General features: G+C 71.8%; 108 protein-coding genes, 2 tRNA genes and 1 riboswitch (2 of these 111 cut by a window edge). Of the genes, 49 read left to right on the top strand and 61 right to left on the bottom strand.

Going from position 1 to position 111917, the window contains the following annotated elements:
- Positions 1 to 1037, bottom strand: the beginning of a protein-coding gene (cobN, locus tag CF165_RS33910; RefSeq protein WP_093951661.1) for a cobaltochelatase subunit CobN. Its footprint begins 2527 nt before the window's first position; only the first 1037 of its 3564 coding nucleotides appear in the window; it begins with the start codon at positions 1035 to 1037; its stop codon lies off the left edge, out of view.
- A 50-nt stretch (positions 1038 to 1087) separates the two neighbouring features.
- Positions 1088 to 1161: riboswitch (cobalamin riboswitch) on the bottom strand.
- 90 nt (positions 1162 to 1251) lie between these two features.
- Here cobN and CF165_RS33905 point away from each other — a divergent pair.
- The gene (locus tag CF165_RS33905; RefSeq protein ID WP_093951660.1) at positions 1252 to 1980 is read left to right on the top strand and encodes a hypothetical protein; all 729 of its coding nucleotides are present in this window, start codon (positions 1252 to 1254) and stop codon (positions 1978 to 1980) included.
- Here CF165_RS33905 and CF165_RS33900 read toward each other — a convergent pair.
- Genes CF165_RS33900 through CF165_RS33890 form a run of 3 tightly spaced genes read right to left on the bottom strand, consistent with a single transcriptional unit; the run spans position 1977 to position 3987 of the window.
- Positions 1977 to 2210 (bottom strand): helix-turn-helix transcriptional regulator, encoded by a 234-nt coding sequence (locus CF165_RS33900; RefSeq protein ID WP_043784651.1) that lies wholly within the window; start codon positions 2208 to 2210, stop codon positions 1977 to 1979. The genes CF165_RS33905 and CF165_RS33900 overlap by 4 nt on opposite strands.
- Before the next feature lie 2 nt (positions 2211 to 2212).
- Entirely contained in the window at positions 2213 to 3064 is an 852-nt protein-coding gene (locus tag CF165_RS33895; RefSeq protein ID WP_093951659.1) for an ABC transporter permease, read from the bottom strand.
- Complete coding sequence (locus CF165_RS33890) at positions 3061 to 3987, bottom strand: ABC transporter ATP-binding protein (RefSeq protein WP_093951658.1); 927 nt, start codon at positions 3985 to 3987, stop codon at positions 3061 to 3063. Before CF165_RS33890 ends, CF165_RS33895 begins: the two co-directional genes overlap by 4 nt.
- A gap of 54 nt (positions 3988 to 4041) precedes the next feature.
- Here CF165_RS33890 and CF165_RS33885 point away from each other — a divergent pair, with 54 nt between their 5' ends.
- The 4 genes from CF165_RS33885 to CF165_RS33870 are packed head-to-tail and all read left to right on the top strand — an operon-like array spanning position 4042 to position 7592.
- On the top strand, positions 4042 to 4410 hold the full coding sequence (locus CF165_RS33885; RefSeq protein ID WP_439098533.1) for a DUF6191 domain-containing protein: 369 nt from the start codon (positions 4042 to 4044) through the stop codon (positions 4408 to 4410).
- A gap of 4 nt (positions 4411 to 4414) precedes the next feature.
- The gene (locus CF165_RS33880) at positions 4415 to 5488 is read left to right on the top strand and encodes a ferredoxin-like domain-containing protein (RefSeq protein ID WP_093951656.1); all 1074 of its coding nucleotides are present in this window, start codon (positions 4415 to 4417) and stop codon (positions 5486 to 5488) included.
- Complete coding sequence (locus CF165_RS33875) at positions 5485 to 6108, top strand: precorrin-8X methylmutase (RefSeq protein ID WP_093951655.1); 624 nt, start codon at positions 5485 to 5487, stop codon at positions 6106 to 6108. The genes CF165_RS33880 and CF165_RS33875 overlap by 4 nt, the downstream gene beginning before the upstream one ends.
- Positions 6105 to 7592, top strand: coding sequence for a precorrin-2 C(20)-methyltransferase (locus tag CF165_RS33870; protein WP_093951654.1), 1488 nt, complete (start codon positions 6105 to 6107; stop codon positions 7590 to 7592). Before CF165_RS33875 ends, CF165_RS33870 begins: the two co-directional genes overlap by 4 nt.
- Here CF165_RS33870 and CF165_RS33865 read toward each other — a convergent pair.
- From CF165_RS33865 to cbiE, 7 genes are all read right to left on the bottom strand, one after another.
- Positions 7586 to 9568 (bottom strand): S53 family peptidase, encoded by a 1983-nt coding sequence (locus CF165_RS33865; RefSeq protein WP_093951653.1) that lies wholly within the window; start codon positions 9566 to 9568, stop codon positions 7586 to 7588. The two genes, CF165_RS33870 and CF165_RS33865, sit on opposite strands and share 7 nt — an antisense overlap.
- Before the next feature lie 228 nt (positions 9569 to 9796).
- Positions 9797 to 12886 (bottom strand): arabinosyltransferase domain-containing protein, encoded by a 3090-nt coding sequence (locus CF165_RS33860; protein WP_093951652.1) that lies wholly within the window; start codon positions 12884 to 12886, stop codon positions 9797 to 9799.
- 18 nt (positions 12887 to 12904) lie between these two features.
- Complete coding sequence (gene bluB, locus CF165_RS33855; protein ID WP_093951651.1) at positions 12905 to 13564, bottom strand: 5,6-dimethylbenzimidazole synthase; 660 nt, start codon at positions 13562 to 13564, stop codon at positions 12905 to 12907.
- Positions 13561 to 14280: a cobalt-precorrin-6A reductase gene (locus CF165_RS33850; protein WP_093951650.1), complete on the bottom strand. Its 720-nt coding sequence runs from the start codon at positions 14278 to 14280 to the stop codon at positions 13561 to 13563. Before CF165_RS33850 ends, bluB begins: the two co-directional genes overlap by 4 nt.
- Positions 14277 to 15293 (bottom strand): Gfo/Idh/MocA family protein, encoded by a 1017-nt coding sequence (locus CF165_RS33845; protein WP_093951649.1) that lies wholly within the window; start codon positions 15291 to 15293, stop codon positions 14277 to 14279. The genes CF165_RS33850 and CF165_RS33845 overlap by 4 nt, the downstream gene beginning before the upstream one ends.
- Positions 15290 to 16051, bottom strand: coding sequence for a precorrin-4 C(11)-methyltransferase (cobM, locus tag CF165_RS33840; protein ID WP_093951648.1), 762 nt, complete (start codon positions 16049 to 16051; stop codon positions 15290 to 15292). The genes CF165_RS33845 and cobM overlap by 4 nt, the downstream gene beginning before the upstream one ends.
- 61 nt (positions 16052 to 16112) lie before the next feature.
- Positions 16113 to 17297 (bottom strand): precorrin-6y C5,15-methyltransferase (decarboxylating) subunit CbiE, encoded by a 1185-nt coding sequence (cbiE, locus tag CF165_RS33835; RefSeq protein ID WP_093951647.1) that lies wholly within the window; start codon positions 17295 to 17297, stop codon positions 16113 to 16115.
- A 67-nt stretch (positions 17298 to 17364) separates the two neighbouring features.
- Between cbiE and CF165_RS33830 the strand changes: the two genes are divergently transcribed.
- From CF165_RS33830 to CF165_RS33810, 5 genes are all read left to right on the top strand, one after another.
- Positions 17365 to 19308: a putative cobaltochelatase gene (locus tag CF165_RS33830; RefSeq protein WP_093951712.1), complete on the top strand. Its 1944-nt coding sequence runs from the start codon at positions 17365 to 17367 to the stop codon at positions 19306 to 19308.
- Entirely contained in the window at positions 19308 to 19922 is a 615-nt protein-coding gene (gene cobO, locus CF165_RS33825) for a cob(I)yrinic acid a,c-diamide adenosyltransferase (protein WP_093951646.1), read from the top strand. The genes CF165_RS33830 and cobO overlap by 1 nt, the downstream gene beginning before the upstream one ends.
- Complete coding sequence (locus CF165_RS33820) at positions 19916 to 21247, top strand: cobyrinic acid a,c-diamide synthase CobB (RefSeq protein WP_093951645.1); 1332 nt, start codon at positions 19916 to 19918, stop codon at positions 21245 to 21247. The genes cobO and CF165_RS33820 overlap by 7 nt, the downstream gene beginning before the upstream one ends.
- The gene (cobC, locus tag CF165_RS33815; protein WP_093951644.1) at positions 21240 to 22256 is read left to right on the top strand and encodes an Rv2231c family histidinol phosphate aminotransferase CobC; all 1017 of its coding nucleotides are present in this window, start codon (positions 21240 to 21242) and stop codon (positions 22254 to 22256) included. Before CF165_RS33820 ends, cobC begins: the two co-directional genes overlap by 8 nt.
- 80 nt (positions 22257 to 22336) lie before the next feature.
- Positions 22337 to 22693, top strand: a complete 357-nt coding sequence (locus tag CF165_RS33810) for a VOC family protein (RefSeq protein ID WP_093951643.1) — start codon at positions 22337 to 22339, stop codon at positions 22691 to 22693.
- Here the strand turns inward: CF165_RS33810 and CF165_RS33805 are convergent.
- The 4 genes from CF165_RS33805 to CF165_RS33790 form a co-directional block, all read right to left on the bottom strand.
- Positions 22677 to 23363: a helix-turn-helix transcriptional regulator gene (locus CF165_RS33805; RefSeq protein WP_240521917.1), complete on the bottom strand. Its 687-nt coding sequence runs from the start codon at positions 23361 to 23363 to the stop codon at positions 22677 to 22679. The genes CF165_RS33810 and CF165_RS33805 overlap by 17 nt on opposite strands.
- A 125-nt stretch (positions 23364 to 23488) precedes the next feature.
- Positions 23489 to 24205 (bottom strand): adenosylcobinamide-GDP ribazoletransferase, encoded by a 717-nt coding sequence (locus CF165_RS33800; RefSeq protein ID WP_093951711.1) that lies wholly within the window; start codon positions 24203 to 24205, stop codon positions 23489 to 23491.
- 442 nt (positions 24206 to 24647) lie between these two features.
- Positions 24648 to 25661, bottom strand: a complete 1014-nt coding sequence (cobT, locus tag CF165_RS33795) for a nicotinate-nucleotide--dimethylbenzimidazole phosphoribosyltransferase (RefSeq protein ID WP_093951641.1) — start codon at positions 25659 to 25661, stop codon at positions 24648 to 24650.
- Positions 25662 to 25674: 13 nt separating this feature from the next.
- Positions 25675 to 26355 (bottom strand): bifunctional adenosylcobinamide kinase/adenosylcobinamide-phosphate guanylyltransferase, encoded by a 681-nt coding sequence (locus tag CF165_RS33790; RefSeq protein WP_093951640.1) that lies wholly within the window; start codon positions 26353 to 26355, stop codon positions 25675 to 25677.
- A 36-nt stretch (positions 26356 to 26391) separates the two neighbouring features.
- Here CF165_RS33790 and CF165_RS33785 point away from each other — a divergent pair, with 36 nt between their 5' ends.
- On the top strand, positions 26392 to 27468 hold the full coding sequence (locus CF165_RS33785; protein WP_093951710.1) for a cobalamin biosynthesis protein: 1077 nt from the start codon (positions 26392 to 26394) through the stop codon (positions 27466 to 27468).
- Complete coding sequence (locus CF165_RS33780; protein ID WP_093951639.1) at positions 27465 to 28946, top strand: cobyric acid synthase; 1482 nt, start codon at positions 27465 to 27467, stop codon at positions 28944 to 28946. The genes CF165_RS33785 and CF165_RS33780 overlap by 4 nt, the downstream gene beginning before the upstream one ends.
- A gap of 3 nt (positions 28947 to 28949) precedes the next feature.
- Here CF165_RS33780 and CF165_RS33775 read toward each other — a convergent pair whose 3' ends face one another.
- The 3 genes from CF165_RS33775 to CF165_RS33765 form a co-directional block, all read right to left on the bottom strand.
- Positions 28950 to 29582, bottom strand: coding sequence for a DUF4190 domain-containing protein (locus CF165_RS33775; protein WP_093951638.1), 633 nt, complete (start codon positions 29580 to 29582; stop codon positions 28950 to 28952).
- A gap of 72 nt (positions 29583 to 29654) precedes the next feature.
- A complete protein-coding gene (locus CF165_RS33770; protein WP_093951637.1) occupies positions 29655 to 30398 on the bottom strand; it encodes a CbtA family protein in 744 nt (247 codons plus the stop codon).
- 19 nt (positions 30399 to 30417) lie between these two features.
- On the bottom strand, positions 30418 to 30627 hold the full coding sequence (locus tag CF165_RS33765; RefSeq protein ID WP_093951636.1) for a CbtB domain-containing protein: 210 nt from the start codon (positions 30625 to 30627) through the stop codon (positions 30418 to 30420).
- A 191-nt stretch (positions 30628 to 30818) separates the two neighbouring features.
- Between CF165_RS33765 and CF165_RS33760 the strand changes: the two genes are divergently transcribed.
- Entirely contained in the window at positions 30819 to 31715 is an 897-nt protein-coding gene (locus tag CF165_RS33760; protein ID WP_093951635.1) for an ROK family protein, read from the top strand.
- A gap of 57 nt (positions 31716 to 31772) precedes the next feature.
- Here CF165_RS33760 and CF165_RS33755 read toward each other — a convergent pair whose 3' ends face one another.
- The 3 genes from CF165_RS33755 to CF165_RS33745 form a co-directional block, all read right to left on the bottom strand.
- Positions 31773 to 32216: a peptidase inhibitor family I36 protein gene (locus CF165_RS33755; protein WP_093951634.1), complete on the bottom strand. Its 444-nt coding sequence runs from the start codon at positions 32214 to 32216 to the stop codon at positions 31773 to 31775.
- Between the two features lie 132 nt (positions 32217 to 32348).
- Positions 32349 to 33512, bottom strand: coding sequence for a PucR family transcriptional regulator (locus tag CF165_RS33750; RefSeq protein ID WP_093951633.1), 1164 nt, complete (start codon positions 33510 to 33512; stop codon positions 32349 to 32351).
- A gap of 108 nt (positions 33513 to 33620) precedes the next feature.
- Positions 33621 to 34250 (bottom strand): RICIN domain-containing protein, encoded by a 630-nt coding sequence (locus CF165_RS33745; RefSeq protein ID WP_093951632.1) that lies wholly within the window; start codon positions 34248 to 34250, stop codon positions 33621 to 33623.
- Positions 34251 to 34516: 266 nt separating this feature from the next.
- Here CF165_RS33745 and CF165_RS33740 point away from each other — a divergent pair, with 266 nt between their 5' ends.
- Positions 34517 to 35503: an ArsR/SmtB family transcription factor gene (locus CF165_RS33740; RefSeq protein WP_093951631.1), complete on the top strand. Its 987-nt coding sequence runs from the start codon at positions 34517 to 34519 to the stop codon at positions 35501 to 35503.
- 38 nt (positions 35504 to 35541) lie between these two features.
- On the opposite strand, the gene CF165_RS33735 is transcribed toward CF165_RS33740, so the two are convergent.
- Entirely contained in the window at positions 35542 to 36114 is a 573-nt protein-coding gene (locus CF165_RS33735; RefSeq protein ID WP_093951630.1) for a TetR/AcrR family transcriptional regulator, read from the bottom strand.
- 84 nt (positions 36115 to 36198) lie between these two features.
- Here CF165_RS33735 and CF165_RS33730 point away from each other — a divergent pair, with 84 nt between their 5' ends.
- A complete protein-coding gene (locus CF165_RS33730) occupies positions 36199 to 37071 on the top strand; it encodes an SDR family oxidoreductase (RefSeq protein WP_093951629.1) in 873 nt (290 codons plus the stop codon).
- Between the two features lie 58 nt (positions 37072 to 37129).
- Here the strand turns inward: CF165_RS33730 and CF165_RS33725 are convergent, their stop codons facing one another.
- On the bottom strand, positions 37130 to 38581 hold the full coding sequence (locus CF165_RS33725) for a glutamate synthase subunit beta (protein ID WP_093951628.1): 1452 nt from the start codon (positions 38579 to 38581) through the stop codon (positions 37130 to 37132).
- Entirely contained in the window at positions 38574 to 43157 is a 4584-nt protein-coding gene (gene gltB / locus CF165_RS33720) for a glutamate synthase large subunit (RefSeq protein ID WP_093951627.1), read from the bottom strand. Before gltB ends, CF165_RS33725 begins: the two co-directional genes overlap by 8 nt.
- 536 nt (positions 43158 to 43693) lie before the next feature.
- Here gltB and CF165_RS33715 point away from each other — a divergent pair.
- Positions 43694 to 44320: a YigZ family protein gene (locus CF165_RS33715; protein ID WP_093951626.1), complete on the top strand. Its 627-nt coding sequence runs from the start codon at positions 43694 to 43696 to the stop codon at positions 44318 to 44320.
- A gap of 9 nt (positions 44321 to 44329) precedes the next feature.
- On the opposite strand, the gene CF165_RS33710 is transcribed toward CF165_RS33715, so the two are convergent.
- The 3 genes from CF165_RS33710 to CF165_RS33700 all read right to left on the bottom strand — a co-directional run bounded on the left by CF165_RS33710 (position 44330) and on the right by CF165_RS33700 (position 45796).
- A complete protein-coding gene (locus CF165_RS33710) occupies positions 44330 to 44902 on the bottom strand; it encodes a GNAT family N-acetyltransferase (RefSeq protein ID WP_093951625.1) in 573 nt (190 codons plus the stop codon).
- Between the two features lie 40 nt (positions 44903 to 44942).
- A complete protein-coding gene (locus CF165_RS33705) occupies positions 44943 to 45200 on the bottom strand; it encodes a hypothetical protein (RefSeq protein WP_167441634.1) in 258 nt (85 codons plus the stop codon).
- Positions 45201 to 45316: 116 nt separating this feature from the next.
- Positions 45317 to 45796 (bottom strand): Lrp/AsnC family transcriptional regulator, encoded by a 480-nt coding sequence (locus CF165_RS33700; RefSeq protein WP_093951708.1) that lies wholly within the window; start codon positions 45794 to 45796, stop codon positions 45317 to 45319.
- Positions 45797 to 45876: 80 nt separating this feature from the next.
- Between CF165_RS33700 and CF165_RS33695 the strand changes: the two genes are divergently transcribed.
- Positions 45877 to 46899: a Glu/Leu/Phe/Val dehydrogenase dimerization domain-containing protein gene (locus tag CF165_RS33695; protein ID WP_093951624.1), complete on the top strand. Its 1023-nt coding sequence runs from the start codon at positions 45877 to 45879 to the stop codon at positions 46897 to 46899.
- Positions 46900 to 47045: 146 nt separating this feature from the next.
- Here CF165_RS33695 and CF165_RS33690 read toward each other — a convergent pair whose 3' ends face one another.
- A complete protein-coding gene (locus tag CF165_RS33690; RefSeq protein WP_093951623.1) occupies positions 47046 to 47861 on the bottom strand; it encodes a PHP domain-containing protein in 816 nt (271 codons plus the stop codon).
- A gap of 37 nt (positions 47862 to 47898) precedes the next feature.
- Here CF165_RS33690 and CF165_RS33685 point away from each other — a divergent pair, with 37 nt between their 5' ends.
- Positions 47899 to 50637: an FAD-binding and (Fe-S)-binding domain-containing protein gene (locus CF165_RS33685; RefSeq protein ID WP_093951622.1), complete on the top strand. Its 2739-nt coding sequence runs from the start codon at positions 47899 to 47901 to the stop codon at positions 50635 to 50637.
- Here the strand turns inward: CF165_RS33685 and CF165_RS33680 are convergent, their stop codons facing one another.
- Genes CF165_RS33680 through CF165_RS33665 form a run of 4 tightly spaced genes read right to left on the bottom strand, consistent with a single transcriptional unit; the run spans position 50638 to position 53161 of the window.
- The gene (locus tag CF165_RS33680; RefSeq protein WP_093951621.1) at positions 50638 to 51201 is read right to left on the bottom strand and encodes a TetR/AcrR family transcriptional regulator; all 564 of its coding nucleotides are present in this window, start codon (positions 51199 to 51201) and stop codon (positions 50638 to 50640) included.
- A 41-nt stretch (positions 51202 to 51242) separates the two neighbouring features.
- The gene (locus tag CF165_RS33675) at positions 51243 to 51437 is read right to left on the bottom strand and encodes a ferredoxin (protein WP_093951620.1); all 195 of its coding nucleotides are present in this window, start codon (positions 51435 to 51437) and stop codon (positions 51243 to 51245) included.
- Positions 51438 to 51440: 3 nt separating this feature from the next.
- Entirely contained in the window at positions 51441 to 52655 is a 1215-nt protein-coding gene (locus tag CF165_RS33670) for a cytochrome P450 (protein WP_093951619.1), read from the bottom strand.
- Positions 52652 to 53161 (bottom strand): PadR family transcriptional regulator, encoded by a 510-nt coding sequence (locus tag CF165_RS33665; RefSeq protein WP_093951618.1) that lies wholly within the window; start codon positions 53159 to 53161, stop codon positions 52652 to 52654. The genes CF165_RS33670 and CF165_RS33665 overlap by 4 nt, the downstream gene beginning before the upstream one ends.
- Positions 53162 to 53337: 176 nt before the next feature.
- On the opposite strand from CF165_RS33665, the gene CF165_RS33660 reads away from it, so the two are divergent.
- Complete coding sequence (locus CF165_RS33660) at positions 53338 to 54519, top strand: cytochrome P450 (RefSeq protein WP_093951617.1); 1182 nt, start codon at positions 53338 to 53340, stop codon at positions 54517 to 54519.
- Positions 54513 to 54737 (top strand): ferredoxin, encoded by a 225-nt coding sequence (locus CF165_RS33655; protein ID WP_093951616.1) that lies wholly within the window; start codon positions 54513 to 54515, stop codon positions 54735 to 54737. The genes CF165_RS33660 and CF165_RS33655 overlap by 7 nt, the downstream gene beginning before the upstream one ends.
- Here the strand turns inward: CF165_RS33655 and mtnA are convergent.
- Positions 54734 to 55699 carry an S-methyl-5-thioribose-1-phosphate isomerase gene (gene mtnA / locus CF165_RS33650; protein ID WP_093951615.1) on the bottom strand — a complete coding sequence of 322 codons (966 nt, stop codon included), beginning with the start codon at positions 55697 to 55699 and terminating at the stop codon, positions 54734 to 54736. The genes CF165_RS33655 and mtnA overlap by 4 nt on opposite strands.
- A gap of 48 nt (positions 55700 to 55747) precedes the next feature.
- Between mtnA and CF165_RS33645 the strand changes: the two genes are divergently transcribed.
- The gene (locus CF165_RS33645) at positions 55748 to 56146 is read left to right on the top strand and encodes a RidA family protein (RefSeq protein WP_093951614.1); all 399 of its coding nucleotides are present in this window, start codon (positions 55748 to 55750) and stop codon (positions 56144 to 56146) included.
- Between the two features lie 76 nt (positions 56147 to 56222).
- Here CF165_RS33645 and CF165_RS33640 read toward each other — a convergent pair whose 3' ends face one another.
- Positions 56223 to 57017, bottom strand: a complete 795-nt coding sequence (locus CF165_RS33640) for a PIG-L family deacetylase (RefSeq protein ID WP_093951613.1) — start codon at positions 57015 to 57017, stop codon at positions 56223 to 56225.
- A 75-nt stretch (positions 57018 to 57092) separates the two neighbouring features.
- Between CF165_RS33640 and CF165_RS33635 the strand changes: the two genes are divergently transcribed.
- Positions 57093 to 57575: a DinB family protein gene (locus tag CF165_RS33635; protein WP_205661038.1), complete on the top strand. Its 483-nt coding sequence runs from the start codon at positions 57093 to 57095 to the stop codon at positions 57573 to 57575.
- Here CF165_RS33635 and CF165_RS33630 read toward each other — a convergent pair.
- Both CF165_RS33630 and CF165_RS33625 read right to left on the bottom strand, forming a co-directional pair.
- Positions 57572 to 58366, bottom strand: a complete 795-nt coding sequence (locus CF165_RS33630; RefSeq protein ID WP_093951612.1) for an Fpg/Nei family DNA glycosylase — start codon at positions 58364 to 58366, stop codon at positions 57572 to 57574. The genes CF165_RS33635 and CF165_RS33630 overlap by 4 nt on opposite strands.
- Before the next feature lie 24 nt (positions 58367 to 58390).
- The gene (locus CF165_RS33625; RefSeq protein WP_093951611.1) at positions 58391 to 59545 is read right to left on the bottom strand and encodes an MFS transporter; all 1155 of its coding nucleotides are present in this window, start codon (positions 59543 to 59545) and stop codon (positions 58391 to 58393) included.
- A gap of 47 nt (positions 59546 to 59592) precedes the next feature.
- Here CF165_RS33625 and pdxR point away from each other — a divergent pair, with 47 nt between their 5' ends.
- Positions 59593 to 60999: a MocR-like pyridoxine biosynthesis transcription factor PdxR gene (gene pdxR / locus CF165_RS33620; RefSeq protein ID WP_167441633.1), complete on the top strand. Its 1407-nt coding sequence runs from the start codon at positions 59593 to 59595 to the stop codon at positions 60997 to 60999.
- On the opposite strand, the gene CF165_RS33615 is transcribed toward pdxR, so the two are convergent.
- The gene (locus CF165_RS33615; RefSeq protein WP_093951610.1) at positions 61000 to 61626 is read right to left on the bottom strand and encodes a VOC family protein; all 627 of its coding nucleotides are present in this window, start codon (positions 61624 to 61626) and stop codon (positions 61000 to 61002) included.
- A 98-nt stretch (positions 61627 to 61724) separates the two neighbouring features.
- Between CF165_RS33615 and CF165_RS33610 the strand changes: the two genes are divergently transcribed.
- The 3 genes from CF165_RS33610 (at position 61725) to infA (ending at position 63885) form a co-directional block, all read left to right on the top strand.
- Positions 61725 to 62741: a GNAT family N-acetyltransferase gene (locus tag CF165_RS33610; protein ID WP_093951609.1), complete on the top strand. Its 1017-nt coding sequence runs from the start codon at positions 61725 to 61727 to the stop codon at positions 62739 to 62741.
- 176 nt (positions 62742 to 62917) lie between these two features.
- Positions 62918 to 63661, top strand: a complete 744-nt coding sequence (locus CF165_RS33605; protein WP_093951608.1) for a GNAT family N-acetyltransferase — start codon at positions 62918 to 62920, stop codon at positions 63659 to 63661.
- Positions 63661 to 63885, top strand: coding sequence for a translation initiation factor IF-1 (infA, locus tag CF165_RS33600; RefSeq protein ID WP_020640384.1), 225 nt, complete (start codon positions 63661 to 63663; stop codon positions 63883 to 63885). The genes CF165_RS33605 and infA overlap by 1 nt, the downstream gene beginning before the upstream one ends.
- Before the next feature lie 52 nt (positions 63886 to 63937).
- Here infA and CF165_RS33595 read toward each other — a convergent pair whose 3' ends face one another.
- The 4 genes from CF165_RS33595 to CF165_RS33575 form a co-directional block, all read right to left on the bottom strand.
- Complete coding sequence (locus CF165_RS33595; RefSeq protein WP_093951607.1) at positions 63938 to 64399, bottom strand: DUF8821 family protein; 462 nt, start codon at positions 64397 to 64399, stop codon at positions 63938 to 63940.
- Positions 64400 to 64529: 130 nt separating this feature from the next.
- A complete protein-coding gene (locus CF165_RS33585; protein WP_338023509.1) occupies positions 64530 to 65822 on the bottom strand; it encodes a sigma-70 family RNA polymerase sigma factor in 1293 nt (430 codons plus the stop codon).
- Positions 65823 to 66134: 312 nt separating this feature from the next.
- A complete protein-coding gene (locus CF165_RS33580; RefSeq protein WP_093951605.1) occupies positions 66135 to 67682 on the bottom strand; it encodes an MFS transporter in 1548 nt (515 codons plus the stop codon).
- Complete coding sequence (locus tag CF165_RS33575; RefSeq protein ID WP_093951604.1) at positions 67679 to 68359, bottom strand: LppX_LprAFG lipoprotein; 681 nt, start codon at positions 68357 to 68359, stop codon at positions 67679 to 67681. Before CF165_RS33575 ends, CF165_RS33580 begins: the two co-directional genes overlap by 4 nt.
- A 133-nt stretch (positions 68360 to 68492) precedes the next feature.
- On the opposite strand from CF165_RS33575, the gene CF165_RS33570 reads away from it, so the two are divergent.
- The 4 genes from CF165_RS33570 (at position 68493) to CF165_RS33555 (ending at position 72031) form a co-directional block, all read left to right on the top strand.
- Positions 68493 to 69344, top strand: a complete 852-nt coding sequence (locus CF165_RS33570; protein ID WP_500676271.1) for a DUF72 domain-containing protein — start codon at positions 68493 to 68495, stop codon at positions 69342 to 69344.
- 152 nt (positions 69345 to 69496) lie between these two features.
- Positions 69497 to 69572 (top strand) — tRNA-Gly (locus CF165_RS33565).
- A gap of 42 nt (positions 69573 to 69614) precedes the next feature.
- Positions 69615 to 70934, top strand: a complete 1320-nt coding sequence (locus tag CF165_RS33560; protein WP_093951602.1) for an SDR family NAD(P)-dependent oxidoreductase — start codon at positions 69615 to 69617, stop codon at positions 70932 to 70934.
- On the top strand, positions 70928 to 72031 hold the full coding sequence (locus CF165_RS33555; protein WP_093951601.1) for a leucine-rich repeat domain-containing protein: 1104 nt from the start codon (positions 70928 to 70930) through the stop codon (positions 72029 to 72031). Before CF165_RS33560 ends, CF165_RS33555 begins: the two co-directional genes overlap by 7 nt.
- 43 nt (positions 72032 to 72074) lie before the next feature.
- On the opposite strand, the gene CF165_RS33550 is transcribed toward CF165_RS33555, so the two are convergent.
- Entirely contained in the window at positions 72075 to 73865 is a 1791-nt protein-coding gene (locus CF165_RS33550; RefSeq protein WP_093951600.1) for an AAA family ATPase, read from the bottom strand.
- Complete coding sequence (locus tag CF165_RS33545; protein WP_093951599.1) at positions 73862 to 75247, bottom strand: vWA domain-containing protein; 1386 nt, start codon at positions 75245 to 75247, stop codon at positions 73862 to 73864. Before CF165_RS33545 ends, CF165_RS33550 begins: the two co-directional genes overlap by 4 nt.
- 24 nt (positions 75248 to 75271) lie before the next feature.
- Here CF165_RS33545 and CF165_RS33540 point away from each other — a divergent pair.
- A tRNA-Ala gene (locus CF165_RS33540) sits at positions 75272 to 75347 on the top strand.
- A gap of 1 nt (position 75348) precedes the next feature.
- Here the strand turns inward: CF165_RS33540 and CF165_RS33535 are convergent.
- Entirely contained in the window at positions 75349 to 76182 is an 834-nt protein-coding gene (locus CF165_RS33535; protein ID WP_093951598.1) for a hypothetical protein, read from the bottom strand.
- A 69-nt stretch (positions 76183 to 76251) separates the two neighbouring features.
- Positions 76252 to 77076 carry an MBL fold metallo-hydrolase gene (locus CF165_RS33530; RefSeq protein ID WP_093951597.1) on the bottom strand — a complete coding sequence of 275 codons (825 nt, stop codon included), beginning with the start codon at positions 77074 to 77076 and terminating at the stop codon, positions 76252 to 76254.
- A gap of 106 nt (positions 77077 to 77182) precedes the next feature.
- On the opposite strand from CF165_RS33530, the gene CF165_RS33525 reads away from it, so the two are divergent.
- The 8 genes from CF165_RS33525 to CF165_RS33490 all read left to right on the top strand — a co-directional run bounded on the left by CF165_RS33525 (position 77183) and on the right by CF165_RS33490 (position 86120).
- On the top strand, positions 77183 to 77506 hold the full coding sequence (locus tag CF165_RS33525; protein ID WP_093951596.1) for a YciI family protein: 324 nt from the start codon (positions 77183 to 77185) through the stop codon (positions 77504 to 77506).
- The gene (locus tag CF165_RS33520) at positions 77503 to 78738 is read left to right on the top strand and encodes an RNA polymerase sigma factor (protein ID WP_093951595.1); all 1236 of its coding nucleotides are present in this window, start codon (positions 77503 to 77505) and stop codon (positions 78736 to 78738) included. Before CF165_RS33525 ends, CF165_RS33520 begins: the two co-directional genes overlap by 4 nt.
- 36 nt (positions 78739 to 78774) lie before the next feature.
- Positions 78775 to 79623 carry an SCO6745 family protein gene (locus tag CF165_RS33515; protein ID WP_093951594.1) on the top strand — a complete coding sequence of 283 codons (849 nt, stop codon included), beginning with the start codon at positions 78775 to 78777 and terminating at the stop codon, positions 79621 to 79623.
- A 130-nt stretch (positions 79624 to 79753) separates the two neighbouring features.
- Complete coding sequence (locus CF165_RS33510; RefSeq protein WP_167441632.1) at positions 79754 to 80950, top strand: S1 family peptidase; 1197 nt, start codon at positions 79754 to 79756, stop codon at positions 80948 to 80950.
- 265 nt (positions 80951 to 81215) lie between these two features.
- Positions 81216 to 82262, top strand: coding sequence for an HAF repeat-containing protein (locus CF165_RS33505; protein WP_093951704.1), 1047 nt, complete (start codon positions 81216 to 81218; stop codon positions 82260 to 82262).
- 105 nt (positions 82263 to 82367) lie between these two features.
- Positions 82368 to 83630 carry a hypothetical protein gene (locus tag CF165_RS33500; RefSeq protein ID WP_093951703.1) on the top strand — a complete coding sequence of 421 codons (1263 nt, stop codon included), beginning with the start codon at positions 82368 to 82370 and terminating at the stop codon, positions 83628 to 83630.
- 58 nt (positions 83631 to 83688) lie between these two features.
- Positions 83689 to 84912 (top strand): AAA family ATPase, encoded by a 1224-nt coding sequence (locus tag CF165_RS33495; RefSeq protein ID WP_093951593.1) that lies wholly within the window; start codon positions 83689 to 83691, stop codon positions 84910 to 84912.
- Complete coding sequence (locus tag CF165_RS33490) at positions 84909 to 86120, top strand: vWA domain-containing protein (protein ID WP_093951592.1); 1212 nt, start codon at positions 84909 to 84911, stop codon at positions 86118 to 86120. Before CF165_RS33495 ends, CF165_RS33490 begins: the two co-directional genes overlap by 4 nt.
- Positions 86121 to 86317: 197 nt before the next feature.
- Here the strand turns inward: CF165_RS33490 and CF165_RS33485 are convergent, their stop codons facing one another.
- On the bottom strand, positions 86318 to 87211 hold the full coding sequence (locus CF165_RS33485; RefSeq protein WP_093951591.1) for an SDR family oxidoreductase: 894 nt from the start codon (positions 87209 to 87211) through the stop codon (positions 86318 to 86320).
- A gap of 119 nt (positions 87212 to 87330) precedes the next feature.
- Between CF165_RS33485 and CF165_RS33480 the strand changes: the two genes are divergently transcribed.
- Positions 87331 to 87918 carry a TetR family transcriptional regulator gene (locus CF165_RS33480; RefSeq protein ID WP_093951590.1) on the top strand — a complete coding sequence of 196 codons (588 nt, stop codon included), beginning with the start codon at positions 87331 to 87333 and terminating at the stop codon, positions 87916 to 87918.
- Positions 87919 to 87950: 32 nt separating this feature from the next.
- Here the strand turns inward: CF165_RS33480 and CF165_RS33475 are convergent, their stop codons facing one another.
- Together CF165_RS33475 and CF165_RS33470 are read right to left on the bottom strand one after the other, a co-directional pair.
- Positions 87951 to 88118 (bottom strand): hypothetical protein, encoded by a 168-nt coding sequence (locus CF165_RS33475; protein ID WP_093951589.1) that lies wholly within the window; start codon positions 88116 to 88118, stop codon positions 87951 to 87953.
- A complete protein-coding gene (locus tag CF165_RS33470; protein WP_093951588.1) occupies positions 88115 to 89296 on the bottom strand; it encodes a M20 metallopeptidase family protein in 1182 nt (393 codons plus the stop codon). The genes CF165_RS33475 and CF165_RS33470 overlap by 4 nt, the downstream gene beginning before the upstream one ends.
- Before the next feature lie 101 nt (positions 89297 to 89397).
- Between CF165_RS33470 and CF165_RS33465 the strand changes: the two genes are divergently transcribed.
- A complete protein-coding gene (locus tag CF165_RS33465; protein WP_093951587.1) occupies positions 89398 to 90405 on the top strand; it encodes an Lrp/AsnC family transcriptional regulator in 1008 nt (335 codons plus the stop codon).
- A gap of 73 nt (positions 90406 to 90478) precedes the next feature.
- Complete coding sequence (locus CF165_RS33460) at positions 90479 to 91957, top strand: amidase (protein ID WP_093951586.1); 1479 nt, start codon at positions 90479 to 90481, stop codon at positions 91955 to 91957.
- 67 nt (positions 91958 to 92024) lie between these two features.
- Here CF165_RS33460 and CF165_RS33455 read toward each other — a convergent pair whose 3' ends face one another.
- The 5 genes from CF165_RS33455 to CF165_RS33435 form a co-directional block, all read right to left on the bottom strand.
- Complete coding sequence (locus tag CF165_RS33455; protein WP_093951585.1) at positions 92025 to 92780, bottom strand: hypothetical protein; 756 nt, start codon at positions 92778 to 92780, stop codon at positions 92025 to 92027.
- Between the two features lie 25 nt (positions 92781 to 92805).
- Positions 92806 to 97374: an RHS repeat-associated core domain-containing protein gene (locus tag CF165_RS33450; protein WP_093951584.1), complete on the bottom strand. Its 4569-nt coding sequence runs from the start codon at positions 97372 to 97374 to the stop codon at positions 92806 to 92808.
- Complete coding sequence (locus tag CF165_RS33445; protein WP_093951583.1) at positions 97371 to 97709, bottom strand: type VII secretion target; 339 nt, start codon at positions 97707 to 97709, stop codon at positions 97371 to 97373. Before CF165_RS33445 ends, CF165_RS33450 begins: the two co-directional genes overlap by 4 nt.
- Before the next feature lie 18 nt (positions 97710 to 97727).
- Positions 97728 to 98264, bottom strand: a complete 537-nt coding sequence (locus CF165_RS33440) for a YbaB/EbfC family nucleoid-associated protein (RefSeq protein ID WP_167441631.1) — start codon at positions 98262 to 98264, stop codon at positions 97728 to 97730.
- A 79-nt stretch (positions 98265 to 98343) separates the two neighbouring features.
- The gene (locus tag CF165_RS33435) at positions 98344 to 98874 is read right to left on the bottom strand and encodes a hypothetical protein (protein ID WP_093951582.1); all 531 of its coding nucleotides are present in this window, start codon (positions 98872 to 98874) and stop codon (positions 98344 to 98346) included.
- Positions 98875 to 98949: 75 nt separating this feature from the next.
- Here CF165_RS33435 and CF165_RS33430 point away from each other — a divergent pair, with 75 nt between their 5' ends.
- Together CF165_RS33430 and CF165_RS33420 are read left to right on the top strand one after the other, a co-directional pair.
- Complete coding sequence (locus CF165_RS33430) at positions 98950 to 99375, top strand: MarR family winged helix-turn-helix transcriptional regulator (protein ID WP_093951581.1); 426 nt, start codon at positions 98950 to 98952, stop codon at positions 99373 to 99375.
- Between the two features lie 371 nt (positions 99376 to 99746).
- Positions 99747 to 100370, top strand: a complete 624-nt coding sequence (locus CF165_RS33420; RefSeq protein ID WP_158226866.1) for a nucleoside deaminase — start codon at positions 99747 to 99749, stop codon at positions 100368 to 100370.
- A gap of 20 nt (positions 100371 to 100390) precedes the next feature.
- Here the strand turns inward: CF165_RS33420 and CF165_RS33415 are convergent, their stop codons facing one another.
- The 3 genes from CF165_RS33415 to CF165_RS33405 form a co-directional block, all read right to left on the bottom strand.
- The gene (locus CF165_RS33415; RefSeq protein ID WP_093951579.1) at positions 100391 to 100822 is read right to left on the bottom strand and encodes a DUF6640 family protein; all 432 of its coding nucleotides are present in this window, start codon (positions 100820 to 100822) and stop codon (positions 100391 to 100393) included.
- A 35-nt stretch (positions 100823 to 100857) separates the two neighbouring features.
- On the bottom strand, positions 100858 to 101178 hold the full coding sequence (locus CF165_RS33410) for a muconolactone Delta-isomerase family protein (protein WP_093951578.1): 321 nt from the start codon (positions 101176 to 101178) through the stop codon (positions 100858 to 100860).
- 126 nt (positions 101179 to 101304) lie between these two features.
- Positions 101305 to 101853, bottom strand: a complete 549-nt coding sequence (locus CF165_RS33405; protein WP_240521916.1) for an MDR/zinc-dependent alcohol dehydrogenase-like family protein — start codon at positions 101851 to 101853, stop codon at positions 101305 to 101307.
- Positions 101854 to 101963: 110 nt separating this feature from the next.
- Here CF165_RS33405 and CF165_RS33400 point away from each other — a divergent pair, with 110 nt between their 5' ends.
- Complete coding sequence (locus CF165_RS33400; RefSeq protein ID WP_093951577.1) at positions 101964 to 102530, top strand: TetR family transcriptional regulator; 567 nt, start codon at positions 101964 to 101966, stop codon at positions 102528 to 102530.
- 140 nt (positions 102531 to 102670) lie between these two features.
- Here the strand turns inward: CF165_RS33400 and CF165_RS33395 are convergent, their stop codons facing one another.
- Positions 102671 to 102946 carry a response regulator gene (locus tag CF165_RS33395; RefSeq protein WP_240521915.1) on the bottom strand — a complete coding sequence of 92 codons (276 nt, stop codon included), beginning with the start codon at positions 102944 to 102946 and terminating at the stop codon, positions 102671 to 102673.
- 200 nt (positions 102947 to 103146) lie between these two features.
- Between CF165_RS33395 and CF165_RS33390 the strand changes: the two genes are divergently transcribed.
- The gene (locus CF165_RS33390) at positions 103147 to 104355 is read left to right on the top strand and encodes a L,D-transpeptidase (protein ID WP_093951701.1); all 1209 of its coding nucleotides are present in this window, start codon (positions 103147 to 103149) and stop codon (positions 104353 to 104355) included.
- 53 nt (positions 104356 to 104408) lie between these two features.
- On the opposite strand, the gene CF165_RS33385 is transcribed toward CF165_RS33390, so the two are convergent.
- Both CF165_RS33385 and CF165_RS33380 read right to left on the bottom strand, forming a co-directional pair.
- Complete coding sequence (locus CF165_RS33385) at positions 104409 to 105098, bottom strand: dienelactone hydrolase family protein (RefSeq protein ID WP_093951576.1); 690 nt, start codon at positions 105096 to 105098, stop codon at positions 104409 to 104411.
- Between the two features lie 41 nt (positions 105099 to 105139).
- Positions 105140 to 105760, bottom strand: coding sequence for a TetR/AcrR family transcriptional regulator (locus CF165_RS33380; RefSeq protein ID WP_093951575.1), 621 nt, complete (start codon positions 105758 to 105760; stop codon positions 105140 to 105142).
- 83 nt (positions 105761 to 105843) lie between these two features.
- Here CF165_RS33380 and CF165_RS33375 point away from each other — a divergent pair, with 83 nt between their 5' ends.
- Both CF165_RS33375 and CF165_RS33370 read left to right on the top strand, forming a co-directional pair.
- On the top strand, positions 105844 to 107358 hold the full coding sequence (locus tag CF165_RS33375) for an FAD-dependent oxidoreductase (protein WP_093951574.1): 1515 nt from the start codon (positions 105844 to 105846) through the stop codon (positions 107356 to 107358).
- Between the two features lie 59 nt (positions 107359 to 107417).
- The gene (locus tag CF165_RS33370) at positions 107418 to 108770 is read left to right on the top strand and encodes a TrpB-like pyridoxal phosphate-dependent enzyme (RefSeq protein WP_093951573.1); all 1353 of its coding nucleotides are present in this window, start codon (positions 107418 to 107420) and stop codon (positions 108768 to 108770) included.
- A gap of 96 nt (positions 108771 to 108866) precedes the next feature.
- Here CF165_RS33370 and CF165_RS33365 read toward each other — a convergent pair whose 3' ends face one another.
- Positions 108867 to 110141: a diguanylate cyclase gene (locus tag CF165_RS33365; protein WP_093951572.1), complete on the bottom strand. Its 1275-nt coding sequence runs from the start codon at positions 110139 to 110141 to the stop codon at positions 108867 to 108869.
- Positions 110142 to 110344: 203 nt separating this feature from the next.
- On the opposite strand from CF165_RS33365, the gene CF165_RS33360 reads away from it, so the two are divergent.
- Positions 110345 to 110686, top strand: coding sequence for a hypothetical protein (locus tag CF165_RS33360; protein WP_093951571.1), 342 nt, complete (start codon positions 110345 to 110347; stop codon positions 110684 to 110686).
- A gap of 36 nt (positions 110687 to 110722) precedes the next feature.
- Here CF165_RS33360 and CF165_RS33355 read toward each other — a convergent pair whose 3' ends face one another.
- Positions 110723 to 111917, bottom strand: the 3' portion of a protein-coding gene (locus CF165_RS33355) for an MFS transporter (protein WP_093951570.1). 5 nt of this gene lie beyond the right edge of the window; 1195 of the gene's 1200 nt are visible here — the last part of the coding sequence; its start codon lies beyond the right edge, outside the window; it ends in the stop codon at positions 110723 to 110725.

Raw genomic sequence — 111917 nt, 5'->3', positions numbered from 1 at the left:
ACCGCGTTGCCGACGCGAGAGTGCTTCGTCGGGTACGCGGACAGCATCAGCGCGATGCGACGTTGCGAAGGCGGCGTGTGCCGAAGGCGAGCGTGGGCCAGCGCAATGCGGGCGACGCGGGACGCGCGCTCGGCGTCCGGCACGTACCGCGGCAGCCCATCTTCGTCGAGCTCCTTGAACGAGAACGGCACCGTGATCAGCCGCCCGTCGAACTCCGGTACGGCCATCTGGTTCCCGGCGTCGAGCGGGGAGAGGCCGTCGTCGCTCGCCGCCCACGTCTCGCGGTCGCTCGTCAGGCAGAGCGCCTGCAGGATCGGGACGTCGAGCGCGGCCATCTCGGCGACGTCCCAGGCTTCGTCGTCACCGCCGGCACCCACCTCGGACGGCCGCGTGCCGCCGGCCGCGAGCACGGTGACCAGCAGGGCGTCCACGGAAGCCAGCTCGGCCATCATCTCCGGCTCGCGCGTACGCAGCGAAGCACAGTAGATCGGCAACGCGCGGCCGCCCGCGGCTTCGATCTCGTCGGCGAGGGCGTGCACGAACGCCGTGTTCCCGGACAGGTGGTGCGCCCGGTAGTACAGGATCCCGATCACCGGGCCCTCAGCCCGGGAAGGACGTTCGAGGACGCCCCAGGCGGCCTGTTCGGTGGGCGGCTCGAAGCCGTCGCCGGTGAGCAGCAGCGTGTCGGAGAGGAACCGGTGCAGCTGGGTGAGGTTCGCCGGGCCGCCCTGCGCGAGGTACGCGTGGGCCTCGGCGGCGATGCCCGCCGGGACGGTCGAGAGCTTCATCAGCTCGGCGTCCGGCGTCTGCTCCCCGCCCAGGACGACGACGTGCGCGCCCGACGCCCGCAGCGCGTCCAGGCCGTCGGCCCAGGTCCGTGGGGTGCCGAGGATCCGCGCGACGACGATGCGCACGCCGTCGAGCAGCGGCGGCAGCTCGGCGGCGTCGAGCCGGGCGGGGTTGCCGAGCCGGTATTCGCCGCCGGACGAGCGGGCGCTGAGCAGGTCGGTGTCCGAAGTGGACAGAAGCAGGATCACGAAGTTCCTCCTCCGGGGTCCGCGCCCCGGTTAGCCGGGCGCGCCGTCCGGAGTTCCTGGCTCCCGGAGATGCCTCTCTCCGGTCACAGTGGCGGGACCGCCCCGGACTTCCACCGGGTTCCTCCACCTGACGGCGCGTGGGTTCGGACTCACTCTCCGGTGCACCTGACCCGGCGTCAAGGTGACGTTGGCCGGTCCTCGGTAACCTGGCGGCTTGGAATCCCTTCTCCGGAGCTTCACCGCCGCGCAGTCGACCCGGCAGCCGTACCGCCACCCCACGGCGGCCGAACTCGAGATCGCCGGCACGAGCTTCGCCGCCCTCCTCGACGGCGACCCCCATCACCTGTCCGACCTGGGATTTTCCGTGCTCGACGACTCCGTCGTCGTCCAGGAACCGGGCACCGAGCGGGCCTGGGGGCTCTACGCGATCGACCGGTCCGCGCCGCCGTCACTGGTCGTCGAGGTGCCGCATCCCTCGTCCGACCTGCGGACCGACCTGATCGGCCTGGCCCTCTTCCGGCGGGTGCCCGGCGCGGTCCTGGCCGTCGCGGGCGCGCACCGCCGCCGGGAGGACCCCGCGCACGACACGCGGACGGTCTTCCACGCCGTCACCACGCTGCTGGCCCGGCGCGGCCTGCCCCAGGTCCAGCTGCACGGCTTCAAGGACCGGACCCTGCCCGCCGCCGACATCGTGCTCTCGGCCGGGGCCGCGGAGGCCGGTGACGCGGCGCGCCGGGCGGCGGACCGGCTGATCGCCGCCGGGTTCCGCGTCCGCCGGGCCTGGGCCGAGCCCTGCCGGGGCCTGGCCGGGACGACGAACGTCCAGAGCCAGGCCGCCGGCGGGACGCCGTTCCTGCACGTCGAACTGAACCGGGCCGTCCGGGAGACCCGGCGCGACGACGTCGTCCGCGCGCTGGCCGAGGCCGACCTGCGCAAGCCCTAAGCGGAGCGTTCCCCGAGGCGGGGGAAGGGCTTCGTCGAGAACAGCACTTCCACGGACACCTCGAAGAACTCCGCGATCCGCAGGGCCAGGTACAGCGAAGGGCTGTACTCGCCGCGCTCCAGGTAGCCGATCGTCTGGTAATGCACCCCGAGGGCCTCCGCCAGCTGCCGCCGCGAGATCGACCGCTCCGCGCGCAGCATCGCGATCCGGTTGTAGACGACCTCACTCATGACTACCCCACACGCTGCATGGCCTTCTGCCGCCGTTCGGCCACTGACGAGCCCGCCTCGCGCCGCGCCATGCGGCGGAGCAGGACCGGAGCCACCGCGAAGCCGAGCACTGCCCACGCGAGGAGCACCGCCAGGGTCGGCAGCGGCCGCCACGACTGGCCGATCTCGACGACGACCGCGCTGTCCGGCAGCAGTGCCGACCGCATGCCGAGGCCGAGCCAGTACATCGGGAACACCTGCCCGACGTCCTGCAACCAGCCCGGCAGCGCCGTGATCGGGTAGAAGATCCCCGAGACCGCGCCCATGCCCATGACCGGCAGGCTGAACAGCCCGATGGACCGCGCGCTCCTGGCCAGCGACCCCAGCGCCGCGCCGATCGGCATCGTCGCGGCCATGCCGAGCACCAGCACCCCGAGCAGGTGCAGGTACGACCAGACGCCGTCGGGCGCCAGGGCGGAGAACGCGAACAGGCACGGGACCAGGACCGCGGCCATGGACGTGAGCTGCGCGAGTGACAGCGCGGTCGTCTTCCCGACCAGGTACCCGAGCATCCCGTTCGGGGTCGCCTTCGCCCGCAGCAGCGTGCCGTCCTCGCGGTCGACGGCCAGGTAGCCCGCCGCGCCGGTCAGGCCTTGGAACACGATGCCCGCGCCGAGCACGCCGGGCACGGTCGCCGCGCCGAGCGAGAACGACGTTCCGGGCAGCGTGGCGTTGCGCATGAAGAACAACGTACCGAGGAAGAGCAGCACGAAGACGACCTGCCCCACCACGTCGTCGAGGTTGGTCCACGTCTGCTTGAACTCGATCCAGCCGCGGGCCAGGCCGGAACGCAGTGCGGTGGTCCTGGCGTTCATCGCGCGCCCGCTTCCTGGAGGCCCAGCTCCGTCTCGCCGCCGGATTCCGCCCGGTGGACCAGCGTCATGTAGGTGTCCTCCAGCGACGCGCGCCGGACCTCGAGGTCCGCGACGGCTTCGCCGTGCTGCTTGAACAGGTCGTACACGAACTTCGTCGCTTCGGTCGTCAGGTGCACGAAGCGCTGGCCGTCGACGGACCAGCGGACCTCGGCCTCGCCGGAGACCTGCCGGCTCAGCTCGTCGGCCGAGCCGTCGGCGACGATCCGGCCGCCGTTGAGGATGAGGATCCGGTCGGCCAGCTTCTCGGCCTCGTCGAGGTCGTGCGTGGTGAGCAGGATCGTCGTGTCGAGCTCGTCGGACAGGCGGTGCACCAGGTCGTGGAACTCGCGCCGCGCCTCGGGGTCGAAGCCCGCGGTCGGCTCGTCGAGGAACAGCAGCTCGGGACGGCCGACGATGCCGATCGCGACGTCGAGCCGCCGCCGCTGGCCGCCGGAGAGCTGCTTGAGCTTCTTGTGCGCGTGCTCGGTGAGCCCGACCGCCGCGATCAGCTCGTCGGCGTCCCACGGCCGCGGGTGCGAGGCCGTCGAGTACGGCGCGTAGTACCGGCCGAGGTGCGCGAGCAGCTCGCGGACGCGCCACTTCCCGTGGTCGCGCCAGGACTGGAGCACGACCCCCAGCCGTGCCCGCCAGTCCTCGCCGCCGTGTGCCGGGTCGACCCCCAGCACGCTCACCTCGCCGGCCGACCGCATCCGGAAGCCCTCGAGGATCTCGATCGTCGTCGTCTTGCCCGCGCCGTTCGGCCCGAGCAGGCAGACGACCTCGCCGCGGTACGCCTCGAACTCGACGCCGTGGAGCACGTCGTTCGTGCCGTAGCGCATCCGCAGCCCGCGCACGCGGACCGCGGGGACCGCTGGGTCTCTCATCACGTCACCCCCATCTGACTGATGCGATCGAATGTAGCACACATACTACATTCGATGAGACTTCTGCTGTCCCGGGAACTTGACCCGCGGTCATCCGGTTCGCCGGGCATGGGAACTTGGCTGGGGCTGGCCCTTCCGGGCGGCGTGGTGATCCTGCTGGTCATGGCCGCGATCGAACTGCGGCCGCGCAAGAACGGCTCGCGCTTCAAGGCGCGGCTGTCCGCGACCTACATCGAAGAGAGCACCGCCTTCCTCTACGGCACCAAGCGGCGTGAGCTGGAACACCGGGAAACGATGTCGATGCTCGTCGAGCAGGACGCCGAAGGCGCGCCACCCTGGCGTGACGTGGACCTGGACGCCGGAACCGCCCGGATCCGGCCGCGTCCGGAGCCGGGGGAGCCGGAAAATCGCCAGCTACAGTGACCCCATGCCGACCCCAGCACGTGTGCGAGCCGACGCGTGCCCTGGTGTTTTCGCACCCCACGACGCCGCCGACGGCCCACTCGCGCGGGTGCGGCTGCCCGGCGGCGCGATTTCCGCGGCGCAGCTGCGAGCGCTGGCCGACGCGGCCGACGCCTGCGGCGACGGCGATCTCCACCTCACCTCGCGCGGCAACGTCCAGCTGCGCGGCGTCACCCGGCCCGGCCTCGCCGCCCGGCTCACCGACGCCGGCCTGCTGCCCTCGCCGTCACACGAGCGGGTCCGGAACGTCCTGGCCTCGCCGCTGAGCGGGCTGCGCGGGGGCCTCGCCGACGTCCGGGGCCTCGCCGCCGCGCTCGACGGCGTCCTGTGTTCGACGCCGGAACTGGCGCCGCTGCCCGGCCGGTTCCTCTTCGCCTTCGACGACGGCCGCGGCGACGTCGCCGGCGAAGGCGCCGACGTCTGCTGGCGTGCGGTGGATGCCGGAACCGGGACGTTGCTGCTCGCGGGCGGCGACACGGGACGGCGGGTGCTTCGCGCCGACGCCGTCTCGACGCTGATCGAGGTCGCGCTCGAGTTCTGCCGGGTGCGCGGGGCCGCCTGGCGCGTCGCCGAACTCGACGACCCGGCTTGGCGCGGGACGCCGGTGCCGCGCACGCCGGTCGAGGTCCCGGCCGGGCTGATCGAACGGGACGACGGCCTCGCGGCCGGTGTCGTGCCGCGCTTCGGGCAGCTGTCCGCGACGCAGGCGCGAGCACTGGCGGAGTTCGGCCCGGCGCTGGTCACGCCGTGGAAGTCCGTGGTCCTGCCGGACGTGCCCGCCGACGTCTTCGACCGGCTCGGTTTCGGCGGCGAGCCCCTGGGGACCACCGCGTGCATCGGCCGTCCGGGCTGCGCGAAGTCGCGCGCCGACGTCCGGGCCGACGCGGTGTTCCGGCCCGGCCTGCGCGCGCACTTCTCGGGCTGCGAACGGCGGTGCGGGAAGCCGTCGCAGTCCCATGTGGACGTTGTCGCCGAAGCGGGGGGCTACCGCATCGACGGCCGGTGGGTGCCGCTCGACGAACTGAAGGGGAATCTGTGATCGACTACCTGCGGGACGGTGCCGAGATCTACCGGCACTCGTTCGCCACGATCCGCGAGGAGGCGGACCTGGCGATCCTGCCCGACGACGTGGCGGGCCTCGCGGTCCGGATGATCCACGCCTGCGGCATGGTCGATCTGGTCGACGACGTGCGGTACACGCTCGACGTCGTCGAGTCCGGCCGGGCCGCCCTGGAAGCCGGTGCGCCGATCCTGTGCGACGCGCAGATGATCGCCAGCGGCGTCACCCGGCGCCGCCTGCCCGCGGACAACGAGGTCCTCTGCACGCTGTCGGACCCCAGTGTGCCCGGGCTCGCCGAACGCAGGGGCACCACGCGCTCGGCCGCGGCCCTGGAACTGTGGCGCGACAAGCTGCCCGGCTCGGTCGTGGCGATCGGCAACGCGCCGACCGCGCTGTTCCGCCTGCTGGAAATCCTCGACGAAGGCGTCGGCGCGCCCGCGGCGATCATCGGCGTCCCGGTCGGGTTCGTCGGCGCGGCGGAGTCCAAAGTGGAGCTCGCGAAGCGGGCACCGGCGCCCTACCTGGTGGTCCACGGGCGGCGCGGCGGCAGCGCGATGGCCGTCGCGGCGATCAACGCACTCGCGAGCGCCGAAGAATGACCGGCACGCTGTACGGCGTCGGGCTCGGCCCCGGCGACCCGGAACTGATGACGGTCAAGGCGGCCCGGCTGATTTCGGAAGCATCGGTGATCGCGTACCACTGCGCGCGCCACGGCCGGAGCATCGCGCGGTCGGTCGCCGAGCCGTACCTGCGCGAGGGGCAGATCGAGGAGAAGCTCGTCTACCCGGTCACCACCGAGACGACCGACCACCCCGGCGGGTACGAGGGCGCGATCGCCGACTTCTACGAGCTGAGCGCGAAGCGGCTGGCCGAGCACCTCGACGCCGGCCGCGACGTCGTCCTGCTCTGCGAAGGCGACCCGTTCTTCTACGGCTCGTACATGTACATGCACGAACGGCTTTCCGGGCGGTTCGACGCGGTCGTCGTGCCCGGCGTGACGTCGGTGAGCGCGGCGTCGGCGGTGCTCGGCCGTCCGCTGGTGCAGCGCGACGAGGTGCTGACCGTGCTCCCGGGCACGCTGCCGGCCCCGGAACTGGCGCGGCGCCTCGCGGACACCGACGCGGCGGCCGTGCTGAAGCTCGGGCGGACGTTCGGTTCGGTGCGGGAGGCCCTGGAAGAGGCCGGGAAGCTCGACGACGCCGTCTACGTCGAGCGCGCCACCTGGGAACAGCAGCGGATCTCACCGTTGGCGTCGGTCGATCCCTCGACGGTCCCGTACTTTTCGCTGGCGTTGCTGCCTTCGCCGGCCTATGCGTCGCGTGTTTCGCCCACGCCGCCCGCTTCCCCCGCTGCCGGTTCGGGCGAGGTCGTGGTCGTCGGCCTCGGCCCCGCGGGGCCGGAGTGGCTGACGCCGGAGGCCGCGGCGGAGCTGGACGCGGCCGAGCACATCGTCGGCTACGGGCCGTACGTCGCGCGCGTGCCGCAGAAGGCGGGGCAACAGCGGCACGCGTCGGGCAACCGCGTCGAAGCCGATCGCGCGGCCGAAGCGTTGTCGCTCGCTGCTTCGGGCGCCCGGGTCGCCGTGGTCTCTTCCGGGGACCCGGGGGTCTTCGCGATGGCGTCGGCCGTGCTGGAGCAGGTCGCCGCGGGGCACGGCACGGGCGTGCGGGTCCGGATCGTGCCGGGCGTGACGGCGGCGCAGGCAGCGGCGTCCCGGGTCGGCGCGCCGCTCGGGCACGACTACTGCGTGCTCTCGCTGTCCGATCGCCTGAAGCCGTGGGAGATCATCGAGAAGCGCCTCGACGCGGCGGGCGCGGCGGACCTGGTGCTGGCGCTGTACAACCCGGCTTCGCGGTCCCGGACGACGCAGCTCGCCGACGCCCGGGACGTCCTCCTCCGCCACCGCGCCCCGGCGACCCCGGTGGTGGTCGCGCGGGACGTCGGCGGGCCGGAGGAGGACATCCGGATCACCACGCTCGGGGACCTCGATCCGTCCACAGTAGACATGCGCTGCCTGCTGATCGTGGGCTCGTCGAGGACCCGCGCGGAGAACGGCGTCGTCTGGACCCCGCGGAGTTACTGACCGAGGGCGGTCAGGAACGCGGGGCCGTTCGGCGATCCGATGCCCGTGACGTCGTCGTAGCCGTTCCGGACGTGGATCGTCAGGACGGCGTCGGCGTCCAGGGAACGCAGGCTGGCCGCCGAGTACCCGGCCGAGGCGTCCACCGAGTTGTTGTAGTTGACCCGCGCGACCGCCATCGGCGACGGCGGCTGCGTGACGTCGTGGAACGCCGAGGTGCCCGCCTTCGCGTAGAGCAACGGGTTCGCGAAGCCGAACTCGCGGCCCGCCTGCTGCTGCGCCAGTGCGACGAACGCGGCGAACAGCGGTGACGCCAGGCTCGTGCCGCCGAGGCGGAACTCGCTGTACCTCGCCGTACCGTCCGGGAACGCCTGCGTCTGCCCGACCAGGAAGCCCGTGTTCGGGTCGGCCAGGGCGGCCACGTCCGGCACCGCGCGCATCGGCTGCGGCCGGGCGCCGTTCGCCGTCGCGATCGTGTTCGGGACCACGCCCGCCTGGTACGCGGGCTGGGTGAACAGCCGGCTGGTGCCGCCACCGGCGCCGTTGAGGAACTCACCCGGCGGGGTGGGCACCCAGGCACCGTCGGTCAGCGTCGACCGCCCGGTCTCCCACCCGGTCTCGAAGAGGTACTCGCCGCCCGCGCCGACGCCCAGCGAGGTGCCGCCGACCGCGGTCACCCACGGGCTCACGGCGGGCCAGTCCGGCGTGGCCTTCGGGAAGTTCGCCGCGACACCGCCGGTCTCGTCGGCGTTGTCCCCGCTGGAGAAGTACACGCCGATGCCGGTCGCCGCGGCCTCGACGAGCGTGTCGTTGAACGGCTTGACGTAGCCGGTCGGCAGCAGCTCGGTCGAGAAGCCGTAGGAGTTGGTCACGATCGAGGCCAGGTGCTGGTCGACGACGTGGTTCATCGCCGCGTCGAGGTCCTGGAAGTTGTTCGGCGAACCGACGTAGACGATCTTCGCGCCCGGCGCCATGCTGTGCACCGCCTCGACGTCGAGGGTCTCCTCGCCGTACCAGCCCTGCGGGTCCTGCTTGCGGTTCTGCGGCCGGTTGTACACGCCCGGCGGCACGACCTGGCTGAACTGGTTCCCGGACAGCTGCGGCAGCCCGTGCAGCCGCGAGTAGGTGTTGACGTCGGACACGATCGTCGGCGACGCGTAGGCGTCGATGATCGCCACGGTCTGGCCCGTGCCGTTGGTGCCGGACGCGATGGCCTGCTGGACGCCGTACGCGCTCCGCAGCTGCGAAGGCGTGTAACCGCACGGTGCCCACGGGTTCGGGTGGCCGTAGGCGTCCGGCACCTTGATGCCGTCCGGGGTCAGCGTCGTCGCGGTCGTCTTCTCGCCGTAGTAGGCCGAGCACGGCGGGGCGTTGACGAAGGCGGGCGACGGCGTCGCGGCCGGGCCCGCCGCGGGCTGGAGCAGCGCGAACGACTCGTCGAGCCCGACCACCGCGCTGACCGCCGAGGGCAGTCCCGCGGGCAGCGAAAGGTCCTTCTCGGGCGCGCGGAGCGTCTTGCCGCCGACCGCGAACTCGCCGAAGGTGGTGCCGAACGCGGCGGCGGCCTGTGCGACCGTGCCCTCGGCCTGGACGAACCGGCGGTTGCCGGGGGTGTAGCCGACGTCGAAGCCGGCCTTGCGCAGCCACTGCTGCACCGCGCTCACGTCGTTCGGCGCAGGCGCGAACTGCTGCCGGAACTGCGCCGCCGTCAAGAACCTGCCGTATTCGGCCGAGCCCGGCGTCGAAACGCGGCTCGCCAGTGCGGCGGCGTCGCCAGTCCAGCCGAGGTAAACGCGGAACGCCACATTGTCCGCCGCATTCGCTCCTCCGACGCGGGTGGACGATTTCGCCCAGGCCGGGACACTGCCCGGCAGCGGGGTCCGGTCGCTGGCCGAGGCGGCGGGAGCCCCGATCAGGAGCCCGGCGGTCGTCACGGCCGTCGCGGCCAGTGCGAGCAGCCGGAATGCGGGTTTGCGCATGGCTGGTCCTCCTCCGGAGAGTGCCCCGGCAACGTCGGCGGGGCGAAAGGAAAAATAGTTCCGGGAAGGGGAACTGACCAGTTTCGTGATCGAGTCGATGCCGGTAACGGATATTTCGGGCGGTGCATTCTTCACGCATTAATCGCGTTAACAAGACAGGAATCGCTGGCCCACGATTTGCTCCACTCAGGGTAGAGCGGCTTCACCCGAACGGGCGACGGCGAGCCGTCACCGCGTCGGGTCCTTGCCGTTCGGCTGGCGGGGCCCCGGCCCGGGAGACCACCAGCCCGGCACCGTCTTCTCCCCGTGCACGATCGTGGGCGCGATGCCCTCGGTGAACGGCTCGATCTGCAGCAGCTGTCCCCAGGACTGGCTCGGCTGGCCGATCAGGTAGCTCGGCACTTCGGGCTCCTCGGCCAGCTCCTCCAGCCACCCGATCGGGCCGCCGTTGGTCGAGGACGCCCACTGGGCCTCGTCCGCCAGGCCGCCCGCGGTGATGCGGTAGTCCGGGACCTGCGAGATCCCGTCGTGGGACGTCACCGGCTGGACGCACGGGTACACGAACGACGCCGGCCAGTCGACGTACACCGGCTTCGACCCGATCCGGTCCGTCAGCGTCGTGAACGTCGGGACGCGCGGGGCCGACGCCGCGATCCAGCCGTCCTCCGTCAGGTCGTTGTCGACGATGTTGATGCGGACCGCGTTCGTCTCCGGCGGCAGGTCGCGCAGGTTGATGCGGGTGTCGTTCCAGCCGCCGGTACCCGAGCCCGGCGGCAGCATGAACTGGCTGCGCAGGATCTTCACGCCGTCGGGGGTGTCGACGCCGTAGTCGAGGCTGACCGACGTCGGACGGCGGGGCGCACCCGCCGTCGCCACCACGATCTGGCCGTCCGCGGGCTTCTCCGCCAGCGCGTACCAGTCGCTGCGCAGCCGGCCCGCCCGCGTCTCCGGGTCGAGGTAGCTCGACCACATCGGCACGGTCTCCGGGGTGAACCCGTGCGGTGGCTCGGCCAGGGGGTCCTTGTCGTCGACCGGGCGGGTGTGGAAGCCGGTCTGGACACGGCCGTTGTCCTGGTCCGGGTTGGGCAGCGGTGAGGTCTCCTGCGGCTTCACCGGAACGGTCCGCTGCTCGGGCTGCGGGTGCAGGATGCTCGTCGCCGCGTCGCGCTCCACCATCACGTGGTCGGACAGGTTGCAGCTCTTGCCGAACAGGTGCCCGACGTTCGCCGCGCCCAGGCTGTAGCTGCCGGCCTGGTTGTGGATCGCCCACGCCATCGTGACGAACTCGCCCGCCGCCACCAGGCCACAGACCACCACCAGCGACAGGGACCCGAGCCGCAGCGCGCGGCGCTTGCCCTCCTGGACCTGCGCGGGCAGCCCCGGCCGGTGCGCGCGGACGTTCTCGACGAACGCGTACACCCCCGCGATCCCGGCGCCCACCAGCAGGATCGTCGACAGCGGGATGCCGCCGACCGACGGCGCCACGTTCGTCCACTGGACCCCGAGACGCGAGACGAACCAGTAGGTGTTCGGCCCGGTCGCGGCCAGCGCGGCGACGACCAGCAGCCCGGCGAGGAACGCGGCGCGGTTGCGGCTGGACCGCAGCACCGTCGAGCCGGTCGCGAGCGCGGTCAGCGCCGCCATCGACGCGCCGACCGCGGCGAACGCGCCGAAGTGGTGCGTCCACTTCGTCGGTGTCAGGGCCAGCAGCAGGAAGAACAGCGCCGTCGTGCCGATCAGGCGGCGCGCGGGGCCGAGCGCCGCGCCGGGGATGCGGCCGCGGCGCAGCAGCATCACCAGGCAGGTGCCGGTGCACAGCAGCACCAGCAGCACCGGGAAGCGGCGCGGCGCCGAGCCGTCCGGCAGGCTTTCGAACAGCAGCTGGTAGCGCGAGAGCTCCTGGAACCACGACAGGTTCGGGCCCACCTGGGTGCGGATCCGCGTCGCTTCCTGGACCGTCGCGAACGTCTGGTCGGCGAACACCACGACCAGCACCAGCAGCCCGGCCGCGGCGACCGGCGCGACCACCGGCATCCAGCCGTTCTCGGTCGCGCGCTGGCGGATCAGCTTGAACAGCGGGCGCGCGGCGACCAGGAACGGGGCCACCGCGATCAGCCCGGTCGGCGTCGCGGCCAGGGTGAACCCGGCGGCGGTCAGGCCGAGGCACAGCGGCAGCAGCCGCCGCGTCACCAGCGCACGCTCCACCGCGCAGATCGCCAGCAGCGAGCCCAGCGCGGCCACCGGTTCCGGGCGGACGCCGTTGTTGTAGGGCATCCACCAGATCAGGAACACCGTCGCGGCGGCCCAGCTGGCCGGGCGGCTGGTGCGGATCTGCGTGCCGAGCCGCGGCATCACCTCGCGGCTGATCAGCAGCCAGCTGAGCACGCCGAGCAGGAACGACGGCAGCCGGATCCACGGCGGCACCGTGCTGACGTGCGTCATCAGCTCGAAGACGTGGTAGAACCAGCCGAACGGCGCTTCGGCGACGCCGAACCAGCGGTGGTAGTTCGTCAGGTAGCCGGTCGCCTCGGTGACCCGCGCCATCGTGAGGATGTAGCCGTCGTCCGACGTCACCGGCCCGATGAAGACCCACGCGCCGAGCGCGGCGATCACCGTCACGTCCCGCATCGTCAGCCGCCACCAGCCGACCGGCGCCCAGCGCGGCGCGCGTCTCGCGAAGCCGGAGTCGCGGTGCCAGACCGCGATCAGGGAGCCGATCAGCGAAAGCACGGCAAGCACGCCGACGATGATCTTCAACGCGGTCGGCGACGTCTGGTAGCGCGTGTCCGGCACGACCGAGACGTGCAGGCCGGCGATCGGGTCCTTGCTCGAGTTGATCGAGGAGTAGATGCCGATCACGCGGGGGCGGACGTCGCCGCCCGCGTGGAAGATCGGCGTCCCGGCCACGGCGAGGGTCATCTGCGTCGCGTCGACGTCCAGCTCGACGTCGCACTTCTCGGCGGGCAGCGGCTGCTGGGCGATCTGCTGGCCCTGGCTGGAGGCGAGCAGCACGCCGTTGTCGACGCGCAGCTGCAGGCCGACGCCGTTGCCGGCCTTCGGGTCGGTGCGGCCGTCCGGCGCGGTGGCGAGCAGCAGGCCCGGGCCGTTCGTGCGGGCGTCGACCGAGCGGATGGCCGCGCACGGCAGTTCGGCGCGCAGGTCCTGGGCCCAGTAACCGGTCAAGGGCGCGTTGACGGAGCGGGTGTCGCTGCCGGTCGGCCAGACGACCTCCGCCGTGTCCTGCACCACCGGCAGGAAGGGGAAAGCCAGCGCGCACAAGGCCGAGAGCAGCCCCAGCGCTACGGCAATCAGACGCATCGGCGCAACGCTAACGGGTCAGACGGCGGCGGCTGACGCAGCCCCCGGGTCACGCGGGGTGAACCGTCCGTGGTGGACCGCCGCGGTCAGGGGACGGCGGCTACGCCAGCCGTGGCGCTCCAGGTCCGGCACGGTCTCGAGCCGGCTCACCGGGCCGGCGCACAGCCACGCGACCGGCCGGATGCCGTCGGGGATGCCGAGCAGCTCGTTCAGGAAGGGTTCGCGGTAGAAGCTCACCCAGCCCACGCCGAAGCCTTCGGCGGTGGCCGCCAGCCAGAGGTTCTGGATCGCCAGGCAGACCGAGTACAGGCCGGCGTCGGCGATGGCGTGCCGGCCGAGCACGTCGGGCGCGCCGCGCGCCGGGTCGTAGGTGACGACGATGCCCAGGCTCGCCTCGAGGATGCCCTCGATCTTGATGTTCGCGAAGGTGCTCGCGCGGTCTTCGCCGAGCTGACCCGCGAAGACCTCTCGCTCCTCGTGGACGTGCTTCGCGAACTTCTGGCGCGTCTCGACGTCGTCGACCAGCACGAAGTCCCACGGCTGCGTGAGCCCGACGCTCGGCGCGGCGTGCGCGGCCTCGAGGATCCGCGTCAGGGTGGCTTCGGGGATGGGCTCGCCGGTGAACTCGCCGCGGACGTCCCGCCGCTTGCGCAGGACTTCGTAGAACTCTTCGATCATCTGCGCAGGACCCATTCGACGGCTTCGGGGACGGTTTCGGCGGTCTCGGTGCCGGGGCGTTCCGGCCGCCTGATCACCAGGACGGGGACGTTCAGCTCCCGCGCCGCCGTCAGCTTCGCACTGGTCTGCGCGCCGCCGGAGTCCTTGGTGACCAGGACGTCGACCCGGCTGAGCAGCTCGCGCTCGGCGGCCACTTCGTACGGGCCGCGGGCCAGGATCAGCTCGTGCCGGCGGGGCAGCGGGGGCGCGGGCGGGTCGACGCAGCGGATCAGGAACCACAGGCCGTCGAGGTGCGCGAAGGCGGGCAGGCCCTGGCGGCCACTGGTGAGGAAGACGCGTTTGCCGAGGGCGGGGAGCATCCGCGCGGCCTCGGCGAGATCGTCCGCCCAGTGCCAGACGTCTCCCGGCCCCGGCTGCCAGCCCGGCCGGGCGAGCCGCAGGAGAGGCGTTTTCGTCAGTTCGGCCGCCATGGCCGCATTGGTCCCGATCCGCTCGGCGAAGGGATGCGTGGCGTCCACGACGGCTTCGATCCGGTTTTCGCGCAGGTAGAGCGCGAGGCCTTCGGGACCGCCGAAGCCGCCTACGCGTACTTCGCCGACCGGGAGCCTCGGCCGGGCGACGCGTCCTGCGAGCGAAGAGACAACGCGGACTTCGCGCTTTGTCAGCGCTTCGGCGAGCTGCCGCGCTTCGCCGGTTCCGCCGAGGATCAGGATCACGGGCGACGCCCGTAGCCGACGGCTTCGCGCCAGCGGTCCAGCGTGCGCATGTTGGCGAGGGTCTCCGCCCAGGTCAGCTCCGGCGCCTGGCGGTCGTCGACGTGCGCGGCGACGTGGTCCGCTTCGCGCGCGAAGACGCCCTGGGTGGCTTCGACCTCGATGACCTCCGGCTCGCCGTCGGCGGGGGTCAGGACGATCTGCGAGACGCCGGGCCCGCGCAGCGGGTGGATCCACGCGGGCCGCGGGACGTGGAGCTGCCCGCGCGAGCCGAAGACGCGGATGCCGTCCTCGCGGGTCAGCCGGATCCCGCACGAGATCGTCGCGAGGATGTCCCCGGGCAGCCGCAGCAGGCCGGTTGCCCACTCGTCGACGCCGGTGGCGGACAGGTGCGCCATCCCGCTGACCTCGGACGGCTCCACGACGTCCTGCCCGGTCGCGGCCTGGGCGACCAGCCGGGCGAGCGACGTGCAGTAGCACCCGACGTCCAGGATTCCGCCGCCGCCGAGCGCGGGATCGGCGAGCCGGGCGGTCTCCTCCGGGTTGCTGTCGAAGGAGAACGTGGTGTCGACCGCCCGGACCTCGCCGATCGCGCCGGAGGAGATCAGCTCCACCAGCCGCCGGGTCTGCGGGTGCAGCCGGTACATGAACGCCTCCATCAGGAAGACGTCGTGCTTGCGCGCGGCGGTGATCACCTCCTCGGCGTCGGCCGCGGTGACCGTCAGCGGCTTTTCGCAGAGCACGTGCTTGCCGGCTTCGGCGGCGGCGATGGCCCATTCCTTGTGCATCGCATGCGGCGTCGAGACGTACACGGCGTCGACGTCCGGGTCGGCGAGGAGGTCTTCGTAGCTTCCGTACGCCTTCGGGATGTCGAAGCGGTTGGCGAACTCCCGCGCCCGGTCGGCATCCCGCGCGCCGACGGCGGCCAGCCTGCCGTGCTTGCTCTCCTCGACGCCCGCGGCGAAGTGGGCGGCGATGGTCCCGGCGGCCAGCAGGCCCCAGCGAAGTTCGGTCACAACGACTCCGGTTGGTTCGCCCGGTCGCGGGCACTGGAATAGAGGAAGCTGTCGGGGAAGTCCGTGGCGGCGAGCACCCGGCCGACGAAGATGGTGGCGGCGCGCGTCATCCCGGCTTCGCGGACCAGCATCGGCAGTTCGCCGAGCACGCCGCGCACCACGGTTTCGCCGGGCTGGGTCGCGAGCGCGACGACGGCGACCGGGCAGTCTTCGCCGTAGTGGGGTGTCAGGTCCTCGGTCACCCGCTCGACGTGGTTGATCGCCAGGTGCAGCGCGAGCGTGGCCCCGGTCGCGGCGAAGGCGGCGAGGGTTTCGTTGGGGGGCATCTTCGTGGATCGCGCCTGGACACGGGTGATCACCAGGCTCTGCCCGACTTCGGGCACGGTGAGTTCCCGCTTCAGCACGGCGGCCGAAGCGGCGAAGGCGGGCACGCCGGGGACGACCTCGTACGGCACACCGGCGGCGTCGAGCCGCCGCATCTGCTCGGCAACGGCGCTGTAGAGCGACGGATCACCGGAGCACAGCCGCGCGACATCGTGGCCGGCCCGGTGCGCTTCGACCAGCTTGGCGACGATCTGTTCGAGGCTCAGGCCGGCGGTGTCGACCACCTCGGCGCCGGGCGGGCAGTGGGCGAGGAGGTCGGGCGGGGTCATGCTGCCGGGGTAGAGGCAGACCCCGCAGCGGGCCAGCAGGTCCCGGCCGCGCACGGTGATGAGGTCCGCGGCCCCGGGCCCGGCGCCGACGAAGTGCACGGTCATCGGCCGCGCTCCGGGGTGCGCGACGGGCCGCCGGTGGCCGCCGTCCCACCTCGCACGCCGGTCATCGGTTGCTCCACTGGGTCACCGTCCGCGCCGGGGTCCAGCCGGTGAACCCGCCGAGCGGGGCCGCCCGCTCCACGCCGATCCTCAACAGTTCCCCTCCGTGCTGCTCGTACGCGCGCGCCAGGACCTGCTCGGCCTCCAGCGTCACGCCGTGTGCCACCACCCGCGCGCCCGTCGCCAGGCACACGTCCAGTACTCCCGGCGCCGTCACCCCGCCGCCGATGAAGACGGCGTCCGGCGCGGGCAGCGCGCTCAGCGCCTCCGGTGCTTCCCCGGTCACCACCTCCAGTTCCGGTACTCCCAGGTCCAACGCGTTCCGTCCGATCCGTTCGGCCCGTTCCGCCGAGCGCTCGATGGCGATCGCGCGGTTCAGCCCGTGCAGCCGCGACCACTCGATGCCGACGCTGCCCGCGCCCGCGCCGACGTCCCACAACAGCTCGCCGGGACTCGGCGCGAGGCGGGCCAGCGCCGACACCCGCAGGTCGCGTTTGGTCAGCTGCCCGTCGTGGGCGTACACGTCGTCCGGGACGCCGATCAGCGGCAACGCCGGGCCCACGCACTCCAGCGCGAACACCGTCAGCGGTCCAGGATCGCCGGCCCAGCCGTCGGAGATGCGCTCGTCGGGCCCGCCCAGGTTCTCCAACGCGATCAATTCGCTCTCGCCGTAACCCCGCACGGTGAGCAGGGAGCGCAAAGCGGGCGCGTCGGCACCCAGGACGAGCACTCGCCGTCGCGGCGCCAGCACCCGGGCGACGCGGGCCGACGACCGGCCGACGATGGTGACCACCTCGGCCTCCTCGGCGGACCAGCCCAGCCGTGCCCGGGCCAGCGTCACCGACGAGACCGCGGGCAGCGCCTCGACCTCATATCCATGGGCCACGAGCGTAGTGCCGACCCCCGACAAAAACGGATCTCCGCTGGCCAGGACGCAGATCCGGGCTCCTTCGTGCTCGGCGAGCACCGCGTCGAGGCCGGGCAGCAACGGCGTCGGCCACGCCTGCGCCGTGACCCCGTCGGGCAGGTAGCCCAGCTGCCGGGGCGCGCCCAGCACGACGTCGGCGGCCAGCACCGCGTCCCTCGCCTGCTCCGCCAGTCCGGACCAGCCGTCGGCCCCGATCCCGACCACGGTCAGGCGGTTCGCGGAGCCTGGCTCCACCGCCGATCCACGTGATTCTTCGCGCACGATTTCCCACCCTAAGCGAGGCGGGCGCTGTGCGATGATCGGCCGGTCGCCGAGTTCAGGAGTGCTGTTGAAGCCGTACCCGTTCACCGCCGTCGTCGGGCTGCCGGACCTGCGCCTCGCCCTGGTCCTCTCCTCGATTTCGCCCGCCGTCGGCGGGGTGCTGGTGCGCGGTGAGAAGGGCACGGCGAAGTCGACCATGGTCCGCGCGCTCGCGGGCCTGCTGCCGGGCGTCGACGTCGTGGACGGCTGCCGGTTCTCCTGCGATCCCGCGGCCCCCGACCCGCTCTGCCCGGACGGCCCGCACGACGGCGCGAAGAGCCACCGCCGTCCGGCGAAGCTGGTGGAACTCCCGGTCGGCGCCGCCGAAGACCGCGTCATCGGGAGCCTGCACCTGGAACGCGCGCTGGCCGAAGGCGTGACGGACTTCCAGCCGGGCCTGCTGGCCGCCGCGCACCGCGGACTGCTCTACGTCGACGAGGTCAACCTGCTGCACGACCACCTCGTCGACACCCTGCTCGACGCCGCCGCGATGGGCCGCGCGACCGTGGAACGCGAGGGCGTCTCGGTGTCGCACGCGGCCCGGTTCGTCCTGATCGGCACCATGAACCCGGAGGAGGGCGAGCTGCGGCCGCAGCTGCTGGACCGGTTCGGGCTGACCGTCGAGGTCGCCTCCAGCCGCGATCCGGAGCAGCGCGTCGAGGTCGTCCGGCGCCGCCTGGCCTACGAAGCCGATCCCGACGCCTTCGCCGTGCAGTACGCCGCCGAAGACGCCCAGCTCGCCGCGGACATCGAAGCGGCGCAACGGCTTCTGCCCGCCGTCAAGCTCCCCGACGAGGCGCTGCGCCGGATCGCCGAGATCTGCGCGTCCTTCGAGGTCGACGGCATGCGCGCGGACATCGTCACGGCACGGACGGCGGTCGCCCACGCGGCTTGGGCCGGCCGTGACGAGGTCACGACCGACGACGTCCGCGTCGCCGCGCGCCTCGCGCTGCCGCACCGGCGCCGCCGGAACCCGTTCGACGCGCCGGGCATCTCGGAAGAGCAGCTGGAGCAGGCCTTGCAGGACGCCCAACCGGACCCGGGACCCGAGGACGACGGTCCCGGCTCGGGCTCGGCGCCGTCGGAGGCACCCGAGCCGCAGGGGAGCGAAAACGCGCCGCAGGGCGAACCGAAGCAGAGCGGCGGCAGCCAGAAAACCGTCGGCGCGGGGGAGACCTTCAAAGCGCGCGTGTTCCGCGTCAAGGGCATGGGCGAGGGCGAGCGCGGACGCCGTTCGCGCGCGATCACCGACAGCGGCCGGACCATCGGCGTCCAGCCGGATAGGGTCCGCGAAGGCCGGCCCCACCTCGTCGCGACCGTGAAAGCCGCGGCGCCGCACCAGAAAGCCCGTGGCCGGGTCGGCGCCGGGCTGAAGCTGCGGCCGGAGGACCTGCGGTTCGCGCTGCGCGAAGGCCGCGAAGGCAACCTCGTGCTGTTCTGCGTGGACGCGTCCGGCTCGATGGGCGCGAAGGCGCGGATGCGCGAGGTCAAGTCCGCGGTCCTGTCGCTGCTGCTCGACGCCTACCAGCGCCGCGACAAGGTCGGGCTGGTCACGTTCCGCGGCGACGCGGCCGAACTCGCGCTGCCGCCGACCATCAGCGTCGACGCGGCCGCGTCCCGCCTCGAAGGTCTCCCGACCGGTGGCCGGACACCCCTGGCCGAAGGGCTCCTGGAAGCCGCGCGGGTACTGCGCGTCGAAGAAATCCGTGACCCGCGGCGGCGGCCGTTGCTGGTCGTCGTCACCGATGGGCGCGCCACCAGTGGCCCGGACGCCGTCGCGCGCGCCCGGGCCGCGGCCGGGCTGCTCGGCGGCGTCACGACCGTCGTGATGGACTGCGAGAGTGGCAAGATGCGGCTCGGGCTGGCCGCCGACCTCGCCACCCACCTCGGCGCGGAGCACGTTCCCCTCGCCGGCGTCGCCGCCGAATCGCTGGCGGACGCCGTCCGCGCCCGGACCGGAAGGGCTGCCTGATGCCGCAGGGAAAACCGTCGGTGGTGCCGGAAGACGGCCTGACCACGCGCCAGCGCCGCAACCGCCCGCTGCTCGCCGTGCACACCGGCGAGATGAAGGGCAAGTCGACGGCCGCGTTCGGGATGGCCTTGCGCGCCTGGAATCAGGGCTGGTCGATCGGCGTGTTCCAGTTCGTCAAGTCGGCGAAGTGGCGCGTCGGCGAGGAAGCCGCGTTCCGCGCGCTGGGGAAGCTGCACGACGACACCGGCCAGGGCGGGCCGGTCGAGTGGCACAAGATGGGCGAAGGCTGGAGCTGGGCGCGCAAGTCCGGCAGCGACGAGGACCACGCGGAGAACGCGCGTGAAGGCTGGGCGGAGATCAAGCGACGGCTCGCCGCCGAGACGCACGGCTTCTACGTCCTCGACGAGTTCTCCTACCTGCTCAAGTGGGGCTGGCTCGAAGTGGACGACGTCGTGTCCACTTTGGTCTCGCGGCCCGGGCATCAGCACGTCGTCATCACCGGCCGGTACGCGCCGCCGGAGCTCGTCGAAGCGGCCGACCTGGTCGCCGAGATGACCAAGGTCAAGCACCCGATGGATGCCGGCCAGAAGGGCCAGCGGGGGATCGAGTGGTAGCGCGCGTGGTCATCGCCGCGCCCGGTTCCGGGCACGGCAAGACCACGATCGCCGCCGGGCTGATGGCGGCGCTTCGGGCGGCCGGGCACCGCGTTTCCGGGCACAAGGTCGGTCCCGACTTCATCGACCCGGGCTACCACGCCCTCGCGACCGGACGTCCCGCGCGCAACCTGGACCCGTTCCTGCAGGGCGAGGACCGGCTGGTTCCCTTGCTGCGGCACGGTTCCCACGGCGCCGATATCGCCGTCATCGAGGGCGTCATGGGCCTGTTCGACGGGGCTTTGGGCACCGAGGGCTACGCGTCGACCGCACACGTGGCCCGTGTCCTGGACGCGCCGGTGGTGCTGGTCGTCGACGCTTCGGCGGCTTCGCGCAGTGTTGCTGCGACGGTCCTGGGGTTCGCCCATTACGACAACCGGGTGCGGCTCGCCGGCGTCATCCTCAACAAGCTGGGCTCCCAGCGGCACCTCGACGAAATCGCGTCCGCGCTGGAAGCCACCGGCGTCTCGCTGCTGGGTGCGTTGTACCGCAACGAAGAGATCCACGCACCGAGCAGGCACCTCGGGCTCGTCCCGGCGGCGGAACGGGCCGCGGAGGCGCAGCGTGTGCTGCCCGAGCTGGCCGCGTGGGTGACCGACGGCGTCGACATCGAGGCGATCGTCCGGATCGCTTCCGGGGCGCCGCGGCTTTCGGCGCCGCCGTGGGAACCGTCCGGTGTGGACGGTCCACGGGTGACGGTCGCGGCCGCGGGCGGCGCCGCGTTCACCTTCCGCTACACCGAGAACATCGAGCTGCTGGCCGCCTGCGGCGTCGAGGTCGTGGACATCGACCCGTTGCGAGATCAGGCTTTGCCCGAAGGGTGTGCCGGTCTGTACTTCGGCGGCGGGTTCCCCGAGGTGCACGCGGCCGAGCTGTCGTCGAACACGGCGTTGCGTTCCGCGGTGGCTTCGGCCATCCAGGGCGGGATGCCGGTGAGCGCCGAGTGCGCGGGTCTGCTGTACCTGTGCCAGTCGCTGGACGGCGTGCCGATGGTCGGCGCGGTTCCCGCGGACGCCAAGATGACCGCCCGCGGGAAGCTCGGCTACCGGCGAGCGGTCGCCGTCGAGGACAACTTGCTGACGACGGCCGGTCAGCGCGTCACCGGGCACGAATTCCACCGCACCGAGGTGACGCCGTCGCACGGCGCCTCGGCGGCCTGGGGCTGGGACCGGCAGCTGGACGGCTTCGCGTCGCTGACGCTCCACGCGTCCTACCTGCACGTCCACTGGGCCGGGTACTCCGAGCTGGCGCACCGGTTCGCCGCGAGAGTCCGGGCGTATGGCTGACTACGACCTGCACCACCATGGTGATCGTGAGGTCGGGCCGGGGCTGGTCGATCTTGCCGTAAACGTCCGGTTGCCGCGGCCGCCCGCGTGGCTGCGGGCGGAGCTGGCGTCCGCGTTGGACTCCCTCGCCGCTTACCCGTCCACTTCGGATGCGGTGCGGGCCGTCGCTGCTCGCCACGGCCGTTCTCCTGCGGAAGTGCTGGTCACCGCGGGCGCCGCGGAGGCGTTCACGCTGCTGGCTTCGGCTTTCCGGCCGCGGCACGCCGTAGTCGTGCACCCGCAGTTCACCGAGCCGGAAGCGGCGCTACGGGCGGCGGGGCACGCGGTCTCGCGCGTCATCCTGTCCGAGGCGGACGGTTTCGTCCTCGATCCGGCGCTGGTCCCGGCCGATGCCGATCTGGTGTTCGTCGGCAATCCGACCAACCCGACGTCGGTCCTGCATCCCGCGTCGTCGCTGCTCTCCCTGACGCGTCCTGACCGGCTGCTCGTGGTCGACGAGGCGTTCCTGGACGCGGTACCCGGCGAGGTCGAGAGCCTGGCCGCCGGCCACCCGGGTGTCGTCGTGCTGCGCAGCCTGACCAAGACGTGGGGCCTGGCCGGGCTGCGGGCGGGGTACGTGCTCGCGGCGGCGGACGTCGTCGAGCGGCTGCGGGCGGTGCAGGTGCCGTGGTCGGTGTCCACGTTGGCCGGGGTGGCGACGGTGGCGTGCTGCCGTCCGTCCGCTTTGGAGGAAGCGGAGAAGCTGGCGGTGGCCGCGGAAGCAGACCGCGAATACCTGGTGTCGGGCCTGGCTTCGCAGGGCGTCGACGTACTGGGCGATCCGCGTGGACCCTTCGTGCTGGTACGCGTTCCTGATGGCGCGTCTCTGCGAACGCGCCTGCGCGAAGCGGGCTACGCAGTGCGGCGAGGAGACACGTTCCCCGGGCTCGGGCCGGACCACCTGCGGCTGGCGGTCCGCGACCGCGTGACGACGGACGCGTTCCTGACCGCGTTGCGAAAACTCTCGTAACACCGACAGGGGGTTGTCGCCACGGCCGCCGAAACTGGGCGGAGCCGGGAAACGCCCGGCGTGGCAGCGAGAGGAACGACATGCCCAGCTTCAACGACGTGGCCTGGTTCGAGATCGGCACCGACGATCCGGCGGCCGCCGAACAGTTCTACGGCGAGGTTTTCGGCTGGACCGTCGCGCAGGACGACGCGGCGAGCACCGATACCGCCTACCGCGTCATCGACACCGGCGGCTCGCGCGGCGGCCTGTTCACCGGCCGGGAGAACTACGCGGTCTTCACCGTGCTGGTCGAGGACGTCGACGCCACCTGCCGCCAGGTCGAGAAAGCCGGCGGGTGGGTGCAACGGCCACCGAGCGTCAACCCGGTCGGCGTGACGTTCGCGCACGTGCTCGACCCGGCGGGCAACCACTTCTCGGTGTTCACCCCGCCAAAGTGAGCTGATGGACGTCGCCGTACGGGATCTCGAGGTCCTCCGGCCGAAGCCGGCGAAGCGGCGGCACCTCGGCGGTCACGGTGAAGGAGGTGATCCGGTCGGTGCGAAACGCCCGGATCTCCCGGCGCAGCCGGCACCACGCCACGAGGTACCAGTGCGTGGGCTTGCCGACATAGCCGAGCGGCTCGACCTCCCGCCGGGTGACGGTGCCTTCGCGGTCGGCGTACCGGATGCGCAGCACGCGGCGGATACCGAGCACGTGCGGCATCGGCGGGATGGGACCGTCGCCGAGCAGGTGGACACAGGCGGCGAGGTCCTGCGCCGCATCCGCGTCCTCCCGCCGCATCGCGGCGACCAGCTTGCGCAGCGCCGAGCGCCCTTCCGCCCGGAAGGGGGTGGCCTCGAGGTGTCTCAGCGCGAGCGCCATGGCGACGGCCTCGCCGGGCGTCAGGTTGACCGGCGGCATGGTGTGCGCCTTGTCGAGGCAGTAGCCGCCGGTGCGGCCGGTCTCGGCGTAGATCGGCGTGCCGGATTGCTGCAGGGCGCTGATGTCCCGTTCGACGGTGCGGACGCTGACCTCGAACCGGTTCGCGAGCCAGCGCGCGCTGCGTGGCCGCGGCGCGACGGCGCGCAGTTCTTCGACGAGGGCGTAGAGACGATCGGTTCGGTTCACACGGATCAAGGTAAGGAGGGGGTACGACAGTTTCGGTTACTCGCAGAGCTGCTTGAGTCCGTCGAGTGGCCGGCGCCGGACCAGGTCGGCGGTGGCCTCTTTTCAGGGTGACGCCGGGCGGCGGGCTAGGTCGACAGCGCGAGCAGGGCGGACGCGACGGCGGCTTCGACACCGGCGCCGAGGACGTCGCCGGTGATGCCGCCGAGCCGCTTGGTGCATCGCCACAGGAGCGCTCCGGCGACGCCGTAGGCGAGGAGGACCGCGAGCGGCCCGCGCCACCACGGCAGTCCGGGCAGCAGCACGGCGAGCGCGGCGGCGGCGACCCCGACGGCGAGCGCGGCAGTGCGCGGAACCGAGCCGGCGACGGTGGCGCCCAGCCCCTCCGGCCGCGCCGGCGGAACGCCCCGCGCGCACGCCATCGAGAGCGTGCAGCGGCCGACGAGCACGCCCGCGGCCGCCGTGAGCGGATTGGCGGCGGTCAAGGCGCCGACCTGGAGGAGGAGAACCAGGACCAGGGTCGCGACCCCGGTGGGACCGGAATCGCCGCGGCGCATGACGTCGAGGGCCTTGGCGCGGTCGTAGGAGGCACCGAGGCCGTCGGCGGTGTCGGCGAGCCCGTCGAGGTGCAGGCCCCGGCTGCCGAGCGCGACGGCACCGAGGGCGAGCGCCGCGGTGGCGAGCGCGGGCAGCCCGGCGGCGGACCCCGCCCAGACGATCCCCCCGGCGGCAGCGGCCAGGGGAATCGCCGCGAGCGGCGCGAGCACCATGGCGCGCCCGGCCACCCACCGGTCGATGACGCGCGGCGCCGGGACGGGCACGGTGGTCAGCGTCCCGACGGCCATCCGCGCGGCATCGACCCAGCGGCTCACGTCGGGCTGTCCACAGGCAGGCCGACGGCAAATTTGCCCGAGAAGGCCCCTGACCAGCGAATACGCGACTTTGCCGGAACCCTCTCCGCAGAGTGCGGAGGCTGCTGTGAGGCGGCCGGTCCGGTCGGCCGCAGGAGCCGAGTGCGCGGCCCGCAGTCGGCGACTTCGCCGGACCGAAGGATGTTCGCTCCTGGCCTCGGGGGTCTCCGCAGAGCTGGGTCCGGCTCCTCTGCGCGGCAAGGCAGGCACCCGGCGGGGCTGCGGTAAGCGCGTGAGCGTGCGCCGGGCTGGTGGCCGGATGTCGTGAACGACTCGTTCATGACGTCTGACGACAGGAAAGAGTCGTTCATGACGTCGCATCCGTCCGACGGTGGATTCGCCGGAACCCTGCGGGGAGTGGCGGGGGCTGCGCTTTTCATGCCAGGTCGGCCAGCAAGCCCATTTCGGCCAAGATCGCGCGGGCGGCGCGCAGCGTCGGCACCGCCTGCACCGCCCCGCTCCCTTCGCCGAGCCGCAGGCCGAAGTCCAAGATCGGCTCCAGGCCCAGCGCCTTCAACGCGAACGCCTGCGAAGGTTCCGTCGAGCGGTGCCCGGCCAGCCACCACTGCTCCGCTCCCGGCGCGATGTCGCGCGCCACCAACGCCGCCGCGCCGGAAAAGACTCCGTCCAGCAGCACCGGGATGCCGAGCACCGCCGCCTGGACCAGGAAACCCGCCGTCGCCGCCAGGCACGCGCTGCCCAGCGCCGTCAAGCGCTCGAACGGGTCCTCCGTGCGGCCGGCCGTCCGCATCAACGCCGCCGCGACCGCCGCCGTCTTCCGCTCCAGGCCCGCCGCGTCGATCCCGGTTCCCGTGCCGACCACCTCCGCCGCGGGCAGGCCCAGCGACGCCGCCACCAGTGCCGCGCACACCGCCGTGTTGCCGATCCCCATGTCGCCGGGGATCAGCACGTCCGCATCGCGTTCCTCGAGAGCGATCGCGCGGCCCGCGTCGAACGCCGCCTGCGCTTCGCCCGGCGACAACGCGTCCTCGACGTCGATCGAGCCCGAGCCGCGGCGGATCTTGTGCGCCGTCACCTCGGGGGGCACGTCCGCGCCGTCCCAGTCGACGCCGATGTCGGCCACCCGCACCTTCGCGCCGACCTGCGCGGCCAGCACGTTCACGCCGCTCTTGCCGGCCAGGAACACCCGGACCATCGCCGCGGTCACCTCACGCGGGTACGCCGAGAGAGCCGACACGCCGTGGTCGCCCGCGAAGACGACTACGCGGACGTCGTCGAGGGGGCGCGGCGGCACGCTGCCGTGCGCCGCGGCCAGCCAGGCGGCGATCTCCTCCAGCCTGCCCAGCGCGCCGAGTGGCTTGACCAGGCCGTCCAGCCGCTCCAGCGCGGCGGTGCGGGCGGCGGGGTCGGGCACGGGTACGTCGAACACGGGCGCCTCCTGGCTACAGGTCGAGTGCCCGGCCCGCGACGACCAGCACGACCCGGTCGGCGTCGGCGGACACCCGGTTGTTGAGTGCGCCCAGCACATCACGGAACAGCCGGCCGGACGAGGTTGCGGGCACCACACCGCTGCCGACCTCGTTGCTGACCGCGACCACCGGCACCCGCGCCGCGGCCCACGCGGCGAGGAAGTCCTCGAGCCGGTCGTCCAGCCGGTGCTCCCAGCCCGGCTTCTGCCGCCACGCGCCGACGTCCTCCAGCACACGGGACAGCCAGGTGCCGAGGCAGTCGATCAGCAGCGGCTCGGTCGCCGTGCGCAGGATCCCGGCCAGGTCGGTGGTCTCGACGGTCTTCCAGTGCGCCGGCCGCCGCGCCTGGTGCGCCGCCACCCGCGCGGCCCATTCGGGGTCGTCCTCGCCCGCGGGCAGGCCGGGCGCGACGTAGACGAGGTGCGGGTGGCGGTCGACGAGCCGCTCGGCGTGCCGCGACTTCCCCGAGCGGACGCCGCCGAGGACCAGCACCTTGCCTTCGTCGCGTCCGGACCGGCGCAGTGTTCGTGCCAGGGTCTCGAGGTACCCGGCGAGCCGGTGGCGCAGCCCCGCCGACGCACGTTTCCCCGCGGAGGCGGCATTGGGCGCCGCCGACGTACGTTTCTTCGCGGAGGCGGCATTGGGCACAGTCATACCCGGCATTCTGGTGCACGCGCTACCGTGCGCCACGTGCCACTCCGTCTAGGGACAACCGCGGCCGGACTCGTTACCGGATATGTCGCCGACGCACTGTTCGGTGACCCCCGTAAGGGGCATCCGGTCGCTCTCTTCGGTACCGCCGCGGCCCGCCTCGAACACCGCTTGTGGGCTGATTCGAAGCCGCGCGGAGTCGCGTACGCGGGGTTGTGCACCTTCGGTGCCGTCGGTCTCGGCGTCGCGCTTCAGACGGCGACGCGGCGACGTCCCTTCGCGCGCTTCTTGGCCACGGCCGCGTCTACCTGGGTCGTGCTCGGTGGACGCGGTCTCGCCGCCGAAGGCGCCGAAATGGCCCGGCTGCTCGAAGCGGGGGAAGTGCCTGAAGCGCGTCAGAGACTCTCGCACCTCTGCGCGCGCGACGCGACGACGCTCGACTCCGCTGAGCTCACCCGCGCGGCCACCGAGTCGATCGCCGAGAACACCTCGGACGCCGTGGTCGCGCCGCTGTTCTGGGGTGCCGTCGCCGGGGTGCCGGGTCTCCTCGGCTATCGCGCGCTCAACACGCTGGACGCGATGGTCGGTTACCGCTCGGCGCGCTACCGGCGCTTCGGCTGGGCCGCGGCGCGCGCGGACGACGTCGCCAACCTGGTGCCGTCGCGGATCGGCGCCGCGCTCACGGTGGTGTGCGCGGGCGGCCGGGCGCGGGAGTCCTGGCGGATCTGGCGCCGCGACGGCGGACGGCACCCGAGCCCGAACGCGGGCCAGGTGGAAGCCGCGTTCGCCGGCGCGCTGGGCATCCGGCTCGGCGGGACGAACAGCTACGGCGGCGAGATCGAGAGCCGCTCCCGGCTCGGCGAAGGCCGCGACCCGGAGCCGGTGGACCTGCGCCGCGCGGTCCGCTTGTCCCGCCTGGTCGGCGCGGCGGCGGTGCTGATCGCCGCGACTGCAGCCCCCACCACTCCCCGGGGGGCGGCCCCTGACCAGTCTATCGGCTCCCGGGCCACGAAAACCCCCGCTCGGCGATCTGTGGACAACTCCGCCGCTGCCGGCCCGGGTGTGGACAAAAAGCGGGTCACGCGCCGGAACCGTCGGACCGGGGTGGCACGATGAGCGGCCTGCTCGTCGCCGGGACGACGTCCGATGCCGGGAAGAGCCTGGTCACCGCCGGGATCTGCCGGTGGCTTGCGCGGCGGGGGGTGCGGGTTGCGCCGTTCAAGGCGCAGAACATGTCCAACAACTCGATGGTCTGCGGCGACGGGGCCGAGATCGGCCGGGCCCAGTGGGTGCAGGCCCGGGCCGCGGGCGCCGAGCCCGAGGCGGCGATGAACCCCGTCCTGCTCAAGCCCGGCAGTGACCGGCGCAGCCACGTCGTCGCGCTCGGGAAGCCGTTCGGCACCCTCGAAGCCGGGGAGTACGCCACCGGCCGGGCGGGGCTCGCCGAGATCGCCTTCGGTGCCTTCGAAGACCTCAGCGGCCGGTACGACGTCGTCGTCTGCGAAGGCGCCGGGAGCCCCGCGGAGATCAACCTGCGCGGCGGCGACTACGTCAACATGGGGCTCGCGCGGCGGTTCGGGCTGCCGGTGGTCGTCGTCGGCGACATCGACCGCGGTGGCGTGCTGGCCGCGATGTTCGGCACCCTCGCGCTGCTCTCCGCCGAGGACCAGGCCCTGGTCGCCGGCTGGGTGGTCAACAAGTTCCGCGGGGACGTCGGCCTGCTGCGGCCCGGCCTGGACAGCCTCGAGAAGGTGACCGGGCGGCCCGTGCTCGGCGTCCTGCCGTGGCTCGACCGGGTGTGGATCGACTCGGAGGACGCGCTCGCCGCAGCGGGGTGGCGCCGGGAGGCGCTCAAGACCGGCCTCGACGTGGCCGTCGTGCGGTTCCCGCGCGCCTCCAACGCCACCGACGTCGACGCCCTGGCCGCCGAACCCGGCGTCACGGTCACGCTGACCGCCGACCCCGACCGGGTCGCCGCGGCCGACGTCGTGGTGCTGCCCGGGTCACGCGCCACCGTCGGCGACCTCGGCTGGCTGCGTGAGCGCGGTCTCGACGCGGCCGTGACGGCCCGGGTCGCGGCCGGACGGCCGGTCCTCGGCATCTGCGGCGGCTACCAGATGCTCGCCGAGTCCATTGTGGACGACGTCGAGTCCGGGGCGGGCGAGGTGGCCGGCCTCGGCCTGCTGCCGGCGAAGGTGACGTTCGCCGCGGAGAAGGTGCTGGCCCGCCCGGTCGGCGAGTGGCGCGGCACCCGGGTGGCCGCCTACGAGATCCACCACGGCTCGGTCACGTCGGCGACGGCGACCGAATCCTTTTTGGACGGTATGCGGGCCGGTGCGGTCTGGGGCACGATGTGGCACGGCGCGTTCGAGAACGACGCCTTCCGCCGCGCCTGGCTCACCGAAGCGGCGGCGCAGGCGGGCGTCGGCTGGGCCCCGGCGCCGGGCGCCCCCGGTTTCGGCGAGCTGCGCGAGGAAATGCTGGACAAGCTGGCGGACGCCGTCGGCGAGCACCTGGACACCGCAGTGCTCGAGACGCTGCTGGAGCGGGGCGCGCCGCCGAACCTGCCGTTCGTCCCGCCCGGCGCGCCCTGAGGCTCAGCGTCGGTACGGCGCCAGGTACTGCCCGCCCCGCGCCTGGACCGCGCAGACGGCGGTGTGCTTGCCCGCCGCCCAGCCGGCCCCGGCGGGGTGGAACGTCACGACCTCTCCGCTGTCCGGCTCCACGCCGGAGCCGAAGAACCGGTCGCTCCGGACCTGGCAGCCCGCCGTCGCGGCCTGCTCGAGTTCGTCGTCCGAGGGCGCCCCTGTGTGCGGCGTCAGGGTGAAGGTGGCGAACGCTTCGCCGTCGTGCGGCTTCGTGCAGGACGCCTTGGCGATGTCGGTGTCCTGCTTGAGGTAGCACTCACCGGTCTTCAACGCCTGCCCGGTCGGGGCCGTGCCGCCGCCGGTCGACCAGTCGACGGACACGATCAGCGCGCCCGTGAACACCGCGGCCCACACCACACTCAGCACGATCCCGGCGATCGCCATACCGCGCCCGGTCTGGTTCCGCTTGGGTATCTGCACCAGCGCGACGACGCCCAGGATCGGCGCCACCAGCAGCGACAACCCGAAGATGCCGAGGATGCCCAGTACCAGCGACGCGACCGCGAAGGGGTTGCGCGTCGGCGGCGGCGGCGCAGCTCCCGGCGTCAAATTCGCCAGGCGTGAAGAATCGACATCGGACATGGTTCCCCCTGTGCAGTCCTGTCGTCGGCAGTGTAGGCAACCGGTCCGACAGAAACCGCACAGGGAGAACACTCAGGCGGTGACGGCGGCCTTCCGGTTCAGCGCCTTCTCCGCGAACGCGCCGAACGCCAGTCCCAGCGCCAGCCACAGCGTCAGCTGGGTGCCGACCGAGGCTGTCCGGAAACTCCACAGCGTCGACGCCGGGAACGACGCCGGGACCTCGTCGACCACCGGCATCAGCCAGGCGACCACGCCGATCACGACGAGGTAGCCCGCCGCGGCGAGCAGGAAGCCGTTCCACGCGCCGAGGCGATCCGCGAGCTTGCGGCCGAACACCGTGGCGAGGATGCCGGCCAGCAGCGAGACGGCGACGAACCCGAAGTACAGCTCGGTCCGCGAGCCGATCGTGCCCGGCTGACCCACCGCGGGCGGGTTGGCCGGGTACTTCAGGAACGGCACCAGGAACACCACGGCGAACGCGCCCGCGGTCAGCAGCAGCGCCGTCACCCGCGGGCGGAGGCTGCCGAGCCGTCCCTGGGCGAACGCGAACCCGAGCGAGAGCAATCCGCCGATCGCGACGCCGTAGACCAGCACGCCGGTCAGCAGGCCGACCGTGCTCTGGATGTCCCGGGGGACGAGTTCTTCTTCGTGTTCCTGAGCGGGTGCGGCGTCGGGGGAATGGGTGTGGCCGGCGGACTCCTCGAGCCCGATGGCGGCGTTCACCGACGGCTCGCCGAAGGCGTAGGCGAACCCGAACGCGAGCACGCCGGCGATCAGGCCCGCGAGCATGCCGCGGACCAGAAGGGTCTTCATCATGGGAGCGCGTGCCCGCCGATCAGTGGCAGGGGAAGGCCAGCAGGTGCCGGCCGTCGTGCACGAACTCGTGGACGTAGGAGTTCGCGAAGACCGCCGTGGCGCCCTGTTCGGCGCTCACGAAGTAGAGCGCGATCAGGGCGAGGAGCACCACGAACACCGCCCACGGCACGATCTCACGGACCGGGATGCGGATCGGGAGCGGAACGGCGGGAGCTGCCGTGTGGGTCATTGGTGGCCTCCTCGGGCTTTCGCGGCCTCATCGGGGTCGGTCACGACGGTCCGGGTCTGGCTTCCCCTGGCAGGGGTCACAGTGGCGCGACCGCGCGGACTTGCACCGCGTTCCGGAATCCGTCGTCTGGCCGGTTGAGCGTAGGTCCGCGCTTCCGGGCGCGTCAATGTGACAATGCCGCGGTGACTCGAATGGTGGCGGCCCTCGATGTGGGCGGGACGACGATCAAGGCAGCGCTGCTCGACGAGCGGCTCCAGCCCCAGGCGGCATTGCGGGCGGAGACGGCGCGCAGCGCGGACGGGACGGCGCTGGCCGCGCAGGTCGCGGACATCGTGGCCGCGCTGGCGGAGCAGGCGGGCACCGGGCAGCCGGCGGCGGTCGGCGTGGTCGTGCCCGGGATCGTGGACGAACAGACGCGCGTCTGCCACTTCTCGGCCAACCTCGACTGGCGCGAAGTCCCCTTCGGCGAGCTGCTGGAGGGACGGCTCGGGCTGCCGGTGGCGTTCGGCCACGACGTCACCGCGGGCGGCATCGCCGAGTTCCGGGTCGGCGCCGGGCAGGGCGCGGCGAACGCGGCGTTCATCCCGGTCGGCACCGGGATCGCGGCCGCGCTCCTGCTCGACGGCCGGATCCACCGGGCGCACGGGCAGGCGGGCGAGGTCGGGCACATCGACGTCGGCCACCCCGGCAAGTGCGGCTGCGGCGCGACCGGCTGTCTGGAGGCGATCTCGTCGGCGGCCGCGATCGCCCGCCGCTACACCGAGCGCACGGGCCGCCCGGCCGACGGTGCCCGCGAGGTGGTGGACCTGGCCCGTCACGGCGACGAGGTGGCGGTGGCGGTGGTCCAGGACGCGCTCGACGGGCTCGGGCACGGGATCCGCACGCTGCTGACGCTGCTGGGTCCCGAGGTGATCGTCCTGGGCGGCGGGCTGTTCACCGCCTCGGACTACGTGCTCGAGCCGGTACGGGCTTGGCTGGCCGCGCACCTGACGTTCCAGAAGATGCCGGAGCTGCGGATCGCGAAGCTGGGCGACGAGGCCGGGCGGCTCGGCGCGGGTCTGCTGGCCCTGGACCTGCTCGACGCCTGACCCGCCCGAGTTCGTGAAGGCGCCCGAGGGGGCCTTCACGAACCGGAGGGCGGCGGGTCAGCAGGGACCGATGGAAGACGCCTGGTCGTTCGGGTCCTTGCCGACGTAGCTGCTTGCCGTGCCCGCGTTCATCAGCGGGTCATTGCGTTTGGCGTAGTTCTCGTTCCAATACCAGCAATACACCTGTCCCGTGTTGTTCACCCACGAGCTCAGCTGATCGGACCACGTTCCGTCGTTGTTGTTGTGTTTGGAGCTGCGGCAATCCTGGCAGGCGAAAGCACGGAGGTCCGGGTAGGCCGCGCCGGCCGGGATGACCAGGACCTTCCCCCCGAAGTCCTTGTGTTCGTACAGGCAGACCGAACTCGCCGGGCAGCTGTCGAGGACGGCGGCCGGCAGCGCGGCCGGAGTCACCGGCGCGGCCGTGGCGATTCCGGTGATCGTCAGGAAAAAGGCTGAGCCGATTCCCGCGAGTGCGGCAAAACGGGATCGAAACGTCGACATCTGCTATTACTCCCTTTCTGTGGGCGGTAACGCAGGGTCGAGCTTACGGGCGCGCTCGGGGGAATTCGTTGGCATATCTCGCAAATCCGCGTCCCGCGCCGGCCGCCCGGTTGGCACGACGCGCAATCAGCTTCAGGCGCCGGCCAGCAGGCGGGCGACGGCCGCGGTGAGGACGCGGACGCCCTTCGTCGAGCCGGGATCGACCGCGGTCACCTCCCGCACCCGCCGGAGGCGGTAGTCGAGGGTCCGGGGATGGATGTGCAGCGCGACAGCGGCGCGGAGCCGGTTCATGTCGTTGCGGTAGTAGACGTCGAGCGTCCGCACCAGGTCCGGGCCGTTCGCGAGCCGCCGCGCGACGTCGCGGAGCCACTGGTCCACCTCGGGCACCCGCACGACACCGAGCTCGACGAAAACGTCCGCGATCCCGCACACGGTGTGCGGCACCCGCTGCACCGGCGCGACCTCGGCCACCTGGCGTGCCGTGGACACGGCCTCGGGCAGCTTGCCCGCCGGACCGGTCGCGACGCCGACGCGGCAGGGACCCGCCACCACCTCGGCGATGTCCCGCACCACCGGCAGCGCGTCGTCCGGCGACTCCTCCGGCGGAGAACACACGGGCAGCAGCGCGAGGAGCTCGTCCGGCCGGTGCCAGGCGATCGGCACGGCGTGCATCTTGAACACCGACTCGACGAGGTCGTCGTCGTGATCACCGCGGCAGGACGGCCGGCCGGGAAACCGCATCACCACCGTGACGTAGCGGTCGTGCAGGCAGACGCCGAGGTCGCGGGCGAGGCCGGGCGCCGACAGGTCACCGGCCAGCAGCAGGTCGACGAGGTCGCGCAGCCGCTTGCCCACCGAAAGCCGGAGCCGCTGTGCGGCCAGGTACCCGTCGAGGTAGGAGCCGCTGCCCCGGGTGCCCTGCTCGCCGAACCAGGCCGTGAGGCGCAGCAGCTCCTCGAGGTCGTCGCCGTCGGCCACTTCGTTGATCTCACGCAACATCAAAGTGGCGTGCAACGCGAGGACACGTTGCGCCGCGCCGGTGGAGAACCCTTCTTCGGCCCGTTTCCGGCCGATGTCCCCGATGAAGGAAAGGTCTTCGTCGGAAAGCCGGCGGCTTTCCGAGACCAGTTCGACGGTGTGGCGGCGGAACCACACGGCGTAATCCAGCATTTCCGCCCGGGAACGGGGATCTTCGGCGTGGACCCGGTAATCCGGAAGCTCGCGTTCGTAGGCTTTCACCTCGGCCCGCGCATTGGCGTCGGACCGTTTCATCAGCTGTTCCAGCAGGCCACTCATGTCGATCCGTCCTCCCTGCCCGGGCGGGTAACGGGTGCCGTTCGGCTTCGACGTGCGGAAACGCGGGCCCCGAGAGACTCGGGGCCCGCGTTCAGTCGCGCATGCGGATCACTGCCACCACTGCGACTTGCCACCCGCGATGAAGTCCCACAGCTGCAGGCGCGTGCCGTTGCCGCCCGCCGTGCCCTCGGCGGTCAGGTAGCGCGGGCTGGCCGGGGTCTGCAGACGCAGGTAGCCCTCGGGGATTTCGGCGAGGGTCCACCACTGGTTCTTGCCGCCGGCCATGAAGTCCCACAGCTGGATCTTCGTGCCGTTGCCGTTGATGGAGTTCAGGTCGGCGTCGAGGTAGCGGCCGCTCTGGTAGTTCTGGAACCGGTAGTAGCCCTCCGGGTTCTGGGTCAGCCAGAACGCCTGGTTGGGCGCGGTGTCGTTGCAGTCCCAGAGCTGCATCTTCGTGCCGTTGGCGTTGATGGTGTTCAGGTCGGCGTCCCAGCAGCGCCCGAAGCCCACGGACTCCAGCAGGTACGGCCCCGGGTCGACGGCCTGCGCGGCCATGGTGTTGGCCGAGCGCTGCTGCTTCGCGGCCCCCGCCACCTTGGCCGGGCGCAGCTTGATCTGGCCGAGCGACGTGACCGGCGTCCCCTTGCCGTCGGCCGCGCCGGCCTGCGGCACGGCGATCAGGCCGAACAGGCCCGCCGCCGCGGCGACCGTCACCATCAGGCGCTTCATCTTCGTCATCGTTCCCCTTTTTTCCGGCATCGTTTCGCGTAGCTGACGACGAAGGCGTGCGGCGACCGGCTCCGGGCCGCAGCGGCCCGGCGCTGAGTCGGCCGGCAATTCCCCCTCGTCGAGACCGTCAAACCCCCGAAAGCGGTCTCTTCAGCCATCATTCAGTGCCGCCCGGCGTCCGTCGAGGAGATTTCCCGGAGGGGCAAAAACGCAGGTCAGGTATGTAACGGATCGAGATCTCCGCCCGATGGACGGGCAGACACCCCGGGGGGACCGTGCGGATCGAACTGACGTTGCAGGACCTCGTCCGAGCCCGCCTCGCGGCCGCGGCCGACCCGATGGGGGAGCTCGCCGCGAGCCTGCAGGTGCTGCAGCGGCGCGACGGTGGCCGCAACGCGGCGTCGGCGGCGTTCAACCGGTGGCGGCACCGGGTGTGGCAGGGGCTGCCGGACTCGGCGTCGGTGCTGATGTGGCTCTGCCGCCCGGACGCCCCGATCCCGGAGTTCCTGCTGCCCGCGGCGGGGCGCTACGACCTGGAGTCCGGGCTCGCGGCGGTGCTGCGGGCCGAACCGGTGAGCCTGAAGACCGCGCTGCGCACCGCCCCGGCCGAGCGCGACCTGCCCGCGTGGGCGGCGGCGCTCGCCGACGGCGACACCGCGGGCCTGCCCCGGCTGGTGCAGGCCATGCAGGAGTACCACGACGTCGCGCTCGCGCCGGGCTGGGACGTCGTGTGCGCCCAGGTGGACGCCGATCTCGGGATGCGCACGCAGGTACTGCTCCACGGCGGGATCGACGCGCTGCTGACCGGCCTGCGCCCGAAGGTGCGCTGGACGGCGCCGGTCCTGGAGACCGACGACGGGATCCCCGCGACGCTCCCGTCGGAAGGGACGGGCCTGCTGCTGGTCCCGACGTACTTCCAGGTGTGCCCGGCGCTGGTCCCGCCGTCCCCCGGCGGCACCCCGCGGCTGCACTACCCGTGCGTCCGCCACGCCGCGCACCCCGCCGGGTTCGACCGCGGGGCCCGGAAGACGCCGGGCAACGCGCTGGCGGACCTGCTGGGCCCGACCCGCGCGGCGGCGCTGGCGGTCCTGGCCGTGGGCTGCTCGACGTCGGAACTCGCGGCGCGGCTGGGTGTCACGCCGTCGGCGGTCAGCAAGCACACCACGGTGCTCCGGCGCGCGGGGCTGATCATCACGCACCGGGAGCGCAATACGGTGCTGCACTCGCTCACCCCGCTGGGAAGCGCACTCCTCGACAGCTAGTTCGGTGGATGTCCACAGAGGACGGTTCGAGGCAGGTGTCAGCCGAGGGTGGCGGTCGCCGCGACCAGCTCGTCCAGCGCCTCGCGGGCGAGTTCGGCGAACTCCCGCTCGTTGCCGGGCTCGATCCAGCGGGCGAAGCCGGTCGTGAAGGCGAGCCCGCCGATCTCCGCGGCGAGGCTCGCGGCCGGGGCCGGCACTCCGCGTTCCCGCAGGGCGCCCGCCATCGCGGCGGTGAGCGTCGCGTGCTTGAGCAGCTCACGCTCTCGCAGGTCGCTGTGGCCGGCGACGACGGCTTGGACCTGCTTCGCCCGTTCCCGCCGCTGCGGCCCGAAGGGTGCCGCGGCGGCCGCCAAAGCCGCCGCGACCGCTTCCATCGGGCTCGCGGACGCGGGAACAGCCGTGATCGCTTCGGCGAAGATCCGGCTCAAGGCCTCTTGACCCGCGAAGAGCACTTCACGCTTGTCGGTGAAGTGGCGGAAGAAGGTCCGTTTCGTCAGCCCGGCCCGCTCGGCGATCTCGGCGACCGTGACGCTGTCGTACCCCCGCCCGCCGAACAGGTCGAGCGCGGCGTCCAGCAGTCGCACCCGCGTGTTCGGCTCCCAGCGGCTCATGCCTCCAGCCTAGGCGATGACACTTGGTGCCGTCACGGTGCTAGGGTGATGGCACCAGGTGTCATCATCAAACGGGAGGCTCTCATGCGTGTGTTCGTCACCGGTGCGTCCGGCTGGATCGCCTCGGCCCTCGTGCCCGAACTGCTCGGCGCGGGGCACGAGGTCGTCGGGCTGGCCCGTTCGGACGCCGCGGCGACGGCGGTCGAAGAAAGGGGCGCCGAGGTGCTCCGCGGCGAGCTGGACGACCTCGAAACGCTCCGAGCGGGCGCGGAAGGCGCCGACGGCGTCGTCCACCTCGCCTTCGGCCACGACTTCGCCGGGATGGAAGCCTCGATCCGCACGGACGCGGCTGCGGTCGCCGCCATGGGCGAGGTACTGGGCGGCAAGGTGTTCGTGGCCGCCTCGGGGACGCCGATGGTGCCCGGGCGCGCGGCGACCGAGCAGGACGACCCTGTCTTCGCGGGCCCGGTGGCCGGCCGCGGGGACAACGCCCGCGCGGTGCTCGCCACGGCGGAGCGTGGGGTCCGCGCGTCTCTCGTGCGGCTGCCGCGCTCGGTGCACGGGGAAGGCGACGTCCACGGGCTCATCGCGCGGCTGGCCGGCCTCGGGCGCCAGAAGGGCATCGCGGCCTACGTCGGCGACGGGACGCAGCGCTGGCCCGCCGTGCACGTCTCGGACGCGGCGCACCTGTTCCGCCTGGCCCTGGAACAGGCGCCCGCGGGATCGGTGCTGCACGCGGTGGGCGACGAAGGCGTGCCGATCCGCGAGGTCGCCGAAGTGGTGGGCCGCCGTCTCGGCCTGCCGGTCACGTCCGTGGCGGCCGAGGAGCTCGGCTTCCTGGGCGCGCTGCTCGGGCTCGACCAGCCGGCGTCCAGCGCGAAGACCCAGGAGCTGCTCGGCTGGCGGCCCGTGCACCCGGGGCTGCTGGAGGACCTCGAAAAGGGTTACTACGGCTGAGAAGTGGAGCAGCGCCGGCGGAGGTGGCGACGGTGACACCTCCGCCGGCGCTGGGGTCTTACGCGATCGGCCGGTCCGTCGGCGCGATCGGCCGGGGCAGCACCTCGCGCCCGGTCAGGTAGGCGTCGACGCCGGCCGCCGCCGAGCGGCCTTCCGCGATCGCCCAGACGATCAGGGACTGGCCGCGGCCCATGTCGCCGGCCACGAACACGTTGTCCAGGCTCGTCTTGAACGCCTTGTCGCGCGCCACGTTGCCCCGCGCGTCCAATTCGACGCCGAGATCCTCGATGAGGCCCTTCTTCTGCGGCCCGAGGAAGCCCATCGCCAGCAGGACGAGCTGCGCGGGCAGGTCGCGCTCCGAACCGGGCACCGGGACGAACTTGCCGCCCTCGTTGCGCACCTCGACCAGCTTCAGCGCGCGCACCCGGCCGGAGTCGTCACCCAGGAACTCCTGCGTGTTCACCGCGTACAGCCGCTCGCCGCCCTCTTCGTGCGCCGAGGACACCCGGTAGATCATCGGGTACGTCGGCCACGGGTGGGCGTCGGAACGCTCCTGGGGCGGGCGAGGCATGATCTCCAGCTGCGTCACCGACTTCGCGCCCTGGCGGTGTGACGTCCCGACGCAGTCCGCGCCCGTGTCGCCGCCGCCGATCACGACGACGTCGAGGCCCGCGGCCGAGTAGGGCGACTCGGAAAGCTCGCCGGAGGCGACCCGGTTGGCCGGCGGGAGGAACTCCATCGCCTGGTGGATGCCGTCGAGCTCGCGGCCGGGGATCGGCAGGTCGCGCCAGTCGGTCGCGCCGCCCGCGAGCACGACCGCGTCATAGGACGCCTGCAGCTCGGCCGCCGAAATGTCCACGCCGACGTTCACCGACGTCCGGAACTCCGTGCCTTCGGCTTCCATCTGCGCGAGACGGCGGTCCAGCCGGTGCTTCTCCATCTTGAACTCGGGGATGCCGTAGCGCAGCAGCCCGCCGATCTTGTCGGCCCGCTCGAGGACTACGACGCTGTGGCCCGCGCGCGTGAGCTGCTGCGCCGCGGCAAGACCCGACGGCCCGGACCCGACGACCGCGACCTTCTTGCCGGTCTTCGACGTCGGCGGCTGCGGCGTGACCCAGCCTTCGTCGAAGGCCCGGTCGATGATCGAGATCTCGACCCGCTTGATCGTCACCGGGTCGTCGTTGATCCCGAGCACGCACGCGGTTTCGCAGGGGGCAGGGCACAGCGTCCCGGTGAACTCCGGGAAGTTGTTGGTGGCGTGCAGCCGTTCGATCGCCTGCTGCCAGTCCTCGCGCCAGGTCAGCGTGTTCCACTCCGGGATCAGGTTCCCGAGCGGGCAGCCCTGGTGGCAGAACGGGATGCCGCAGTCCATGCACCGGCCGGCCTGCTTCTGCAGCTTCGTGGTGGCGAAGTCCTCGTAGACCTCTCGCCAGTCCATCAGCCGCAGGTCGACCGGACGGCGCTTCGGCTCTTCGCGGGTGGTGGTCAGAAAGCCCTTGGGGTCAGCCATGTGCGGCCTCCATGATCGCCTCGTTCACGTCGCGCCCGTCGCGCTCGGCCTGCACCTGGGCGGCGAGCACGCGCTTGTAGTCCTTCGGCATGACCTTCCCGAAGCGGTCGACGCCCGCGTCCCAGTCGGCCAGCAGCTCCCGCGCGACCGCGGATTCCGTTTCGTTGTAGTGCTTTTCCAGCGTTTCGCGCAGGAAGTCCGCGTCCTCGGAGTCGAGCGGGTCGAGGTCGACCATCTCCGGGTTGACGCGGTGCGCGGGCAGGTCCAGCACGTACGCGATGCCGCCGGACATGCCGGCCGCGAAGTTGCGCCCGATCGGGCCGAGCACGACCATCCGGCCACCGGTCATGTACTCGCCGCCGTGGTCGCCGACGCCTTCGACGACGGCCAGCGCACCCGAGTTGCGGACGCAGAACCGCTCGCCGACCTTGCCGCGGATGAAGATCTCACCGCTGGTCGCGCCGTAGGCGATGACGTTGCCGGCGATGATGTGGTCTTCGGCGGCGATCCGCGCCTCCTTCGGCGGGCGCACGATCAGCCGTCCGCCGGAGAGGCCCTTGCCGACGTAGTCGTTGCCGTCGCCGTACAGCCGCAGCGTGATGCCCTTCGGCACGAACGCGCCGAACGACTGGCCCGCGGTGCCGGTGAAGGTGACGTCGATGGTGTCGTCCGGCAGGCCTTCGCCGCCCCACCGCTTGGTCAGCTCCGAGCCGAGCATGGTGCCGACGGTCCGGTTGACGTTGCGCACCGGCAGTTCCAGCCGCACCTTGTCGCCGGAGTTGAGCGCACCCTCGGCGAGCTGGATCAGCGTGTTGTCGAGCGCCTTCTCGAGCCCGTGGTCCTGCTTGGTCTGCTGCAGCCGCAGCCCGGCCGGGGCCATCTCCGGGACGTGGAAGATCGGCGACAGGTCGAGCCCGGACGCCTTCCAGTGGTCGATCGCCTTGCGCTTGTCGAGGAACTCGGCGTGCCCGACGGCCTCGGCGATCGACCGGAACCCCAGCTCCGCCAGGTACTCCCGCACTTCCTGGGCGATGAACTCGAAGAAGTTGACGACGTATTCGGCCTTGCCGCTGAACTTCTCGCGCAGCTTCGGGTTCTGCGTCGCGACACCGACCGGGCACGTGTCGAGGTGGCAGACGCGCATCATGATGCAGCCCGACACGACCAGCGGCGCGGTCGCGAAGCCGAACTCCTCGGCGCCGAGCAGCGCCGCGATGATCACGTCACGGCCGGTCTTGAGCTGGCCGTCGGTCTGCACGACGATGCGGTCGCGCAGCCGGTTGGCCAGCAGCGTCTGCTGCGTCTCGGCCAGGCCGAGCTCCCACGGGCCGCCCGCGTGCTTGATCGACGACAGCGGCGAGGCGCCGGTCCCGCCGTCGTGACCCGAGATGAGCACGACGTCCGCGTGCGCCTTGGAGACGCCCGCGGCGACCGTGCCGACGCCGACCTCGGACACGAGCTTCACGTGGATGCGCGCGTTCGGGTTGGCGTTCTTGAGGTCGTGGATCAGCTGGGCCAGGTCCTCGATCGAATAGATGTCGTGGTGCGGCGGCGGCGAAATCAGGCCGACGCCCGGCGTCGAGAACCGCGTCTTCGCGATCCACGGGTACACCTTCGCGCCGGGCAGCTGCCCGCCTTCGCCGGGCTTCGCGCCCTGCGCCATCTTGATCTGGATGTCGTCGGCGTTGACGAGGTACTCGCTCGTGACGCCGAACCGGCCGGAGGCGACCTGCTTCACCGCGCTGCGACGCTCGGGGTCGTACAGCCGTTCCGCGTCTTCGCCGCCTTCGCCGGTGTTGGACTTGGCGCCGAGGCGGTTCATCGCGATGGCCAGGGTCTGGTGCATCTCCATGGAGATCGAGCCGTAGGAGATCGCGCCGGTGGCGAACCGCTTGACGATCTCCGAGACCGGCTCGACCTCGTCGATCGGCACCGGCGCCCGCTTGCCGTACTTGAAGTCGAACAACCCGCGCAGCGTCAGCAGCTTCTCGGCCTGGTCGTCGACGGCCTTCGTGTACTCCTTGAAGACCTCGTACTTGCCGGACCTCGTGGAGTGCTGGAGCTTGAACACCGTCTGCGGGTTGAACAGGTGCGGCTCGCCCTCGCGACGCCACTGGTAGTCCGCGCCGGTCTCCAGCTCGCGGTGCGGCGCGTGGAACCCGTCGCCCGGGAAGGCGAACTTGTGCCGCTTCGCGACCTCGTCGGCGAGCGTGTCGAAGCCGACCCCGCCGAGGCGGGACGTCGTGCCGGTGAAGCAGTTCTCGATGACCTCTTCGCCGAGCCCGATCGCTTCGAAGATCTGCGCGCCGGTGTAGGACGCGACGGTCGAAACGCCCATCTTCGACATCGTCTTGCGGACGCCCTTGCCGAGTGCCTTGATCAGGTTCTGCGTCGCCTGCTTCGGCGTCACACCGGGAATCAAGCCCTGGTGGGCCATCTCCTCGACGGTCGCCATCGCCAGGTACGGGTTCACCGCGGCGACGCCGTAACCGATCAGCAGCGCGATGTGGTGCACCTCGCGCGCGTCGCCGGCCTCGACGATGAGGCCGACCTGCGTGCGCGTCTTCTCGCGGACGAGGTGGTGGTGCACCGCGCCGGTCAGCAGCAGCGAGGGGATCGGCGCGTGGTTCTCGTCGACGCCGCGGTCGGACAGCACGATCAGCCGCGCGCCGTCCTCGATCGCTTCGGAGACTTCGGCGCGGATCTCGTCCAGCCGCTTGATGAGCGCGTCGCCGCCGCCGTGGACGTTGTACCGGCCGAGCACGGTGACCGCCTGGAACTCGGGCAGGTCGCCGTCGTCGTTGACGTGCACCAGCTTGGCGAGCTGGTCGTTGTCGAGCACCGGGAACGGCAGCGCGATCCGGCGGCAGCTCGCGGCGTCGCCGACCAGAAGGTTCGGCTCGGCGCCGATCTGCGTGCCGAGCGCGGTGACGAGCTCCTCGCGGATGGCGTCCAGCGGCGGGTTCGTCACCTGGGCGAACAGCTGGATGAAGTAGTCGAAGATCAGCCGCGGGCGGCTGGAGAGCGTCGCGATCGGCGAGTCGTTGCCCATCGAGCCGATCGGCTCCGCGCCGGTGCGGGCCATCGGCTCGAGGATGGCTTCGAGCTCTTCCTCGGTGTAGCCGAACGACTGCTGGCGGCGGACGAGCGTGGCGTGCAGCGGCACTTCGCGGTCGCGCTCCGGCAGGTCTTCCAGCTGGAGCAGGCCGGCTTCGACCCATTCGTCGTACGGGTGCGCGGTGGCCAGTTCGGTTTTGACCTCCTCGTCCTCGATGATCCGGCCTTCGGCGGTGTCCACGAGGAACATCCGGCCGGGTTCGAGGCGTCCCTTCCGGACGATCGTCGCCGGGTCGATGTCGAGCACGCCGACTTCGGAGGCGAGCACGACGAGCCCGTCGTCGGTCACCCAGTACCGGCCGGGGCGGAGGCCGTTGCGGTCGAGGACGGCCCCGATCTGGGAGCCGTCGGTGAAGGCGACGAGCGCCGGGCCGTCCCACGGCTCCATCAGCGTCGAGTGGAACTCGTAGAACGCACGCCGCGCGGGGTCCATCTCCTGGTGGTTCTCCCAGGCCTCCGGGATCATCATCAGGACGGCGTGGGGCAGCGAGCGGCCGCCGAGGTGGAGCAGCTCGAGGACCTCGTCGAAGGACGCGGAGTCGCTGGCGCCGCGCGTGATCACCGGGTAGATCCGCTTGAGGTCGCCGGGGATCAGGTCGGTCTCGAGCAGCGCCTCGCGGGCGTCCATCCAGTTGCGGTTGCCGCGCAACGTGTTGATCTCGCCGTTGTGCGCGACGTACCGGTAGGGGTGCGCCAGCGGCCACGACGGGAACGTGTTGGTGGAGAAGCGGGAGTGCACCAGGCCGATGGCGCTCGTGACGCGCTCGTCGGTCAGGTCGGCGAAGAACCGCGCGACCTGGGGCTCGGTGAGCATTCCTTTGTAGACGATCGTGCGCGAAGACAAAGAGGAGAAGTACACAGCCGGTTCCCCGGTGTCCTCGACGAGCTCGTGCTCGGCGCGCTTGCGGACGCAGAACGCGCTGCGCTCGATGTGCAGCGGGTCCGAATGCTCCGGTTTCGGGCGGCGCGCGGCGAGGAACAGCTGCGTGAAGTGCGGCATGGTCTCGGCCGCGGTCGGCCCGCAGTGCTCGGTGTGCACCGGCAGTTCGCGCCAGCCGAGGACGCGCATGTCCTCTTCCGCCGCGATGCGCTCGATGGTCGTCATGGCCCGGCCGCGGCGCTTTTCGTCCTGCGGCAGGAAAGCCGTGCCGACGGCGTAGGTACCCGGCTCGGGGAGCTCGAAGTCCACGACCTCGCGGTAGAACTCGTCCGGGATCTGGATGAGCAGTCCGGCGCCGTCGCCGGTGTCCGGTTCGGCGCCGCGTGCTCCGCGATGTTCCAGGTTGCGCAACGCGACCAAGGCCTTGGCGACGATCGAATGATCCCTTCGCCCGGTTAGGTCGGCGACGAAGGCGACACCGCAGGCGTCGTGTTCGTAGTCGCTCCGGTAGAGGCCCTTGGCCTCGGCGTTGCTGAGCTGCTCCCCGGACGGGGGCAGGGAACTGGCACGGTGGGTCACGGCTGGCCGCCTCCCAAGGCGTTGGCGCGACCGGTACTCACTCCATCGAGTGGTTCTTGCTGAACCGGTTAACGAAGTGGTCCGGTACCGCGATGGTCAGTCGAGAACAGTTGCTGTTGTCGAAGTGCAAGATGCCGCGAAGGATCGGCCGGGCTCTGTGGCCCGGAAACCGGAAGCGGAGCATCTGGGAGGCCGCACGACACTGGGCAGCCGAACATGTCGGGTCCTGCGTGCGCGCACAGACCGGCCACTGAAGGGTGGGGGCCGGGCGGAGCGCGCGGTGTTACTCCCGGGTTCGCCGGGGTCTTATGACGATAGTGTGAATTCGCTGTTATCGACATACGTCGTTGCGCCCGGGTGGGAAATGCCACGCTTGCGTTGACGGCACCGGGGGTAGTCCCATATGCCGGGCTGGACCTCCCGGCCGGCGGTATGAGAGCGCCGTGACCTGCGGAAACGTGTGTCCCAAGTGGTCCAGGGTGCGTGTCGTGACGTCGTCGCGGGGTGAGAAGCTGGGTACATGGCGGACCGGTCCGATGGCTGATCGTTATCTCTCCGTGGCTCGCTCAGGGGTCCACGAGATCGAGATCAAGCGCTCCCGGTTCCTGTGCGCGCTCGCTCCCGTGACCTCGGAGGAGGCCGCGCGCGAGTTCATCGCGGCCCGCCGTCGCGCCGATCCTCAGGCGCGGCACCACTGTCACGCCTTCGTTTTGGGGCCGGATGGGCGAACTCAGCGGTCCAGCGACGACGGCGAGCCGGCGGGCACCGCGGGCACGCCGATGCTGGAAGTGCTGCGCCGCCGCGAACTGACCGACACCGTGGCGGTGGTGACGCGGTACTTCGGCGGGGTGCTGTTGGGGGCCGGCGGGCTCATCCGCGCGTACGGTCAGTCCGTTTCGGACGCACTGGAAGTTGTTGGTGTACTAGAACACCGGCGTCTCAGTCTCGTCGAAGTGGCGGTCAGCTACGACCGCGCGGGCCGGCTGGAGAACGACCTGCGCGCGTCGCCGTACCTCCTCCACGCGACCCGCTTCGAGGAGCAGGCCCACTTCGAGATCGGCCTCGCGCGGGCCGAGACCGACGCTTTCGCCAGCTGGCTCGCCGACCAGACCAACGGCGAAGCCACCACAACTTCCCTGGGCGACCACTGGATCACCGCCTGAACCGGCCCTTCAGGAACGGTTGCGGGCCAGCCACTCTTCGCGAGTTATCGCGTACGCGACTTCGCCGTGTTCGCTGCCCGGGGCTCGCTCGTGCTCGGGGAACTCTTCGAAGTACGTGCGGAGGAACTTCATCCCCAGCTTTTCCATCACGCGGCGCGAGCGGTGGTTCACCGTCATGGTGAACGCCGTGACGCGCCGGACGCCCAGCTCGGTGAAGCCCTTCGCGAGCAGTGCCGCCGAGCCTTCGGTGCCGTAGCCCTGGCCCCACGCCTTCCGGTGCAGCCGGTACCCCAGTTCGGGCTCGTCCACCGGATCTTCCGGACGCGGCCGGAAGTGGAACCACCCCAGGAAATCGCCGGTCCGCTTCTCGATCGCCGCCCAGAACCCGTAACCGGGGAAACGCTCGTAGTAACCGAGGAACGCGGGGAGGTCGAGGGTGACGATCTCGGTGCGATCCGCCGGCAGGCCCCCATTGAGGTACTTCATCACGGCCGGGTCGTCGTAGAGTTCGAACAGCGCGTCGGCGTCGTTCTCGGTGAACCGGCGGAGGATCAGCCGCTCGGTTTCGAGGAATACGTGCATCGGGTGATGCTGACAGTGACCCCAGTGTGTGGCAACGTGATTACGCGGCGACCGGGAGAACCTCGCCCAGTGCCTGCGAGCCGGCCTCGGTGAGCAGGGCGGGCACGCGCTCGCCGCACTTGCCGGGGCGGGCAGCGGCGATCAGGCCGAGCCGCGCGAGCCGGTGCGCGGTCGTCTGGTCGCAGCAGCTCAGGCCGTCGATGAACAGGTCGGGCTCGCAGCTGCAGCTGATCTCGGCCTGGCCCCCGGCCACGGCTCTCAACGTGGCCCGCTCACGATGGTTCAGTTCGGTGATCATGGCGGCGCCTCCTTCCCGTCGAACTCATTAGACGCCTCACCACCGACAGTTTCCGCCTCCTAGCGTGCGAACCCGGGTATTGAGGGACTACACGTAGGGGTGGCGTGTCGCGCAGCTCAGGGGCAACCCTCGGATACCCCCGGGAAAAGCGGTTCAAGCGTCGTCTTGCGCAGGTGGCGGAAAACGATCGACGTCCGGAAGCCGACGATCTCGCGGCGCAATGCCAGCCGGTCGGTGAGGAAAGCGTGCAACGCGTCGATGTCGGGCGTGGTCACTTCGATCAGGAAATCGTCGTTTCCCGCCGTGACGTACACCGAAAGCACTTCCGGCAGTTCGGCGATCGAGCGCTGGAAGGAATCGATCACCGCCCGGCTCAGCGGCCGCACCTGCGCCGTGACGAGCGCCCGGACGCCGCGGTTGAGGCTCGCGAGGTCGATGTCGGCGTGGTAGCCGCGGATGACGCCGCGTTCGCGGAGCAGCCGGATGCGTTCGAGACACGTCGACGGCGCGATGCCGACCTTGCGGGCGATGTCCCGGTTGGTCTGCCGCGCGTCCTCCTGCAGCAGGCGCACGATCGCCGAATCAAGTTCGTCCAGCACCGTGACCTCCGTATCGGAACCGAATTTCGTTCGGCAGCTCGCCGACTTCGTCGACGTTCACTCTAACTTCGACTGTCATGACCGCACATGAGCAGCTTGTGGCCCGTCGTGGCCGTCGATCCGGCGTCACCACGATGGTCGCGATCCATTCGACCGCTCTCGGCCCCGCCGTCGGCGGCTGCCGCTTCAAGCCGTACGCCGATCTCGGCGAGGCCGTGGCCGACGTCCTCCGCCTGTCCGCCGCGATGACGGCGAAGTGCGCCGTCGCGGGACTCGCGTACGGCGGCGGCAAGAGCGTCATCGCGCCGGAGCCGGGACGGGTGCTGACGCCGTCGGACCGCCGGGACGTCCTCCTCGACCACGCCGACCTGATCGCCGAGTTCGGCGGGACCTACCTCGCCGGCCCGGACGTCGGCACCGGACCGGACGACATGCTGGTGCTCCGCGAGGTCTCGGCGTTCGCGTTCTGCACGCCCGAGTCCGCGGGCGGCACCGGCTCGTCCAGCGGCCCGACGGCCGTCGGCGTGCTCGCCGCGCTCCGCGCCGTGTTCGGCACCGCGGACATGACGGGGCGCCGGGTGGTGATCAGCGGCTACGGCTCGGTCGGCACCCACCTGGCCGCTCGCTTGCGAGCCGCCGGGGCCGAAGTCGTCGTTTCCGACGTCGACGCCGCGAAGCGAGCCGAGGCGGAGAGCAGCGGGCTGACCTGGGTGGATCCGGAGAAAGCGCTCACGCTCACGGCCGACGTGGTCGTCCCGGCGGCGGTCGGCGGGGTCCTCAGCCCCGAGACGGTGGCCAGGCTCGACACGCCGGTCGTCGTCGGCCCGGCCAACAACCAGCTCACCGGCGACGCCGTCGCGGCCGACCTCGCCGCCCGGGGCGTGCTGTGGATCCCGGACTATGTGGCGAGCGCGGGCGGGATCCTCTACACGCTCTCGCGGGAGGCGGACGGCCTGGGCCACGACGCGGCGCTCGCCCGGGTGGAGACGATCGAGCGGACCGTGGCGGACCTCCTCGCGGCCGCGAAGGCCAACGGGACCACACCGCTGGCGGAGGCGGCGGCGCTGGCGGAGCGAAGGCTCACGGCCGCAGCGGCGTAACGCTCGGGCCCCGTCTCAAGCGCCCCAATGTGGCGTTCGGTGCGTCCAGCGCACCCAATGTGGCGTTCGGTGCGTTGGACGCAACCAACGCCACATTGGGGCGCTTCGGGGACTGCGCGGCCGGGCCGTGTGGCGGTCAGTGGCCCTCAGCGGCGCGTGTGGTCGCGGAGAGCCGCCAGTACCTCGGGAGACGTCGTGAACTCGCCGAGGCGGACCGGCTTGCGGTCGCCGTGGAAGTCGCTCGACCCGGTGACCGGCAGTCCCAGCTCCGCGGCCACCTCGCGCAACCGCCGCCGGACCTCCGGTGGCTGCTCCGGGTGGTCCGCCTCGATCGCGGCGAGCCCGGCTTCGGCGAGCCTCGCCAGCTGGGCGTCCGTGACCTCGGCCCGGCGCTTCACCGACCGCGGGTGGGCGAGCACCGCCGCGCCGCCCGCCGCGCGGACCAGTGCGATCGCCTCCGTCGTGGCCAGGACGTGTTTCGGCACGTCTGCGCGGCCGCCGTCGGCGATCCAGTCCGGGGTGAACGCGTTCTCGACCACGCCCGCCGCCACCAGCGCCGCGGCGACGTGCGGGCGGCCGAGTGGTGCGCCGCCCGCGATCGCCTCGACCTGCGGGAGCGTGATCGGCGCGCCCAGCTCGCGGCAGCGTTCCACCATCCGGACCGCGCGGCGGGTCCGGTCGGTGCGGATCAGCTCCAGCTCGGCGGCCAGCGGCGCGTGCCCGGGATCGACGAAGTAGCCGAGCAGGTGCACCTCGGCGTCGTCGAGCCGGCACGAGATCTCGACGCCGGGCACGATCTCGACGCCGTCCGCCGCCTGGGCCGCCGTGGCCAGGCCGGCGAGCGTGTCGTGGTCGGTCAAGGCGATCACCGTCAGCCCGGCGAGGGCGGCCAGCCGGGGGAGCTCCGCGGGCGGTGTCGTCCCGTCGGAGGCGGTGCTGTGCGTGTGCAGGTCGATCGTCACGCAGCGGATCGTCCCACCGATCGTCTTGAATGGGGGCGTGGAGATCCTCACCGACGCCGCCACGCTCGCGCTGTACACCACCGACGCGTCCAACTACCGCCACGTGCCCCGCGGCGTGGTGCTGCCGCGGACCGTCGACGACGTCGTCGCCGCGGTCGCCGAGGCCCGCGCGCGCGACCTGCCGGTGATCGCGCGGGGCGGCGGCACGAGCGTCGCCGGGAACGCGTGCGGCCCGGGGCTGGTGATCGACACGTCGAGGCACCTCGGCGGCGTCCTCTCGCTGGACCCCGGGAAACGGCTCGCGCGGGTGCGGCCAGGCACGGTGCTGGACGACCTGCAGGCGGTCGCGGCCCCGCACGGGCTGCGGTTCGGCCCGGACCCGTCGACGCACAGCCGCTGCACGCTCGGCGGCATGATCGGCAACAACGCCTGCGGCTCGCACTCGGTCGCGTGGGGCCGCACGGTCGACGTCGTCCGCTCGCTCGACGTCCTGCTCTACGACGGCACACGGCTGCGGGTGGGGCGGGACGAACCGGCCGAAGGCAGGATCTTCGACGAGCTGCGCGCGCTGGTGCGGGACAACCTGGCGGTGCTGCGCAAGGAACTCTCGACGTGGCCCCGCCGGGTGTCCGGCTACGGGCTCGAACACCTGTTGCCGGAGAACGGTTTCGACGTCGCCAAGGCCCTCGTCGGCAGCGAGGGCACGTGCGTGACCGTCCTGGAGGCCACGGTCGCGCTGGCCGAGCTGCCGAAGCGCCGGGTGCTGGCGGTGCTGGGGTTCCCGTCCGACATCGCCGCCGCCGACGCGGTGCCGTCGATCCTGCCGTGGTCCCCGCTGACCGTCGAGGGTGTGGACGCCGAGCTCGTCGCGATGCTCCCCGGCCGGGACGGCGACCTGCCGCCGGGCGGGGCCTGGCTGTTCGTCGAACTGGCCGGGGAAGACCCGGCCGAGCGGGCCCGCGCGCTGGCCGCGTCGCTCGACCTCACCGGCTTCACGATCCTCGACGACCCGGCCGCGCAACGCCGGTTGTGGCGCATCCGCGAGGAAGGCGCCGGGCTCGCGACGCGGCTCGCCGACGGCTCGGAGGCGTGGCCCGGCTGGGAGGACGCCGCCGTCCCGCCGGAGCGGCTCGGCGCGTACCTGCGCGAGTTCAAGGAACTCATGCGGTCGCACGGGCGGCGCAGCGTGGTCTACGGCCACTACGGCGAGGGCTGCCTGCACCTGCGGCTGGACTTCGACCTGCTGTCCTCCCCGGGCATCGCCGCGTTCCGCCGGTTCCTGGAGGAGGCCGCGGACCTCGTCGCCGCACACGGCGGATCCCTCTCCGGCGAACACGGTGACGGCCAGGCGCGGTCCGAGCTGCTGTCCCGCATGTACAGCCCCGAGATGCTGGACGTCTTCGCGCGGTTCAAGGCGATCTTCGACCCGGCCGGGCGGATGAACCCCGGCATCCTGGTGGCGCCGCGGCCGGTCGACGCGAACCTGCGCGTGCGCCCGGCCCCGCTGTCCATCGAGGACGTCACCGCGCTGGGGTACCCGGAGGACCGGGGGAGTTTCGGGCAGGCGATGCGGCGCTGCGTCGGCGTGGGGAAGTGCCGCAACACCAGCGGCGGCGGCGTGATGTGCCCGAGCTACCGGGCCACGCGCGAAGAGAAGCACTCGACGCGGGGACGCGCGCACCTGCTCGCCGAGATGATCAACGGCGAGGTCATCAAGGACGGCTGGCGCTCGGCGGAGGTCCACGAGGCCCTGGACCTGTGCTTGTCCTGCAAGGGGTGCCTGTCCGACTGCCCGGTCGATGTCGACATGGCGACCTACAAGGCGGAGTTCCTGCACCAGCACTACCGGCGGCGGCTCCGCCCGGCGTCGCACTACTCGATGGGCTGGCTGCCGCTGTGGCTGCGGCTCAGCGCGCGGATGCCCCGCCTGGCCAACGCCGCCGGGCGGTCCCGATGGGCGTCCGGCCTGCTCAAGCGGCTCGGCGGGATCGCCGCGGAACGCGCGCTGCCGGAGTTCGCGCCCGCGCCGTTCACCCGGACGCGGGCGGACCTGCGACGCCGGGCGTCGGGCGAGCGCCGCGTGGTGCTGTGGCCGGATTCGTTCAACAACCACCTGACGCCGTCGGTGCTGGCGGCCGCGCACGAGGTGCTGACCGCGGCCGGCTACGACGTCGTCCTGCCGGACCGCGGAGTCTGCTGTGGACTCACGTGGGTGTCGACGGGCCAGCTCGGCGTCGCGCGCCGGGTCCTGGACCGGACCCTGGACGTGCTGGCCCCGTACCTGGCCGACGGGTACGAGGTGGCGGGCCTGGAACCGAGCTGCACGGCGTTGTTCCGCGGCGACCTGCCCGCGCTGATGCCGGGGGACGCGCGTGCCGAACTGCTGGCGTCGCGGACGTTCACGTTCGCGGAACTGCTGTCCCGGGCGCCGATCCCGTTCGCGAACCTCGACGTCGACGCGATCACGCAGGTGCACTGCCACCAGCACGCCGTCCTGGGCTTCGGCGCCGACGAGTCCGCGCTGGCGGCCGCGGGTGTGCGGAACACGACGCTGGACTCGGGCTGTTGCGGCCTGGCCGGCAACTTCGGCTTCGAGCGCGGTCACTACGACGTCTCGAAGGCGGTGGCCGAGGACCGGATGCTCCCCGCCATCCGCGCGGCTTCCCCGGAGACGGTCGTGGTGTCGGACGGCTTCAGCTGCCGGACGCAGATCGCCCAGGAATCGGGCCGCGAGCCGGTGCACCTGGCGGAACTGCTGCGCCGCGCGCTGCCGTGATCATTCGGCCCGCTCCAGTAGCGTCCGGACGGCGGTGAGGACGAGCCGGACGATGGCGTCGGGGTCGGCGCCGGCCAGCGGCTGCTTGCCGGTGATCTCGCGGACCACCCCGATGCCCATCAGCCAGGCCAGCGCGAGGTCGGCGCGCAGCTCGGCGTCCGGGGCGTCGGTCAGCGTGGCCAGGATCCGCGCGTACTCCTCACCGATCTCCTCGCGGAGCACGGCCCCGACGTCGCCGCTGCCCGACGAGCGCAGGTACGTCTCGAGCGTCCGGTTCCGGTCGCTCCCCGGCTCGAGCAGGCTGCGCAGGGAAGCGCTGAGCAGCCGTTCCGGCGGGTGGGTTTCGAGGTGCTCGCGCCCGCTGCGGGCGATGACCTCTTCGAACAGCGCTTCCTTGCTGCCGAAGTAGCGGAACAGCAGCGACTGGTTGACCCCGGCCAGGTCGGCGATGTCGCGCACGGTCGTCCGGTCGAACCCGCGCTCGGCGAACAGCTTCGCGCCGGCGTCCAGCAGTGCCTGGCGCGTCGCGGCCGCGTCACGCTTCCGGCCCGGCTGTTCGGTCACCGGTGAAGGTTAACCGCCGGGCCGGTCCGGAGCGCGGCGGCTCAGCCGGTGACGCGGATCGCGGCGGCGGGGCAGCTCAGCTCCGCCTGCCGGACGGCGTCCTGCTCACCGGCGGCGGGCCCGTCCCTGAGGAGGACGACCGTGCCGTCCTCCTCGTCCTGGTCGAACGTGTGCGGCGCCAGCAGGACGCACTGTCCGGAAGAGACACAGCTGCTCGTGTCGACGGTGATCTCCACGGCTCACCACTCCACGGGGACGCGCTCGACACCGCCGGCGACGCGGTTCTTGCGGACCGGGATCTCGTCGATCCCGACCGCCAGCCGCAGACCGGGAAAGCGGCGGAACAGCTTCGGGAACACCGTCCGCAGCTCGGTGCGGGCGAGGTTGGCGCCGATGCAGACGTGGGCGCCGGTGCCGAAGGCGAGGTGCACGTTCGGCGTCCGGTCCGGGACGAACTCGTCGGGGTCGGCGAACACCGAGGCGTCGCGGTTGGCCGCGTCGCTGGAGATGAGCACCGCGTCGCCGCGCATGATCCGCGTCCCGGCGATCTCGACGTCCTCGTGGGCGTACCGCAGCAGGCCGGTGCCGCTGGTGGCCGTCAGCCGCAGGATCTCCTCGACGGTCTGGTTCACCTGCCCCTCGGGGTCGGCGGCGAAACGATCGCGGCGGGCGGGGTCGCTGAGCAGGAACAACGTGCCCATCGCGATGCGCGTGGACGTCGTTTCGTGGCCGGCGAACAGCAGGCCGGTCGCCATCCGGGCGAGGTCGTCGTCGGTGAAGGCCGGGTCGTCGGCCTGAACCGCGACCATGTCCGAGATGACGTCCGGCTGCGGGTCGGCGCGCTTGGTGTCGGCGAGCTTCGTCATGTAGGCCTTGAACTCGGTCATCGCCGCCTGGGCGTCCTCGCCTCCGTCCATTTTCGCGATCCGCTCGGACAGCCCGCGGAAGTGCCCGCGGTCGGCGTACGGCACGCCCAGCAGTTCGCAGATCACCAGCACCGGCAAGGGGAACGCGAGGAAGTCGGTCAGGTCGACGGGCTCGCCGGGGTGTGCGTCGCGGGCGGCCTGCAGGTCGTCGAGGCAGCGGTCGGTCAGCTCGGCGATGCGGTCGCCGAGGGCGCGCATGCGCGGCGCGGAGAACGCCGGCGCCAGCATCCGGCGCATCCGCTTGTGTTCCCGCTCTTCGGTTTCGAAGTCGCCGCTCGGGCCGTCCTGCACGGCGGCGTAGGAAATCCGCGACGCCTCTTCCGGCTTCGGGTGCGAGCGCCCGAAGCGGCGGTCGCGGAAGACTTCCTTGGCTTCCTCGTACGACGTGATGAGCCACGCCGGGTCGCCGGCGGGTGTCAGCACGCGGCTCACCGCCGCCTGCCGCCGGAGAACTTCGTAGTCCGGAGCGATCGCCAGCGCGTTCGCGCGGGCGAAGGGGAGGCGAGGCGTTTCTTCGGTGGTGGTCATGCGCCTTCTCTCGGATCGGTTTTCAGGTCGGCGAGCCAGCGGAGCTCGGCGTCGAACTTCCCCAGCACGTGGTGCAGCGCGGCCCGGCTCCACGGATCGGCCTGGCCGGCGGCCAGCCCGGTGAGCCGGGCGTGCTCGGCGGTCAGCGCCCGCTCGCGGGTGCCGAGCACGCGCGCCCGTTCGTCCTCGCGCAGCCAGGCGAAGTTCCCGACGCGGGCCAGGAACTCGGGCTCGTTGAGCGCCAGGTCGGCCGGGAAGTCGGCGAGCATGTCGTGCAGCAGCTCCCGCCCGACGTCGGTGATCGTGTAGACGTGCCGCGGCGGTTTGGCCTCCTGCTCCTCCGCGCTGCGGCTCACCGCGCCCGCGTCGACGAAGCGCCGCAGCGTGGGGTAGAGCGAGTTGTTCGACAAGGTGTGGCCGGTCGACGCCTCCACGGCCTTGCGCAGTTCGTAACCGTGCATCGGCGCCGCGGCCAGCTTCGACAGCAAGAGGATCTCGATCCACACCTAGGTCACCGTAACCTAGGTCTTCGTGACAAGGCAATGGCTCACCGTGACATCCGGACGGAAACTTTCCGCTACGACGGTGACCTTGGGTGCGCGAGACGCCGCTCGACGTGAGCATGATCGCTGTGTAGCGTTGTAAGCGGATGCTTACAAATCTTGGAGCACGGGGGTTCCACATGACTGCCGAAGCACTCGCGTACCCCTTCAACGAGGAGGCGGGGCTCGACCTCGACGAGGCCTACGCGGCCGCCCGCGATGCCGAAGGCATGGTCCGGGTGAAGATGCTCTACGGCGAGCCGGCGTGGCTCGCCACCCGCTACGCCGACGCGCGGCTGGTGCTGGGCGACCGCCGGTTCTCGCGGGCGATGGAGAAGGAAAAGGACGCGCCGCGCCTCTCGCCCGCCGTGCAGGACGGCGGCATGCTGCAGATGGACCCGCCGGACCACACGCGGCTGCGGACGCTGGTCGCGAAGGCGTTCACCATGCGGCGAGTCGAGCTGATCCGGCCGCGCGTCGCCGCCCTCGCGGCGGAGCTGATCGCGGAGATGAAGGCGGCCGGGCCGCCCGCCGACCTCGTCGACGGCTACGCGCTGCCCATCCCGGTCGCGGTGATCTGCGAGCTGCTCGGCGTCCCGGTCGCCGACCGGCCGAAGTTCCGCGCCTGGAGCGACGCGGCGCTGTCCACGAGCGGGCTGACACCGGAGGAGTTCGAGCGCAACCGCGAAGAACTGCGTGACTACATGCGCGGCCTGATCGCCGACCACCGCACGCGGCCCCAGGACGACCTGATGACGGCGCTGATCGAAGCCCGCGACGTCCGCGACCGGCTCACCGAGCTGGAACTGGTCGACCTGTGCGTCGGCATCCTCGTCGCCGGGCACGAGACCACCGCGAGCCAGATCCCGAACTTCGTCTACGCGCTGCAGGACCAGCACGAGCAGTGGGAGCGGCTGTGCGCCGACCCGGACCTGGTCCCGGTGGCGGTCGAGGAGCTGATGCGGTTCGTGCCGCTGGGTGCCGGCGCCGCGTTCCCCCGCTACGCCACCGAAGACGTCCAGGTCGGCGACGTGCTCGTGCGGGCGGGTGAGCCGGTGCTGGTCGCCGTCGGCGCGGCCAACCGCGACGGGCTGCAGTTCGACGACGCGGACAAACTGAGCTTCGACCGCGGGGACATCCACCACCTCGGCTTCGGCCACGGCGTCCACCACTGCCTGGGTGCACCGCTCGCCCGGCTGGAGCTGCAGGAGGCGCTGCGCGCCTTGGTCACCGAAATGCCGGAGCTGCACCTGGCGGGCGATATCGTGTGGAAGACACAGATGATCGTCCGCGGACCGCGGTCGATGCCGATCGGATGGTGACGATGAGCTGGCACGTGGAGATCGACGAGCACACCTGCATCGGTTCGGGGATGTGCGCCGCGCTGCTGCCGGAGGTGTTCGCGCTGGACGGCGCGGTCGCGCACCCGGTGACGTCGTCGGTCGACGCCGATGAAACCGTGCTCGACGCGGCCGATTCGTGCCCGGCGATGGCGATCACCGTGACCGACGGCGGCCGCGAGATCGGCCCGCGTCCTTAAGGTGTGAAGCGGCCGTGTTCGGTGACCACGGCCGTGAGCAGTTCGTACGGCGTGACGTCGAACGCGGGGTTGAAGACTCCCGCGTCCGGCGGCGTGACCGGGACCCCGGCGTACTCGGTGAGCTCGCGGGCGTCGCGTTCCTCGATGGCGATCCGCGTGCCGTCCGCGAGCTTGGTGTCCACTGTGGACGAAGGGGCGACCACGACGAACGGCACGCCGTGGTACCGGGCCGCGATGGCCAGGCCGTAGGTGCCGATCTTGTTGGCGACGTCGCCGTTCGCGGCGATCCGGTCGGCGCCGACGAGGACGCAGTCGACCAGCCCGCGCGCCATCGCCGCGGCGGCGGCGCCGTCGGGCTGCACGCGGTAGGGGACGTCCGCCTGCGCGAGCTCCCACGCCGTCAGCCGGGCACCCTGCAGGAGCGGCCGGGTCTCGTCGACGAGCACTTCTTCGACGAGACCGCGTTCGTGCAGGTGCCAGACGACGCCGAGCGCGCTGCCCCAGCCGACGGTCGCCAGCTGCCCGGCGTTGCAGTGGCTGAGCAGCCGCAGCGGCCGGCGCGGGCACTCGGCCAGCACGAGCTCGGCGGCGTGCTTCGACGCGGTCTTGTTGAGTTCTTCGTCCTCGGTGAGCAGGGCCAGCGCTTCGGCGAGGACGGCGTCCGCGCCTTCGCCGAGCTTCGCGAGCGCGCGTCCGACACCCCAGGCGAGGTTGACGGCGGTCGGCCGGGCGTTGGCGATCACGTCGGCCTCGCTCCGGACGTCCCCGCCTCGGCGGGCGGCGAGCGCGACGCCGAGGGCACCGGCGGCCCCGAGCGCGGGCGCGCCCCGGACGGCGAGCCGCTTGATGGCGTCGACCAGCTCGTCGACGGTGCGGAGTTCGAGCAGCCGGAACTCGGCGGGCAGCGCGGTCTGGTCGATGATGACGATCGCGCCGTCCGCCCAGTCGATGGTCCTGCGCACGTGCCCTCCCTGGGGATTTTCGCTTGCCCGGCCGGTGAGGATGGAGCCGTGACCATTGAACGGCAGAACCCGCCCGGTCTGCACACGACACCGGGGTATCACCACGTGACGGTGGCCTCGCCGGGCCGCACGCTGTACCTGGCGGGCCAGTGCCCGCTCACCGAGGACGGCTCGGTCGTCGACGGCGACGTGCTCGCCCAGACCGACCAGGTCGTCGCCAACACGGCGGCCGCGCTGGCCTTCGCGGGCGCTTCGCCGTCCGACGTGGTCCGCACGGTGATCTACGTGGTGACGGACTCACGTCCGACGCTCTCGGCGGTGTGGGACCGCCTGGTGGAGTCGGAGATCGGAGCGGCCTTCACCACGGCGAGCACGTTGCTGGGAGTGGCGCAGCTGGGGTACACGGGACAGCTGGTCGAGCTGGACGTGACGGCCGCGCTCGCCTGATGCCCCTCCGATCTCGCGTGATTAGAGGGGCATCACTCGTGATTGGCGGGTCGACACGAGGTTGGCCGGGTTTGCGTCAGAGGCCGGCCATCAGGTCGGTTTCCGTGATGCCCGGGCCCTGGCCCGTGCGGATGAACCACTCCGTGCCGAAGGCGAAGGTGAACGCGTCGTCCGGCATGGCCAGCATGAACATGTCCTCGCTGATCTGGCTCGGGTGGGCCCGCATCGCCGCGCGCTTGACCGGCGCGTACTTCGACACGTCGACCGCCGCGGTGATCTCCGCTTCGGGTTTGCCGAACTCGACGTTCTCCGGCGGTTTCGGCGCGGCCTCGGGCGGCATCAGGCCCTGCTCGACGGCCGCTTCGAAGCCGCGCTGCATGAACTCGCGGTTGAAGGTGGCCTGGAAGACGCGGGCGGTGCCGGCCAGCTCGGCGGCGCGGACGCCGACGCGGTGCACCTGGATGTGGTCCGGGTGGCCGTAGTCGCCGTTGTCGTCGTAGACCGTCAGCACGTCGGCCGACTCTTCGCGCAGGATCGCCGCGAGCTGCTCGGCGGCCTTTTCGACGTCGGCGCGCCAGAAGCAGGCCGGGTCGTCGTTCGTCGGCTCGCCCATCATCCCGGAGTCGCGGTAGCCGAGGAACTCGACGCGCTCGACGCCGAGGATCTCCGCGGCCGCGTACGACTCCTGGACGCGCCTGTCCTCCAGTTTTTCGCCTTCGGCGAGGAAGCCTTCAGGCACTTCGCCGGCCTCGCCCTTGGTGGCGACGACGAGCACGACCCGGTGCCCGTCCTCGACGGCTTTGCGCATGACGCCCGCGGTGCGGAGACATTCGTCGTCCGGGTGGGCGTGGAAGGTGACCAGTGTTGCCATGTCTCCGACGCTACCGGCAGGCACCGACAAAAACCGCCTGCCGGTGTGCGGTCCTGCCCGCTAGGGTGCGCGATCGTGGCCGACGCCGAGAAAAGCACGTTGCGGATGTTCCTGCGGGCGCAGCGCGAGAGCGTCCTGGCGATCCTCGACGGCCTGGGGGACGAGGCGCTGACGACTCCGGTCCTGCCGTCCGGCTGGACCCCGCTGGGCATGGTGGAGCACCTCGGGCACGCCGAACGGCACTGGTTCCAGGAGGTCGTCACCGGCACCGCGGATCCCCTGGCCTGGCGGGACGAGCCCGGGCTGCTGGTCACGCCGCGGCGTCCGGAGGCCGTCTTCGCGTTCTACCGCGAACAGTGCCGCCGGTCCGACGAGATCTTCGCGGCGACACCGCTGTCCGCGCCGCCGCGGGGCCGCCACCCCGGCCCGCTCGCCGACGAGATCGCCGATCTGCGCGGGGTGGTGCTGCACGTGATCGAGGAGACGGCCCGGCACGCCGGCCACCTGGACGTGGTGCGGGAGCTGATCGACGGCCGCACCGGCCTGGGACCGCGTTAGCCGGACTGCTCCTTCGAACACCACCAGGTCGACCGGCCGCCGACCGTGCCGTGCGTCATTTCGGCGCCGCACCGCGGGCAGTGGTCGCCCGCCCGGCGGTGGCCGATGATCTCGCCGGTGTGGACACCGCCGTGCTCGATCGCCGCGCGCAACGACTTCCGCAGCGCCTTGTGCAGGTTCGCGAGGTCGTCGCCGGCCAGTTCGTTCACCGGACGGGCCGGGCTCAGCGCCGCCTGCCAGAGGGTTTCGTCGGCCAGCAGGTTGCCGATCCCGGCGACCACGGACTGGTCCAGCAGCCGCGCCTTCACCGGCGCCCGCCCGCGGCCGACGCGGTCGCGGAACTCGCGGCGTGAGATCTCCCCGGCGTCGGGGCCGAGCGCGTCGAGGTCGGGGTCGAGCCGCACCCGGGACAGCCGCCGGGTGTCGAAGAGGCGCAGCTGTTCGCCGTCGGCGAAAGTGATCCCGAACCGGAACCACTCGGGTTTCTCTTCGCGGTCGCGCAGCCGCCTCGGCGGCCCGCTCTCGCCCGCGAACCGCAGCTGCCCGGCCATCCCGAGGTGCAGGCCGAGGTGGGGGCCGGGCTGCCCGTCCCCGCCTTCCGTTTCGCACCAGAGGGTTTTGCCCCGCCGGTGCGCCGCGGTGAGCCGGCCGCCTCGCAAGGCGGCGGCGATGTCCCCGGGCGCGTGCGGACGGCAGACCCAGTCGTCGTGGTCGTCGACGTCCCGGATCTTCCGGCCCAGCGCACCGGTGAGGACCTGGCGGGCGAGTTCGACCTCGGGGAGTTCGGGCACGCATTTCAGTGTGCCGTAACCCCTTCAGGGACGCCGGTCGCGCCGGGCCACCAGCAGCGCCGGGAGGATCACCACCGCGGTGAGGGCGAAGGTCGCGGGGTACCCGGCCGAGCCGATGAGCAGCCCGGCGCCGAGCGCGCCGGCCGCCATGCCGAGGTCGTAGGCCGCGTTCCAGATCGCGCTCACCGCGCTTTCGCCGCCGGCGGGCACCCGGGCGTACATGAGCGTCAGCGTCGCGTTCTGCAGGACGCCGAACCCGGCGCCGAACACGAGCGCCCCGCCGATCACCGCGGCCGGCGTGCCGGTCCACGCGATGGCCGCCATCCCCGCGGCGGCCGCCACCAGCCCGGGGACCAGCAGCCGGGCCGGGCCGTGGCGGTCGCCGAGCCGCCCGGCGATCCAGCGGGTCACGGTGGCCGCCGCGGGCTGCGCGAGCAACGCGCTCGCGGCGACCCAGGCCGGCTGGTCCGAGGCGGCGAGCGGCAGGAAGGTGACCAGGACGCCGACCGCGGCCGCCGGCACGGCGAAGAGGCTCGCGGGCCGGGTCAGCACCGGGTTGCGCAGGCCGGCGAACACCCCGTGCCCCTCGTCCTCCCGCGGCGTCGCGCCGTGCCGCGGCAGGCCGGGCACGGACACCAGCGCCAGCAGCGTGGCCACGGCCGTCACCACGAACACGGGGGTGTAGCCCCAGTGCGCCGCCGCCCACACCCCGGCAGGCAACGCGAGCAGGCCGGGAACCCCGCCGACGATCCCGACGAGCGCGAGGCCCTCACCCCGCCGCCCGGCCGGGATGAGCAGGGCGGTGACCGCGCCACCGGCCACGACGGCGATCGCGAACCCGATGCCGCGCACCACGTTGACCGCGACGATCACGCCGAGGCCGGCGCTGAAGGGCAGGACCAGCGCCGGCGCGCCGAGCAGGAACAGCCCGGCGGCCAGCGCCCACCGGTAGCCGACCCGGGCGACGAGCCTCGGCGTCACCAGCTCGGCGGCCACGGTGGCCAGCAGCAACGCGACCGTCGCCAGCCCGGCGCCGGTGTCCGAGCCCGCCTGCTTCGCGAACAACGGCACCACCGAAAGCGGCAGGTAGAAGCCGATCGACGAGCCGACGATCGAAACGAAACGCACCGCCAGGGCGCGGGACACCAGCCGAGGGCGGACTTGCAGGTCAACGGTCATGCCAAGAACGCTAGAAGCGAACTGGGTCACCGGTAAGGTCCAGTTCCATGGCTGTGGAGTGGGCCGGTTCGGGTCCGGAGCTGCTGTTCACGATCGACCGCGAGAGCGGCGCCGGGCTCCGCGCGCAGCTCGAGGAGCAGCTGCGCGACGCGATCTGCGGCGGCCGCCTGGCCGGCGGCGAGCGGCTGCCGTCGTCGCGTGAGCTGGCCCGCGCTCTCGGCCTGTCCCGTGGCCTGGTGCAGGACTGCTACGCCCAGCTGCAGGCCGAGGGATACCTGACGAGCCGTCCGGGATCGGCCACGCGCGTGGCCGCGGTCGCCCGCCGGGCCGCGCCACCCCGGGCCGGCACCCAGGCCCCGCCGCGGCCCGCGCTCGCCGACTTCCGCCACGGCGTCCCCGACCTCCGCCTGGCCCCGCGCGAGGACTGGGCGTGGGCCGTCCGCGAGGTCTGCCGCACCGCGCCCAACACCGCGTTCGACTACGGCGACCCGGCAGGCGACCGGCAGCTGCGCGAGGTGCTGGCGGCCTACCTGCGGCGGGTGCGGGCGGTCGCGGCCACGGCCGAGCAGGTCGTCGTCTGCACCGGAATGGCGCAAGCTCTCGGATTGGTGCTGCGGGCGCTCGCCGCGGGCGGCATCGGCACCCTGGCCTTCGAGGACCCCGGCGCCGTCCGCTCGACGGCCGGGCAGGCGAACGCCGCGGGCCTGACCGTGGTGCCGGTCCCGGTCGACGAGGACGGCCTGGACGTCGGCGCGCTCGACGACTGCGGGGCCCGCGCCGTGCTCGTGACCCCGGCGCACCAGTGGCCGACCGGCGTGGTGCTCGCCGGGCACCGCCGTCAGGAACTGCTCGCGTGGGCGCGACGGCGCGACGGCGTCGTCATCGAGGACGACTACGACGCCGAGTTCCGGTACGACCGCGACCCGGTCGGCTCGCTGCAGGGCCTCGACCCCGATCACGTCGTCTCGCTCGGCACGGTCAGCAAGTCGCTCGCGCCCGCCCTGCGGCTGGGCTGGCTGGTCGCCCCCGGACGGCTGCTTCCCGCGGTGGCGCGGGACAAGCTCGTCAGCGACCGCGGGAGCCCGGGCCTCGACCAGCTGGCACTGGCCCTGCTCATCGAATCCGGGCGCTACGACCGGCACCTGCGCCGCGCCCGCGCCGAATACGCCGCCCGGCGCCGGACGCTCGTCGACGCGCTGGCCGCGCACGCCCCCGGTCTCCGCGTCACCGGGCTCGCGGCCGGCTTCCACGCGATCCTGCACCTGCCGCCCGGGACGGACGAGGCGCGGGTGATCGAGCAGGCCCGGCAGCGGGGCGTCGGGCTCTACGGCCTCGCCCCGCTGCACCACGCTCCGGGGCCGAGGCCGCCACGGCTCGTCCTCGGCTTCGGCGACACCCCGCAGCACACGATCGAGCCCGCGATCGCCGCCGTCGCCGACCTCCTGCGCGGGTGATCAGGACAGCGTCGCGGCCGTGGTGGTTTCCCAGGCGAACCCGTCCGGGTCGGTGAACGGCTCGCTCGCGCCGGCGACCGCGATCCGGTGCGAGCCGGAGCCGCCGGGGGAGACGCCGGCGTCCTTGGCGAGGGCCTTGTGCCGGTACAGCGCCAGCTTGACGGGGCTCGAACCGGCGTCGAACTCGACGTACATGCGGCCGAAGCTCTTGCCGACGGTCAGGCCGCGGTCGACGTAGAACTTCTTGCTGGCGGCCACATCGGCGACGCCGAGCAGGAGCACGACGGCGTCGAATTCGCGGGTGGCCGGGCCGGTGTTCTTCTTGGCGGAGGTCGCGAGCTTCCAGATCGCCCCGTCCGGCGCCCGGACGGTGCCACCGTAGCCCCACATGGACTTGGTGGCGGGCTTGATGGTCGTGGCTCCGGCCTCGAGAGCGGTCTCGATCAGGGAGTCGACGTCGGCCGGCTGGGGCACGGTGAGGGAGAGGGTGAAGCCGCGGAAGCCGGTGGTCGGCGCTTCCGTGGCCCGGAAGCGCAGCTGGCTGCCGAGTCCGAAGGCGCTGGTGTAGAAGCGTTCCGCGGCGGCGGGGTCGGTGACTTCGAGGGTGATGGCTTCGATGTTCGTCATGCCGGTAACGCTAGGTGCGGCCCGCTGACCGGCGCTTCTCGATTCCTGATCGGTCTGCCGCGGTACTTTGGGGACCGGGCGAGGGGGAGGAGCAGGCCGTGACGAACGGTCCGCGCATCGAGCGGTTCGACCCACTGCAGGCGACGGAGACGGAGTTCGCGGGCTACCACGCGGTGGTGGCGGCGAGCGAGGCCGCCGACCGGCCCGGCGAGCCCGGGCTCCCGCTCGCCGAAGTGGCCGGGCGGCTGATCGAGCCGCTTCCCGGCATGGGCCCGGCGGCACACTGGGTGGCCCACCGCGGGCGGCGGCTCGTGGCGTTCGCCGAGGTCCATTTCCCGGAGGCCGAGAACAGCGGGATCGCGCTGACCGACATCACCGTGCACCCGGACGAACGGGGTGCCGGGATCGGCACGGCGCTGCTGCGGACGGTGGTGCCGGAGCTGCGGGCGCGGGACTGCCGGACCGTCGAAGGCTGGCAGGTGGTCGTCGGCACCGCCGGTCAGCGGTGGGCCGAGGCACGGGGTTTCCGGCCGGTCCGCGCGATCGCCCGGCAGGCGCTGGTCGTCCCCGGGGCCGACCGGGCGCGGTGGGACGTCCCGGTGCCCGCGGGCTACCGGCTGCGGTCCTGGACCGGCGCCGCACCGGAGGACGTCGTCGCGTCCTACGCCCGGGCGCGAGGGGCGATCCACGACGCTCCGCTCGGCGAGTCGGAGTACCGGTGGCCGGAGTGGACGGTCGACCGCGTCCGCGCCGCCGAAGCGGACTTCCGTGCCCAGGGCATCGAGCAGCGGGTCGTGGCCGCCGTCGACGAAGTGAGCGGCGACGTCGCCGGGTTCACCGAAGTGTGCCTGCACCCGCGCCGGCCCGACTGGGCCTACCAGCGGGACACCGCCGTCCTGGCCGGGCACCGGGGACACGGCCTCGGCCGCTGCGTCAAGGCGCGCATGGCCCGGTGGCTGGTCGCGGAGCGGCCGGCGGTGGCGCGGATCAGCACCACGACGGGGGAGGACAACGCGCACATGCTCCGCGTCAACTCCGACGTCGGCTACACGACGCTGCGCAGCGTCGTCGGCGTGCGGCAGGATCTCGCGGAGCTGGCGGCCCGGCTCGGTTAATCGCTGGGCAGGACCGGCGGCGTGCTGATAGCTTGCCGTGGACCGTGACCCGACCTTCGGAGGTGAGACCCATGAACGCTGGATCGATGTGGGTGCTCCCTGCCGTCGTCACGGTCGGGCGGCTGACGTAAGGGTCGCCGGGAGCGCTCGGCAAGCACTCCCGAAAGGCGACACCCATGAAACCTGGACAACCCACCGTGGTGGTCACCCGGGTCGCGGAGCGGCAATGGCACGCTCTGGACGACGACCGCGTGGTCGGCCGCGGCGAAGCTTCTCCCCGGCCCGACGGACGGCTCTTCCTGAGCATCGACGTGTGGCACGGCGCGGTCTTCGACCAGCTTGCCGACGTCATGCTCCCGGCCCTGCCGAGGCCACTGTCCACAGTGGTCGATGAGACCGACGTCGAGCTGACGTCCCGCTGGCGCCGGGCCGGCTTCACGATCCGGCGCCGCGAAGGGGAATACCTCGTTCCCACGGCCCCGGCGGCGCCCTCCGCCGTGACGATCGTTCCCGGCCGCGAGGCGGACGAAAAGCGGCTGCGCGAGCTGGACCGCGCGATCCGCGCCGACGTCGAGGCAGGCGTCGGCTGGCACGAAATGCCGGCCGAGGTGCTGCCCCGGATTCCGGAGCTGGACCCGTCGAAGTACACGATCGCGGCCCGCGGCGACGAGTACGTGGGCCTGCTCCGGCTCGCGGCGGTGCCCCGGCAGCCCCGGATCGGCCTGGTCGCGGTCCGCGCGTCCGAGCAGCGCCGGGGAATCGGCCGAGCGCTCCTGACCCACGTGCTCGGTGCCCTGCACGACGCCGGAATCGAGACGGCGTCAGCGGAAGTGGGCGAGGCGAACGTGGCGGCGGCGGCCCTGTTCGACGGCGCCGGCGCGCGGCGGACCGGCAGCAACCTCGAGCTGGTGTTGCGCTGATGGCGAAGACCGCGGGCGGTATCGAGGTGGAGGGCACCGTCGTCGAGTGCCTGCGCAATGCCACTTTCCGGGTGGAGCTCGAGAACGGGCACAAGGTGCTCGCGCACATCAGCGGGAAGATCCGGAAGAACTACATCAAGATCCTTCCGTTCGACCGGGTGCTGGTGGAGCTGAGCCCGTACGACCTTGGCCGGGGGCGGATCCTCTTCCGGTACCGGAACTAGTGTCCGGTGTTCGTCGCCGGGGTTCGTCCCCGGCGACGGACCCCGCGCCGGGTCAGTACTCCTTCTTGATGACGAAGTAGGAGCCGCGGATGGTGCCGGCGAGTTTGGACTTCTGACGGGCGAACTTGAACGAGGCGAGCTCCGCGGGGACGTCCATCCCGTCGGAGAGCTTGAATCCGACCGCCCGTTTCCCGGCTTCCTCGATCGTGTACATCACGTTGATCGACAGGCCGTTCTCGTAGAAGACGTAGGCCATCCGGATGTTCTCGACCTGGAACGCGGTCGCTTCGAGCGGGCGGGAGGCGATGACGATGCCGCGTTCCTCCTCGAGGATCCGGTGCACCCACTCGATGGTCTGCGCGGCGTCGCTCGCGGGCTCGACGGTGAAGACGTGATCGTACTTGTTCTTGAAGTACCGGGCCTCGTTCGCCCGCAGGCCGGCGAGTGCGGCCGCGACCGGCGAAGACTCCAGGCCGGTGGTCGACACGGTGTCGAAGTCCACGGCGTAGGGCATGGCGTGTTCCTCCGGGGTGCGAACGGTCGGCGGAGCCGTCTCCGCCGAGGGGCCGACCCAGCGTAAGCGCCGGTGACGGGGGTCGGCGACCCGGGAGCGGCCGCCGGCCGTCCGTCGACGAGCCCGGCAGTCAGCACGTTCTGACCTTCCTGTCCGGCGCGACGTACGGCTCGGCGACGTAGCCGGTGACTCCGGTGGCATTGTCCGTGAGCGAAAAATACGCGTAGGGATCCGAGCCGGTTCGGGGAACCACGCAGTGCACGGTCGCGGTGTGGCTCCGGTAAGCAAGGCCTTTCGTCGCGCTGGTCGTGCCGGGTTCCGCATGGACCCGAATTCCGTCATCGATGAACTTCCCGCCGATGTCGGCCGCACCATCGGCCGCACCATCGGCGGCGACGCTCGGTGGAGCGGCGGCGGTCGGCGCCGGGAACTGCGGCGTGCCGTTGGCCGTCAACGCGATGACCGCCGCCGCGGCGATCGCGGTGCCGGAGGCGGCGACCCCGGCGAATTGACGTGGGCCGGTGGCAGCGGCACCCGCGGCCGCGCCGGCTTTGTGCCCGGCTACCGCCACGACGGTAGCGGCCGTGCCCGCGGTGGCCGCGCTCGCCTTGGCGGCGCCGACGGTGGCGAGGTAACCCAGGGCCGCGCCGCCCAGGACGATCGGGGCGATGATCGCGCGCAGCCCGCCGTTGACGTCGGCGAGTTCCGCCGCCAGCGCCCGGCAGTTCCCGCATTCGTCGAGGTGGCTTTCGACCTGGGCGCGTTCGCGTTTGGACAGTCCGTCGCGGGTCCACGCGCCGAGCCGGTCGACGCAGGCCCGGCAACCATCGGAAACGGATTCGCTGAGATGCACCTGCACGTATGCCTGGCGCAGTCCCTCCCGGGCGCGGTAGGCGAGCGCGGAGACGCCGTTCGCGGTCAGCCCCAGCAGCGGCGCGATCTCGGCCGGGCTCTGCTGTTCGATTTCGGTGTGCCAGAGCACCGTCTGCCAGCGTTCGGGCAGCCGCGCGAAGGCCTTCGCGGCCATCGTCCGTTCCAGCTCGGCGATCGCGGTGTCGGTGAACGGCACCGTCAACCTCTCCGCGAGCTTGCCGATCGGCGCGGACATGTCCTCGTTGAGGTCGACCCGGCGCTCCTTGCGGGTGCGGTCGTACGCGGTGTGACGCAGTGCGGTCAGCAGGTACGCCCGGAAGGCTGTCTCCGGTCCCTTGCCGCCACGGAGGGTGTCGAGCACCTTGGCGAACGCCTCGGACACGAGATCGTCGGCTTCGGAGCTCGAGCGGGCCAGCTGACGGGCCAGATTGCGGGCCGCGCCGGTGTGCCGTTCGTAGAGCGTCCCGTACGACGCGAGCTTCCCGGAGCGGACCTCCGCGATCAGTTCGGCGTCACTCTTTCCGCTGAGATCGGCGGGATCGGTGGACACGGAAGCCTCCTGGAAGTCGGTACTTGCCCGGAGGACCGGCGAACACGGCAGCCATGACGCAAGACACGCGGAAGAAATTTCTCCGAACCCGCGTCATGCTCCCCGGCGCTCGCGGTCCAGTGACTCCATGACAGGACTGACCTGGAGCGCACTCGCGGCGGCCGCGCTGCTCAACGCGGCAAGGCTGGCGGTGTTCTGCCTCGCGCTCCGCGCCCATCGCACGGGGAAGGTCCCCGTGGCCGACCTGGAAAGGCTCATTCGAGCGTGCTATCCGCGTCGCCTTCGAGAACGTGATCGCGTATGAGAGTGCGGCTACAGCACGTGACCCGAATACGGCGCATCCTCGGCAGGCTTCGTGAGACGACCGCCCGCCCGGCCGCCGATGGACACGGCGACGGCCGCGCCGGCCAGGCAAACCACGGACGTGATCAGGAAGATGGCGCGGTACTCCGTCAGCAGCGCCTCACGGACCGCGCCGAGGTAGTCGGCGAGTGCTCGGTCGTAGGCGGGTTGGGACGGGAACAGGATCCGGATCGGCGGGTTCAGCGACGCGGTCAACGTGTGGAAGTAGTGCAGGCCGAAGGCGGACACGGCGGCGACGCCGACCAGCATGCCGGTCATCCGCGCCACCACGACCGCGGCCGAGGCGACGCCGTGCTGGGCGCGCGGCACGGCACGCAGCGCGACGGCCGACAGCGGGGCGATGACCAGGCCGAGCCCCAGTCCGGCGAGCGTCAGGTCGACGTCGAGGCGCGGCAGCCCCAGCACGGACCTGGCCGCGAGGACGTCGGCGGGCCAGCGGGACATCAGCAGGTAGCCGCCGGCCGCGATCAACATCCCGGCGCCGGCGATCCAGCGTTCGCCGATCCGCGTGGCGAGCAAGCCGCCGAGCAGCGCGCCGACCGGCAGCGCGACCAGGAACCTCAGGAGGAGCACGACACTGCCGCCGTCGTCGCGGCCGAGCAGTGTCTGCGCGAACAGGTCGACGTCGACCAGCGTGATCATCAACGCCGCCCCCGCGGCGACGCTCGTCCCGAGCGCGGTGAGGAACGGCCGCAGTGCCACGTTCGCCGTGTCGATGAGCCGGACTTCGGCGCGCGACTCCCACCAGAGGAACGCGGCCAGGCTGAGCCCGGCGCCGATCAGGAACGGCACTCCCCACGGCGGCAGCACCTGCTCGCGCGGGTTCGGGTTGTCCAGGCCGATGACGAGCAACGCGAGCGTGAGCGCCAGCAGCAGGACACCGGCGAGGTCCACGCGCGGCCGCTCGGCGGGTTTCCCGCCCCGCACGGAAACCTGCACCGCGACGGCGGCCAGCAGGGTCAGCGGGACGTTCACCCAGAACACGCCGCGCCAGCCGGTCGCGGCGGCCAGCCCGATGCCGTAGAGCGGCCCGAGCACACTGCCGAGCTCCTGCGCGGCGCCGACGGCCCCCAGCACGGCGGAGCGGCGGTTCCCCGGCCAGAGATCCGCGGCCAGCGCGAGGGTCACCGGAAGCAGCGCGCCACCGGCGGTCCCCTGGATCACCCGGCCCACGACCAGGACCGGCACCGTGCCGGCCAGCGCGGTGACGACCGACCCGGCGAGGAAACCGCCGAGGCAGGCCTGCAGCAGCAGCTTGCGGCCGAACCGGTCGGACAACTGGCCGAGCAGCGGCATCGCGGCCACGTAGCCGAGCAGGTAGCCGGTGATGACCGGCGTGACGATCTCCAGCCGGTTCACCGGAACGCTCAGGTCGTCGATGATCTGCCGCAGCAGGCCGACCACGACATAGGTGTCCAGCGCGCCGAGCAGCACGGCGAGACCGCCGGCGCCGACCGCGAGCGCGCGGCCGCCGCGCGAGCCGGTCAGCCCGGTCACGCCGGCGCGGTGATGGTGACCGGCTTGTCCACGTCGGACAGTGTGACGTCCACGCTGCCGCCGCCCTGGTACCCCAGCGAAGCCTTGACCGGCAGGTGGCCGCCGTCCCGGCGGAGCCAGAAGGTGGCGTTCGCGTCCGAGGACACCCCCGGCACCAGGGCGGCCAGCGCGTCCTTCGGCACCGTCCCGGTGACGCGGTACGTCGGCGTGCCGTCGACGTCTTCCGTCCCGTCCGTCTTCGGGCCCTGGACCGAGGACAGCACCTTCGGGATGCCGCGCTGCGGGTCGAGGATCGCGGACGGGTCGTAGATCGAGGAGCTCAGCACCGCGGGGATCTTCTGGAACCCGCCGGTGGGGCCCTTGATGTACAGCGAGCCGTTCACCAGGACGAACTGGGCGTCGACGACCTGGCCCATCAGCTCCAGCGTGCCGGTGCCCTTCGCGCCGCCCCCGTTGGCCTTCGTCAGGTCACCGTCGAGGCTGTGCACGCTCAGGCCCGGCACGGTGCCGTTGACCTTCAGCGTGAAGTGCGTGCTGGTGACACCGCCCGCTGCCTGCGCGCTGTCCTTGAGCAGGGCACCGGCGTCGGGCAGCGCCGCGTCTCCGCTCGAGGAGCAGCCGGTGACGATCGCCGCGCTCAGCGCCATCGCCGTGAGCAGGGTACGCCGCAGAATCATGCGTCCACCCTAGATCAGGGGCGTTCGGTCCGTGGCAACGGCGGCCGAACTGCGCTGCTGAACCGCCGGACTCGCGCCGGGGCAGAATGGCGGCGCGAGCGGATGTCCGGCCCGATCGAGGGGAGCTGACCCAGTGGCACGTCTTCACGTCGGCTGCGCGATGTGGACCCACAAGGCGTGGCCCGGGCGGTTCCTGCCGCCGTCGCTGCCGGCCAAGGAGCGCCTGCGGGCCTACGCCGGCTGGTGCAACGCCGTCGAAGGCAACACCACCTTCTACGCCACTCCCGCCCGGGACACCGTCGCGGCCTGGGCGCAGCAGACCGATCCCGGTTTCCGGTTCGTGGTCAAGCTGCCCAAGGTCGTCACGCACGAGCGCCGGTTCGCCGGGGTCGAGGCCGAGATGCGGGCGTTCCTGGACGCGATCGAACCCCTCGGCGAACGGGCGGTCCTGTGGACGCAGCTGCCTGGCTCGTTCAGCCCCTCGGACGTCGACGCCCTCGGCCGTTTCCTGCGGCGGCTGCCCGCCGACCGCCGGCGCGCGGTCGAGGTGCGCCACCCCGGGTTCTTCACCGATGCCGGCTCGGCGTCGCGGCTGGAGGGGACACTCGCCGGTGCGGAAGCCGAGTGGGTGCCCTTCGACACCACCGTCTTCTTCCAGCGACCGCCGTCCAGCGAGGCCGAACGGGATGCTTGGGCCAAGAAACCGCGGCTGCCGCGGCGGACGAAGGCGCTGACCGACCGGCCGATCGTGCGCTACCTGGGCCGGGACTCGGTCGAGGAGACGGTCGAGGGGTGGCGGCCGTGGACCGCGGTGGTCGCCGGCTGGCTGCGTGAGGGCCGGTCGCCGACGGTTTTCGTGCACACCCCCGACAACGACGTCGCGCCGGCGCTCGCCCGCCGGTTCCACGACGACGTGCGAGCGCTGGTGCCCGGCCTCGACGCGCTGCCCGAGCCGGAGCCGGTCGAGCCGGCGACCCTGTTCTGAGCGCGGGTGCGCGCCGCGGCGTGCCTGCCGGTGATCGTCGCGGCCGGCTGGTGGGCGGGCGCGCGCGACACGCTCCGGCTGGAGGAACCGCCCTGGCCGCCGATGCCGTGGTCGTAACGCCGGAGCAGGCGCAGGATACGATCCGGCCAATGCCAGTGGCGTAGCGCAGAGGCAGCCGCGCCTCCTTTCCCAGGAGGGACACGCCGGTTCGAATCCGGCCGCTCTGGCAGGCCCGGTCCTGGTGCGGGGACCGCAGGAGGGGGGAACCGCATGATCACCGAGGCCGATCTCGCCGTGTTCCACGAGACCGTCGCGCGGCTGCGGGCGTTGCCGTCGGACGATCCGGTGCGGCTGAAGGCCGAGCGGGTGGCGGAGTCCTTCGCCCGCGAGGGCCGGCAGAGTCGCAAGAAGGTCCGTGCGGCCGAACGCGCCGAAGCGGACGCGACCGTGGACGCCGCGACGGCGACGGGAGCCCTGGACCGGCGCGAGGACGCGCCCCTGCGGGAGGCCCCGGACGCGATGGCCCGACCGCTGGCCCGGCCGAGGCGCTGTTACGTCTGCAAGGAGCCCTACCGGCTCGCGGACGCCTTCTACCACCGGCTCTGCCCACCCTGTGCGCAGGACAACGCCGAACGCCGGCGAGCGAGCACGGACCTGACCGGACGCCGCGCCTTGCTCACGGGCGGCCGGGTGAAGATCGGGTTCCAGCTGGCGCTGATGCTGCTGCGGGACGGCGCCGAACTGCTGGTGACGACCCGCTTCCCGCGTGACGCCCAGCGCCGCTTCGAGGCGGCGCCCGGCAGCGCGCGGTGGCTGGACCGGCTGACGGTGCTCGGCGTCGACCTGCGTGATCCCCGCCAGGTGCTCGGCCTGGCCGAGTCGCTGCGCGCGGACGGCCGGCCGCTCGACATCCTGGTCAACAACGCCGCCCAGACCGTGCGGCGGCCGCCCGGGTCCTACGCGGCGCTGATCGACGGCGAGACCGGCGTACTGCCGTCGAACGTCCTGCTGGCCCCGGGATTCAGCCCGATGCTGGCCCTGGGGCCGAGCCGGGGCGCCCTCGCGCTCGCCGAGATCGACGAGGCGGGGCTGCTGCCGGACAGCGCCCCGGTCAACTCGTGGTCGGTCCGCGTGGGCGAACTCGACGCGGCGGAAGTGCTGGAGACGCAGCTGATCAACGCGCTCGCGCCGACGCTGCTGTGCGACCGGCTGCTGCCGCTGTTGCTGGCCTCACCGCACCCGCGCCGGTACGTCGTCAACGTGACCGCCGTCGAGGGCCGGTTCGCCGTGCGGAACAAGACTTCCGGCCACCCGCACACGAACATGGCCAAGGCGGCGCTCAACATGCTGACCCGCACCAGCGGGCCCGAACTCGCCGAGCGGGGCGTCTACATGTGCTCGGTCGACACCGGCTGGATCACCGACGAGAACCCGCTGCCGAAGAAGGCCCGGGTCGCCGGAGACGGGTTCCGCACGCCGCTGGACATCGTGGACGGTGCCGCCCGGGTGTACGACCCGATCGTGCGGGGCGAGCGGGGTGCGCCGAGCGCGGGGGTCTTCCTCAAGGACTACCGGGAGGCGGCGTGGTGAACCGGCTCGAACCCCTCCTGGCGTGGCTGCGCACCGGCGCGGTCACCGCCGAACGGCGGGACTTCCCGACCGGCACGGTGCTGCCCGACGGCCGGCTCGACCTGTGCAAGTCGGCGCTCGGCCCGGACGGCGCGGCCTTGGTGGCCGAGGCGCTGCGGCCCGGGGTGATCAAGCATCTCCTGCTGGGCACGGACGGCCTCGGCGACGGCGCGGCGGAGGTCGCCGGGCAGGCCGTCGAGCGCGAGGTCGAGACGCTCTACCTGGGCTGCAACGGCATCACCGCGGGCGGCGTGTGCCGGATCGCGGACAGCCTGCGGATGTCGCCGCAGGCCGGGCGGGTGACCGGGGTCTGGCTCAAGCGCAACCCGGTCGGCGACGGCGACGCGGCGGCCGCGCTCATCGAGGCCGCCCGGTCGTTGCGCACCCTGGATCTCGTCCAAACCGGACTCGACGCCACCGGCGTGGCGCGGGTGGTGGCGGCGCTCCTCACCGCGGCCGGAGAAGGCCGGCGCATCGAGCGGCTCTACCTCGGCGGCAATCCGCTCGGCCCGGCCGGGGCGGCCCACCTGGCGGACCTGCTGGCCGCCGGCGCCGTGACCGAGCTGTACGTGTCCGCGGCCCAGTTGGGCGACGAGGGCACGCACACCATCGCTTCGGCACTGAAGCCGGGCAGCCTGCGCCGGATCTCCCTGGCCAGCAACGGAATCGGCCCGCAGGCGACGGCCGGGCTGGTGATCGCGGCGGCCCGCGCCGGGGTGGAGGTGTGCGATCTCGGGCGAGTGAAGGCCGCGAAGGTCCTCGACGCCCGGGACAACCGGCTGGACGAGACCGCCACGACGGCCATCGCCGACGCGCTCGCGGAGCGGCCGCACCGGCTGCGGCACCTCGTGCTGAGCAACACCGGGCTCGACAGCCGGGCCGCCCACCGGCTGCTGGACGGCGCTCGGCGAGCGGCCACGCCCACCCGGTTCGTGCTCGGCAAGGGCGTCGCCACCAGCATCAGGCGGCGGCTCGACGCGGCGAGCGCCGAGGTTCCCGAACGGCCTGAGGTGCCCGCCGATGTGGCGGCGGTGCGCAGTGTGCACCGCGGGGACTAGGTCGCGCGTCCGAGGTTCGTTGGCAGCGGCGCGGCTGGGGGAGTTAGCGAGGCAGCTTCGTGAAGACGTCGACCCAGAACCGTTGCCGGTCGTCGGGTACGCCGACGAGGTAGGTGGCCCGGAGCTTGGGCGGGAGCAGCGGGACCAGCCGCGCGACGACCTTGCGGTGCCGGCGCAGCTGGGACAGCTCGGCGTTGGCGAGCACCTGGTGCACGAGGTCACCGCCGTCGCCGCCCTCGGCCGACGCCGATTCGGACCGCAGGCGCTCCACCCACCGGTCCGCCTGCCGGGCCAGCTCGGCGAGCCCGGTCACCGGCCGGTTGGCCAGCCGGTCGACCAGCGCGGTCAGCGGCACCGGCGCGTACTCGCCGTCACCGAGGTAGATCGTGGCTTGTTCGAGGGGCAGGCCACGCTCGTGCAGCTTGACGAGCCGTTCGATGGTGCGCTTGGTGATCCACTCGCGGCCCTCGTCGTCGATGTCGTGCTTCCACCACTCCAGCACGGTTTCCGCCACACCGCCGTACTTGCGGATCAGCCATTCGTTGGCCGGGATGTCGGCCGGCTCGACCACCAGCGACGCGGTGAACCGCGTCGCCTGCGCGATGTTGTTGCGGGACACCAGGAGCTTGCGTCCCAGGTGGTACGGCGGGTTCTGGATCGCCACCTGGGCTCGCAGGTTCTCGATCGGCCGGCCGGCCAGCGACCACTCCTGGGTGATCTCCATCAACCGGGCGAACGCCGCCTTGTCCTTGGGGCGGTTGTACTCGTCCCACACGATCGCCTTCGGCGCGCGGCCGGTGAACGGCTGCGCCATCAGGTTCTCCAACGTGCCGTCCGAGGTGGGGATCGGCGCGCACAGGTCCTCGACGTTGGTCACCGGCAACGAGAAGTACAGCGGGTCGCGGCCGAGCCCGGCGCGGAGCGTCTCGCGCACCAGCTCGGTCTTGCCGCAGCCGGGCGGCCCTTGCAGCAGCACGCTCCAGCGGTTGCGCAGCGCGGCCCGCAGCACCTGCCGGACCGGATCCGGGACGGTGGCGGGGTTGGGCACACCCAGCGCGCCGGCCAGCTTGTCGAGGATCTCGGACGTCCGGTCCACGCTCTTCTTGCCGCGCGTCTCCGCCAGCCGCAGCCGCTCGCCGTTGACCAGCGGAAGCGCCCAGCGCAGCGGGAACTTCTCCCGGGCGAGGGCCAGGACGTGCTCCATCGTGCGAGGGGACAGCAACTCGCGCAACTCCGGTCCGAGCGACGCCCGGACACCGAAGAACGGACCCAGGTCCCAGCCGTGGTGACGCGCCGCGAGCTTGCCGCGCCACGCCGTGTCGTCGGCGGTCACCCGCACGGTGACCATGCGGTCCAGGATCGCGAGGTCACTGCGCCGCGCGGCGGTTTCGGCGAGCGACTCGTTGTCGGTCAGGAAGACGCCGATGCAGCCGAGCGCGCGCAGGTCGAACTCGCCCAGCGTCCAGTTGCACGCGACCTGCATGAGCTGCGACTGGATCGTCTCCGCCGCCTGCAGTGAGTCGTCGATCAGCAGCACGAACGGCTTGCCCGGCCGCAACTGGCTCATCACGAGCTGCCGCAGCACGAACTCGCCGTTCTCCCGCACCGGCGCGTTGATCAGCAGATCGTCCGGCGTGAGGTTGGCGGCGGGCACGAACACCAGCTCGGTGCCGGGGTGGGCCTCGGCGATGTGCGAGAAGAAGGTCGCCGTCTTGCCGATGCCGTGCGTGCCGAAGATCTGCCCGGTCTGGCCGATGTCGATCATCGCGTCGATGAAGCGGGTCAGCCGGGAGCCGCCTTCGGGCGCGGTCCGGTGGCGCGAGGTCTCGGTCATCGGGTTCTTCCGGTCACGGGCCGCACGCGGTGGCAGGCCATCGGTGGTGTGTGGGCGTCGGGCCAGTCGTCGCCGCCCTCGGTGATCAGCCAGATCCACTTGTCCGGCTCGGCCGGCGTCACGGGCGGGGCGTACCCGTCGGTGAGCACGACGACGGCGTCCGGGCGGTCCTCGAAGGACTTTCCCTCCACTGTGGACCGTCCCTCGACGTAGTCGACCACGGCCTGGAAACTCGTGCCGCCACCGCCGAGCACCGGTTCACCCGGCCGGAACGGCATGACCACCCCGTCGAAAGCCAGCCAGTGCGCCCGCACGCCGTCGATCCCGCCGACCAGCCCGGTCATCCAGTCCACCACGCTCGAGGGCATCGACCCGGACGTGTCGTACGCGATGACCAGTACCTTGTCCCGCACCGGCCCGCGTCGCGACAGCATCGGCTCGTGGCCGAGCGCGGCCAGCACCGCGCCGCGTTTCTTCGGGTACACCAGCCGCTCGCCCTCGCGCAGCTTCGAGCCGAGCACGTCGGCCAGCCACCGCTGCCACCAGTCGACCTTGCCGGTCTTCGCCGTCACGCCCCGCAGCGCACCCGCGCCGAGGTTGCCCCAGATCCGGCTCGCCGTGTCCTCGGTGCGGCCCATCAGGTCGAGCAGCTCGGACCCGGCCCGGTCGTTGCCGCGGCGGGCGGCCAGCAGCGAGTTCAGCAACGCCGACGACACGGCCGCGTCGAGCGCCTCCTGGTCCAGCGGAAGCCGATGGGTCACGTGCACGCACGACGGCGACGGCACCGGCGGGTGCTTCATGCGCTTGAGTTCGGTGTAGACGGTCAGGTCGGTGCCGGTGAAGCCGTCGTACGCCAACGGCTCCAGCCCCTGCGCGGTGAGGTCTTCGACGTACCGCCGGTGCACGGCCACGGGGTCGACGCCGGCCGGTTTCCCGTCCAGCACGGGCAGTCCCCGGCCCAGCCGCACGATCGCGACGTGGTTGATCACCACCTCGGCCGCGAGCGTGAACACCGGATCGTCGCGCAGCTCCGGCTCGGCGAACAGGTGCCGGTGCACCAGGTGCCGGGCCTCGTGGAACAGCACGAACTTGACGCCGTCCAGCCCGATGCCGGCGAAGAAGCCGGGGTTGAAGAGCAGCAGGCACGTGCCGTCGCCGGACGCGACGACCGCCGCGGTGTCGATCGCCGTCGTGGCGATCTGGTGGCGGCACTTGGCGAACAGCCACGAGCCGACCACGGACTCGGTGAGCCCGAAGTCGAGCAGCGCGGCCTCCTTGAGCCGTTCGGCCTCGGCGATCACCGCGGGCGGGGCGGGCTGCCAGCTCGCCAGCGCCCGCCGGTCGGTCAGGTCGACGACCGGCAGCCGTTTCCGGTGACTCACTTTTCCCCCTGTAGCATCCGGGCTGGCGGGTCGTAGCGCAGAGGCAGTCGCACCTCTTCCGCAAGGAGGGACACGCTGGTTCGAATCCAGCCGCCCGCCACTCACACCCGCGCGATGGCGCCGCAGGTGGCCACCAGTTCGGGCACCGTCCCGGCGAACGTCGGGAGCAGCTGCGCCAGCACCGCCCACGCGTCCAGGTTCGCGCCGAGCTCGGCGCGGACCGCCGGCGCCAGCGAGGCGGCGGCCTCACCCACGCGATGCGGGAACAGCTGGGTGCCGACGGACAGCACGGCCAGCACGTCCCGGGGCGGCCGGCTGTGCTCGATGTACTCCCGTGGCTCGACGATGCCCGCGTTGCGGAGCCGGTTGGTGAACTTGGCGTGCGAGCCGAACTGCGCGCGCAGCCGCGGCGGGCAGTCGATCCGCTCGGCCAGCGCCCAACGGGTGAACCCGGGCAGCGGCTCCACCCGGTCCGCCTCGGCGACCGCGGCCCAGTCGGGCTTGCTGACGGCTCGTGCCGCCGTCCGGGCCGACCTCATCGTCCGTGCCTCGCGCAGCCCGCCGATCAGCCCGTGTGGACTGACCGGGATGGCCGGTGCCGCGTGCGAGCAGAACTGCTGCCCGCAATCGACCCGCACGGGCAGCGGCCCGTCCGCGGCGCCGAACGGCAGGCCCCGCAGGATGTCGCGCTTGAGTGCGTCGCCCACGTGGCTTTGGTGGAACACGAGCCGGTTCGTGCCGGGATCGTCCCGTTCGAGCATCCACAGCAGAACCGACGCGGGCGCGTGCAGCCGCCTGAGCTCCCAGGCGGCGCCGGTGTCGGTGAGCGGCGCCGGAGTGCCGATCCCGAGCCGCCGCCGTACCGCGGAGGCGTCGACGGGCTCGATCAGCGAGAGCAGGAAATGCACCCCCAGCACGGCGTTACCACTCTTCACGGCGGTGAGTATCGCAGAACGTCCGCCGTGACCGCGGCGGTTTTTCCGGGCGGCCTGCCGGGCCCGTGGTTAGCCGGGCGTCGCGTTGCTTCTCGCGACGAGGCCCTGCAGTTGCCGTTCGTGCACGGCGGGCAGCCAATCCTTGCCGAACGTGGCCGCGGGGCCGATCCGCGGGTCGGCGGATCCACCTCCGTCACGCAGAGCGTGCACGTACGCGCGATCCAGGTCGATCCGTGCGCGTACCTGACCGGCTCCGCCGACGGACCCGTGGCCGGGGACGACGACGTCGACGTCGGCCGCCACGTCCTCGAGCAGCCGCAGCGCGGCGAGGTAGTCCTCGATCGGGTCGGCGGCGGCGTTCACGTCGGGCATCGGGATCAGGACATCGGAAAGCATGTCGCCGGCGAGGAGGACCCCGCGCTCCTCGATCAGCAGCGCCGCATGGCCCGGGGCGTGCGCCTGGTGCTCGACGATCCGGACTTCCGGGCCGTCCCAAGGAATCCGCACGGCTTCGGCGGGCAGTGCGGTGACGAGCCCGAGCAGGTCCAGCGGGACCCGCTCGACGATGTCCGGCGGCATCATCCGGGCGACCCGGGCCTTCGCCTGCGCGTCCGGCAGCCGTTCGCGGACGGTGGCCGCGCAGCGGGCCGTGCCGTACCGCGGCGCCGTGCCGAACCCGGCGTGCCAGAGCAGGTGGTCCCAGTGCGGGTGCGTCGAAAACCCCGCCACGATCGGGCCCAGCTCGCCGGCGTCGTTCGCCAGGCAGGCCATTTCGTCGCCGAGCACCCCCGGGTCGACGAGCAGCAAGCCGTCCCGGCCCTGCACGACGACGGCGTTGCTCTGGCAGAACTCGCTCGTGTGGACGAGTACACCCTCTGCGACCTGGGTCAGCACGGGCGGAACAGTAGTGCCGGCGTGAGCCGGCGGCAAGCAGGATGGAGGGGTGGCGCCGAGGCGGGCGAACCGCGATCATGACGGCCGGCCAGAGAGGGAGCTTCGGATGCAGTACCTGGTTTCCGTGATCGACGACAAGAGCACTCCCGGCAGCACGGACCGGCAGCCGGCGATCAGCGAGTTCAACGAACGGCTGATCGCCGAGGGCTACTGGGTCTTCGCGGGCGGGCTCGCCGACACCGACGCGGCCACGGTCGTCGACAACCGGGGCGAGCAGGCGGTGATCAGCGACGGGCCGTTCGTGGAGTCGAAGGAGTACCTCGCCGGCTTCTGGGTGTGGGAGGCCCCGGATCTGGACGTGGTGCTGAAGCTCGCCGCCGAGGCGTCGAAGGCCTGCGATCGGAAGATCGAGGTGCGGCCGTTCCGGTGAGCGACGTCGACGAGGCGGTGAGCCGGGCCCACCGCGACGAGTGGGCGCGGGTGGTGGCCGCCCTGACCAGGCGCTTCGGTGACCTCGACATCGCCGAGGAAGCGGCGGCCGAGGCGTTCGCGACCGCCGTCGAGCGGTGGCCGGCCGACGGCGTGCCGCCCAACCCCGGCGCGTGGCTGACCACCACCGCCAACCGCAAGGCCATCGACCGGATCCGGCGCGAGAGCAAGCGCGACGACAAGCAGAAGGACGCTCTGCTGGTGTCCGGCGACGACCCGCCCGAGCCGCTCGGCGCCATTGACGACGACCGGCTCCGGCTGATCTTCACCTGCTGTCACCCGGCGCTGGCGGTGGACGCACGCGTGGCGCTGACGCTGCGCATGGTCGGCGGCCTGACCGTGCCCGAGATCGCCCGCGGGTTCCTGGTGGCCGAAACGACGATGGGGCAGCGGATCACCCGCGCGAAGGCCAAGATCAAAGCGGCCCGCATCCCCTACCGCGTGCCGTCCGCCGAGGATCTCCCGGCCCGCGTCTCCAGCGTGCTCACCGCGCTGTTCCTCGTGTTCAACGAGGGCTACCTGGCGACCGGTCCGGACACCGACCCGGTGCGGCACGACCTCACCGCCGAGGCGATCCGGCTCACCCGCCTGATCCGGGCGCTCCTGCCGGACGACGGTGAGGTGGCCGGCCTGCTGGCGCTGATGCTGCTCATCGAGGCCCGCCGCCCCGCGCGCGTCTCGGCCGGCGGGGAACTGGTCGCCCTCGACGAGCAGGACCGCGGAGCCTGGGACGCGGCGCTGATCGCCGAGGGGCACCGGCTGGTGCGTGAACGCCTGGCCGCTGCCGCCGCCGGCGCGGCTCCGGGCCGCTACCAGATCCTCGCGGCGATCAACGCGGTGCACACCTCCGCCCGCGACGCGCGCGACACCGACTGGTCGCAGGTCCTCGCGCTCTACGACCAGCTTCTCCGCGTCGACTCCTCGCCGGTGGTCGCCCTCAACCGGGCCATCGCGGTCGCCGAGCTCGACGGCCCGGACGTGGCACTGGCGACCGTCGACCGGCTCGAGGACAGGCTGGCCGGTTATCACGCCTACCACGCCACGCGGGCCGATCTGTTGCGCCGGCTGGGCCGGAGCCAGGACTCGCGGGCGGCGTACGACAAGGCCATCGACCTGGCCGGCAACACCGCCGAGATCGCTTCCCTGACCCGTCGTCGCAACCGATTGCGGTAGCCGCTGTTCATACCGACCGGATGGTATGTTGACCCGGTGATCGAAGCGGCGCGCCGGACCTGGCGACTCATCGAGCCCTACCACGGCATGATCTACTTCGCCCCGGAAGCCGCCGCCGCGTACAAGGAACTCGGTCTCACCGGCCGCGCCGGCTACTTCGCGTCGAGGTCGGCGGCGCTCGGCGTGGTCCCGGCGCCGGTCGTGGTCGCGACCTTCTACAACTTCAACCCGGTCCTCGTCGGGGAGTCGATCACCGCCGCCTGGTCCACGACCGACCCGGCCGCCGTCCTCGCCGCCCGCCACGCCGCGGCCGACCAGGCCCTGCGCGGCATCCTGGGCGACGCGATCACCTCACCCGAGATGAGCCGGGCCGCCACTCTCCTCCGTGCGGCCGCGGAGACGATCGCCGGCGACGTCACCGGCCGCCCCCTGTTCGCCGCCCACGCGGCCCTGCCGTGGCCCACCGAGCCGCACCTGGTCCTGTGGCACGCGCAGACCCTGCTCCGGGAGTACCGGGGCGACGCCCACGTCGCCGCCCTGCTGACGGCCGGCCTGAGCGGCATCGAAGCCCTCGTCACCCACGCCGCCTCCGGGGCCGTCCCCGCCGAGACCCTGCGCACTTCCCGGGCCTGGTCCGAGGACGACTGGACCGGGGCCGTCGCCGGCCTCCGCGAGCGGGACTGGCTCACCGGCGACGCCGCACTGACGTTCACCGCCACCGGCGCGGCCCGCCGGGCCGAAATCGAAAAGGCGACCGACGAGAACAGCGTCACCCCCTACGCTCACATCGGCGAGTCCGCCTGTGCCGAACTGCAGGAACTGGTGCGTCCGTTCAGCCGGGCGCTCGCCGGGAAACTCATGCCGTGGGCGCTCGCGCGGCAGTAGCGACCGGATTGCGCACTGTGACAAATCCCGGTGTGCGACCGGCTTCCGGTTCTCGCGAAACGACATAGCCCGCACGTCTCTCCGCGCTCGACACTCGCAGTCTTGCTGTCGAAACGGAGGGAGTTCCACCATGGCTCGACGGCGAAACACTGTCCTCGCCGCAACCGGAATCGTCTGGCTCGCCCTGGCCGGTGTCGGCGTACCGGCGCAGGCGGACGAGGTAACCGGCTCCGCCGATCCGTCCATGATCGCGGCGATGGAGCGCGACCTGCACCTCGGTTCCGCCCAGGCGAAAGCATTGGTGGACAGGGAGCTGGCGGCCGGACGCACCGAACGCGATCTCCGTGCGGCGCTGGGCACCCGGTTCGGTGGCGCCTGGCTCACCGCGGGCGCGGCCACCCTCGTCGTGGCCGTCACCGATCCGGCCTTGGCGGACCGGGTGCGGGCCGCCGGCGCCGAACCGAAGGTCGTCAAGCACAGCGAGCGCGACCTCGCCACGATCAAGTCCACATTGGACAAAGCGCCGCGGCCGCCGTCCGGCGCGGTGTCCGGCTGGTACGTCGACACGGTCACGAACACCGTCGTGGTCCGGGCTCATCCGGATGCCGTCGCGGCCGCCGGCGAATTCGTCAAGGCCGGCGGTGCCGACCCGGGCGTGGTGCGGGTCAGCGTCTCGGCCGACACCCCGAGGACGGTCGAGCGGGCGCCGCTCGGCATCTACGGCGGGGACCGGTTCACGGTTCCGGAGGGCTACTGTTCGCTCGGGTTCACCGTCGGGAACTACGTCCAGCACCTCAACGGCTGGATCACGGCGGGCCACTGCGGCCGGACCGGCGACGCGGCCACCATGGGCTACGGCGCCACCGGGACCTTCCGCGGATCGGTGTTCCCCGGCAACGACTACGCCTGGGTCAGCCACGACAACTACGACTTCGACTACGGCCCGTTCGGGATGCCCGCGGTCTACAACTACCAAAGCGACGACGGCGTCCGGGTCGAGGGCCTGCAGGAAGCGCCGGTCGGGGCGTCGATCTGCCGGTCCGGCTTCACCAGCGGCTGGCGCTGCGGCACGATCCAGGCCAAGAACGAGACCGTCAACTACCTGGAAGGCACGGTGGTCGGGCTGACCAGGACGAGCGCCTGTGCCGAACCGGGTGACTCGGGTGGTCCGTACATGTCCGGCGGGCAGGCGCAAGGTGTCACCTCCGGCGGAAGCGGCAACTGCACGTTCGGCGGCACGACCTTCTTCCAGCCGCTCAACCCGATCCTCCGTGCGTACCAGCTGAAACTGATGAGTGTCAACGGCGCTCTCGATCCGCCGGCGTAAGCACTCCGGGCGCTCACGCCGATGTCCGGCGTGAGCGCCCGTTCGTCGGCTATTCGTGTGGAATGCCGTCGCCGCAAGGGTAATCCGGGAAGGTCTTGTACTACTGTCCGCGGGCAAGGGTGGCTGTGCGTCGGACGATGCCGGCCGGGGGAGGGGAGTCGTCGTGCTGAGGAATTGCCGAAGATCCGCGTGCTCGCTGGTGGCGTCGGTCGCCGTGTTCTCCGGTGCGCTGACGGGAACCGCGCAGGCAACCCCGTCCGGTCCGGTGGACCTCGGAACGTTGCCCGGCGACGACAGCAGCATGGTCCTGGCGGTCAACGACGCTGGCGAGATGGCCGGGGTCTCGTCGCTGGGCCGCGATCCGCGGCGCGACCTTCCGGTTCGCTGGGACGCCGACGGCCGGATCACGGCCCTGCCGACGCCGGGCGGCAGCGCCGGGCAGGCGCGTGACATCAACGAGAACGGGGTTTCCGCCGGCTACGTGCTGAGCGCGACCGCCGCCGTGCCGGCCCGCTGGGACGCCCAGGGCGAGGCGACCACGCTGCAGGTCCCGCCCGGCTACCACAACGCCACCGCGTTCGCGATCAGCGACACCGACGTCGTGGTCGGGAACTGGCTGACGCCGTCGAACGAGTACCACGGCTTCCGCTGGGACCCGGACGGCCAGGTCACCGACCTGGGCGTGCTTCCCGGCGATAACTGGGGCATGGCCGAAGACATCTCCGCCGACGGCCGCATCATCGTGGGCGTCGCCAACCGCGCCGGGACGCAGCACGCCGTGCGGTGGGTGGACGGCGGCCCGATCACCGAGCTGGCGCCCCAGAGCTACGGCAGCGGGGCCCACATCGTCAACGAACACGGTGTCGCCGCCGGGACGATGAACGAGACCAGCAGCGGCCCCCCGGTCCCGGCGACCTGGGACCGGGACGGCACGATCCACCGGCTGGACTGGTCCAGCCCCCACTCGGTCTGGGTCTACGGGATCGGTTCCACCGGCTACGTGGTCGGCTTCGGGTACCTCAACCCCCCTTCGCCGTCGGCGGTGCTCTGGGACCCGGACGGTCACCTCACCGTCCTGCCCGACGACGGCCATTACGTCGACGTCGAAGCAGTCGACGGAGAAGGCACCGCGGTGGGCAGCCTCCAGAGCAGCGCGACCGTCTGGTACCGCAACGGGGCACGCACGCAGCTCGGCGGTCTGCCGGGCGGCAACCGCAGCCAGGCCTACCGGATCACCGACAGCGGCCGCGTCGTCGGAACCGCGACCACTGCCGCCGGGAAGGACCACGCGGTGTACTGGACCCTCCGCTGACGCGGCGAAAACCGGAGATCGTCGTCGTCCGCACCCTGCTACGCTTGCTGCGATGACTACCTACTCGAACAGATCGGGGGTTCCGTTCGCCAAAGGTGAGTGCTGATGCACCCCTTGACCGCGAACGAGAACCCCCGCCTGCTTTTCTGGGCGCGCGTGCGCGAATTCGCCGTGCCGCCGTCGATGATCGAGTCCGCCACGGCCCGCCGGACGGTGGGCGACTGGGCCGGGGCCTGCGCCGCCGCCCGGGTCGACGTCGATCTGAACCTGCGGGCCGTGCGGCGAGCCCACGGCCATGAGCTGACGACGCGGATCCGCGCCGATCTGCGGCACCTGGCCCCGGACCTGCTTCGCTGGCATTTTCCGAGGATCGGCCCGGACGGTCTGTTGCGTCCGGGGCTCACGGTGTCCCTGGCCCGGTACGGTCCGGCCGGCGGCGCCCCGATCCATCTCGTCGCCCGGACGCCGCCGGCGTGGGCGGACGCCGGTCAGCGGATCAGCCTGGCGCTGTGGATGCCGTCCCGGCCCGGGGCGGGTCTTCACCCGCATCCTCGCCCGGACCGCCGGTATCGCCTCGATCTGCACCGCCACCTGTGGGACGTCCGCAGGGCAAGTGAGCTGCGGGACCGGCATGGGCTGTACGCCGTCGACCGGTGGTTGGCCGAGGCGGCGCTGTTGCTGCGCGCGGAGGGACATGGCGACGTCGTCGCCGTGCGGCTCAGCAACCGGCACCGGCTGATGCTGAACCTGGGGCCGCCGGATGAAGCACCCGGCGGCCGGGTGGTGCCGGTCCTGCCCGACGCCGCGACCTGGGTCCTGCCCGATCTGGAGCTGCTCCGGGCCGGGTCGATCGACGTCGATCGGCTGCACCCGCTCGTCGCGTCGGCACTCCGGCCCGGCGACCGGCCGGCCCGCGCGGCGCGAAGTCCCGGCGGCTCAACGGATTCCCGCCTCGTCGAGTGCTGTGGTGCCACGCACCGGATCGGCGTGGTGAACGGCGTGCTCGTCCCGCTGGACCACGACCCCGGCGAGATCCGCCGCGAGGAGCTGCTGGGCGCCTTGGGCGGCACCCGGCTGCCGTGCCTGCGCGCGATCGACCAGGCACACCGGCATCCGGAAAGCCTGGTGGACGTCCGGGCCCGGCTGGACCACGGCGACACCGACGGCGCCCTCGCCGTCGTCGAAAGCCTGCTCGGGCCGGGCGCGCACCTGCGAAACGGCGCCCTGCGCGACGAGCTGGAGACGGCGGTGCGCCGCCAGGTGACCCACGGGCTGTACCGGGCCGGGCTGGCCGGGTACGGACCACCTCCGTCCACAAGGGACACCCGTCGGCGCGCTTCCCGCCCGCGCCACGCGACCTCGCGCTGACTTCCGGCCACTACCCGGCCCCCGATTCGACAAAAGGTGATCAAAACTGTCTACTGCCATGGATATTTCGCCGGAAGCGGCTTCGCTCCGGCCGCTGGACGTCGCCGCCGAACTGCTCGCCCTGCTGCACGACACGACCACCGAGCCGCGGGCCGACACCCAGCTGGAAGCCCTGACGCTGGCCGTGGCCGCCGATCTGCCGGTGCTGCTGTGGGGCGAGCCGGGTATCGGCAAGACCGCGGCGCTGAACCACCTCGCGCAGGCGCTCTCACTGCCGCTGACCACGGTGATCGCCAGCGTGCACGAGCCGTCCGACTTCTCCGGTCTGCCCGTGGTCGGCGACGATCCCGCGGAGCGGGGCGTGCCGATGGCGCCGCCGGACTGGGCCGTGCGCCTGGTCCGGGCCGGCCGCGGGCTCCTGTTCCTGGACGAGCTGTCCACCGCGCCGCCCGCCGTCCAGGCCGCGCTGCTGCGCGTCGTGCTCGAGCGGCGGGTCGGTGCGCTGCGGCTTCCACCGGGGGTCCGGATCGTGGCCGCCGCCAACCCGCGGTCCTCCGCGGCCGACGGCTGGGAGCTGAGCCCGCCGCTGGCCAACCGGTTCGTGCACCTGCAGTGGACCTACGACCACGACGTCGTCGTGCGCGGGCTCGGCGGGACGTGGCCGAAGGCGGCGCTGCCCGTGCTCGACCGGCGGCGGCTGCCCGACGCCGTGACGTTCGCCCGCCGCGCGGTCTGCGGCCTGCTGACCGCCCGGCCCGGGCTGGTCCACCAGCTGCCGAAGAACGAGACCCGGCGCGGCGGTCCGTGGCCCTCACCACGCAGCTGGGAGATGACCCTGCGGCTGATCGCGTTCGCGACCGCGGCGGACGTCTCCCGGGACGTGCTGTCCATGCTGGTGCGCGGCGCCGTCGGAGACGGGCCGGGCCTGGAACTGCTGGCCAGTCTGGACCGGATGGATCTGCCGGACCCCGAGGTGCTGCTCGCGGACCCGGCGGCGGCGGTGCTGCCCGAGCGCGGCGACCTGCGTCAAACGGTGCTCGACGGCGTGGTCGCGGCGGTGCGCAAGCGGCCGGAGCAGGCCCGGTGGGACGCGGCGTGGGCCCTGCTGGTGCGGGCGCTGGAAACCGGCGCCCCGGACCTGGTGGTCGTGCCGGCGGCCACGCTCGCCGCGCTGCGCCGCGACGACTGGCAGGTGCCGGCGGCGATCGAGCGGCTGTCCGGGGCGGTGGCGCTGTCGCGGCGGGCGGACCAGGCCGCGGACGGCGCGGGTGAGCACCGATGACGCCCGGAACCCTGGACGAGGAGAAGCTCTTCGCCGCGCGGCTGCACGCCGTCCGGAACCGGCCGTATCTGGCGACGGCGTTGTTCGCCTTGCACACGGTGGAATCGCGGCGGGTGCCGACGATGGCCGTGGACCGCCACTGGCGTTGTTACGTTTCGCCGGCGTTCGTGGCGCGCACGCCGTTGGCGGAGCTGGCCGCGGTCTGGGTGCACGAGGTCTCCCACCTGCTGCGCGACCATCACGGACGCAGCGACCGGTACGCCGCGAAGCACGAGCTGACCGGCCCGGGGGAGCGGCTGCGGATGAACATCGCCGCGGACTGCGAAATCAACGACGACGTGTTCGGCGACGGGCTGGCCCGGCCCGAGGGCGCGGTCCGGCCGGAGCTGCTCAGGTTGCCCGAAGGGCAGCTGATGGAGGACTACCTGCGCCGGTTCCGGCTCGGGCCGTACACCGACGGGTTCGCCTGGCTGGACTGCGGAAGCGGCGCCGACGGGCTGGCGCGCGACTGGGATCTGGGCGCCGACGGCGCCCACGGGCTCACCGCGCAGGAGCGGGACGCCGTCCGGTTCCGGGTCGCCCAAGGCATCAACGGCGGCCCCGGGACCGTGCCGAAGGGCTGGCAGCGCTGGGCGCAGGAGGCGTTCCATTCGCCGCAGCCGTGGCGGGAACTGCTGGGGGCGGCGGTCCGCTCGGCGATGTCCGGTGCGGGGGAGGACTACACGTACGGCAGGCCCTCGCGCCGGGCGGCCGGCCTGCCTGGCGTCGTCATGCCGAGCCTGCGGCGCCGGCCGCCCCAGGTCTTCGTGATCGTCGACACCTCCGGGTCGGTGAGCGACGCCGAGCTGGGGAGCGCGATCCTCGAAATCGCCGCGATCGTCCGCGCGGTCGGCGGCCGGCGCGACCTCGTCTCGGTGCTGTCGTGCGACGCGGCCGCGCACGTCACGCAGCAGCTGTGCCGCGCCGAGGGAATCCCCTTGGTGGGTGGCGGCGGCACGGACCTGCGTACCGGCTTCGCCGAAGCGGTACGCAGCAGTCCCCGCCCCGACGTGATCGTGGCGCTGACCGACGGCCATACCCCGTGGCCCGAGGCAAGACCGCCCGCCCGGACGGTGGTGGGCCTGTTCTCCCGGCCGCGGCCAGGGGACGAGCCTCGCTACGAGCCGGACAAGCCCCCTGCTTGGGCGCGGGTGGTGACCGTGGGCTGAGCGGTTCGTATTCGTCGCCGTTTTCTTTCTCCCGCCGTGCGCACGTGCCGCTGCCACCACCGCGAAGCTGAATCGTGTTGCGGAGTTCCAGCCGGCGGCCTGTGCGACCAGCGCCGGCAGGTCGCCGGGCCGCCGAGTTGCCGACCCGGTCCCGGAAGCGCATCCGGGGCCGGGCCGCACATCGACGGGCTGATCGCCTACCCCGAGTACGCGCCCGCGGCGAGGTCCTCGGTGAGGGTCGGTCCGGTGGGCGTCCACCCGAGCAGTTCCCGCGTCTTGGTGCTGGTCGCCGCGAGGTCCATGCCGAAGAACGTGCCGATCCACCCGAAGTGGGCCTGGACCTCATCGAGCGGGATCGACGCGACGGGCAGGTCGAACGCGCTGCCGATCGCGTGCGCGATCTCGCGGGTCGGCACACCTTCCTCGGCGATGGCGTGGAGACGGGCACCCGCGGGTGCCTTCGCGAGGCCGAGGGTGACCATCCGGGCGGCGTCGGTGCGGTGCACGGCGGCCCAGCGGTTGGTGCCGTCGCCGGGGTAGCCGGACACGCCCTTCTCACGGGCGATCGCGGCGAGGACCGCGATGAACCCGTGGTCGCCGGTGCCGTGCACGCTCGGCGCGAAGCGCAGGCTGACGCTGTGGACCCCGCGTTCGACGAACTCGAGCGCGAGGTTCTCGCTTCCGCCCCGTGGCGAGTCGGGACCGTGGGACCGGGACGGGTCGTCCTCGGTGGCGGGCCGGCCCTGGGTGAGGGCGGCGACACCGGAGGCGAGCAGGAACGGACGGCCGGTGCCCGCGAGCGTGTCGCCGATGGTCTGGACGGCGCCTCGTTCGGCCGCGTTCGAGACGGCCGGGTTGGCGAAGTCGTGCTTGTTCGCGAGATGGATGACGGCGTCGGCGTCCTCGGCGCCGGCGCGGATGCCGGCCAAGTCGTCCAGGTCACCGCGGCGAACGCGGGTGCCCTTCGCCGCCAATGCGGCGGCGGACGCTTCGGACCTGGCCAGTCCGGTGACCTCGTGGCCCGCGGCGAGCAGCTCGTCGACGACGGCCGAGCCGATCCAGCCGGAGGCTCCGGTGACGAAAACGTGCATGAGGTGATCTCCCTCGACGGCCCCGCCTCGGGCGGAGCGGCTGATGTCTGTGACTGACGTCAGTCACAGACATCAACGTACACTTCAAGTCAGTCGCTGTCATCACTACACTCGGCCGCATGGTGCGTTGGGAACCGGGAGCTGCCGAGCGGCTTCAGAAGGCCGCTCTCGAGCTGTTCGCCACGCGCGGGTTCGAGCAGACGACCACGATGGAAATCGCCGAGTCCGTCGGCCTGACCGAGCGCACCTTCTTCCGCCACTTCAGCGACAAGCGCGAGGTCCTCTTCAGCGGGCAGCAGGTGCTGGTGGACGCGTTCCTCGCCGGCGTCGACGCGGCACCGCCGGATGCGTCCCCGCTCGAGATCGTCGCTTCGTCGCTGCGGTCCGCGGGGTCCTTCTTCCCGGACGAGCGCCGGGCGCACTCCCGGACCCGGCAGTCGGTCATCGACCAGAACCCGGCGCTGCGGGAACGCGAGCGGCACAAGCTGGCCAGCATCGCCACCATGGTCGCCGAAGCCATGCGCCGGCGAGGCATCGGCGAGGTGGCCGCCACCCTGGCCGCGGAGTCGGGCGCCACCGTGTTCGCGATCGCGTTCACCCAGTGGATTCGCGAGGGCGAGCAGCGTTCTCTCACCGACATCGCCGCGGAAGTGCTGCGCGAACTGCTGACCCTGACCGCCACGGCGTCGGAGCGGATGCCGCGATGACCGGGCGCCGTCCCGAGTCACCTCGTGCCTGACTAGGCCTCGCCGCAGTCGTCGTCATCGCCGGACCCGCCGCTGACCAAGCCCCACAAGAGGAAGGCGAGCAGTGCGCCACCCAAGATCGCCGTCACGGGCTGGTCTTGGACGATGCCGGTGATCACCAGGGCGCCACCACCGGCCAGCCACAGCACGAGGACGATCACGCCGGCACCCCCCGTCCCCTGCGCAGGGCCAGTTCGGCGAGAACGGCGGCGCCGTCCGGCAGCACGGAATCGTCGAACTCGGCCAGCGGCGAGTGGTTGTCCGCGGTGCCGTCGCCCGCGCCGAGCAGGACGAAGGCGCCGGGAATCCGTTGCAGGACCCGGGAAAAGTCTTCACTGCCCGGCAGTGGGGCGGCCAGCTGGTGGAAGCGGTGCTCGCCGAGGACTTCGCCGATGGTGCCGGCGACGAACGCCGTCTCCTGCGGGTCGTTGACGGTCATGGGATACCCGTCGACGTAGGTCACCTCGGCCCGCAGGCCGTGCGCCCGCGCGATCGACTCGGCCAAGGTGATGGCCGCGTCCTTGATCCGGGCTTTGGCGGGTGCGGAAAACGTGCGCAAGGTCGCTTCGAACCTCGCCGTGTCGGGGATGACGTTGCGTCGCGTTCCGGCGTGCAGCGAGCCCACGGTCAGCACCACCGGGTCGAAGATGTCGGACTGGCGGGTGACCAGGGTTTGCAGTGCCGTGACGATCTCGCAGATCACCGGGATCGGGTCGTTCGCGCGATGCGGCCGGGCGCCGTGCCCGCCGGAGCCGACGACGGTGACTTCGAGTCCGTCGGAGGCCGCCATCGTCGTGCCCGGGCGGGCCGTGAACGACCCGTGCGGCACAGCGGCAGCGAACACGTGCAGCGCGTAAGCCGCGTCCGGTCGCTTTCCCGCGGCATCCAGCACACCCTCGGCGATCATCGCGGCCGAGCCGTCCCAGCCCTCCTCGCCCGGCTGGAACATGAAGATCACATCTCCGGGCAAGGCGTCTCGCCTCGCGGCGAGCACGTGCGCGGCACCGACCAGCATGGCGGTGTGCAGATCGTGCCCGCAGGCGTGCATCACACCCTCCACACGGGACGCATAGCCGAGTCCGGTGCGCTCTTGCACGGGTAAGGCGTCCATGTCCGCACGCAGCAGGACGACCGGACCCGGCCGGTTCGCCCGCAGCACCGCGGTCACTGAGCTCAGCCCCTCACCGAGCGACACCTCCAGCGGCAGCCCGTCGAGTGCGGTGAGCACTCTTTCCTGGGTCCGTGGCAGGTCCAGGCCGATCTCGGGTTCGGCGTGCACCTGGCGGCGCAGCCGGATCATGTCGTCGCGTATCGCGATGGCGTCCTCGTGCACGGACATCGGGCGGTCTCCTCGGGGTCGCTGGGCTCCTTGCCGAGATTCGCGCCCGGTGCCACGCTGAGGTCACAGATTCCCGAATTCGCTCATCTGGACGGCTGGACATGCAGGATGTGCTCATACCCGACGAGACGGATCTCAAGCTCGTGCACGCGCTGCAGGCGGCACCCCGCGCGACCTGGCACGAGATCGGCAGGCTGCTCGGCGTCGACGCCGTCACCGCGACGCGGCGCTGGCAGAGACTTCTCGAGGCCGGATCCGCCCGGGTCACCGCCTACCCCGACGTCAGGCTGTGGGCGCAGGACCACTGCAACGCGTTCATCGAAGTGGATCTCCAGCCCACCGCCCGCGCCCAGGCGGTGGAGGTGCTGTCCCGTGTCCCGCAGATCGCCTCGATCTCGATCGTCAGCAGCGGCCGGGACCTGTTCCTGACCGTGCTGACCCCCGACCTGGCGACGCTGTCCCGGCTCGTTCTCGAGAAGCTGCAGCAACTCCCCGGCCTACGCGGAACGCGGACCCACGCGATCACCACCGTCTACGGCGAGGGCAACCACTGGCGGCTCGATGCTCTGTCGCCGCGGCGGCGGGCGTACGTCCCCCTGGCGACCGGCAGCCGGCCCGTCTGGAAGGACCACTACCGGGCAGTGCTCGGCGCCATGGAGGACGGACGGAGCCCGGCGGCCGACATCGCGGCCCGCACGGCGAGGAGCGGGTCCACCGTCCGCCGGTGGCTCAACGAGATGATCGGCGGCGGCCTGCTGTCACTGCGCTGCGAAGTCGCCCAGCCCCTCACCGGATGGCCCGTCGCCGCGACGTTCTGGGCCCGGGTGCCACCCGGCGAACTGCACCGGACCGCCAGCGCGTTGACCGAACTGCCGGAAGTCCGCCTGTGCGCGGCCACCACCGGAGCGGACAACCTCGTGATGACCCTGTGGCTGCGCTCACTCGGCGACATTCAACGCCTGGAAGCGGAACTCGCCGGAAAGCTCCCCGCGCTCACCCTCACCGACCGTGCCGTCACGCTCCACGCCGTCAAACGAATGGGCTGCCTGCTCGACGACACCGGCCGGATCCTCGACGTGGTGCCCGTCGATCCGTGGGCGTCGTTCTGAGGATTGAGCCGTCGATCCTGTTGTGTGAAAAGGAATTTTGTGTCCTCTGTGGCATGCCGCTAGCTTCGGATTCATGGAATGGAGCTATCGAACGGCCGGAGAACTTGTTTCGGCATTGCGCGCCGGTGCGGTGACATCGGGGGAACTGACCGACGAGGCGATCGCCCGTATCGAGCGCGACGACGAGGTGGTCAACGCGATCTGCGTGCCGGACTTCGACCGTGCGCGGGCCGCCGCACGCCGTGCCGACCAGGCACGTGCGCGGGGTGAGGACCGGCCGCTGCTCGGCGTTCCGGTGACGGTCAAGGAGTCGTACGACATCGCCGGGCTGCCCACGACGTGGGGCATGCCGCCGTACCGCGATTTCATGCCGGTCGAGGACGCGGTCCAGGTGTCGCGAATCAAGGCCGCGGGCGCGGTGGTGCTCGGCAAGACCAATGTGCCGTTGGGACTGCAGGACATCCAGAGCTTCAACGGGATCTACGGCACCACCACCAACCCGTGGGACCACGCTCGCACACCGGGCGGCTCATCCGGCGGGTCGGCGGCGGCCCTGGCGTCCGGGTTCGGCGCGCTGTCCATCGCGTCCGACATCGCGGGCTCGCTGCGCACCCCCGCGCATTTCTGCGGCGTCTACGCGCACAAGCCGACGCTCGGACTGGCGGCCAACCGCGGGATGGTCGCGCCGTCCGAGCCGGCCTTGCCGGTCGACCTCGACCTCGCCGTCGTCGGTCCGATGGCGCGCACCGCCCGCGACCTCACGCTCCTGCTCGACGTCATGGCCGGACCGGACCCGCTGACGCGCGGCGTGGCGTACCGGTTGGCGCTGCCGCCGCCCCGCCACGAGCGGCTCGGCGACTTCCGGGTCTTGGTCCTCGAGGAGCACCCGCTCATTCCGACCGGGGCCGCCGTGCGGGCGGGCGTGAACCGGGTGGCCGCCGCGCTCGCCGACGGCGGCGCCCGCGTCGAACGGCACAGCCCGCTGCTGCCCGACCTGACCGAAGCGGCGACGCTCTACACGCAGTTGCTGGTTTCGGGCTCGGTCGCACGTTTTCCCGTCGAATCGGACGAGCAGCTGCGGACTCGTGTCGCCGGACTGAGCGCGGCCGACCAGAGTCTCGACGCCGCGCGGCGGCGCGCCATGGTGTTCAGCCACCGCGACTGGATGGAGGCGAACAACCGCCGCGAGGTCCACCGCCACGGCTGGCGGCAGCTGTTCACCGAGTTCGACGCCGTGGTCTGCCCGATCACGCCGACGCCCGCGTTCCCGCACGACCACCACCCCGATCCGCTGGAACGGCGCATCGACATCGACGGCGTCGACTACCCGTACTTCGACCAGCTCGTCTGGGCCGGCCTGGCCACCATGCCCGGCCTGCCCGCCACCGCCATCCCCGCGGGCCGGTCCCCCGAGGGTCTGCCGGTCGGAGTGCAGCTCATCGGTCCGATGTCCGAGGACCGCACCCCGCTGAGGCTGGCCGAACTGCTCGAGCCGAAGACCGGCGGCTTCCAGGCACCGAAGCAGCGCGTGGCTCGCACTGGACGGCCATGACAGCCGAGGCCGCACTCATGCGACGCCACGGCGACGGCGCACTGCAGTGCGGCTACCGCGGTCCACTTCAGGCGGGGAAGTCCGCGTGCTCGAGGTTCGGTCCGTAGAGCGCGACCTTGACCGCTTCCAGCAGTTCCTCGAGGCTGACCGGTGTGGCGGCCCCGTCCGGCCCGGTGAGGGTCCAGGTATCGGTCCAGGTGACCGTGTACACCTCGTGCCGGTAGTTCTCGAACTCCACGAACAGGTCGTCCCGGCCCTCGCCCCGGGTCACCGTGCTGATCATGGATTTGAGCCCGGCGAAACCGCGTTTCGCTTGTACGGCACCGGTGGCGCCGCGGTAGCGGTACTTCAGGTACGGGGACGGCGGGCGGTCCCAGCGGGTGCCGCGGATGCCGGAGCCGCGGCTGTAGCGGTATTCGGCGTCTTGAAGGCTTTCGTCGCCGGCCACTTCGCAGCGGTAGACCGGGATGACCGCCCGGACGGCGTCGTTCATCTCGGCGTCGTCCGGGTACAAGCGGTGCAGGGGCGGGGCGGCCGCGGCTATCGCGTCGAAGCCGTATCCCGGGTGGGAGAAGCCTTCGGCCGGCGACAGCGGGGCGTCGGTGGTCAGGTCGGTGCTGTGCGAGCGGGCGAAGGACAGCAGCGCGACGGCCAAGCCTTCGTCGTACGAATCCAGGGCGTAGGCCTGGAACGCACGCTTGCCGTCGTCGTACACAGCAGCGCTGTGGTCGAAGCCGGGGGCGGTCGCCCAGTGCCAGGCGTCGGGCAGGTCGCCGAGCGCGGTGACGCCGGGCATCGCCGCGTACGTTTCGCGTGGGTCCACTGTTCGCCTCCCGATCTCGCCCTTCTCAGTGCAAGGTACACGGATGCCGAGGTCCTGGCTCCGTCTCCGCGTAGCGGTCGGTGAGCTGCGCGCCTTCGGACGAGTTCTGCGATCTGCCCATGGCTTCCATGTCGTCGGTGTTGTTGTACCAGGCCTTGCGTTCCTCATCGGTCATGTTGTGGCCCTCGTCGCGCCAGTGCTCCACCACCGGCGGAACGTGCTCGTAGGTCAGGTTCCGGTTGCCGTTCGCGTCGTAGTACGGAATCGGGCGGCCCTGCGCGTCGACCCAGTTCAGCTGGTCGTGCGGAACGCGGGCACCGCTCGGGTCCCGCGGGACGCGGCCGAGGGCCCGGCCCTCCAGAGTCCACTTGGTCGCCATTTCGTCGTGTGTGGACTGCCAGTAGCCGCCGGGGTATTCGGTGCCCCGGTTGTGGATGTGGTCGGCGGGCGGCAGAGCGGGGTCCCGGGCCCATTGCTGGCTCGACGGGTCCCGGTAACCGGCCAGGCCCAGCGGGTCCGCCACGGCCAGCGGGTTCGGGACGTACGTGTAGTGGTTCGCGGACGGGGTCAGTCCGATCGGGTCCGGCGACAGGTACCGCGCGGTGTGCGGGTCGTAGTACCGGTGCACGTTGTAGTGCAGTCCGGTTTCGTCGTCGTGGTACTGGCCCGGGAAGCGCAGCGGGCAGCCGATTCCGTCCGAAGTGGACATGGCGATGGTGTTGCCCCACAAGCCGCTGGTCCGGTACCAGGTGACCCGCCCGGCCGCGTCGACCAGTTCGGTCGGTGCGCCGATCAGGTCGGCGACGATGGCGTGGAAGCGGGTGTCGATGACCGCCGTGGGCGCGTCCGCCAGCCAGGAGCGGGTGGTTTGCGCGATCGGTTCGGCCGAACCGCCGCGGTAGTCCCAGGATGTGACGGTCGTCCGGCCGTCGACGGTCCGGGCGGCTTCGGCGAGGACGGTGCCGTCCCACGAGAACGTGGTTTCTTCGGCGATGCCGCCGTCGGGGGCAAGGCGCTGTTTGGCGATCCGGCGGCCGAACGGGTCGTAGCGGTACCGCCAGCGGGTGCCGTCCGGCGTGGTGACGCCGATCAGCTGGTCGCGGTCGTTCCACGCGTATTCGCGGATTCGGCGCCGTCCGGACAGGCTGCGGCGGACTTCCCGGACGATCCGGCCCGAAGCGTCGTAGGAGTAGGAAGTCCGGCCCGCGCTGCGCAGCAGCATTCCTTCGACCGCGCGGGGACCGGCCACGTCCGAGTCGTCCTCAGTGGACGGACCGGGTTGTGCGGAGACGAGGTTTCCCAGTGCGTCGTAGGTGTACTGTTCGGTCCAGCCGGCGGCCTGCACACCGGTGACACGGCCGCCAGGGGTGAGCGCGAAGACGCGCGTGCCGTGCACCCGGTCGTCGATCGCGAGCACCTGACCGTCGGCGCGGTAACGGAAACTGCGTTCCTGGAGCGCGCGATCCGGTTCGCCGTCGGAAAAGAGCGTTTGACCGGCGAGACGGCCCAGTTCGTCGTGCGTTTGGGCCAGGCTCGCGTTTTCGCCGAGACGGCGGAGCACCTCCCGGCCTTCCCGGTACTCGAAGGTGACCGTTCCGGCGGTGCCGGTCAGCGCGGTTTCCCGGCGCAGCTGGTCGTAGTGCCACCGCGCCTCGACGCCGGACGGGGTGATCCGGCGGACGCGGCGGCCGGCCACGTCGTACTCGCTGCGCAGCACCCGGCCGTCCACGGATTCGGCGACCGGGCGGCCGAGCAGGTCGCGTTCGTAGGTCACTTCGACCGCGTCGTCGGCGACCCGGCGCAGCCGGCCGCCTTCGTCGTAGTCGTAGGCGATGGTCGTTTCGCCGGAGGTCCGCCGGGAGACCCGGCCGCGGACGTCGCGGGTCAGTTCGGTCACCGCGCCACCCGCTTCGGCGCGCGAGATCAACGCGCCCATCGCGTCGACCCGGTATTCGAGCGCGCGGCCGGTGAAATCCTGTTCGCCGATCAGGTTTCCGGCCGGATCGTAGCGGTAGGACCAGGTTTGCCCGGCCGGGTTGCGGACGCCGGTGAGCCGCAGCTCGGTGTCGTGGGTGAAGGTGTGCCGGACGCCGTCCTGGCCGGTGCGCGCGGTGAGCAGGCCGAACGGACCGCGTTCAAACGCCGTCATCGCGCCGGTGGCCGAGCGAGCCCGGACCAAGCTGCCTTCGAGATCGTAGAACCGTTCCTCGCGGTCGCCGTTGGCGGCGACGCGCCAGACCAGCGCGCCTTCGCGGGTCCAGCCGTACCGGGTGGTGCGGCCGCGCGGGTCGGTAGCTTCGACCGCCCGGCCGAAGCCGTCGAGCCGGAACGTGGTGGTTTCGCCGTCCGGCGAGGTGACCGACAGCGGGCGGCCGGCGTCGTCGCTGGTGTACGTCCAGCGGGCGCCGTCCGGCTCGACGGTGGCGGCCAGGTGGCCTCGCTCGTCCAGCTCGCTGGTCGCGACCGCGCCCAGCGGGTCCACTGTGGACACGACGCGGCCGGCGTCGTCGTAGGTGTGCCGCCAGACCGCGCCGTTCGGCTGGGTCACCGTGACCGGCAGCCGCCAGCGCGGGTCGTACTCGATGGTGAGCGCGGTGCCGTCGGGGTATTCGATCCGCGTCGGGTCGCCGTTCTCGTCACGTTCGTAGCGGGTGACCGCGCCGTTCTTGTCCGTGAACGACAGCAGGCGGTGGAACCGGTCGAACTCGGGGCGTTCGACACCGCCGTTCGGATCGACCACCGCGGTGATGTGGTTGTGCTCGTCGTAGTGGTATTCGGTGCGTCCGCCGAGGCTGTCGGTGACGACGGTGACCCGGCCGGTGAGGTCGTAGTCGAAGGTCGCGTCGAGGTAGCCGTCGAGGCCGGCGCCGCGGACGACGCGTCCGTCCGGGCCGTATTCGTACTCGTAGCGGTAGCCGGTGCGGTCGGTCCAGGCGACGATCCGGTCCGCGCCGTCGTAGTCGTACTGGTAAGGCGCGCCGGTCGAGTTCACGATGCCGGAGAGCCGGCCGCGCCGGTCGTAGCGGAACGACACGATGGGCACGTCTTCGCCGTGTTCGCCGCCGCCGAGCAGGCGGTACGCGGCGATGCGGAGACCGTCCGCGCCGTCGACGGTGTCGACGCCGACCCGGTAACCGCCGGAATGCGTGACCGCGAGCGGGCGGCCGAGTTCGTCGCGCAGGTAGTCGACGCGGTGCCCGCTGCGGTCCGACAGCGAGCTGATCTGCCATTCACCCGGCACCGTGGGGTGCGCGGCGAACCGGCGGGTCCAGCCGGATTCCCGGTCGGCGAGCAGGTAGTTTTCCGCGGCGGCGTCCCAGCTCAACGGCCAGCGCGCGCCGAAGCTCGGCAGCACCGGGGAGCCGTCGCGGGCGGGATGGATGTAGCTGAGCACTTCCGCGTCCGCGCCGTAGTACCGGACGAAGTCGTCGGTCAGCACCAGCCGTTGGTCCAGTGTGGACGCCCAGCCGGGGCCGAAGGACCGGCCGTCGGCGTAGCCGGAGGCGTACGCGCGGTTCAGCACCAGCGGCAGCAGCCCGGGCAGTTCGACGTCGGTGCCCGCGGTGATCATCTGGCCGGACACCGCGTCGACCGGGTCGCCGCCCTTGCCGTCGCAGCCGCCGGTGCCCTCGGACTTCTGCCCGCCTGCCGCCTCCGGATCGTGGCCGCCGGGCGCGTTCGGTTCGGCGCCATGGCTGCCGGGCGGCGTGCCGTCGGGGACGCCGCCGTCCGGCTCCGGCGCGGACGACGGCGAGGTGCCGTCGTGCGGGGCGCCGGGTTCGTGCGGGCCGGAGTGGCCGGGTTCGGCCGACGAGACGTGCGTGCCGCCTTCGCCGGGACGTCCGTGCAGCTCGGACATCACCTTCTTGACCGCGGCGAAGATCTCTTCGAGCTTCGACATCAGCGGCCGCAGCTTCTCGACCGAGTTGATCAGCTTCTTGACCAGCGCGCCGATCTTCTCGATCCACGCCGCCACCTGCTCGACCACCTGCGCCACCACGACCGGCGTGCCGAGCCCGAGCGAGCAGACCTCCTCCAGCGCGTCCTGGATGAAATCGCCGACCGCCTGGGTGATCATGTCGCGGACCATGGCGCGCACGGCGGCGGTGATCACCCCGACGATCTCCACCACGGTGCTGATCCCGATCGCGCAGGTCGCGGCCGCGTTGAGGTGGTCGATCTTGTTCTTGACGTTCGCGCGGTAGGCGTCCGCGGCCCGGCCGGTCCAGTTCGCGGTGTCCTTCCGCACGCTGTCGCCGAGGTCTTTGGCCGCCTTTTCCACGGCCTTCGCGATGTTGCCCCAGGTCTGCGAGTAGGCGGTGATCTGGTCGGCGTCACCCGCCAGCTGGTTCAGCGCGTCCTGCAACGGCTGGACGTGCTCGATCAGCCAGTTGAGGCCGTAGGAGATGAGCGTGCCGACCGGGTTCATCGCGATGGTCAGCAGGTCCATCGCGGTGCCGAGCGCGGCGATGCCGCCCTCGATCCACGAGCCGGACTTGATGCCGTCGTAGGCGCCGATCGCGTCGTCGAGGACGTTGATGCCGGTGTGCCACGTCGTCGAGTCCTGTTTGGCGGCGACCAGCGGGTTGCTCACGGCAGGTCCTTGCCGAGGCCGGTGATCCGCTGCGAGTGCGCGTCTTCGGCGTCCTGGTAGGTCTTCGCCGCCTGCCGGATCGACTGCGACAGCGTGCCCATGGCCTCCTGCGCGGCGCCGAGGGTGAGCAGGCCGGGTGTGCTGACCGCGAGCACCATCGGCACGAAGAGCGGGCCGCAGATCAGGCCGTACGCCTGCACGCCCATGGTGACCTGCTCGGCCGCGGCGAGCGCCTGCCCCAGCGTCTGCCCGACCTGCTCGACGGCTTTCGCGTGGGTGAGCAGTTCGTCCGGGCGGACTTGGTAGCCGCCGCCGTCGGTCGCACCGTCCGGCATGGTCGCCTCCCGTCCCGGCTATTCGCGGATCATGACCGGGCCGCCGAAGCCCTCGTCGTCATCGTCGGGCGGCGCAGGCCGCCGTGGCGGACGCGGCGGCGGTGGCGGTGCGGCCTCGGGTTCGTCGGCGAGCCGTCCGATCCCGCTGGCCGGCACAGTTTCGCCCGGCTCGGGTTCCGGCTCCGGGAACTTCGCCCGGTAGCTGCCGACGATGGTGTCGCGGGTCTGCGGATCGTCGCCGATGGTGTCCGCCATGACCTCGCCGAGCCGGTCCGGCAGCTTCGCCTGCGCGGTGCGCAACGCGGACAGCACCGCCTTCGCGACCTGATCGCCGGACATCTCCCGGACGCGGTCGGTGATCCGCAGGTCGGTGACATTGCCGGCGGAGTCGACGGTGATCGTGGCGGTGCCGTCCTTGCTGACCGCCGACACCGAAACCTGCTCGACGGCCTGCTGCATCGCGCGGTAGCGCTGCGCTTTCCGCTTCGCTTCCGCGACCAATTGGTCGACGCGGGCTTCCGCATTCTCGGCTTTGCCCGATATCGGGTCGCTCATCCGGTTGCCCACCCCCATCACCGAGTCGGCTACGAGGAAACCATCGAAATCGGGACGGCGTACGGCAGACGTTCCGGAATTACGCCGAATGGCGCACTGCGGCACGCCCGGTATCCGTGCCGCTCTCCGAGGTCGTCCGGAAGGCCTGGCGCAGCACGCCGATCCACCACAGGAACGTCAGCGCGATGACCGTGGGGTTCTTCAGGAACAGGAGGATGGCCAGGTAGGTCTGCCGGGCGGGCTCGGGCAGCAGTCTCGACAGGGCGTGTTCGGCCAGGACCTCGAAGGCCAGGTAGGCGGCGCCGAGGAACGCGCCCTGCCACAGCAAGCCGCGCCAGTGGTTTCGCGCGAATGCCCGGCCTGCGCTCAGGCGGAGGGCCTGGCCGCGCATCGCGATCCGCCAGAGGGAAACGACCAGGGCGATCCGGGCGGCCAGCACGACGACCTCGGAGGCGAGGGCGGCACCGTGGGGGACCTGCGCGGTCCAGTTGACGACGATGAACCGCTGGATCGACGCGACTGACGAGAGGCCGAGCACCAGCCCGAGGTGCTCGGTGTAGCACTGCCAGGTCCATCTCGGCACCTCGAGCGCCAGTTTCAGTTCGCTCATGACCCCACCCTATGCTTCAGCACGTGAACAATTTAGTTCAGTGTACTGAAATATCAGACCGGGTAAAGTGACGGCATGGAAGGTCGGGACGCCGGACGTGAGCTGAGCACCGCCGTGGTGGCGTTCCACGAGGCGGTGGGGGCGAGCTTGGGCGTGACGGCGGTCGACCAGCGGGCCCTCGCCGTGATCGCGGGCGCCGGGTCGGTGTCGGCGGGCGACCTGGCCAAGGAGATCGGCTTGACGCCGGGCGCGGTGACCGGCGTGGTCGACCGCCTTGAGCGCGCGGGGCTGGCTCAGCGCGCCCCGGACCCGGCCGACCGCCGCCGGCTCGTGATCACGGCGGTGCCCGGAGCGTTCGGGAAGGTGTTCGCCGGTCTCGACGCGGCGATGGCGAAGCTGATGGCCGGCTATTCCCCGGCCGAGCAGGCGGTGATCGCGGATTGGGTGGCGAACACGGTCGACGTCCTGCGCGAACAGACCCGGCTGCTCACGAAGCGGTAGCCGGCGCCCGGACGTGCTGACCGCATCGCCGGAATCCGGAGCAGGTGAAGGAAGCGTCGGCTGCTGTCCGAGGGTTCGTTGGCAGCGCAGCGCTTCGACCTTTGGTGGAAGTCGATCGGGGCGTACACCGGCGAGTCCCTCCTCGTGCATCTGGGGCATTCACCCAGTAGACGAACGGAGAGGGCCGGGAAGGACAGGACTCTCTGAGCAGACCCGACCTGGGACAGTAACGGGCTCGCCTGCCTGGGCATCCCCTTCGCCCGCAGCTACTTGTTCGAACACCGGGCGCGCGTCGGCGAGCACACGGTCCTGTTCGACCAGCACCGCACCGGGTGGCGCCTGCGGACGTGACAGGATGTTGCGCTGTGACCGTGGACTCGATCGCCGCATGGCACGACGCCGGTTCGGGCATCACCCGGAGCCTGGAGCTCGCTCATCGGTCTTTGCTTGCCGGTGGCCTGCCGGTGGGCGCGGTGGTGCTGGGCCCTGGTGGTGACGTGGTCGCGGAAGGCCGTAATCGGGCGTATGACCCGCCCGGTGGCGACGACCGGTTGCAGGGCAGCCCGATCGCCCATGCGGAGATGAACGCGTTGGCCCGCATCGCCGTCGGTGCGGATCTGTCCACGACCACTCTGTGGAGTTCTCACCGCCCGTGTGGCATGTGTGCGGCAGCGTGCGAATTCACCGGCGTAGGGCGGGTTCGGTTCGTGGCGCCTGATCCTTCGGACGATCAGCCCGGCCCCGAGCCCACCGGAGTGGACGGCCAGTGGCTGATCGTCGCGAACCTGCTCTTCCTGGCCGGCATCCGCGCGTACTCCGGCGCTGATGCCCCGATCCTCCGGCAAGCCCGCGATCGTGAGCCGGAGACCACCGGCCTGCTCGACACGGTTGCACCGCAACTGTGGGAGACCGCGACCTTGCCGGATGCGCTGGGACTCCTCTGGCCGGACGTCGTCGATGCGGCGCAGCAGCGTCGGCGCCGCATCGGCGGTTGACGTCTCGCGTTGCGGCTCAGTCAGGCACGCCGTCGTTCTCGGGTGATTCGGTGGCGTTCGGTCCAGTAGCCGAGCAGGACCATCCCGAGGCTGGGCAGGGTGTACTTGAGCTGCGGCCAGTTGTCTTCGCGGGGCGGGTCGACGCTGGCGGTACCCGGATAGAGGACGGCGGAGAGCTGGGTGAGCCCGTACAGGCCGGCGATGACCGCCGCGCTGTCCAGCGACTCACGCGACCGCCCCGGTTTCCACAACTGGTACAGCGCCGTCAGGGACAACGCGGCGCCCATGCTCATGGTTTGGGCGTTGTGGAACTTGGCGTGGGGTGGCCACGTCGGATTGTGGATGTGCGTCTCGTTCCAGTCGGCGACGTACGAGCCGACCAGGGTTCCCGCCGCGGACAACGAGATGAGCACCTTGCCGAGCGGGAGTTTCCTGCGGTTGAGCATTGCCATGTCATCCTCCATCAGCGAACGAGCGGGTTCCCGGCTCACGATCGCGCCCGGTGGGCGATCTCCGCGGGATCCGGGGGAGTGGTCGGGTAGACGTCGGCATCGAAGAACCGGGCGAACGGCAGGGTCGCCAGCGTCTCCGCGACCTGCGCCTCATCGTCGGCGACGACCTCGATGAACGTCGCCCGCCGGGCGGGGGAAACGTAGTGGGCGCCGATCCGCCCCTCCGAGCGCAGCACCTCCAGCTGCTTCTGCTCGTCCTCTCGCAGCGCGGCGAATTCCGTGAGGTCGGTGTCGTCGCGGAGGGTCGCGAACACCATGAACGTGGGTGTCGCGGCGGTGTTCCGGGTCGGTGACATAGTCGGTCCTTTCGAGAGTGATCGGCGCCGGGCCGCGTTGGCCCGGAAGTCCTCGGAGGATTCGAGCGACGCGGCGGTCACTCGGTCGTGATGATGAGCTTCCCGCCCTTGGGTGGGCGATCGCGTTCAAGCTCCGTGAGCGCCGCGATCGCCTCGCCGAGCGGCACGCTGCGCGCGACCGGCAACCGCAACACCCCCTTCGCGGCAGCCTGCGCGACCGCCTCGAGGTCCGCCGCGGCGGGTTTTCCGACCAGCACCCGATACGCTGATCGGCAGCGTGCCGGCGGTGTCGAACACGACGTCGAATCGCTTCGCGAGTTTCGTCGCGTCGAAGTCGAAGTCCACGGTCGGGGCGATTCCGAGGCCGCGTGCCTCGTGCGTGGCGGTGGCGCGGCAGCTGCCTCCCGCGGAAACGCCGCGTGCCAAGGCGATTTGGGCGGCGGAGCGGCCGACTCGGCCGAGGCAGCCGTGGATGAACACCGCTTGCCCGGCGTGCAGTTTGCCGGTGTTGACCACGGCCTGGAATGCGGTGAGTCCGACCACGGGAATCGTGGCGGCCTCCTCCCAGGAGAGGTTCGCCGGCTTCGTCACGACCGCCTTTTCTTCGGCGACGACCATTTCGGCGAACGCTCCCGCCGCGTACCGGTGGTACTGGATCCGCTTCGCCGTCGCCATGGTGAGCACCCCTCCGCCGTGATGTCAGCTGATGACATCACCGTACCACGTCGATGTCATCAGCTGACATCACTGTGCGAGTTCCTGGACGATCGCACTAAACTCGCAGGATGGGACGATGGGAGCCGGGAGCCGGTGGCCGGCTGCGCGAGGCCGCACTGAACCTGTATCTCGAACGCGGCTTCGACCAGACCATGGTGAACGACATCGCCGAACGGGCCGGCGTGACCGCCCGCACCTTCTTCCGCTACTTCGGCGACAAACGCGAGGTCCTCTTCGACGCGGCGGCCGAAGTGGAGGAGAAGTCGCTGGCCGCGCTGGAGGGGGCGCCCGCCACGGCGTCGGCGCTGGATCTCGTCGCGGCCGCGCTCGAGGCGGTGGCCGATACCATCGGACACGACCGTGAACTCGCCCGGATGCGGCAGACGGTGATCATGGCCAACGCCGATCTCCGGGAACGTGAATTGATCAAGCTCGCCCAGATGACGGCCGCACTCGCCGACGGACTTCGACGGCGGGGTATCGGCGACGCCGAGGCCGACCTGGCCGCCGAAACCGGCTCCGCGGTGTACCGGGTCGCCTTCCGGCGATGGGTCGACGCCGCCGGCGACCTGGACCTGCGCGAGGCCATCGACCAGTCGTTCGCCCAGCTTCGAACCCTGACCGCAGCCGACTGATCCCGTGCTCGCCGACGGCCGCCTGGCGATCGCGGCGTTCGACCGGCCTTCGGCCATCGAACCCAATACCTCGCGCCGATCCGGTCCTTGAGCAGATAGCCCACGGCGACGCCGCCGTTCGAGTCCGGCAGCTGGCTCGCCTAGGACTGTTCGACGTACTGGCTCAGCACCAGAACAGGAAGCTGCCGGTGGCGGGCACGCAGTTTCACGGCTGCGCGGAGCCCGTCGTCGGAGTGGGCCGGGGGCATCCGCACATCGGTGATGACCAGGTCGGGAGCATCCGCCTCGACCGCCTCGATCAGCCCTTCGGCCGTGCTGACCTCGGCTATGACTTCGTGCTCGAACCGGGTCAGCAGGCTCACGATCCCGTTGCGCATGAGCACTGAGTCCTCGGCGACGACTATGCGAAGCGACATGGGATCTCCACGTACAGAAGGGTCGGCCCACCAGGCGGGCTGGAAAGCCGTAACCGCCCGTCCACGACGCCGCCCCGAAGATCGCCTGAGCCACGGCGGCGGCGCACTCGTCATCGTCACAAACCGGCCACGGGCCCGTCCTCGAGAGATCGGATCGTGACACAACTTGGAGCGGAGTGGGACGTCTGATGGTCGTGAGAGTGATCCGTATCGCCGGACTCGGCCTGGTGGCCCTGCTGCTGGCTGCATGTAGTGGACAGACCGAGACCGCTGGGGCCGCGCAAGCGGTCGGAGCAGCCGGAGCGCCCGGGACGGCGACAGTGCCTGGGGTGCCCGCCGCGACCGTGGCGTTCGAGGGTGGGGACCAGCTGAGCCCGAAGGACCCGATCGTCGTCAAGGCGTCGGGTGGCACGTTGCAGGCGGTCACGGTCACGAACCCGCAGACCGGCAACGGCGTCAAGGGCGATCTCTCGCCGGACAAGACGACGTGGACCAGCACGGATCACCTCCGGTACGGGTCCACCTACCAGGTGGCCGCCACCGCGGTGAACCAGGCGGGTGCGGCGACCGAGCAGCGCGGGGAAGTGCACACGATCAAGCCGTCCGGGGTAGCCACTCCGGCGCTCTTCCAGTCCGCGTCGGGCGATTTCGGCGTCGGCCTGATCATCGGCCTGAAGTTCGACCACGACATCGCCGACAAGGCCGCGGTGGAGAAGTCGTTCAAGGTGACGTCCTCGCCCGCCCAGGACGGCGGCTGGTACTGGGTGGGCAAGCGCGAGGTGCACTTCCGGCCCAAGGAGTACTGGAAGGCCGGCTCGACCGTGAAGCTCGAGACCACGACCTTCGGCATGCCGATCGGGGGCGGCGTGTACGGCGGCCAGGACGTTTCGGCCACCTACAAGATCCACGACTCCTGGATCGCCAAGGCGGACGGCAAGACGCACCAGATCAAGGCGTACCACAACGGGCAGCTGGTGAAGACCGCGCCGACCAGCATGGGCAAGACCGCCAACACCCCGCCGCGCGGCCCGACGCCGACCTTCAACGGCACGCACACCGTGCTGGGCAAGGAGGACCACAAGATCATGGACTCCTGCAGCTACGGCGTGTGCGAGGGCGACCCCGGCTACTACAAGGCACCGGAGAACTGGAACGTCCGGATCTCCAACGACGGCGAGTACCTGCACGAGAACCTGAAGACGGTCGGCGTGCAGGGCAGCGACAACGTCTCCAACGGCTGCCTCAACATGAACACCGAGAACGCCAAGTGGTTCTTCGACACTTTCAACGTCGGTGACGTCGTCGAGGTCACCAACTCCGGCGGCCCGCAGCTGGCCATCAACAACGGCCACGGAGACTGGGCCATCAGCTGGAGCGCCTGGCAGGCCGGCAGCGCCTTGCACGGCTGAGTCCCGCCACACCGAGCTGAAGGGCGCCTTCGCTGCAGCGAAGGCGCCCTTCTTCATGCCGGCAGGGTTCGCCGCAGGAAGTCCGTCGTCAGCTCCCATGCCCGGGCCGCGGCTTGCGGGTGGTGGAACATCGGCGCCACGTGGTTGTGGAACGCGTGCCCGGCCTCCTCCTGCACGTGGATCTCCGCGCCCGGGTGCGCGGCCACCGCCGACTCGACCGCCGCCACGTCCGGACGCGGGATGTACGGGTCCTGCCCGCCGAAGTGGAACTGGATCGGGCACGAAATCTTCGCCAGCTCGCCGATCTGGGCGGGGACTGCCGAACCGTAGAACGACACCGCCGTGTCCGGGTCGCCTTCGGCCGCCGCCGCGAAGGCCAGCGAGCCGCCCAGGCAGAAGCCCAGCACGCCCACTCCGCCCGTCACCGAAGGGGATTCGCGGAGGTGGGTGATCGTCGCCAGGACGTCGGACAGGCCCGACGCCGGGTCGAAGGAAGCCGCCACGTTCATCGACGCCGCCACGCCGGCCTCGTCGTGCGCCGACGACCAGCCCGGGGCGATCCGCCAGAACAGCTCGGGGATCGCCACCACGTACCCCGCCGCGGCCAGGTCTTCCGCGACCGAGCGCAGGTAGTCGTCGAGGCCGAAGATCTCCTGGACCAGCACCAGGCCCGGCCCACGGCCCGGCGGAGGCAGCCACACCGGCAGCCGGACGTCGCCGTCGGGCAGGGAAAGGATGTTCATCGCCGGGACCTTTCGTTCGGTAAGCGGCTGGTGACGGGGTCTCAGCTCGTGCGGTGGGCCCGCACGAGGGGCAGGAACATCTCGTCGACGATCGAGTGGATGCGTTCGACGTCGACGGGTTTGAGGTCCATGAGCAGGTCGTGCCGTACGAGGTCGAACGGCAGGGCGAGCACCGCCGGCGGAATGCGTTCCGGGTCGATCTCGCCGCGGGCCGCGGCCCGCCGGTAGATGGTTCGCGTCTGGGGGAGCAGCTGGCCGCCCATGGCCTGTTCGCGGATCTCCGCCGGCGACAGGCCGGTGGCGGTGAGCAGCCCCGAGAACGCCGCGGCCGCCGCGATGGCGAAGAACCCGGCGAGTGAGTTGCTCAGCGCGGTCAGGTACCGGATGAGGTCGTCGCGCAGATCGCCGGTGTCGGGCACGGCCACGGGGTGCGTCGCCCGGTACCGGTCGAGAACGGCGAGCACGAGTTCGTCCTTGTTCGCCCAGCGGCGATAGAGGACGGGCTCGCTGGTGTGGGCGCGTCTGGCGATGGATCCCATGGTCAGGCGCGCATAGCCGGTCTCGGCCAGCTCATCCCACCCGGCGTCGAGGATGGCGGCTTCGAGTGCCGCTCCGTGCCGCCGGCTCACTGACGGCGCGGGATCGGTCTCCGATGCGGCCACCGCCTCACCTTAGAAAGGTTTGCCTTTCTTCGCAACCGGAGCTAGGGTCTAAGAAAGCTATTACTTTCTTATGGGGAGATGCGATGAGCCGGCCGCGGAGTGCCACCACGGTGTTGATCGTCGGTGCCGGCCCGACGGGTCTGACGCTGGCTGTCGAGTTGGCACGCAGCGGCGTTCCGTTCCGTCTCATCGAGGCGGAGCCCGGTCCGCGCCCGGGCTCCCGCGGCAAGGGCGTGCAACCGCGAACTCTGGAGATCTTCGAAGACCTCGGCATCGCCGAGCGGGTGATCGCGAACGGTCGGCTGGCCATTCCGATGAATTCGACAGGCCCCGACGGCGAGGTGACGCGCGGTGGTGCCATCCCGGAATCGTTGGCGAACCGGCCGGACATCCCGTACGCGGCGAGCCTGATCACGCCGCAGTGGCGAGTCGAAGAGGCACTTCGTCTTCGGCTCGAAGAGCTCGGGGGCGCCGTCGAGTTCGGCACCGCGCTGGCCGGCTTCACCCAGACCGGCGACGGCGTCACGGCCGAGATCGTCTCCGGCGGCACGGCCACGACCATCGCCGCGCGGTGGCTCGTCGGCGCCGACGGCGGACACAGCATCGTCCGCAAACAGGCTGGCGTCGCGTTCGCCGGCGAGACACGCGACGACGTCCGGATGGTCCTGGCGGATCTGCCGGTTTCCGGCCTCGGCCGCGACGCGTGGGAGACCTGGCGTCACCCGGCCGGCGTCATGAGTCTCTGCCCGCTCCCCTCGACCGATCTGTTCCAGTACATCGCCGCCCTCGCGCCCGGCGCCGAGCCCCGGCTCGGCCTCGCCGACCTCCAGGCGACCCTCGAGCGGAGAACGGGCCGGACCGACATCCGCCTCCACGAACCCGAGTGGACCTCGGTGTGGCGCGCCAACATCCGTCTGGTCGAGCACTACCGCGCCGGGAACGCGTTCCTGGCCGGCGACGCGGCGCACGTCCACTCGCCGGCCGGCGGGCAGGGCATGAACACCGGAATCCAGGACGCCCACAACCTCGCCTGGAAGTTCGCCGCCGTCGTGAACGACGGCGCCCCGCTCGCCCTGCTCGATTCCTATGAGGCCGAGCGCCGGCCCGTCGCCGCTCACGTCCTCGCGCTCTCGAACACGCGCCTGGCCGAGACCATCCGGACCAACGCGGTCCCGGTCGGCCGGGACGCGAGCACGATCCAGCTCGACGTGGGGTACCGCGGATCCGCCCTGGCACGCGACGACCGCGACGAGCAGGCGAGCCTGCGCGCCGGAGACCGCGCCCCCGACGCGACCGGCCTCGCCGCCGTCGACGGAGTCCACCGCCTGTTCGACCTGATCGGCCGGGGCCGGTTCACCCTCCTCGACTTCGGCCCCCAGCCGGCCGCGACACTTCCCGGAACCGCGCTTCGGGTACTTCGCCTCGTCGCGGAGCCGGCCGGCGAAAACGAGATCGCGGACACCGCCGGCACCCTCGCGGCCGCCTACGGCCCCTCCGGCAGAACGCTCGTCCTGATCCGTCCCGACGGCTATGTCGGGCTGATCTCCGACGCCGGCGACCTGCGGGCCGTCACGAACTACCTCGCCGCGTTCGGCTGACCGCGACTGGCTCCGCGGCCGGTCGCGTCCTAGGTTGGGAGCCCGACCAAGGAGGCGCGATGGCTGAACAGACCAAGTACGTCCTGGACGAAGCCGATCTCCCGGCCCGGTGGTACAACGTCGTCCCCGATCTCCCGGAGCCGCCGCCCCCGCCGCTGCACCCCGGCACCCGCGAGCCGGTCGGGCCGGACGACCTCGCTCCGCTGTTCCCGCAGGCGCTCATCGCCCAGGAAGTGACGGCGGAGCGCTATGTCGACATTCCGGAGGAGGTCCTCGAGGTCTACCGGCTTTGGCGGCCGTCGCCCCTGTTCCGTGCGCGACGGCTGGAGAAGGCGCTGGGCACTCCGGCGCGGATCTACTACAAGTACGAAGGCGTCAGCCCGGTCGGTTCCCACAAGCCGAACACCGCTGTGCCGCAGGCGTTCTACAACGCTCAGGAGGGCGTCGCCCGGCTGACCACCGAGACCGGCGCCGGCCAGTGGGGGAGCGCGCTCGCCTTCGCCTGCGCCCAGTTCGGGCTGGAGTGCGAGGTCTGGCAGGTGCGGGCGTCCTACGACCAGAAGCCCTACCGCAAGCTGATGATGGAGACGTTCGGCGCGACGGTGCACCCCAGCCCCTCCGACCTGACCGAGTCCGGCCGAGCCATCCTCGCCGCGCACCCCGACTCGACGGGCAGCCTCGGCATCGCCATCAGCGAGGCCGTCGAGCAGGCCGCGCAGGACCCGGACACGCGGTACGCGCTGGGCAGCGTGCTCAACCACGTGCTGCTGCACCAGACGATCATCGGCGAGGAGGCGCTTAAGCAGTTCGAACTGGCCGGCGACACCCCGGACGTGCTCGTCGGCTGCACCGGCGGCGGCTCGAACTTCGGCGGCCTCGCCTTCCCGTTCCTGCGGGAGAAGCTGGCCGGCCGGATGGACCCGGTGATCCGCGCGGTCGAGCCGGCCGCGTGCCCGTCGCTGACGCGCGGGAAGTACGCCTACGACTTCGGCGACACCGCCGGCCTGACGCCGTTGCTCAAGATGCACACGCTCGGCCACGAGTTCATCCCGGACCCGATCCACGCCGGAGGCCTGCGCTACCACGGGATGTCGCCGCTCATTTCGCACATCTACGAGCTGGGCCTGATCGAAGCGATCGCCGTCGGGCAGCAGGAATGCTTCGCGGCCGGGGTGCGCTTCGCGCGTTCCGAGGGCATCATTCCGGCGCCGGAGCCGACGCACGCACTCGCCGCGTGCATCCAGGAAGCCTTGCGGTGCAAGGAAACCGGGGAGGAGAAGGCGATCCTCACGGCGCTGTGCGGGCACGCGCACCTGGACCTGCCCGCGTATGGCGCCTACCTCGCCGGGGACATGGTGGACAACGAACTGTCGGCGGCCACCCTCGAGGCCTCGCTGGCCACTCTGCCGTAGGCCTCGGCCCAAGCGCCCCAATGTGGCGTTCGGTGCGTTCAACGCACCCAATGTGGCGTTGGGTGCGTTGGACGCAACCAACGCCACATTGGGGCGTTACAGCGCGTCCGGGATTTCGGGACGGGTGAGTTCGGTGCGAGCGGTCGCCAGGACCACGCGGTCGCGGCCCGCCGCCTTCGCTTCGAACACCGCGTCGTCGGCCGCCTGGAGCAGGATGGTGTACTCCGTGGCCGTTTCCGGGTACACCGCCGCGCCGATCGAGGCCGTCAGCCCGTCGATCACCTCGGGCTTGCCCGGGCGGATCACCGGGACGCGGACCTCGATCCGGGCGATCGCCGTCCGGATCCGGTCCGCGATGGACGCGATCTCCGTGCTCGTCGCGCCCGGGAGCAGCACCACGAACTCGTCGCCGCCGAACCGGCCGACGTAGTCGCCGCCGCGCACCGAACCCTGGATCGCCGCCGCGACCGCGCGCAGCACCTCGTCGCCCGCCAGGTGGCCGTTGCCGTCGTCGATGGCCTTGAAGTGGTCGATGTCGATCATCAGCACGCCGGCGGTCGAGGACAGCTCGGCGGCGCGGGCCAGCTCGCTGCGGGCCAGCTGCACCCAGAACTCCGGGGCGAGCAGCGCGGTCTTCGAATCCGTGCGCGCGGCGGCCTGGAACTGCGGCAGCAGCAGCCCGATGTGCAGCGCCACCGGCGTCACCATGAGCACCGGCAGCAGCCACGGCCGCACCGTCATCACCAGCGCGATCCCGCAGCCGACGCCGACCGCGGCCAGCACGATCAGCACGTCCGACGCGTTCCCGAACGCCTGCCGCGGCGGCTTGCCCGGGTTGCTCATCAGGATCGCGAGGATCACCAGCACGTAGTTGAGGCCGAAGTAGACGATCCCGGACGCCAGCAGCGCGGTCATCCCGCCGAAGCCGTCCAGATACGGCACGTACGGCGCGAAATGGCCGGTGCCGGTCGTCAACACGGCTCCCGCAGCCGTGCAAGCGAGGATCACGGTGGCCCCGGAGAACACTTTCCGGTGAATCACGCCGCGTCGTTTGTAGACGCGCACCCAGGAATGGGCGTAGCTGACGACGATGACCAATGTGGCCAGCGGCGGGGGCAGCAGGAGGAGCCCGGCGAAGATCCAGATCGACTGCAGGTGCATGTGCGGCCTGCCGTCGGCGGCCAGCTCGCGGATCCGCTCGATGCGTTGCGCCGCTTCGAGGTGCACGATCTCGCCGGCCAGGATCAGGCCGCACCACAGCAGCGACTGGGCCGTGATCGGCACCAGCGCGGCCGTCGCCAGGACCACGGCGAGCGCGAATGCGTCGACGACGAGGACATAGCCGAGCACCGGAGTGGCCAGCTTCCACATCGCCCACGTACGGATACCTGATCGTGGACGTTCTGAGCTGGGCATTCTCCCTGGGGACCCGGACAATCCCACGAAACGCCAATCTCTCAGGACGGAACTTTCGCGACTCGTCACTGTAATCGAACGAACGCGGTGTGTCACTAGGCCGGTCAGGCTACCGTCTGGTTACACACCGTGCCAACCCCCTCACCACAGGAGAGATCATGTCGCACTTCCTGCCCGGTAACAACATCGTCCCGTCGTCCCGCCGTCGCGCGCAGCGGCCGACCGACTGGACGCGGCAGCTTCCCACCGACTGGACCCGCGCGATCCCGACCGACTGGACGACGCGGCAGGCGCCGACCGACTGGACCGCGCGCGAACTGCCCACCGACTGGACCGTCCGCCGGTTGCCGACCGATTGGACCCGTCCCGGCGTCTCGTCACCGCTGCCCGAGTGCCCGACCGACTGGACGCCGCGCCAGGCGCCGACCGACTGGACGCCCCGCGAGTGCCCGACGGACTGGACGCCGCGCCAGGCGCCGACCGACTGGACTCAGTCCTGACCAGTGCCCGGTGACCGGCACCCCGGCGGGGGCCGGTCACCGGGGATCCGGTTGGGCCCGCCGCCACAACGTCGCGGCGCCGAACGCGGCCACCACACCGATCGCCCCGGCCGCGGCGACCACGCCGTGCGGGGCGGCCCGTTCGGCGGCGAGCCCGGCCAGCACCACGCCGAGGCCCTGCGAGACCCGCAGCGCCGTCAGCGCGAACCCGAACGCCTGCGCGCGCTGGGCGTCCGGCGTGAGCTGGACGAACGTCGTGTTCGCGATGAGGTTGTACGAACTGGCCACCCCGGACAGGGTCAGCAGCGCCAACGTGGCCTCCAGGTCCGGTCGCAGCGCGCAGCCCAGCAACGCGCCGCACGCGAGCATCGCGAGCGGCCCCAGCAGCCGGCTCCGCCGCGAAGGCGGGACGCGGGACAACGCGGCCATGCCGAGGACGTTGCCCAGTGCGTAGGCCCCGAGCAGCAACCCGACCACCACCGCGCCACCGCCGAGCTCGGCGGCGTACGGCGCGGCGATCGCTTCCCCCGCGATGTAGAACCCGGAGACGCAGCCGAGCGCGACCAGCGCGAGCCGTCGCCGGTCGCCGACGACCACCGTCCAGCCCGCCCGCACGTGCCGCCACCAGCGGACGCCGGGCTCGGCTCGGGGTGGCCACGACTGCACGCCGTTGACCAGGAACAGCGCCGAAACGGCGAAACTCGCCGCGTCGGCGAGCAGGGCGCCGGAGGTGCCGAGGCCCGCCACGAGCAGTCCCCCGAGCGCGAAGCCGGCCACCTGGCCCGCCTGCACGAGCATCATCAGCAAACCCATCCCGGGCACGAACGTCTCGCCGGGCAGCAGCTGCGGCAGCAGCGCCGCCCGCGCGGAGCCCCACACCGGGTTGAACAGCTGGACCCCGACCAGCAGGGCCGCCACCGCGAGCAGCGGCAGGCCGGGGGTGGCCATCGCCGTCACCGCGACCGCGCGCAGGAGGTCGGCGGCGACCATCACCGTCCGCGGCGGGTACCGGTCGGCCAGCCCGGACAGCAGCGGCCCGCCGACGAGGTCCGGCAGGAACGTCAGCGCGTAGGTCAGCGCGGCCCAGCCCGGCGAGTTCGTCCGGTCGTACACCAGGATCGACAAGGCGACCCGTGCCAGCTGGTCACCGGTGACCGAGACCAGCTGCGCCGAGAACAGCGCCCGGAATTCGGTCACGCCGAGGACGTCCCGGAAGCCCACCGCGCGTGCC

The organism is Amycolatopsis vastitatis, assembly GCF_002234595.1.
Classification (GTDB): domain Bacteria; phylum Actinomycetota; class Actinomycetes; order Mycobacteriales; family Pseudonocardiaceae; genus Amycolatopsis; species Amycolatopsis vastitatis.
The sequence above is the reverse complement of the archived record's forward strand: the minus strand, read 5'-3'. Positions and strand labels throughout refer to the sequence as shown.

Excerpts from the sequence above, each read along its gene's own strand:
- CF165_RS33900 (WP_043784651.1), bottom strand. The coding sequence starts at position 2,210 with ATGAGTGAGGTCGTCTACAACCGGATCGCGATGCTGCGCGCGGAGCGG.
- CF165_RS33895 (WP_093951659.1), bottom strand. The coding sequence starts at position 3,064 with ATGAACGCCAGGACCACCGCACTGCGTTCCGGCCTGGCCCGCGGCTGG.
- CF165_RS33890 (WP_093951658.1), bottom strand. The coding sequence starts at position 3,987 with ATGAGAGACCCAGCGGTCCCCGCGGTCCGCGTGCGCGGGCTGCGGATG.
- CF165_RS33885 (WP_439098533.1), top strand. The coding sequence starts at position 4,042 with ATGAGACTTCTGCTGTCCCGGGAACTTGACCCGCGGTCATCCGGTTCG.
- CF165_RS33880 (WP_093951656.1), top strand. The coding sequence starts at position 4,415 with ATGCCGACCCCAGCACGTGTGCGAGCCGACGCGTGCCCTGGTGTTTTC.
- CF165_RS33870 (WP_093951654.1), top strand. The coding sequence starts at position 6,105 with ATGACCGGCACGCTGTACGGCGTCGGGCTCGGCCCCGGCGACCCGGAA.
- CF165_RS33865 (WP_093951653.1), bottom strand. The coding sequence starts at position 9,568 with ATGCGCAAACCCGCATTCCGGCTGCTCGCACTGGCCGCGACGGCCGTG.
- CF165_RS33860 (WP_093951652.1), bottom strand. The coding sequence starts at position 12,886 with ATGCGTCTGATTGCCGTAGCGCTGGGGCTGCTCTCGGCCTTGTGCGCG.
- bluB (WP_093951651.1), bottom strand. The coding sequence starts at position 13,564 with ATGATCGAAGAGTTCTACGAAGTCCTGCGCAAGCGGCGGGACGTCCGC.
- cobM (WP_093951648.1), bottom strand. The coding sequence starts at position 16,051 with ATGACCGTGCACTTCGTCGGCGCCGGGCCCGGGGCCGCGGACCTCATC.
- cobO (WP_093951646.1), top strand. The coding sequence starts at position 19,308 with ATGCCGCAGGGAAAACCGTCGGTGGTGCCGGAAGACGGCCTGACCACG.
- cobC (WP_093951644.1), top strand. The coding sequence starts at position 21,240 with ATGGCTGACTACGACCTGCACCACCATGGTGATCGTGAGGTCGGGCCG.
- CF165_RS33810 (WP_093951643.1), top strand. The coding sequence starts at position 22,337 with ATGCCCAGCTTCAACGACGTGGCCTGGTTCGAGATCGGCACCGACGAT.
- CF165_RS33800 (WP_093951711.1), bottom strand. The coding sequence starts at position 24,205 with ATGGCCGTCGGGACGCTGACCACCGTGCCCGTCCCGGCGCCGCGCGTC.
- CF165_RS33790 (WP_093951640.1), bottom strand. The coding sequence starts at position 26,355 with ATGACTGTGCCCAATGCCGCCTCCGCGAAGAAACGTACGTCGGCGGCG.
- CF165_RS33780 (WP_093951639.1), top strand. The coding sequence starts at position 27,465 with ATGAGCGGCCTGCTCGTCGCCGGGACGACGTCCGATGCCGGGAAGAGC.
- CF165_RS33775 (WP_093951638.1), bottom strand. The coding sequence starts at position 29,582 with ATGTCCGATGTCGATTCTTCACGCCTGGCGAATTTGACGCCGGGAGCT.
- CF165_RS33770 (WP_093951637.1), bottom strand. The coding sequence starts at position 30,398 with ATGATGAAGACCCTTCTGGTCCGCGGCATGCTCGCGGGCCTGATCGCC.
- CF165_RS33765 (WP_093951636.1), bottom strand. The coding sequence starts at position 30,627 with ATGACCCACACGGCAGCTCCCGCCGTTCCGCTCCCGATCCGCATCCCG.
- CF165_RS33760 (WP_093951635.1), top strand. The coding sequence starts at position 30,819 with ATGGTGGCGGCCCTCGATGTGGGCGGGACGACGATCAAGGCAGCGCTG.
- CF165_RS33755 (WP_093951634.1), bottom strand. The coding sequence starts at position 32,216 with ATGTCGACGTTTCGATCCCGTTTTGCCGCACTCGCGGGAATCGGCTCA.
- CF165_RS33750 (WP_093951633.1), bottom strand. The coding sequence starts at position 33,512 with ATGAGTGGCCTGCTGGAACAGCTGATGAAACGGTCCGACGCCAATGCG.
- CF165_RS33745 (WP_093951632.1), bottom strand. The coding sequence starts at position 34,250 with ATGACGAAGATGAAGCGCCTGATGGTGACGGTCGCCGCGGCGGCGGGC.
- CF165_RS33735 (WP_093951630.1), bottom strand. The coding sequence starts at position 36,114 with ATGAGCCGCTGGGAGCCGAACACGCGGGTGCGACTGCTGGACGCCGCG.
- CF165_RS33730 (WP_093951629.1), top strand. The coding sequence starts at position 36,199 with ATGCGTGTGTTCGTCACCGGTGCGTCCGGCTGGATCGCCTCGGCCCTC.
- CF165_RS33725 (WP_093951628.1), bottom strand. The coding sequence starts at position 38,581 with ATGGCTGACCCCAAGGGCTTTCTGACCACCACCCGCGAAGAGCCGAAG.
- CF165_RS33715 (WP_093951626.1), top strand. The coding sequence starts at position 43,694 with ATGGCTGATCGTTATCTCTCCGTGGCTCGCTCAGGGGTCCACGAGATC.
- CF165_RS33710 (WP_093951625.1), bottom strand. The coding sequence starts at position 44,902 with ATGCACGTATTCCTCGAAACCGAGCGGCTGATCCTCCGCCGGTTCACC.
- CF165_RS33705 (WP_167441634.1), bottom strand. The coding sequence starts at position 45,200 with ATGATCACCGAACTGAACCATCGTGAGCGGGCCACGTTGAGAGCCGTG.
- CF165_RS33695 (WP_093951624.1), top strand. The coding sequence starts at position 45,877 with ATGACCGCACATGAGCAGCTTGTGGCCCGTCGTGGCCGTCGATCCGGC.
- CF165_RS33670 (WP_093951619.1), bottom strand. The coding sequence starts at position 52,655 with ATGACCACCACCGAAGAAACGCCTCGCCTCCCCTTCGCCCGCGCGAAC.
- CF165_RS33660 (WP_093951617.1), top strand. The coding sequence starts at position 53,338 with ATGACTGCCGAAGCACTCGCGTACCCCTTCAACGAGGAGGCGGGGCTC.
- CF165_RS33655 (WP_093951616.1), top strand. The coding sequence starts at position 54,513 with ATGGTGACGATGAGCTGGCACGTGGAGATCGACGAGCACACCTGCATC.
- CF165_RS33640 (WP_093951613.1), bottom strand. The coding sequence starts at position 57,017 with ATGGCAACACTGGTCACCTTCCACGCCCACCCGGACGACGAATGTCTC.
- CF165_RS33625 (WP_093951611.1), bottom strand. The coding sequence starts at position 59,545 with ATGACCGTTGACCTGCAAGTCCGCCCTCGGCTGGTGTCCCGCGCCCTG.
- pdxR (WP_167441633.1), top strand. The coding sequence starts at position 59,593 with ATGGCTGTGGAGTGGGCCGGTTCGGGTCCGGAGCTGCTGTTCACGATC.
- CF165_RS33615 (WP_093951610.1), bottom strand. The coding sequence starts at position 61,626 with ATGACGAACATCGAAGCCATCACCCTCGAAGTCACCGACCCCGCCGCC.
- CF165_RS33605 (WP_093951608.1), top strand. The coding sequence starts at position 62,918 with ATGAAACCTGGACAACCCACCGTGGTGGTCACCCGGGTCGCGGAGCGG.
- infA (WP_020640384.1), top strand. The coding sequence starts at position 63,661 with ATGGCGAAGACCGCGGGCGGTATCGAGGTGGAGGGCACCGTCGTCGAG.
- CF165_RS33595 (WP_093951607.1), bottom strand. The coding sequence starts at position 64,399 with ATGCCCTACGCCGTGGACTTCGACACCGTGTCGACCACCGGCCTGGAG.
- CF165_RS33575 (WP_093951604.1), bottom strand. The coding sequence starts at position 68,359 with ATGATTCTGCGGCGTACCCTGCTCACGGCGATGGCGCTGAGCGCGGCG.
- CF165_RS33560 (WP_093951602.1), top strand. The coding sequence starts at position 69,615 with ATGATCACCGAGGCCGATCTCGCCGTGTTCCACGAGACCGTCGCGCGG.
- CF165_RS33550 (WP_093951600.1), bottom strand. The coding sequence starts at position 73,865 with ATGACCGAGACCTCGCGCCACCGGACCGCGCCCGAAGGCGGCTCCCGG.
- CF165_RS33525 (WP_093951596.1), top strand. The coding sequence starts at position 77,183 with ATGCAGTACCTGGTTTCCGTGATCGACGACAAGAGCACTCCCGGCAGC.
- CF165_RS33510 (WP_167441632.1), top strand. The coding sequence starts at position 79,754 with ATGGCTCGACGGCGAAACACTGTCCTCGCCGCAACCGGAATCGTCTGG.
- CF165_RS33500 (WP_093951703.1), top strand. The coding sequence starts at position 82,368 with ATGCACCCCTTGACCGCGAACGAGAACCCCCGCCTGCTTTTCTGGGCG.
- CF165_RS33495 (WP_093951593.1), top strand. The coding sequence starts at position 83,689 with ATGGATATTTCGCCGGAAGCGGCTTCGCTCCGGCCGCTGGACGTCGCC.
- CF165_RS33490 (WP_093951592.1), top strand. The coding sequence starts at position 84,909 with ATGACGCCCGGAACCCTGGACGAGGAGAAGCTCTTCGCCGCGCGGCTG.
- CF165_RS33485 (WP_093951591.1), bottom strand. The coding sequence starts at position 87,211 with ATGCACGTTTTCGTCACCGGAGCCTCCGGCTGGATCGGCTCGGCCGTC.
- CF165_RS33480 (WP_093951590.1), top strand. The coding sequence starts at position 87,331 with ATGGTGCGTTGGGAACCGGGAGCTGCCGAGCGGCTTCAGAAGGCCGCT.
- CF165_RS33470 (WP_093951588.1), bottom strand. The coding sequence starts at position 89,296 with ATGTCCGTGCACGAGGACGCCATCGCGATACGCGACGACATGATCCGG.
- CF165_RS33465 (WP_093951587.1), top strand. The coding sequence starts at position 89,398 with ATGCAGGATGTGCTCATACCCGACGAGACGGATCTCAAGCTCGTGCAC.
- CF165_RS33460 (WP_093951586.1), top strand. The coding sequence starts at position 90,479 with ATGGAATGGAGCTATCGAACGGCCGGAGAACTTGTTTCGGCATTGCGC.
- CF165_RS33445 (WP_093951583.1), bottom strand. The coding sequence starts at position 97,709 with ATGCCGGACGGTGCGACCGACGGCGGCGGCTACCAAGTCCGCCCGGAC.
- CF165_RS33440 (WP_167441631.1), bottom strand. The coding sequence starts at position 98,264 with ATGAGCGACCCGATATCGGGCAAAGCCGAGAATGCGGAAGCCCGCGTC.
- CF165_RS33435 (WP_093951582.1), bottom strand. The coding sequence starts at position 98,874 with ATGAGCGAACTGAAACTGGCGCTCGAGGTGCCGAGATGGACCTGGCAG.
- CF165_RS33430 (WP_093951581.1), top strand. The coding sequence starts at position 98,950 with ATGGAAGGTCGGGACGCCGGACGTGAGCTGAGCACCGCCGTGGTGGCG.
- CF165_RS33415 (WP_093951579.1), bottom strand. The coding sequence starts at position 100,822 with ATGGCAATGCTCAACCGCAGGAAACTCCCGCTCGGCAAGGTGCTCATC.
- CF165_RS33410 (WP_093951578.1), bottom strand. The coding sequence starts at position 101,178 with ATGTCACCGACCCGGAACACCGCCGCGACACCCACGTTCATGGTGTTC.
- CF165_RS33405 (WP_240521916.1), bottom strand. The coding sequence starts at position 101,853 with ATGGCGACGGCGAAGCGGATCCAGTACCACCGGTACGCGGCGGGAGCG.
- CF165_RS33400 (WP_093951577.1), top strand. The coding sequence starts at position 101,964 with ATGGGACGATGGGAGCCGGGAGCCGGTGGCCGGCTGCGCGAGGCCGCA.
- CF165_RS33395 (WP_240521915.1), bottom strand. The coding sequence starts at position 102,946 with ATGTCGCTTCGCATAGTCGTCGCCGAGGACTCAGTGCTCATGCGCAAC.
- CF165_RS33385 (WP_093951576.1), bottom strand. The coding sequence starts at position 105,098 with ATGAACATCCTTTCCCTGCCCGACGGCGACGTCCGGCTGCCGGTGTGG.
- CF165_RS33375 (WP_093951574.1), top strand. The coding sequence starts at position 105,844 with ATGAGCCGGCCGCGGAGTGCCACCACGGTGTTGATCGTCGGTGCCGGC.
- CF165_RS33370 (WP_093951573.1), top strand. The coding sequence starts at position 107,418 with ATGGCTGAACAGACCAAGTACGTCCTGGACGAAGCCGATCTCCCGGCC.
- CF165_RS33365 (WP_093951572.1), bottom strand. The coding sequence starts at position 110,141 with ATGTGGAAGCTGGCCACTCCGGTGCTCGGCTATGTCCTCGTCGTCGAC.
- CF165_RS33360 (WP_093951571.1), top strand. The coding sequence starts at position 110,345 with ATGTCGCACTTCCTGCCCGGTAACAACATCGTCCCGTCGTCCCGCCGT.